At 40.2% G+C, this 115,343-nt stretch carries 94 protein-coding genes, 5 tRNA genes and 2 pseudogenes (2 of these 101 cut by a window edge); 64 read left to right on the plus strand and 37 right to left on the minus strand.

What is annotated here, in order from left to right; translation table 11 throughout:
- From murD to lpxC, 9 genes are all read left to right on the plus strand, one after another.
- Window positions 1-555, plus strand: the final stretch of a protein-coding gene (murD, locus tag ABZP26_RS02750) for a UDP-N-acetylmuramoyl-L-alanine--D-glutamate ligase (protein ID WP_128583520.1). 780 nt of this gene lie to the left of the window's left edge; only the last 555 of its 1,335 coding nucleotides appear in the window; its start codon lies off the left edge, out of view; its stop codon occupies window positions 553-555.
- Window positions 552-1,727: a cell division protein FtsW gene (gene ftsW / locus ABZP26_RS02755; RefSeq protein ID WP_008465286.1), complete on the plus strand. Its 1,176-nt coding sequence runs from the start codon at window positions 552-554 to the stop codon at window positions 1,725-1,727. Before murD ends, ftsW begins: the two co-directional genes overlap by 4 nt.
- Window positions 1,724-2,800, plus strand: a complete 1,077-nt coding sequence (gene murG, locus ABZP26_RS02760; protein WP_128583519.1) for an undecaprenyldiphospho-muramoylpentapeptide beta-N-acetylglucosaminyltransferase — start codon at window positions 1,724-1,726, stop codon at window positions 2,798-2,800. Before ftsW ends, murG begins: the two co-directional genes overlap by 4 nt.
- A gap of 42 nt (window positions 2,801-2,842) precedes the next feature.
- Window positions 2,843-4,252: a UDP-N-acetylmuramate--L-alanine ligase gene (gene murC / locus ABZP26_RS02765; protein WP_216712925.1), complete on the plus strand. Its 1,410-nt coding sequence runs from the start codon at window positions 2,843-2,845 to the stop codon at window positions 4,250-4,252.
- Window positions 4,249-5,169, plus strand: a complete 921-nt coding sequence (locus ABZP26_RS02770; RefSeq protein ID WP_036956003.1) for a D-alanine--D-alanine ligase — start codon at window positions 4,249-4,251, stop codon at window positions 5,167-5,169. Before murC ends, ABZP26_RS02770 begins: the two co-directional genes overlap by 4 nt.
- 1 nt (window position 5,170) lies before the next feature.
- Entirely contained in the window at window positions 5,171-5,932 is a 762-nt protein-coding gene (locus ABZP26_RS02775) for a cell division protein FtsQ/DivIB (protein WP_013464059.1), read from the plus strand.
- 13 nt (window positions 5,933-5,945) lie between these two features.
- A complete protein-coding gene (ftsA, locus tag ABZP26_RS02780; RefSeq protein ID WP_013464060.1) occupies window positions 5,946-7,178 on the plus strand; it encodes a cell division protein FtsA in 1,233 nt (410 codons plus the stop codon).
- A gap of 21 nt (window positions 7,179-7,199) precedes the next feature.
- Window positions 7,200-8,453 (plus strand): cell division protein FtsZ, encoded by a 1,254-nt coding sequence (gene ftsZ / locus ABZP26_RS02785; RefSeq protein ID WP_024601202.1) that lies wholly within the window; start codon window positions 7,200-7,202, stop codon window positions 8,451-8,453.
- 106 nt (window positions 8,454-8,559) lie between these two features.
- On the plus strand, window positions 8,560-9,471 hold the full coding sequence (gene lpxC / locus ABZP26_RS02790) for a UDP-3-O-acyl-N-acetylglucosamine deacetylase (RefSeq protein WP_013464062.1): 912 nt from the start codon (window positions 8,560-8,562) through the stop codon (window positions 9,469-9,471).
- A 103-nt stretch (window positions 9,472-9,574) separates the two neighbouring features.
- Here the strand turns inward: lpxC and yjjG are convergent, their stop codons facing one another.
- From yjjG to ABZP26_RS02805, 3 genes are read right to left on the minus strand one after another with little or no spacing between them, the layout of a single operon-like run.
- Entirely contained in the window at window positions 9,575-10,249 is a 675-nt protein-coding gene (yjjG, locus tag ABZP26_RS02795) for a pyrimidine 5'-nucleotidase (RefSeq protein ID WP_138764654.1), read from the minus strand.
- Between the two features lie 11 nt (window positions 10,250-10,260).
- The gene (yjjX, locus tag ABZP26_RS02800; RefSeq protein ID WP_024601200.1) at window positions 10,261-10,800 is read right to left on the minus strand and encodes an inosine/xanthosine triphosphatase; all 540 of its coding nucleotides are present in this window, start codon (window positions 10,798-10,800) and stop codon (window positions 10,261-10,263) included.
- Between the two features lie 60 nt (window positions 10,801-10,860).
- Window positions 10,861-11,760 (minus strand): phosphoribulokinase, encoded by a 900-nt coding sequence (locus tag ABZP26_RS02805; protein ID WP_008114793.1) that lies wholly within the window; start codon window positions 11,758-11,760, stop codon window positions 10,861-10,863.
- A gap of 115 nt (window positions 11,761-11,875) precedes the next feature.
- Between ABZP26_RS02805 and ABZP26_RS02810 the strand changes: the two genes are divergently transcribed.
- Complete coding sequence (locus ABZP26_RS02810; RefSeq protein WP_036956007.1) at window positions 11,876-12,745, plus strand: hypothetical protein; 870 nt, start codon at window positions 11,876-11,878, stop codon at window positions 12,743-12,745.
- A gap of 333 nt (window positions 12,746-13,078) precedes the next feature.
- The gene (locus tag ABZP26_RS02815) at window positions 13,079-13,444 is read left to right on the plus strand and encodes a hypothetical protein (RefSeq protein WP_013464067.1); all 366 of its coding nucleotides are present in this window, start codon (window positions 13,079-13,081) and stop codon (window positions 13,442-13,444) included.
- 245 nt (window positions 13,445-13,689) lie between these two features.
- Here ABZP26_RS02815 and ABZP26_RS02820 read toward each other — a convergent pair whose 3' ends face one another.
- From ABZP26_RS02820 to ABZP26_RS02850, 7 genes and pseudogenes are all read right to left on the minus strand, one after another.
- Window positions 13,690-16,263: a M1 family metallopeptidase gene (locus ABZP26_RS02820; protein WP_036956010.1), complete on the minus strand. Its 2,574-nt coding sequence runs from the start codon at window positions 16,261-16,263 to the stop codon at window positions 13,690-13,692.
- A gap of 114 nt (window positions 16,264-16,377) precedes the next feature.
- Window positions 16,378-17,058, minus strand: coding sequence for a hypothetical protein (locus tag ABZP26_RS02825; protein ID WP_013464069.1), 681 nt, complete (start codon window positions 17,056-17,058; stop codon window positions 16,378-16,380).
- A gap of 89 nt (window positions 17,059-17,147) precedes the next feature.
- Window positions 17,148-17,498 (minus strand): DUF2750 domain-containing protein, encoded by a 351-nt coding sequence (locus ABZP26_RS02830; protein WP_013464070.1) that lies wholly within the window; start codon window positions 17,496-17,498, stop codon window positions 17,148-17,150.
- An 11-nt stretch (window positions 17,499-17,509) separates the two neighbouring features.
- Window positions 17,510-17,827: pseudogene (locus tag ABZP26_RS02835) on the minus strand (glutathione S-transferase family protein); the annotation flags it as partial.
- 304 nt (window positions 17,828-18,131) lie between these two features.
- A pseudogene (locus tag ABZP26_RS02840) lies at window positions 18,132-18,407 on the minus strand (glutathione S-transferase family protein); the annotation flags it as partial.
- 69 nt (window positions 18,408-18,476) lie between these two features.
- Complete coding sequence (locus ABZP26_RS02845) at window positions 18,477-18,758, minus strand: peptidylprolyl isomerase (protein WP_013464073.1); 282 nt, start codon at window positions 18,756-18,758, stop codon at window positions 18,477-18,479.
- 76 nt (window positions 18,759-18,834) lie between these two features.
- Window positions 18,835-19,404 (minus strand): glutathione peroxidase, encoded by a 570-nt coding sequence (locus ABZP26_RS02850; protein ID WP_024601214.1) that lies wholly within the window; start codon window positions 19,402-19,404, stop codon window positions 18,835-18,837.
- Window positions 19,405-19,492: 88 nt separating this feature from the next.
- Here ABZP26_RS02850 and ABZP26_RS02855 point away from each other — a divergent pair, with 88 nt between their 5' ends.
- From ABZP26_RS02855 to ABZP26_RS02865, 3 genes are all read left to right on the plus strand, one after another.
- Window positions 19,493-19,981, plus strand: coding sequence for a GNAT family N-acetyltransferase (locus ABZP26_RS02855; protein WP_013464075.1), 489 nt, complete (start codon window positions 19,493-19,495; stop codon window positions 19,979-19,981).
- A 110-nt stretch (window positions 19,982-20,091) separates the two neighbouring features.
- Window positions 20,092-22,083 carry an ATP-binding protein gene (locus tag ABZP26_RS02860; RefSeq protein WP_024601215.1) on the plus strand — a complete coding sequence of 664 codons (1,992 nt, stop codon included), beginning with the start codon at window positions 20,092-20,094 and terminating at the stop codon, window positions 22,081-22,083.
- A 36-nt stretch (window positions 22,084-22,119) separates the two neighbouring features.
- Complete coding sequence (locus tag ABZP26_RS02865; protein ID WP_368485335.1) at window positions 22,120-23,247, plus strand: PleD family two-component system response regulator; 1,128 nt, start codon at window positions 22,120-22,122, stop codon at window positions 23,245-23,247.
- 102 nt (window positions 23,248-23,349) lie between these two features.
- Here the strand turns inward: ABZP26_RS02865 and queG are convergent, their stop codons facing one another.
- The 4 genes from queG to ABZP26_RS02885 form a co-directional block, all read right to left on the minus strand.
- Window positions 23,350-24,483, minus strand: a complete 1,134-nt coding sequence (queG, locus tag ABZP26_RS02870) for a tRNA epoxyqueuosine(34) reductase QueG (RefSeq protein WP_024601217.1) — start codon at window positions 24,481-24,483, stop codon at window positions 23,350-23,352.
- A gap of 70 nt (window positions 24,484-24,553) precedes the next feature.
- The gene (locus ABZP26_RS02875) at window positions 24,554-25,774 is read right to left on the minus strand and encodes a methyl-accepting chemotaxis protein (protein ID WP_024601218.1); all 1,221 of its coding nucleotides are present in this window, start codon (window positions 25,772-25,774) and stop codon (window positions 24,554-24,556) included.
- Between the two features lie 58 nt (window positions 25,775-25,832).
- Complete coding sequence (locus ABZP26_RS02880) at window positions 25,833-26,537, minus strand: glycerophosphodiester phosphodiesterase family protein (RefSeq protein ID WP_024601219.1); 705 nt, start codon at window positions 26,535-26,537, stop codon at window positions 25,833-25,835.
- Window positions 26,534-27,400, minus strand: a complete 867-nt coding sequence (locus ABZP26_RS02885) for a DMT family transporter (RefSeq protein ID WP_024601220.1) — start codon at window positions 27,398-27,400, stop codon at window positions 26,534-26,536. Before ABZP26_RS02885 ends, ABZP26_RS02880 begins: the two co-directional genes overlap by 4 nt.
- A 328-nt stretch (window positions 27,401-27,728) precedes the next feature.
- On the opposite strand from ABZP26_RS02885, the gene ABZP26_RS02890 reads away from it, so the two are divergent.
- From ABZP26_RS02890 to rlmB, 5 genes are all read left to right on the plus strand, one after another.
- Window positions 27,729-28,832: a sensor histidine kinase gene (locus ABZP26_RS02890; protein ID WP_024601221.1), complete on the plus strand. Its 1,104-nt coding sequence runs from the start codon at window positions 27,729-27,731 to the stop codon at window positions 28,830-28,832.
- Entirely contained in the window at window positions 28,829-29,443 is a 615-nt protein-coding gene (locus ABZP26_RS02895) for a DNA-binding response regulator (RefSeq protein WP_013464084.1), read from the plus strand. Before ABZP26_RS02890 ends, ABZP26_RS02895 begins: the two co-directional genes overlap by 4 nt.
- Before the next feature lie 162 nt (window positions 29,444-29,605).
- Window positions 29,606-30,340, plus strand: coding sequence for an enoyl-CoA hydratase/isomerase family protein (locus tag ABZP26_RS02900; protein WP_024601222.1), 735 nt, complete (start codon window positions 29,606-29,608; stop codon window positions 30,338-30,340).
- 208 nt (window positions 30,341-30,548) lie between these two features.
- On the plus strand, window positions 30,549-33,008 hold the full coding sequence (gene rnr, locus ABZP26_RS02905) for a ribonuclease R (protein ID WP_024601223.1): 2,460 nt from the start codon (window positions 30,549-30,551) through the stop codon (window positions 33,006-33,008).
- A complete protein-coding gene (gene rlmB, locus ABZP26_RS02910; protein WP_008112440.1) occupies window positions 33,005-33,748 on the plus strand; it encodes a 23S rRNA (guanosine(2251)-2'-O)-methyltransferase RlmB in 744 nt (247 codons plus the stop codon). Before rnr ends, rlmB begins: the two co-directional genes overlap by 4 nt.
- A gap of 91 nt (window positions 33,749-33,839) precedes the next feature.
- On the opposite strand, the gene ABZP26_RS02915 is transcribed toward rlmB, so the two are convergent.
- Together ABZP26_RS02915 and ABZP26_RS02920 are read right to left on the minus strand one after the other, a co-directional pair.
- Window positions 33,840-35,996 carry a TonB-dependent receptor family protein gene (locus ABZP26_RS02915; RefSeq protein ID WP_368485336.1) on the minus strand — a complete coding sequence of 719 codons (2,157 nt, stop codon included), beginning with the start codon at window positions 35,994-35,996 and terminating at the stop codon, window positions 33,840-33,842.
- A gap of 243 nt (window positions 35,997-36,239) precedes the next feature.
- Window positions 36,240-37,097, minus strand: a complete 858-nt coding sequence (locus ABZP26_RS02920; RefSeq protein WP_368485337.1) for a LysR family transcriptional regulator — start codon at window positions 37,095-37,097, stop codon at window positions 36,240-36,242.
- Between the two features lie 126 nt (window positions 37,098-37,223).
- Between ABZP26_RS02920 and ABZP26_RS02925 the strand changes: the two genes are divergently transcribed.
- The 9 genes from ABZP26_RS02925 to ABZP26_RS02965 all read left to right on the plus strand — a co-directional run bounded on the left by ABZP26_RS02925 (window position 37,224) and on the right by ABZP26_RS02965 (window position 48,619).
- Complete coding sequence (locus ABZP26_RS02925) at window positions 37,224-37,814, plus strand: hypothetical protein (RefSeq protein ID WP_368485338.1); 591 nt, start codon at window positions 37,224-37,226, stop codon at window positions 37,812-37,814.
- A gap of 136 nt (window positions 37,815-37,950) precedes the next feature.
- Complete coding sequence (gcvT, locus tag ABZP26_RS02930; protein WP_368485339.1) at window positions 37,951-39,033, plus strand: glycine cleavage system aminomethyltransferase GcvT; 1,083 nt, start codon at window positions 37,951-37,953, stop codon at window positions 39,031-39,033.
- Between the two features lie 77 nt (window positions 39,034-39,110).
- Window positions 39,111-39,500 (plus strand): glycine cleavage system protein GcvH, encoded by a 390-nt coding sequence (gene gcvH, locus ABZP26_RS02935; protein WP_013464091.1) that lies wholly within the window; start codon window positions 39,111-39,113, stop codon window positions 39,498-39,500.
- Between the two features lie 151 nt (window positions 39,501-39,651).
- Window positions 39,652-42,543: an aminomethyl-transferring glycine dehydrogenase gene (gene gcvP / locus ABZP26_RS02940; RefSeq protein WP_033104353.1), complete on the plus strand. Its 2,892-nt coding sequence runs from the start codon at window positions 39,652-39,654 to the stop codon at window positions 42,541-42,543.
- 1,306 nt (window positions 42,544-43,849) lie between these two features.
- Window positions 43,850-44,158 (plus strand): hypothetical protein, encoded by a 309-nt coding sequence (locus ABZP26_RS02945; protein ID WP_024601230.1) that lies wholly within the window; start codon window positions 43,850-43,852, stop codon window positions 44,156-44,158.
- A 429-nt stretch (window positions 44,159-44,587) separates the two neighbouring features.
- Window positions 44,588-45,325, plus strand: coding sequence for a hypothetical protein (locus tag ABZP26_RS02950; RefSeq protein WP_024601231.1), 738 nt, complete (start codon window positions 44,588-44,590; stop codon window positions 45,323-45,325).
- Between the two features lie 16 nt (window positions 45,326-45,341).
- Window positions 45,342-46,355: a sensor histidine kinase gene (locus ABZP26_RS02955; RefSeq protein ID WP_024601232.1), complete on the plus strand. Its 1,014-nt coding sequence runs from the start codon at window positions 45,342-45,344 to the stop codon at window positions 46,353-46,355.
- Entirely contained in the window at window positions 46,352-47,092 is a 741-nt protein-coding gene (locus ABZP26_RS02960; protein WP_024601233.1) for a LytTR family DNA-binding domain-containing protein, read from the plus strand. Before ABZP26_RS02955 ends, ABZP26_RS02960 begins: the two co-directional genes overlap by 4 nt.
- A 477-nt stretch (window positions 47,093-47,569) precedes the next feature.
- Window positions 47,570-48,619, plus strand: a complete 1,050-nt coding sequence (locus ABZP26_RS02965) for an AI-2E family transporter (RefSeq protein WP_368485340.1) — start codon at window positions 47,570-47,572, stop codon at window positions 48,617-48,619.
- Between the two features lie 138 nt (window positions 48,620-48,757).
- Here the strand turns inward: ABZP26_RS02965 and ABZP26_RS02970 are convergent, their stop codons facing one another.
- Complete coding sequence (locus ABZP26_RS02970) at window positions 48,758-49,495, minus strand: DUF4198 domain-containing protein (protein ID WP_368485341.1); 738 nt, start codon at window positions 49,493-49,495, stop codon at window positions 48,758-48,760.
- 247 nt (window positions 49,496-49,742) lie between these two features.
- Between ABZP26_RS02970 and ABZP26_RS02975 the strand changes: the two genes are divergently transcribed.
- Entirely contained in the window at window positions 49,743-51,851 is a 2,109-nt protein-coding gene (locus tag ABZP26_RS02975) for a TonB-dependent siderophore receptor (protein ID WP_368485342.1), read from the plus strand.
- Window positions 51,852-51,892: 41 nt separating this feature from the next.
- On the opposite strand, the gene ABZP26_RS02980 is transcribed toward ABZP26_RS02975, so the two are convergent.
- Window positions 51,893-52,273: a hypothetical protein gene (locus tag ABZP26_RS02980; RefSeq protein WP_368485343.1), complete on the minus strand. Its 381-nt coding sequence runs from the start codon at window positions 52,271-52,273 to the stop codon at window positions 51,893-51,895.
- 849 nt (window positions 52,274-53,122) lie between these two features.
- Here ABZP26_RS02980 and ABZP26_RS02985 point away from each other — a divergent pair.
- The 4 genes from ABZP26_RS02985 (at window position 53,123) to ABZP26_RS03000 (ending at window position 57,679) form a co-directional block, all read left to right on the plus strand.
- Complete coding sequence (locus ABZP26_RS02985) at window positions 53,123-55,189, plus strand: catalase (protein WP_368485344.1); 2,067 nt, start codon at window positions 53,123-53,125, stop codon at window positions 55,187-55,189.
- 86 nt (window positions 55,190-55,275) lie between these two features.
- The gene (locus ABZP26_RS02990; protein ID WP_368485345.1) at window positions 55,276-56,259 is read left to right on the plus strand and encodes a DNA topoisomerase IB; all 984 of its coding nucleotides are present in this window, start codon (window positions 55,276-55,278) and stop codon (window positions 56,257-56,259) included.
- Window positions 56,260-56,472: 213 nt separating this feature from the next.
- Entirely contained in the window at window positions 56,473-56,967 is a 495-nt protein-coding gene (locus ABZP26_RS02995; RefSeq protein WP_013464109.1) for a general stress protein, read from the plus strand.
- Between the two features lie 118 nt (window positions 56,968-57,085).
- A complete protein-coding gene (locus ABZP26_RS03000) occupies window positions 57,086-57,679 on the plus strand; it encodes an ACP phosphodiesterase (protein ID WP_013464110.1) in 594 nt (197 codons plus the stop codon).
- A gap of 23 nt (window positions 57,680-57,702) precedes the next feature.
- Here the strand turns inward: ABZP26_RS03000 and ABZP26_RS03005 are convergent, their stop codons facing one another.
- Window positions 57,703-58,011, minus strand: a complete 309-nt coding sequence (locus tag ABZP26_RS03005) for a hypothetical protein (protein WP_010390782.1) — start codon at window positions 58,009-58,011, stop codon at window positions 57,703-57,705.
- Window positions 58,012-58,184: 173 nt separating this feature from the next.
- On the opposite strand from ABZP26_RS03005, the gene ABZP26_RS03010 reads away from it, so the two are divergent.
- Both ABZP26_RS03010 and ABZP26_RS03015 read left to right on the plus strand, forming a co-directional pair.
- Window positions 58,185-59,297, plus strand: coding sequence for an efflux RND transporter periplasmic adaptor subunit (locus ABZP26_RS03010; RefSeq protein ID WP_368485346.1), 1,113 nt, complete (start codon window positions 58,185-58,187; stop codon window positions 59,295-59,297).
- A gap of 21 nt (window positions 59,298-59,318) precedes the next feature.
- Complete coding sequence (locus ABZP26_RS03015; protein ID WP_368485347.1) at window positions 59,319-62,480, plus strand: efflux RND transporter permease subunit; 3,162 nt, start codon at window positions 59,319-59,321, stop codon at window positions 62,478-62,480.
- A gap of 65 nt (window positions 62,481-62,545) precedes the next feature.
- Here ABZP26_RS03015 and ABZP26_RS03020 read toward each other — a convergent pair whose 3' ends face one another.
- Together ABZP26_RS03020 and ABZP26_RS03025 are read right to left on the minus strand one after the other, a co-directional pair.
- Window positions 62,546-64,726: a response regulator gene (locus ABZP26_RS03020; RefSeq protein WP_368485348.1), complete on the minus strand. Its 2,181-nt coding sequence runs from the start codon at window positions 64,724-64,726 to the stop codon at window positions 62,546-62,548.
- Window positions 64,727-64,962: 236 nt separating this feature from the next.
- Window positions 64,963-66,657: a sensor domain-containing diguanylate cyclase gene (locus ABZP26_RS03025; protein ID WP_024601244.1), complete on the minus strand. Its 1,695-nt coding sequence runs from the start codon at window positions 66,655-66,657 to the stop codon at window positions 64,963-64,965.
- Between the two features lie 220 nt (window positions 66,658-66,877).
- Here ABZP26_RS03025 and ABZP26_RS03030 point away from each other — a divergent pair, with 220 nt between their 5' ends.
- From ABZP26_RS03030 to kynU, 3 genes are all read left to right on the plus strand, one after another.
- The gene (locus tag ABZP26_RS03030) at window positions 66,878-68,179 is read left to right on the plus strand and encodes an amidohydrolase family protein (RefSeq protein WP_368485349.1); all 1,302 of its coding nucleotides are present in this window, start codon (window positions 66,878-66,880) and stop codon (window positions 68,177-68,179) included.
- A gap of 125 nt (window positions 68,180-68,304) precedes the next feature.
- Window positions 68,305-69,138 (plus strand): alpha/beta fold hydrolase, encoded by an 834-nt coding sequence (locus ABZP26_RS03035; protein ID WP_368485350.1) that lies wholly within the window; start codon window positions 68,305-68,307, stop codon window positions 69,136-69,138.
- Between the two features lie 2 nt (window positions 69,139-69,140).
- Window positions 69,141-70,376, plus strand: a complete 1,236-nt coding sequence (gene kynU / locus ABZP26_RS03040; RefSeq protein WP_028834390.1) for a kynureninase — start codon at window positions 69,141-69,143, stop codon at window positions 70,374-70,376.
- 92 nt (window positions 70,377-70,468) lie between these two features.
- On the opposite strand, the gene ABZP26_RS03045 is transcribed toward kynU, so the two are convergent.
- Window positions 70,469-73,720: a methyl-accepting chemotaxis protein gene (locus ABZP26_RS03045; protein ID WP_368485351.1), complete on the minus strand. Its 3,252-nt coding sequence runs from the start codon at window positions 73,718-73,720 to the stop codon at window positions 70,469-70,471.
- A gap of 251 nt (window positions 73,721-73,971) precedes the next feature.
- Window positions 73,972-75,129, minus strand: coding sequence for a hypothetical protein (locus tag ABZP26_RS03050; protein ID WP_368485352.1), 1,158 nt, complete (start codon window positions 75,127-75,129; stop codon window positions 73,972-73,974).
- A 214-nt stretch (window positions 75,130-75,343) separates the two neighbouring features.
- Between ABZP26_RS03050 and ABZP26_RS03055 the strand changes: the two genes are divergently transcribed.
- The 3 genes from ABZP26_RS03055 to ABZP26_RS03065 are packed head-to-tail and all read left to right on the plus strand — an operon-like array spanning window position 75,344 to window position 77,012.
- Window positions 75,344-75,850, plus strand: a complete 507-nt coding sequence (locus tag ABZP26_RS03055) for a DUF3087 domain-containing protein (RefSeq protein ID WP_008115114.1) — start codon at window positions 75,344-75,346, stop codon at window positions 75,848-75,850.
- 15 nt (window positions 75,851-75,865) lie between these two features.
- Window positions 75,866-76,519 carry a glutathione S-transferase family protein gene (locus tag ABZP26_RS03060; RefSeq protein WP_024601250.1) on the plus strand — a complete coding sequence of 218 codons (654 nt, stop codon included), beginning with the start codon at window positions 75,866-75,868 and terminating at the stop codon, window positions 76,517-76,519.
- A 40-nt stretch (window positions 76,520-76,559) separates the two neighbouring features.
- On the plus strand, window positions 76,560-77,012 hold the full coding sequence (locus tag ABZP26_RS03065) for a low molecular weight protein-tyrosine-phosphatase (protein ID WP_024601251.1): 453 nt from the start codon (window positions 76,560-76,562) through the stop codon (window positions 77,010-77,012).
- A gap of 40 nt (window positions 77,013-77,052) precedes the next feature.
- On the opposite strand, the gene ABZP26_RS03070 is transcribed toward ABZP26_RS03065, so the two are convergent.
- Entirely contained in the window at window positions 77,053-78,150 is a 1,098-nt protein-coding gene (locus ABZP26_RS03070) for a TonB family protein (RefSeq protein ID WP_368485353.1), read from the minus strand.
- Between the two features lie 232 nt (window positions 78,151-78,382).
- Here ABZP26_RS03070 and ribA point away from each other — a divergent pair, with 232 nt between their 5' ends.
- The 6 genes from ribA (at window position 78,383) to csrA (ending at window position 84,726) form a co-directional block, all read left to right on the plus strand.
- Window positions 78,383-79,006: a GTP cyclohydrolase II gene (gene ribA, locus ABZP26_RS03075; protein WP_008465954.1), complete on the plus strand. Its 624-nt coding sequence runs from the start codon at window positions 78,383-78,385 to the stop codon at window positions 79,004-79,006.
- A gap of 353 nt (window positions 79,007-79,359) precedes the next feature.
- The gene (locus ABZP26_RS03080; RefSeq protein WP_368485354.1) at window positions 79,360-80,148 is read left to right on the plus strand and encodes a BPSS1780 family membrane protein; all 789 of its coding nucleotides are present in this window, start codon (window positions 79,360-79,362) and stop codon (window positions 80,146-80,148) included.
- Window positions 80,148-80,600: a regulatory protein RecX gene (locus ABZP26_RS03085; RefSeq protein ID WP_138764108.1), complete on the plus strand. Its 453-nt coding sequence runs from the start codon at window positions 80,148-80,150 to the stop codon at window positions 80,598-80,600. Before ABZP26_RS03080 ends, ABZP26_RS03085 begins: the two co-directional genes overlap by 1 nt.
- Before the next feature lie 19 nt (window positions 80,601-80,619).
- The gene (gene alaS, locus ABZP26_RS03090) at window positions 80,620-83,220 is read left to right on the plus strand and encodes an alanine--tRNA ligase (RefSeq protein WP_013464125.1); all 2,601 of its coding nucleotides are present in this window, start codon (window positions 80,620-80,622) and stop codon (window positions 83,218-83,220) included.
- A 6-nt stretch (window positions 83,221-83,226) separates the two neighbouring features.
- Complete coding sequence (locus tag ABZP26_RS03095; protein WP_036956064.1) at window positions 83,227-84,444, plus strand: aspartate kinase; 1,218 nt, start codon at window positions 83,227-83,229, stop codon at window positions 84,442-84,444.
- A 90-nt stretch (window positions 84,445-84,534) separates the two neighbouring features.
- Window positions 84,535-84,726: a carbon storage regulator CsrA gene (gene csrA / locus ABZP26_RS03100; RefSeq protein WP_004587515.1), complete on the plus strand. Its 192-nt coding sequence runs from the start codon at window positions 84,535-84,537 to the stop codon at window positions 84,724-84,726.
- Window positions 84,727-84,781: 55 nt separating this feature from the next.
- On the opposite strand, the gene ABZP26_RS03105 is transcribed toward csrA, so the two are convergent.
- From ABZP26_RS03105 to ABZP26_RS03115, 3 genes are all read right to left on the minus strand, one after another.
- Entirely contained in the window at window positions 84,782-85,249 is a 468-nt protein-coding gene (locus ABZP26_RS03105; protein WP_008115132.1) for a YcxB family protein, read from the minus strand.
- 169 nt (window positions 85,250-85,418) lie between these two features.
- Window positions 85,419-85,610, minus strand: a complete 192-nt coding sequence (locus ABZP26_RS03110; RefSeq protein WP_013464127.1) for a hypothetical protein — start codon at window positions 85,608-85,610, stop codon at window positions 85,419-85,421.
- Between the two features lie 46 nt (window positions 85,611-85,656).
- On the minus strand, window positions 85,657-85,830 hold the full coding sequence (locus ABZP26_RS03115) for a DUF1328 domain-containing protein (RefSeq protein WP_002961939.1): 174 nt from the start codon (window positions 85,828-85,830) through the stop codon (window positions 85,657-85,659).
- Window positions 85,831-86,352: 522 nt separating this feature from the next.
- On the opposite strand from ABZP26_RS03115, the gene ABZP26_RS03120 reads away from it, so the two are divergent.
- From ABZP26_RS03120 to ABZP26_RS03140, 5 genes are all read left to right on the plus strand, one after another.
- Window positions 86,353-86,598: an OadG family protein gene (locus ABZP26_RS03120; protein WP_013464128.1), complete on the plus strand. Its 246-nt coding sequence runs from the start codon at window positions 86,353-86,355 to the stop codon at window positions 86,596-86,598.
- A 12-nt stretch (window positions 86,599-86,610) separates the two neighbouring features.
- A complete protein-coding gene (oadA, locus tag ABZP26_RS03125) occupies window positions 86,611-88,392 on the plus strand; it encodes a sodium-extruding oxaloacetate decarboxylase subunit alpha (RefSeq protein ID WP_368485355.1) in 1,782 nt (593 codons plus the stop codon).
- Between the two features lie 14 nt (window positions 88,393-88,406).
- On the plus strand, window positions 88,407-89,537 hold the full coding sequence (locus ABZP26_RS03130; protein ID WP_368485356.1) for a sodium ion-translocating decarboxylase subunit beta: 1,131 nt from the start codon (window positions 88,407-88,409) through the stop codon (window positions 89,535-89,537).
- Window positions 89,538-89,673: 136 nt separating this feature from the next.
- The gene (locus tag ABZP26_RS03135; RefSeq protein WP_368485357.1) at window positions 89,674-90,645 is read left to right on the plus strand and encodes an aldo/keto reductase family oxidoreductase; all 972 of its coding nucleotides are present in this window, start codon (window positions 89,674-89,676) and stop codon (window positions 90,643-90,645) included.
- A 56-nt stretch (window positions 90,646-90,701) separates the two neighbouring features.
- On the plus strand, window positions 90,702-90,878 hold the full coding sequence (locus ABZP26_RS03140; RefSeq protein WP_013464132.1) for a hypothetical protein: 177 nt from the start codon (window positions 90,702-90,704) through the stop codon (window positions 90,876-90,878).
- Window positions 90,879-90,959: 81 nt separating this feature from the next.
- Here ABZP26_RS03140 and ABZP26_RS03145 read toward each other — a convergent pair whose 3' ends face one another.
- Window positions 90,960-92,273 (minus strand): peptidoglycan DD-metalloendopeptidase family protein, encoded by a 1,314-nt coding sequence (locus tag ABZP26_RS03145; RefSeq protein ID WP_013464133.1) that lies wholly within the window; start codon window positions 92,271-92,273, stop codon window positions 90,960-90,962.
- Between the two features lie 490 nt (window positions 92,274-92,763).
- Between ABZP26_RS03145 and tyrS the strand changes: the two genes are divergently transcribed.
- Window positions 92,764-93,963, plus strand: coding sequence for a tyrosine--tRNA ligase (tyrS, locus tag ABZP26_RS03150; protein WP_028834382.1), 1,200 nt, complete (start codon window positions 92,764-92,766; stop codon window positions 93,961-93,963).
- A gap of 39 nt (window positions 93,964-94,002) precedes the next feature.
- On the opposite strand, the gene ABZP26_RS03155 is transcribed toward tyrS, so the two are convergent.
- The 4 genes from ABZP26_RS03155 to folE2 form a co-directional block, all read right to left on the minus strand.
- On the minus strand, window positions 94,003-94,965 hold the full coding sequence (locus ABZP26_RS03155) for a cobalamin biosynthesis protein (RefSeq protein ID WP_368485358.1): 963 nt from the start codon (window positions 94,963-94,965) through the stop codon (window positions 94,003-94,005).
- Complete coding sequence (gene mtnN / locus ABZP26_RS03160) at window positions 94,966-95,673, minus strand: 5'-methylthioadenosine/S-adenosylhomocysteine nucleosidase (RefSeq protein WP_368485359.1); 708 nt, start codon at window positions 95,671-95,673, stop codon at window positions 94,966-94,968.
- Between the two features lie 109 nt (window positions 95,674-95,782).
- On the minus strand, window positions 95,783-96,379 hold the full coding sequence (locus ABZP26_RS03165) for a DUF2726 domain-containing protein (protein ID WP_368485360.1): 597 nt from the start codon (window positions 96,377-96,379) through the stop codon (window positions 95,783-95,785).
- A 102-nt stretch (window positions 96,380-96,481) separates the two neighbouring features.
- Window positions 96,482-97,402, minus strand: coding sequence for a GTP cyclohydrolase FolE2 (gene folE2 / locus ABZP26_RS03170; protein ID WP_138563598.1), 921 nt, complete (start codon window positions 97,400-97,402; stop codon window positions 96,482-96,484).
- 207 nt (window positions 97,403-97,609) lie between these two features.
- Between folE2 and arcB the strand changes: the two genes are divergently transcribed.
- Window positions 97,610-99,928: an aerobic respiration two-component sensor histidine kinase ArcB gene (gene arcB / locus ABZP26_RS03175; RefSeq protein ID WP_013464139.1), complete on the plus strand. Its 2,319-nt coding sequence runs from the start codon at window positions 97,610-97,612 to the stop codon at window positions 99,926-99,928.
- A gap of 7 nt (window positions 99,929-99,935) precedes the next feature.
- Here the strand turns inward: arcB and arcA are convergent, their stop codons facing one another.
- From arcA to trmB, 4 genes are all read right to left on the minus strand, one after another.
- Window positions 99,936-100,652: a two-component system response regulator ArcA gene (gene arcA, locus ABZP26_RS03180; protein WP_008110444.1), complete on the minus strand. Its 717-nt coding sequence runs from the start codon at window positions 100,650-100,652 to the stop codon at window positions 99,936-99,938.
- Window positions 100,653-101,111: 459 nt separating this feature from the next.
- Window positions 101,112-102,716, minus strand: a complete 1,605-nt coding sequence (locus tag ABZP26_RS03185; protein WP_033102601.1) for an ATP-binding protein — start codon at window positions 102,714-102,716, stop codon at window positions 101,112-101,114.
- Window positions 102,717-102,899: 183 nt separating this feature from the next.
- Complete coding sequence (locus tag ABZP26_RS03190) at window positions 102,900-103,925, minus strand: methyltransferase (protein WP_368485361.1); 1,026 nt, start codon at window positions 103,923-103,925, stop codon at window positions 102,900-102,902.
- 36 nt (window positions 103,926-103,961) lie between these two features.
- On the minus strand, window positions 103,962-104,687 hold the full coding sequence (gene trmB / locus ABZP26_RS03195; protein ID WP_024601262.1) for a tRNA (guanosine(46)-N7)-methyltransferase TrmB: 726 nt from the start codon (window positions 104,685-104,687) through the stop codon (window positions 103,962-103,964).
- Window positions 104,688-104,837: 150 nt separating this feature from the next.
- On the opposite strand from trmB, the gene mutY reads away from it, so the two are divergent.
- Window positions 104,838-105,899, plus strand: coding sequence for an A/G-specific adenine glycosylase (gene mutY / locus ABZP26_RS03200; RefSeq protein ID WP_028834375.1), 1,062 nt, complete (start codon window positions 104,838-104,840; stop codon window positions 105,897-105,899).
- A gap of 33 nt (window positions 105,900-105,932) precedes the next feature.
- On the plus strand, window positions 105,933-106,205 hold the full coding sequence (locus tag ABZP26_RS03205) for an oxidative damage protection protein (RefSeq protein WP_013464143.1): 273 nt from the start codon (window positions 105,933-105,935) through the stop codon (window positions 106,203-106,205).
- A gap of 58 nt (window positions 106,206-106,263) precedes the next feature.
- Here ABZP26_RS03205 and ABZP26_RS03210 read toward each other — a convergent pair whose 3' ends face one another.
- The gene (locus ABZP26_RS03210; protein WP_368485362.1) at window positions 106,264-109,047 is read right to left on the minus strand and encodes an ATP-binding protein; all 2,784 of its coding nucleotides are present in this window, start codon (window positions 109,045-109,047) and stop codon (window positions 106,264-106,266) included.
- A gap of 306 nt (window positions 109,048-109,353) precedes the next feature.
- Between ABZP26_RS03210 and ABZP26_RS03215 the strand changes: the two genes are divergently transcribed.
- The 8 genes from ABZP26_RS03215 to ABZP26_RS03250 form a co-directional block, all read left to right on the plus strand.
- A tRNA-Phe gene (locus ABZP26_RS03215) sits at window positions 109,354-109,429 on the plus strand.
- A 72-nt stretch (window positions 109,430-109,501) separates the two neighbouring features.
- Window positions 109,502-109,577, plus strand: a tRNA-Thr gene (locus ABZP26_RS03220).
- A gap of 48 nt (window positions 109,578-109,625) precedes the next feature.
- Window positions 109,626-109,701: transfer RNA gene (locus tag ABZP26_RS03225), tRNA-Phe, on the plus strand.
- A gap of 59 nt (window positions 109,702-109,760) precedes the next feature.
- Window positions 109,761-109,836 (plus strand) — tRNA-Thr (locus tag ABZP26_RS03230).
- A 41-nt stretch (window positions 109,837-109,877) separates the two neighbouring features.
- Window positions 109,878-109,953 (plus strand) — tRNA-Phe (locus ABZP26_RS03235).
- 306 nt (window positions 109,954-110,259) lie between these two features.
- Entirely contained in the window at window positions 110,260-111,669 is a 1,410-nt protein-coding gene (locus tag ABZP26_RS03240; RefSeq protein WP_058154219.1) for a TolC family protein, read from the plus strand.
- Window positions 111,666-112,862, plus strand: a complete 1,197-nt coding sequence (locus tag ABZP26_RS03245) for an efflux RND transporter periplasmic adaptor subunit (protein ID WP_013464147.1) — start codon at window positions 111,666-111,668, stop codon at window positions 112,860-112,862. Before ABZP26_RS03240 ends, ABZP26_RS03245 begins: the two co-directional genes overlap by 4 nt.
- On the plus strand, window positions 112,859-115,343 hold the 5' portion of the coding sequence (locus ABZP26_RS03250) for an efflux RND transporter permease subunit (protein WP_033102606.1). 599 nt of this gene lie beyond the right edge of the window; only the first 2,485 of its 3,084 coding nucleotides appear in the window; the start codon lies at window positions 112,859-112,861; its stop codon lies off the right edge, out of view. Before ABZP26_RS03245 ends, ABZP26_RS03250 begins: the two co-directional genes overlap by 4 nt.

Raw genomic sequence — 115,343 nt, forward strand, 5'->3', positions numbered from 1 at the left:
TATTTACCAGTAAATACTTTAGCCGTTGTGGGTAAGCATAACTATTTAAATACCTTGGCAGTGATGGCGTTACTCAGCCCATTTACAATTACTAAGGCGCATTACAAAACCGCATTATCTCAATTTAATGGCTTAGCGCACCGTTGTCAGTTTGTGGGTGAGTTTAATGGCGTTAAATACTTTAACGACTCTAAAGCCACTAATGTAGGCGCAACAGTGGCGGCAATAGATAGTTTAGCGGGTAAGCACAAAAACCTAGTCGTGATTGCTGGTGGTGATGCTAAAGGTGCGGATTTAGAGGTGTTAAAGCCTTATATTGAAAAGCATGTAAAAGCGCTGATTTGTTTTGGTAAAGATGCCAAAGATTTAGTGGCACTCAGTGCTAAAGGTCATTTAACCAATAATATGTCTGAGGCTGTGACGCTTGCAAAGCAATTAAGTAAATCGGGCGATACCGTTTTACTCGCACCTGCCTGTGCCAGCATTGATATGTATAACAATTATATGCAACGCGGCGATGATTTTGTGCAATGTGTATTGCAGGGGCAGTCATGATTGCTTTTGCGGATATTAAAGAGGCTCTCACCCCTAAACCTTCAGCGCAGCTTTATGATGTGCCACTGCTTTATTGCATGCTAATGCTGATTGGTGTGGGCTTTGTGATGGTAACCAGTGCCTCAATGCCGACAGCCGATAGACTGTTTGGTAATATTTATCATTTTACTATCCGCCATGGCATTTTTTTAGGGCTATCGTTTTGTTTATTTTGCATTAGTACTCAAGTACCTATGTCGTGGTGGAAAAAAGCTAACCCCTATTTATTACTAATCGGTTTAGTACTGTTATTAGTGGTACTTATTGTAGGACGTGAAGTCAATGGTTCGACCCGCTGGATACCCGTAGGACCGTTTAATATTCAAGCCTCGGAGCTCGCTAAGTTGTTCTTCTTTAGTTATATCGCAGGCTACTTAGTACGTAAGCGCAATGAAGTTCAAGAAAACATAAAAGGCTTTGCTAAACCCATAGCGGTATTTGCAGTTTATGCAGCACTTATTTTAATGCAGCCCGATTTAGGGACTGTGGTGGTGATGTTTGTTACTACGGTTGGTTTGTTGTTTTTAGCCGGTGCCAAGCTTTGGCAGTTTTTTGCACTTATTTTAACCGGTATTGCGCTAGTGGTTGGGCTTATTGTGTTAGAGCCATATCGTATGGCGCGTGTGGTTGGCTTTTTAGAACCTTGGGATGACCCTTTTGGCAAAGGCTACCAATTAGTGCAATCACTAATGGCTTATAGTCAAGGCGATTGGTTTGGCCAAGGCCTAGGAAACAGCGTACAAAAATTACAATATTTACCAGAAGCGCACACCGACTTTATTTTTGCTGTTATTGCTGAAGAGTTAGGTTTTATGGGGGTGCTGAGCATTTTAATGGTACTCGGTACTTTAGTATTTAGAGCTTTACTCATTGGCCAAAACGCGCTTAAAAACGGCAAAGAATATGAAGGCTACTTAGCCTTAGCAATTGGTATTTGGTTTGCGTTTCAAACCATGGTTAATGTGGGCGCCAGTGCCGGTATTTTGCCAACCAAAGGATTAACCTTGCCGTTTATTTCTTATGGTGGCTCAAGTTTATTAATGATGACCATAGCAACCGGTATTTTATTACGTGTAGATTTTGAGACCAAGATGGCAACGAAACAAGCCACGTCAGGTGGAGCTAAGCGATGAGTAAAAAAATAGTCGTTGTAGCAGGGGGCACAGGTGGACATATTTTTCCAGGGATTGCCGTTGCTGATTATCTCAAACAGCAAGGTTGGCAAGTTAGCTGGATAGGCACCCCAGATAGAATGGAAGCCAGTGTCGTGCCCAAGCACAACATAGAAATTGATTTTATTGATGTAAAAGGCGTGCGAGGGAATGGTTTAAAACGCCTTATTAAAGCGCCATTCATGGTTATTAATGCAATATTGCAAGCGCGTAAGGTATTAAAACAACAACGCCCTGACGTCGTTTTAGCAATGGGGGGGTATGTAACTGGCCCAACAGGTATTGCGGCAAAAAGCCTAGGTATTCCTTTGGTGATTCACGAACAAAATGCCGTAGCAGGCATGAGCAATAAATGGCTAGCGAAATTTGCGAATCGCGTGTTAGCGGCTTTCCCTAGTGCTTTTGCCAGTGGAAAGGCTGAGCTGGTGGGTAACCCTGTGCGTCAGAGTGTGGTTGATATACCTAAGCGGGAAGTATCAAGCCCAATCAATATGCTTGTTGTGGGTGGCTCGTTAGGTGCGCAAGTACTCAACCAAACACTGCCAGAAGCATTTAAGCGCTTGAATGATACTTGTGCCATTAATATTTGGCATCAAACCGGTAAAGGGCACCTTGCTAGTGTAAGTGAAAGTTACCAGCAGCAACAAATGGGCAATGAGCAAGTGACCGTTGCTGAATTTATTGATGATATGGATACCGCTTATAGCTGGGCAGATATTGTGATTTGTCGTGCGGGTGCGCTTACGGTAAGTGAAATTGCCGCAGCGGGTAAAATGGCGGTATTTGTGCCGTTTCCACACGCGGTTGATGATCATCAAACAGCCAATGCACAGTATTTAGTAATGGCAGAGGGGGCGTTATTAATGCCACAGGGGCAATTTAATAAGCGCAGTATTGTTGAACTTTTAAGCCCCTATTTAGCCGAACCTTTATTAATAACTAAAATGGCTGGCAAAGCAAAACAGCAGGCTATTTTAGATGCCACAGCAAGCGTAGCGATGCACTGTGAGCAAGTAACAAATAAGAGAACATAAGTGAAACAGACATTAGCAAAAGAAAAATATACACGCCCAGCGATGCGCCGCATTGAAACTATTCACTTTGTAGGAATAGGCGGTGCAGGCATGGGCGGCATTGCAGAAGTACTTGCTTTTGAAGGTTACCGTATTACCGGTTCAGATATAGCTCACAGCGCAATGACTGAGCGTTTAATTAAAGCCGGTGCTGAAGTATTTATTGGCCATCATGAAAATAACGTAAAAGACGCCAATGTGGTGGTGGTTTCAAGTGCAATAGATAAAACAAATCCTGAAATTCAAGCCGCGCAAGCTGCGCGTATTCCGGTGGTTCGTCGTGCAGAAATGTTAGCTGAACTGATGCGCTTTCGCCACGGTATTGCCATTGCGGGCACCCATGGTAAAACGACCACAACCAGCTTAATTGCGAGCATTTATGCACAAGCCGGGCTCGATCCAACCTTTATTATTGGTGGTTTGCTTAACAGTGCTGGCAGCAATGCTAAGGTAGGTAAAAGTGACTTTTTAATCGCCGAAGCAGATGAAAGCGATGCCTCATTTTTGCACTTACAGCCTATGGTGTCGGTGATCACTAATATTGAAGAAGATCACATGGAAACCTACGGCGGTAGTTTAGAAAAAATGAAAGATACTTATGTTGAATTCATTCATAACCTGCCGTTTTACGGGTTAGCGGTGGTGTGTATTGATTCAGACGTTGCTGCTGAATTGATCCCCCGTTTTGGTCGTCCGGTGATCACTTATGGTGAGTCACACGAGGCTGATTATCGAATGAGTGACTTTAGCCAAACAGCGAACACATGCCAATTTACGGTGACTAATAAACAAGGTGAGAGTTTAACCGCCAAGCTGAATATGCCGGGTAAACATAATGCCCTTAATGCAACCGCAGCGATTGCCGTGGCTAAAGATCAAAATATTGCGAATCATGCAATTTTAGCGGCTTTAGATACTTTTGAAGGTATTGGCCGTCGTTTTCAGCACTACGGTGAATTTGAAAATGAACGCGGCAGCGTGATGCTTGTTGATGACTATGGTCATCACCCGTCAGAAGTGGCTGCTACCATCACCGCAGCACGGGAAGGCTGGCCTGATAAGCGTTTAGTGATGGTGTATCAGCCGCACCGTTATACGCGTACTCGCGATTTATACGAAGATTTTGTTAAGGTATTGGCTGAGGTTGATCAGCTTTTATTACTCGATGTTTACAGTGCTGGCGAAGAGCCGATTGTTGGCGCTGATAGTAAGAGTTTATGCCGTAGTTTGCGCCAGCGTGGCAAAGAGCCATTACATGTAGCCTCAAGCTCAGAGCTTGCGGGTGTACTTGCCAACTGCCTACAAAATAACGACCTAGTGCTCACACAAGGTGCGGGTAACATAGGTCAGCTAGTTAAAAATTTAGCAGCCACGAATATGTCGATAGAAAAATTAAAGCAAGGTGAAGTATGACGCAGGTAAATTCCCAGTTTGGTAAAGTAGCGGTGCTGCTAGGTGGAAACTCAGCAGAGCGCGACGTGTCATTAAAATCTGGTCAAGCGGTATTAAATGCGCTCTTAGACGTTGGCATTGATGCGATAGCGTTTGATCCACAAAATCGTTCGTTATGGGAATTAAAGTCGTTAAACGTTGATCGCGTTTTTATTGCTTTACATGGGCGTGGTGGTGAAGACGGCACGGTACAAGGTGCTCTAGAATTTATGAACCTGCCGTATACCGGCAGTAATGTTCTGGGTTCGGCACTGGCAATGGATAAAATTCGTTGTAAGCATTTGTTTAAATCGGCAGGCTTAAGCACCGCACCTTATGCCGTGGTTGATGCTAAAAAAGGCTTTGATGCCAATGCCATTATGGCGCAATTTAAAAAGGTAATGGTTAAGCCATCGCACGAGGGCTCCAGTATCGGTATGGCGCAAGCAAGCTCTGCAGAAGAACTTGAAGATGCGCTCACTAATGCATTTAAGTTCGACAGCCAAGTATTGGTAGAGCAGTGGATCACGGGTCGTGAATTTACCATTACGGTCTTGGGTGATGAAGTACAACCTGTGATTGAAATGAGCACCCCAAACGGATTTTATGACTACCAAGCTAAATATCAGTCAAGTAGTACGCAATATCATTGCCCTGCTGATTTATCACCATCGGATACTCAAAAATTACAAGCGATGGCGCTTGATGCGTTTGATTTAGTAGGTGCAAGTGGCTGGGGACGAGTCGATGCGATGCAAGATGAACAAGGACATTTTTACTTACTAGAAGTGAATACCGTACCAGGCATGACAGAAAAATCATTGGTGCCAATGGCAGCAAAAGCCAACGGGGCAAGTTTTGAGCAATTAGTTGTTCGCATTTTGGAGCAAACCCTTTAATATGCATCCCTTTTTAGAGAAAGCGCAGCAACTAAAACAGCAACTTAACTGGTCGCTGATTTTTGGAGTGAGTTTTTTTCTAGCCGTGGTGATAGGGTTAATTGAAATAACCAGTGGGGTTTCGCACTGGTTAGTTGAAAATAAAGATGCACAAATTAAGCATTTAACGGTGCTGGGGAACCCTAAGTACACCGATGAAAAAGCAATAACAGCGGCAATAAAAAAAGCAGATTTAAGCAGTTTTTTTGAGCTAAACGTAAAGCAAGTTCAGCATTTAGTACAAGAGCTGCCTTGGGTTGCAACGGTATCGGTAAGAAAGCAATGGCCTGATACCATTCAAGTTTACGTGGTAGAACATCAAGCGGTTGCTCACTGGAATAGTGACTTGCTGATTAATCAAAGCGGTGACGCGTTTGAAGCAAAAAGTGATAAATTAAGTGCCACTTTACCCCAACTATATGGGCCAGAGGGCAGTGAAAAAGAAGCATGGGTAGCGTTTAAACAGTTTGATGAAATGCTCAAAGTCAATGCATTAACGCTCACTAGCCTTGCGCTATCTGAGCGGTTTTCGTGGCAACTTTGGTTAGATAACGGTGTGCGTTTAAATTTAGGACGCAAAGATAAAGCCAAACGTGTACAACGTTTTATAGACGTTTATTCACGTATAGAAAAACGTGCTGATGCACAGATAGATGCAATTGATTTACGCTACGATACCGGCCTTGCAGTGAGCTATAAGCCACTGCAAGAACAGCAATTATAATAAAGAGTAAGGCATGACTAAGTCAGCAGAAAGAAACCTAGTGATTGGATTAGACGTTGGCACTTCTAAAGTAGTGGCCACGGTAGGTGAAATCACCACAGATAACAAGCTCAGCATTGTTGGCGTGGGGAGCCAAGTATCTCATGGAATGGATAAAGGCGGTGTTAACGATTTAAATTTAGTGTCTGAGTCTATTCGCCGCGCTATAGATGAAGCCGAATTGATGGCTGATTGTCGTATTAGCTCGGTTTATTTGGGTATTTCTGGCAAGCATATTCAGTGTCAGAACGAAAGCGGTGTTGTGGCTATTAATAACACCGAAGTAACCGATGAAGACATTGAAAATGTAATACACATTGCTCGTTCAGTGCCAATTTCAGCTGAACGCAAAATGTTGCATGCTTTGCCGCAAGAGTACAGCATTGACATGCAAGAGGGGATTAAAAACCCACTCGGCATGAGCGGTGTGCGCATGGAAGCACGCGCGCACATTATTACCTGCTCCAACGACATGGCTAAAAATATAGAAAAATGTGTTGAACGTTGCGGGCTTGAAGTTGACCAACTTATATTCACAGCGCTTGCTTCGTGTTATTCCGTACTGACGGATGACGAAAAAGAGTTAGGTGTTGCGGTGCTTGATATTGGTGGTGGTACTATGGATATCACTATTTATATTAATGGTGCGCTGCGTCATTCGGCGGTTATTCCGGTGGCAGGTAACCAAGTAACCGGTGATATTGCAAAAATATTTCGTACACCTATATCACATGCTGAGTCACTCAAAGTACAATATGCCTGTGCAAGTAGCCAAATGGCGAGCAGCGAAGACACGATTGAAGTGCCAAGCGTAGGTGGGCGACCAGCAAGACTGATGTCTAGGCACACGTTATCAGAAGTGGTTGAGCCACGTTTTAGAGAATTATTTGAACTGGCGATGGAAGAAATTCGTCGTTCAGGATTAGAAGACCAAATTGCAGCAGGTCTCGTCATTACTGGCGGAACTGCTAAAATGACTGGCGCAATGGAAGTGGCTGAAGATATTTTTCAGATGCCAGTAAGAATAGGTAAACCAATTGGTGTAGTAGGTTTAACTGATTATGTTGATGATCCATCGTACGCAACCGCTGTAGGTTTGTTACAATACGGGCGTACTATGCAGTCGATGAATGCACAAAAGTCGAAAGCGGATGATAATAATAATTGGTGGAACCGCATCACAAAATGGTTTCAAGGCGAGTTTTAGTACTCAAGTCGGAGAGTAAATATGTTTGATATAATGGAACAACACAGCGAAGAAGCTGTAATAAAAGTAATCGGTGTTGGTGGCGGCGGCGGTAACGCAGTTGAGCACATGGTAAAACAACAAATAGAAGGTGTTCGTTTTATTGCAGCGAATACGGATGCACAAGCATTACGTAATTCAGCCGCTGATGTAACGGTACAATTAGGTACGCAAATAACCTCTGGGTTAGGTGCGGGTGCAAACCCTGAAGTAGGCCGTCAGTCGGCTGAAGAAGACGCAGAAACGATTCGTGCCAGCCTTGAAGGCGCCGATATGGTATTTATAGCGGCAGGTATGGGCGGCGGTACAGGGACCGGAGCAGCGCCAGTCGTGGCTAAAATTGCTAAAGAGCTGGGCATTCTAACCGTGGCAGTTGTAACGCGTCCATTTGATTTTGAAGGTAAAAAACGTGCTGCTGCTGCAGAGCAGGGGATTAGCGAATTGTCTGAAATCGTGGACTCGTTAATTACTATTCCAAATAACAAATTACTAAAAGTATTAGGTAAAGGGACAACTTTACTGGATGCGTTTGCTAAAGCAAATGACGTATTATTTGGTGCGGTACAGGGTATTGCTGAGCTAATCACACGCTCGGGTCTAATTAACGTGGATTTCGCCGACGTACGTACTGTTATGTCTGCAATGGGTACAGCCATGATGGGGACTGCATCTGCCTCGGGTCCTGATCGTGCACAAGAAGCAGCAGAAGCGGCTATTTCAAGCCCATTACTAGAAGACGTTGATTTAACCGGTGCTAAAGGTATCTTGGTTAATATTACTGCCGGCATGGATATCGCGATTGAAGAATTTGAAATCGTAGGTAATCACGTTAAGGCGCTAGCGTCTGAAAACGCAACGGTGGTTGTGGGTGCGGTAATCGACCCTGAAATGACAGACGAGCTACGTGTAACGGTTGTTGCAACTGGCTTAGGCGGCGATCGTCGTCCACAGTTTGGTATTGTAGATAATGGCTTTAAAAAAGCATCAGGTTCTGATGTAGCCAGTTCAAGCACGCAAACAAGCAGCAGCATGTATGTTCCTAGCTTTGCAAGCCAAGGCGCAAGTACAGAAGAGCCTGCAACGACTACGCAAACAGAATCAAAAGAGCAAAGCACATCGACGAGCTCTTCAAGTTCTTCAGCGAATACGTCGTCAAGCAGTGCTAAGAAAACAGATAAATCTGAAGGTGGCGATTATTTCGACATCCCTGCTTTTTTACGTAAACAAGCAGATTAATAAAAAACAGTACTTTTGTGCGAAATGTGAACGAATATTGTAGTTATACCGTATTTATGCTACACTCCGCCGTCTAACTGTAATATATACTAAAGTGAGCGAACCTATGATTAAACAGCGTACGATTGCACAAGTAGTCAAAGCCATAGGAATTGGACTTCATAAAGGTGAGAAGGTCACAATAACTCTCCGACCAGCGAGCGCAAATACTGGGATTGTATTTCGTCGTGTCGACCTTGATCCGGTTGTTGATTTTGAAACAACACCTGAAGCCGTTGGCGATACGCAATTGTGTACCTGTTTAATTAACAAAGATGGCGTTCGCTTATCGACTACTGAGCACTTAATTGCGGCGGTTGCGGCAATGGGTATCGACAATCTAATTGTTGAACTTGATAGCTCAGAAGTACCAATAATGGATGGTAGTGCATTGCCATTCATTTATTTATTACAAAAAGGCGGCATTGAAGAGCAAAATGTTGCAAAACGCTTTATTCGTATTAAAGAAAAAGTACGTATTGAAGAAGGTGATAAATGGGCCGAAGTAGAACCTTACGACGGATTCCACATCGATTTCGAAATTGCTTTTGATCACCCTGCAATCAATGAAAGCCGCCAACGTGTTGGTTTAGATATTACGGCACAAAGCTTTACTGAAGAGATAAGCCGTGCGCGTACTTTTGGCTTTATGAAAGACATTGAATACATGCATGCGAACAACCTAGCACTAGGTGGCAGCATGGATAGCGCAGTGGTACTTGATGAATTTAAAGTTTTAAATCCGAATGGTTTGCGTTACGCAGACGAGTTCGTCAAGCATAAGATACTAGACTGTGTAGGTGACATGTTTATGACAGGTCACAACCTTTTAGGCAAAGTAACCGCATTTAAATCAGGCCATGATTTAAATAATAAGTTACTACGCAAAATTATGGCAACAGAGTCAGCATGGGAGTGGGCAACCTTTGAAACGCCTGTGACGATGCCTGCACCCGGCCTTGAGCTAGCTAACGCCTAATTAGTTAATCACTTATATACAGTTATAAAAAATGACGCTTATTAGCGTCATTTTTTTGTTTGTTAATTAGCTAAACAGCTAAATTACACTCAGGCTTTTATTATCAAAGTCCTAATATAGTTTGCAACTGTTTAAGCTGGGTTACCTGATATGTTGGTTTAATTCCCTCTGGCAAGTTCACGCCAGGATGTTGCAGCCAACAAGTGTCAATTCCCACATTTTGACCGCCAAGAATATCACTGCTGGCGGTATCACCGACCATTAAAATTTGCTCTTTCGGTGGATTACCCATTAAGTTAAAGGTGTGCTCAAATATCTCTTTTGCAGGTTTAGCAATGCCGACTTGCTCAGAAATAACCAACCAGTCAAACATATCTTGCAGCCCTGTATGCGCTAGGCGACGTGCTTGTAACTGAGAAAAACCATTGGTAATAATGCCCAGCTTGGCATGGGGTTTAAGGGCATTTAATAATTCAACGGCGCCGGGTAAAGGCATACAAATTTCGGCCATTGCTGATAAAAAATCATCATTGAGCTGTTGAGCTGGCACATCTAGTTTATTTGCCAGTTCGCTAAAACGAGTTACTTGTAAGTGACTTGAGGTGATCTCGTTGTTTTGATAAGCAATCCATAATGACTTATTGGTGTTTTGATAATGGGCATAATCTGCCCCGGTAAAATCCATGTCATAGGTTGCTAGCATGTTTTTAAGGCCAGCAAAGGCATTAAAGCTAAATAAGGTTTCGTCGGCATCAAATAATACGTAGTTATACTTCATTAAAACATCCGTTATTGATTATATAGAGTGGGATTAAGAAAAGGCGCCATGGCGAGTGTCAGCGCTTGAGTATAGGTACTTTCTCGTGTTGCATGATGATCAGTTAACAAGCCAATAGCACCCCCTTGCTGTTTAATATTGGTGGTATTAAAGGCTTTATCCATCACGTCACCAAGCTCTTCACCTTGAAGCAATGCTTTATAAAACACAGTGGGCAGGGGTAAGTTACTGCTTCGGCCTGTAACTTGCTGTGCGCCATTATCAATAACTACATAGGCAAAGGTTGCCGCACCATAACTAAATTGCGCTGCACCACCTTCCATCGCCACATAGTAGTCTGCCTGATAGTGGTTTTTACAGTAATTAACGCGATTTTGTGCCCCTAAGCAGGTTTGCTCTTCACCTAAGGGTTGATCGGGTACCTCTGAGGGCGCGTGAACACCACTACATTCGATTACACGCTCAGGAAAATACATCGCAAAAATATGTTTAGCGGCATTGATTTTTACTGGGTTTTTAGACCCAACAATAATTTTAATTGATTGCGACATATTAAACTCGTCATACTTAAAATCAGCAGTGTACGTGAGTTAGGGTTCACAAAAAAGAGTCTAAATAGGAATTTCAGGCGGGGCTAACTTTGCTAAGGCGCGTTTTTTCAAAATAATATCTTTTATTAGAGGCGTGAGCACCAGTTCCATCGCGAGACCCATTTTACCACCAGGCACCACTAAGGTGTTTATACGCGACATAAAACTGCCTTCAATCATCCGCAAATAATACGGAAAATCAACATCATCAATCCCCCTAAAGCGAATCACAACAAAGCTTTCATCAAGGGAGGGGATATCTTTAGCGCTAAATGGGTTGGAAGTATCAACGGTGGGGACTCGCTGAAAGTTAATATGGGTACGAGAAAATTGCGGCGTTATATGATTAATGTAGTCATCCATACTGCGCACAATAGAGTCCATGACTTTTTCACGAGAGTGGCCGCGTTCTGAGGTGTCGCGAATGAGCTTTTGGATCCATTCAAGGTTAATAATAGGCACCATGCCAATGAGTAAATCAACATGTTTAGCAACATCATGATCTTCATCAACTACACCGCCATGTAGACCCTCGTAAAACATCAGATCTGTATTTTGCTCAAGTTCTTGCCATGGGGTAAATGTCCCAGGTAACTGGTTGTAAGGCACGGCTTCATCAAAGGTGTGTAAATAACGACGAAGTTTTCCTTCGCCGGTTTCACCGTATTTAGTAAATAAGTCTTCTAAGGCGCCAAAGTCGTTAGCTTCTCGGCCAAAATAGCTAATGTGTTTACTTTCTTGCTGTGCTTCACGAATTTTTTTGTCCATTTCAGGACGTGTATAACGATGAAAGCTATCACCTTCGATAAATGCCGCATTGATATCAAGGCTACGGAAAATATGCTTCACGGCGTTAGTGGTGGTTGTTGTGCCCGCTCCAGATGAACCGGTGATTGCAATAATAGGGTGTTTAGCTGACATGTTTGTTCTCTTTTTTATGACCCGTTAGTTATAAAGAGTTGACTGACTTAGGTCAAGTGACGTCATCAGTAAATAACGTTATCATGAGGTGCTTAAAATTAAAACGAGAGAAAGCATGAAACTGATTAAACCGTTGTTAGGGCTTATAGCTATAAATGCTTTAACGCTAGATATTGCTCAGGCAAGTATGCCTAAAAGCCAAATTTTGCTCGCCGATTTAAATACTCCACATGGTATACGTGTAAGCATTGTTAGTGATAAAACGAGCTATAACAATCAACCCCATTTAACCGACACCGGCCTATACTATACCCGAGAAATAATCAGTAATGACCAGAGTCAAACAGATATTGCGCTTTACAGCTTATCATCAAAACAAACGTCTATGGTCACTAATACGCCACAAAGTGAATACTCGCCCACTTTAACACCGGATGGGCAGCACTTATCGGCGATTGTCGTTGAAGATGATGGTAAACAAAAGCTATGGCAATATCCGTTGGCACCCGAGTTGGCTGCAAGTCGTATTTTTGATTGGATTGAACCTGTAGGCTATCACGCTTGGGGAAGTAACAACGATTTAGTGATGTTTATTTTAGGCGAACCACACACTTTGCAATATACCTCGGTTGCTGCGGCAAAAGGTGAGGTGGTAGCAAGCGATATTGGTCGCACGCTTATTTATAATAAAGTGCAGGCTGAGTTTTTATTTAGCCATAGTAAACACGGGCAGCATCACTTAGCGCGTTTTGATCCACAAACTAAGCAAGTTACCGATATACTTAGACTGCCAAACCAAGTACAAGACTTCATCTTAAAAGATGAAAATACCATTGCTTACGCAATTAAAAACCGTGTTTACCAGCGTAAATTAACACGCGGCTCTGCTATATCGCAGTGGCTTGATTTAAGCCAATATTGCGATACTGAAATAAGCCGGTTGAGTTATAAAAATCAGCAATTAGCTTTTGTGTGTAGTGAATAAATAAATTTCGGACTTTCACTCATGCATGAGTTAGTCTAGGGTCTGTTGACCTTTGCGGATTATAATTTGTTCAAACTAGGGGCGGTTTAATCGCGGCGCGAGGTTTGTAACCTAGTGGGCTAAGTCAAAACTGAGCAACAAAGAGTAAATCGCCCCTAGGCAGAACCCGAAGGGCAGTGCCTGTTTGGCATTGATGCTGCGTTATCGCCTATTTATGGGGAATAACCACATTACATATGCTTTACCTTGCCTAAATACCAAACAGACTGCTGCAAATTTAACTTTGAAAGGTCAACAGACCCTAACCCCCTATTAAATAAAAAGGAAAGTCACGTGGCATTTAGTGCAGACGAGTTAACCGAGCAGCTGATCAAACTAGAGTGTAGAAGTAACTTTAAAATAAAAAACATAGCTGAGTATATGCTAGTAAACTCTAAAGAAGCGTTTTATACCCATGCGGAAGCAGGTAAAGGTAAAATTGTGATCCGACCTGCATTTGAAGTGTTTAGCGATGACTTTACTGATATTGATGGGGTTGTGCGTACTCAAGGCTATTTTCATAGCAGTGAAATGACCCGTTTTCCTACCCGTATTTATAAAAGTACGCAGCCTATTCATTATGGTGTCGCTTTTAAAATTAACTCTGAACAAGCGGCAAAAGAGTTTATAGCAAAGCTAACGATGATTATTGGCGGTTAATAGAGTGGTGCAGGGCTAAAGGCAAAAGGTGCAAGATAAAATCTTTAACCTTTAACCTTTGTCTTTAATTACTACCTCTAAAAGCGCAGCGCCTCTTAACCTCTTTGTGAATAAATTTTTTAAGATCTTATTACACAAAGAGAAGACAATGAGAAGTAAATGAGAAAACATCAGCCATTAGCCCGAGTTTGAGGTTTTCGGCCCGTTACTCGTCGCCCGCAGCCCGCCATCCTTTAAACTTTAACTTATTTACTATTTAAAAAGCTATTGACTGATTTCAGTTCACGGTTTTTAAGTGCAATACAGTCATTGGTGCTCTCTGCAAGTTTACTTAACGTACGCGCATAACCGGGTACAGCTTCCAGTTTAGCGTCAAAGAAACTTTGCGTCGTAGCTAAACTGTCAGCGTCACAGCTGGCGGTAGTAAAGTAAGGTAAGTTTGGCACAAAAAATGGTGGCAAGCTTGCTGTTACTTTATCGTAGTTGTTATAAATCCAATCAATAAACAGTGCTTGGCGTTCATCGGTGTAACTTTGACCCGATAAAATAGTACGCATATCAGAAGCCGTTACTTCGTCTGTTAAGCTATACGCCAGTACCGCTTTTTGTAGTTCAGGTTTACCAAAGTAACCCATTGCTGCCAGCATATTGGTACGCACTTGTGGATCTTTGGTGGTTTTAAAGGTTGTCATAAACTGATCTAGCAACGCCTTATCCCCATGAAAAGCCGCAAGACGTAAATAAGTACCTGCTAAATAAGGGTCTACCTTTTGTGGATCGTTTAAGTAAGCTTGTGTTTGCTGTTTGGCTTTATTGATCACATTTTTATCTTCACCATCAAACCCTAAGCGTGATACCACCGCGGCACGAAGTTGAGCTACTGCGCCATCTTCGCCCATTTTTGCTTCTAGGCCATATTTTTTAGCGGCAGGCATCACCGCATTTTGAATAAACGTAGGCCATAAATCTTTATTGCTATCGTCTTTAAAAGTACGCTGCTGTGACGCTAAATAACCTAAAGCAGTATTAGCAACACGCGGATGACTATCGCTGGCAAATACTTCAAGCGTTTGCATTAATTTAGCCGCTGAAATGACACCGGCATCAAGTAGGGCATCTGTTGCCGATAATAGGGCTAAGCGTTCACGGTCGTTTAATACCCTAGCTGCATTATCTATTAACGCATTAAATTGCGCATCATCCATTACCCAACGGTAATAACCTAGCGCGCCTTGATCTGGATAAATCCACTCTGGTTCAAAGTCTAATGCTAGCGTTTGGCTTTGTTTATTTAATAATACATTGGCTGTTTGTACTTTATCGCCAGCACCATATTTAATCGCAACCGGTACATTCCACAGTTGAGCAGGGGCTTCAACACCGGCATTGGCAAAACGACTTTGCGAAATCGTAATGCTTTTACCTTGCTGCTTAACGTTAATTAGCGGGAATGACGACTGTTCAATAAACGATTTTAAAACGCTCGCTACATCTTTATTTGAAGCCTTACCAAGTGCTTCCCATAAATCGGCAGCTTCTGCATTTTTATAGGAGAATTCTTTTAAGTAGTTCTGAATACCAGCTTGAAATGCCTCTTCGCCAATCCAGTTTTCAACCATCGCCAGTACTGAGCTGCCTTTGCTGTAGGCAAGGCCTAAACCGTCCATAATATCGGCTTCGGTTTTAATTGGTTTACGAATTGGCTTAGTGCTTAAACGTGCATCTAACGCCATTACGTTGTTTTGTGGTAAATCTAGGTGTGATTCAAACTCAGGATTAAGCTGCTTAGTAATTTTTGCCGCCATCCAGCTTGCAAACGCCTCGTTTAACCATAAGTCGTTCCACCACTTCATAGTCACTAAGTTACCGTACCATTGGTGAGCTAATTCATGGGCAATAATAGAGACATTACGTTGTTTTTTACTACGCGTTGCAGCTTCTAAATCAACCAGAAGAATATCTTCGCGGTAAGTCACTAAGCCTGAGTTTTCCATAGCGCCAAACGGAAACTCTGGAACAGCCACTGAATCTAGCTTTTTATATACATAAGGAATACCAAAGTACTCTTCAAGTGCGCCCAGTACTTTAGGCATGTTCTCTTTTGCATATTGCGCTAAATGAATTTTACCTTGTGGGGTGATCACACGCCCAGGAATAGGCATGCCTTTAATTTCTAGCTCTTCAAATGGACCTACAGCCATAGCCACTAAGTAAGATGGAATTGGTGGCGTTTTATCAAAGTAATGGGTGGTCATATCGCCATTCACCGTCGTTTTTAGCTCAGGTGTATTTGAATACACTTTTTGTGAGGTGGGGGCGGTAATGGTTAACTGAAACGGAATTTTATAGCTTGGTTCGTCAAACACCGGAAATGCACGGCGCGCATCACTCATTTCAAATTGCGTGAACAAGTACGGAACGCCTTGATCTAGGGTTTTATATAACCCCACACTCTGGCGGTTATAAGGCGCTGAAAAATCTATTTTTAAGGTGTATTTACCTGGCTGAATTTGCTCTTCACAGCTAAATTTAACTTTACCTGTTTTAAGCATTTCGCTGTTTAAATCACAGTTTTGCTCACCTAGGAGTTGCACCATTTTAGTTGCATAATCAACACCATTGAGCTCAATGTAGTGTGTTGGTTTGAGCACTTCTAAGCTGATCTCGGTCATTCCTGTAAAGGTATCCTGACTTGGGTCGAGCGTTAAAGCGACTTTTTGTGAACTTGGCTTTGCGAGTTTTTCAATGACGAATTCGTTAGCGTGAGCAGCATTCATCGCAAGCGCAACGCTCACGGTTAAGAGGCTTTTTAAAAACATAGTTATCCCTAGATTTTTTGTTGTTAGAAACAGTCATATAGACGGCACTTCATCCTAACAGCTTTTTTTACTAGAGTAAGCGCAGATAGCTAAGGAAAAGAGTAACAAAGTTTGTCAGTGGCTATCTCGGGCTAAAAACCGCTGCCAATGAATATGGGAATTGATAACCCGGATCTGTTGTAGTACCTTATTTAACAAGGCTATATCGTTAAAGTTATCATGAGGGTAATCATTAAAGCCCATTAAATAATTAAAGCAGTCTTTGTTGCCTGCTTGCAGGGCATAAATACGAATTTGCTGTTCAAAGTTAAGCCGTAAGCTACTAATGGCGGTTTTCATACCGAGTTGATCCACCGAAGGAATTGCACATTTTTGCAAATACCCCGCGCGTTCACCTTCTCCCGAAAACCATATGCGCACTTTTTCGCTATAGCGCCCTGTTTTAGCAGGAAGATCGAACATTAAACGGGAGTGATTTTGTGCTTTTACATAAGCTAAATAGTCATTAAACCCAGCGCTAATAAGGGCGTGATGAACAGGCACTAAACGTGGCTTAATTTTACCGTGGGTATGAAAACTAAAACAGAGAATATTATTTTTAAGTATTAGGTCATCAAGGGTTAAGCAGCCAATTTCATCACTGTAAGCGCCACTGTAATAAGCAATTAAGGGCAGCCAAAAATGCCAGTGTTTAGCTTGTTCGCGGGCAAGCCGTGTATCACTATAAATATATCCGTTATAGAGCGTATGCAGCTCCATAGCTGAAAATGGACGACGACCAAGATGGGTTTTCAACGTATTACCTTGACAGTTTTTATTATTTTTATACCCCAACTAACCGTTGCTGTTAGTTGGGATAATGTCAGCGAACTAACGCCTAAAACTTATTCGCTTAGCGCGCGAGCTAAACCAACTGGTTCAATTTCTACACACACCTGATCGTCATTCCAATTTAAACCCACTAATGCATCATCAGATTTTAGGTCTTCAACCCAATCATCTAAAAACTCATCAAGGTTTATTTCTACAGGGCTGTAGTCTTGCCACTCTTCTTTACATTGTGCTTGTGCTGCGTCTTGTGATTCCCACAGTAAAAGTACATCGGTGTCGTCAAACTGATTTGACTCACATACAACAAAGCCACCATCATCGGCACCCAGTGCCCAGATCTGCTCACTAACACGTACTTTTTCTACAAAGCTAACTAGTTGTGATTCAATTTCGATATCGCTCATGTATCCACCTTTTAAAATTTAAGTCGAGGGTTGGTATTTTTAGCCGCTTGACGCTGACTAAACGCTTCATAAAACTTAACTAATTGCGGCTGCGCGCTAAAATCAGTGAGTTCACGAAAGCATATCCAATCAAGTAAGCAGTATAAACTGATGTTGAGGCATTCACAGCTTTTAAATTCATCATCGCATAAATGATCATTTAAATAGTGTAATGTTTGCGCAACTCGCTCATTTTGCAGATTAAAAAACAGCTTATCGGCTTGCGTATCAAATCCAGAACGTTGGCATAACAGTAATTCAACGAATGAATCATTGCAGGCATTGATGCTAGGGCCTGTTGACCTTTACGGATTAAAATTTCTTCAAACTAGGGGCGATTTAATCGCGGCGCGAGGTTTGTAACCTAGTGGGCTAAGTAAAAACCGAGCAAAGCTTCCGCGTCCTGCTCACGCCCCTTACCTACATCCATGTAGGCAACAAAGAGTTAATCGCCCCTAGGCAGAACCCTTCGGGCAGCGCCTGTTTGGCATTAATGCTACGTTATCGCCTATTTATGGGGAATAACCACACCACATAGGCTCTGCCTTGCCTAAATACCAAACAGACTGCTGTAAATTTAACCTTGAAAGATCAACAGGCCCTAATTAAAAAGTGCTCTTGAGGCCATGTAAGTGGGGGTTGCTGGGTTTTTTCAAGTAAATAACGCAGTATGGTATTTGAATCACTTAGGGTAAGCGTGTCATCGACCAATATAGGAATTTTGGCTGCTGGATTTTTTGTGACCACCAACGGCCGATCGTCTTTAGAAAAAATATCGAGATTAATAAATTCAAGCGCACAATTGTTTTGTTGTGCCCAGATTCTAATACGGCGAACATAAGGGGAAGGAATAGAGCCAAATAGTTGCATAATGGGGCTTTTGCCAACTCCACATAAATAAAAAGCCGCTGATGCGGCTTTATTAATAAATCGATTTACTTACTCTGAGCGGCTGGTTATTTCTAATAAATGGTAACCAAACTGTGTTTGTACAGGGCCTTGTACTTGATTTAGCGGCGCTGAAAATACCACCTTGTCAAATTCAGGCACCATCATACCTGGGCCAAACTCACCTAATGCACCACCATCTTGACCTGATGGACAATTAGAGTGCAGTTTAGCGAGTTCTGCAAAGTCTTCACCTTGCTCAATTTTATCTTTAAGGTCTAAACATTGTGCTTCACTGTCTACGAGTATGTGCCTTGCACTTGCAACTGCCATAAGTTCTCCTACCTGTAAGTTTAGTTTTTTAAATTTGATAGCAACATCTTAGTAAGGTTAAACTGAAAACACAAAGTTAAAATGCACTTTTGATTGTGCTTTCTAGTTTTGCTGAATCCGGTGCTACGCGGCTGTTAAAGCGCGTAATCGTTTTGCGATCGGCCGATACCACGTATTTATAAAAGTTCCAGTTTGGTGAACTGGTTTGGGCGTTTAAATGCTTGAAAATAGGGTTTGCGTCACTACCACGTACTGCGCTGGTGGCCAGCATAGGGAAAGTAACACCATAATTTACATAACACACTTTTGCGGTATCTTTTTCATCGTTCTCTTCTTGAAAAAAATCATCTGATGGAAAGCCTAATACCACCAAGCCTTCGTCTTTGTATTTATTATAAAGCGCTTCTAAACCTTCAAATTGCGGCGTAAAACCGCAGTTACTCGCAGTGTTAACAATTAAAAGAGGCTGGTTTTTAAAATCGCATAAGTTAATGGTTTCAGTTGAGCGCAACTTTCTAAGTGAAACATTCGTGAAATCATTGCAGGTGTTTGCATCTAATGAAGGGGCGGGCGAGTCTGCGGCATATGTATTTAGCGAAACACAACTTAACGCGAGGGTTAAACCAAGTATTATTTTTTTTATCATGCTATTACCTTAAGCGCGTTTTTAGAGTATTTATGTAACTTATCATACGCTACTATAGGCTAAATTGATCAATTTTACTTTATTTTCTATGACTATACGTTTAGCAAAACCTGATGATTTAACTGCCATTGTTGCTATTTACAATGAAACTATCCCTAGTCGAATGGTCACCGCCGATACCGAAGAGGTGACCGTCGCTGATAAACAACCTTGGTTTGATAGCCATACTGCTCAACGCCCTATTTTTGTTTACTGTGAGAACAACCAAGTATTAGCGTGGCTTAGTTATAAATCGTTTTATGGTCGCCCAGCTTACGATGGCACCGTTGAGTTAAGCATTTACATTACGGCAGCAGCCCAAGGAAAAGGGTTGGGTAAAAAGCTGATGCAATTTGCACAACAACAAGCCAAGCAGCTTAATATAGAAGTATTACTTGGGTTTATTTTTAGTCACAACGAACCGAGCATTAAATTATTTAAGCATTTTGATTTTGCAGTATGGGGAGAGCTGCCTAACGTAGCAAGAATGGACAATCAGCTGTACAGCCTGACTATTTTTGGTAAGCATTTAACCTAGTACCATAACAAAAGGCAGCAAAATTCACTTTTACGTAGGTGATTATGCTAAACCAAAAATTCTAGACTATGCTGAAAAGGTGTTTAATTAACTCTTTAAAGTGTGTCTAAATGGCGAGAAAAATACTTATTATTGATAGCAGTAGCATGATTGCTATGCGCTTAAAAGTGTTATTAGAACTAATTGGCTGCCAAGTTGAATTAGTCCACTTTGCTATGTTTGATGAAAATACAGACATAGACATTTATGACTTACTGGTATTTTCTCAAGGCGTGCCAACCGATGTTGTATCGATAGTTGTTGAAAAAGCGACTTATCAATCATTTTTGTTATTAGCGCCAAAAGCGGAATCAGGGGAGTTGCTTAGCGCATTTTCCAAATTAAATGACTTGATACCCAATGCCACCATTATCTACCCCTTCTTTTCTAATAAAGAAATAACGTCTTTAATTGAGGCCTTATTAGAGATAGGTCCAGATCACATTTTTAAACTACCGACAATTTTACTCGTTGACCATGTTAATGAGCGATTAGAGTCACTCAAAAGTAGCCTTTATGGCGCTCATATTGAGGTATACACCGCAACAAACCATGATGAAGCAATTAATATTGCCAAGCTCAGGAGTATTGATATTTTAATCAGTGACTTTAGCTTACAACCGGGTTCTGGTTTAGAGATATTTTCGAGTTTAAAAAAAATACAACCGCATAGTCGTTGCTTGTTAGTAACCTCACGCCCTGAACAATCTATGTTAGAAGCCATTCGCCAAGGTGTTGAAGATGTTTTAATCAAGCCTTTAAATGACAATGTGTTACTACAAGCTGTACATAAATTATGGCAAACCGAGCTGCTAAAACGTCACAATGCTGAGCTAGTAGAAAGATTACAAGAAACAGTTGATGTGCTGATTGAAAAAGACAGCCTACTGCAGGTCATTTTTAAAAATACCCCCGATCCTATTTTATTATTTGAACGCAAAGGCAAGATAGTCGAGGCCAATGATGCCTGCTTAAAATTATTTAATTTAAAGTTTAAAAAGCTCATTGCTCACTCGTTATTTCATTTTTTAGATGATGACTCGGTGCAGGCAATAAAAGATAAAATCTCTACATTAAACAGTAATCGTCAGTTTAGTTGTGACTTACACATTGTAAATAAAGACGGAAGTAAAATTCCGCTAGTTGGATCATTTAATGAAATAGACCACCATGGCGAAATAGCGTTAGCGGTTATTTTTAAAAATGTTAGCCATTTAAAACAAAAAGAAGATCTACTGTTGGAAGCCAAAGATCTTTTAGAAGAGCAAGTAAGGGCACGTACTTCACAGCTTGAGCATGCGAAAAATATTGCCGAAGCGGCTAATCTAAGTAAATCAGAGTTTTTGGCAAATATGTCGCATGAGCTAAGAACCCCTATGCACTCTATATTGAGCTTTTCACGTTTTGGTATTAGCAAGTTACAAGAGGGTGATTTTAGCAAAGATAAACTTTTGAAGTATTTAACTCGTATTGAATCAAGTGGGCAAAGACTACTATCGTTACTTAATAATTTACTCGACCTTTCTAAATTAGATGTTGGTAAATTTCCATTCAACCCACGGGCTTATGATTTAGCGACTATTGTTAAAACCAGTATTGATGATGTTGCCGGTATTGCTATTGAAAAAGATATAAATATTGTTTTTAGCTCTGATAACGCGCCGATTGTTGCACAGTGCGATGAAGAGCAAATAAATCAGGTTTTGAGAAATGTATTGAGTAATGCACTCAAATTTAGTGAAGAGCACAGTACTGTTGAAGTTGTCATGCAAAGAGACGATGACAATGCAAACATTGCAGTGATAGATAGCGGTATTGGAATACCTGAAGAGGAACTTGAAATGGTTTTCAATAAATTTGAGCAAAGCAGTAAAACGAATAGTGGTGCAGGTGGAACCGGGTTGGGTCTTACCTTGTGTCGTGAGTTTGTTTCATTGCATCAAGGCAGTATTAAAGCATGCAATAACAGCCTTGGTGGAACAACAATTTCGATACAAGTTCCTTTAGAAATAAACTTAGATGAATACCTAGCTGATGAGCAATTAGTGAAAAATAGCGGCTAACAATCGAATTGTTTTAATTTATATGGATGAAAAATTATGGCTTTAACTAAAATTCTTGCAGTCGACGATGAACCATTTAACCTCGAAATAATTGAAGAAATATTAGAGGATCTTGATTTTGAACTTAAGCTAGCTTCAAGCGGCCCTGAATGCTTAAGTATGGTTGAAGAGTATATGCCTCAAGTTATATTACTTGATGTAAGTATGCCAAAAATGAATGGTTATGAAGTATGTAAAGAGCTTAAAGCTAACCCCATTACCCATGACATCATCGTGATGTTTGTATCTGCAAGAGGTACGGTTGAGGAGCGCATGGAAGGTTATTCAGTAGGCGCGGAAGACTATATTGTAAAACCGTTTGGGCACGACGAATTAAAGCAAAAACTGAATAAACTAAATCAAGTCTTAATAGAAAAACAACAGCTTGAAAAGCAAGTAAAAGAAGCGACCTCTACCGTCTTTAATGCCATGGCAAATAGCAGCGAAATGGGTCAGATAGTAAATTACATTGAAAATATTGGTTTTATTAACGATATACAAGAGCTTGGCAAAGCATTAGTAGAATGCTTACAGGCATTTGGCCTACAAAGTAATATTGAATTTAGATGTAACGATACTAAGTCGCACTTTGCGCTCAATGGGGTGTGTTCTCCAATTGTAATTGAGTTATTTGAAATGCTTAAAAGCAAAGGACGATTGCATGAGTTTTCTCATCGCATTTTGGTTAACTACGAGCTTGTGAGTTTACTGATTTTAAATATGCCAGAGCATGACGAGCAAAAGCACGGACGCATACGTGATCATATTTGCTTTATTGTAAGTGTAACCGAGCAACAATTACGAGCCATTACCACCAAGCAGATGCTGGTATCGCAGCAGGAGCGGTTAAATAAAGTTGCTGGTACTGTGCATAGTAAGTTTCATCGTTTAATTGGGATGTTGAACGACAGTCGTATTAATAACGAAAAAGTATTTAAGCATTTACAAGAAGAACTCGAAGAGCGGATCCCAACTATGGGATTGGATGAAGACCAAGAAATTTTTATTTATAAAAAAGTAGACGAAACCATACAAAACTCGGTTGCACGTCAGGAGTCAGTAGATCAAGTTAAAAAAGCCTTTGCAGAAATAGAGCAAGATCTTGCTTTATTGTTGAAAGGTTAAAGGTGCGGGTTACGGGCTGCGAGGCGCGGGCTAAACTCGTCGCTACGATTAGGCAGATAGCTTGTATCAGCGACATTATGTCGCGTTTTTTAGGCAATAGGCTTATGCGTCTCTGGGTAGGCCTTTTTCAACAATCCGTATTAGCCGTGCTGTTTTGCGCAGCTTTTGTCTTTGTTTATCATGTTGCTGGGTAAGTGCCCATTCTATGTGCTCATTCACCATGTCACTGACCGTTTTGCGTTTATCTTCAAGTGCATGAATAATCGCTGGGCTAAAATCTGCGTTGCCTAAGCCAACCGCTATATTTCGTAACCAACGCTCATGGCCAATACGCCGAATAGGGCTGCCCTCGGTATTTGTTAAAAAGGTAGTTTCATCCCAGGCAAATAATGCGAGTAAGTCTTTATTTTTTAATTGTGTACGGGGGTGGAAGTCTTGCTCGTCGGTAATTTGTCCATAGCGATTCCATGGGCACACTAACTGGCAATCATCGCAACCATAAATGCGGTTACCCATTAAGGTTCGGTATTGCTCTGGAATAGCCCCTTGATGCTCTATGGTTAAATACGATATGCATTTACGTGCATCTACCACATAAGGTTCTACAATAGCGCCGGTAGGGCAAAGGGTTATACAGGCAACACATTTACCACAACCTTCGAACGTGTTTTCATCATCAATAGGCAGTGGTAAATCTACAAATAACTCGCCTAAAAAAAACCAAGAACCAGCCTCTTTATTGATTAATAAAGAATGTTTACCTCGCCAGCCAAGCCCTGCTTTTTCAGCTAATTGACGCTCAAGCACTGGCGCTGAATCAACAAAAGGCCTAAAGCCATAGTCACCTACCTGCTGTTCAATTTTTTTACCTAATTGCTTGAGCCGATTACGCATTAATTTGTGATAGTCACGGCCAAGCGCATAGCGGCTGATATAGGCTTTCTCGTTATTTTTAAGGTTTTTGGCAAAGCCTGAATCTGGCGGCAGGTAATTCATTTTTACTGAAATAACTCGTTGCGTGCCAGGGACTAGTTCGCTAGGGCGGGCGCGTTTCATTCCATGTGCAGCCATGTAATCCATTGAACTATGATACCCTGCATCAAGCCAACGCTGAAGCTGTGCTTCATGCTTAGTTAAATCAATGTCAGTAATGCCCACTTCACTAAAGCCAAGTTGTTGGCCCCATAATTTTATTTGCTGGGCTAGCTGTTCATAGTTTGGTTTTACGTCGCTCACATACTTCACACAGTTAAATGACAAGCCGCTTAATTTAGCATAATCGCGGCTTGGGTGAAATTGTTATTGCCTAATCTACAAAGCGTTTTAACTGTTGTTGGGTTTGTTGGCTTAGCTTTTGTGATTGTTCAGAATCATGCAGTGCTGTATCTATTTGTTGCTTGGCTTGTTCGCCTAGCGCCACAATTTGCTCAACCGATTCATGCGTTTGGTTTTGGGTATCTTCGAGCAAGTGTACGGCATTGGCTATTTGCTGCAATTGTTGTTGATTATGTTCAAACTCATTGAGCATTTTACCAAACCCATCAGAGGTGGTGTTAATTGATGTTTGCGCATTATTTGAGTGGTTTATTAATTGCTCTGACTCTTTATTCGTTTCATTAACGAGCTCATTCATTTGGGTAATAAAATCACTAATTTGGCGTGTTGCGTCGCTTACTTTTACCGATAGGGTACGAACTTCATCGGCAACCACGGCAAAACCTCGCCCCGCTTCACCAGCGCGTGCCGCTTCTATGGCTGCATTTAGTGCTAATAAGTTAGTTTGATCCGAAAACTCTTCAACCATTTTTAAAATACTGCGAATGTTTTCGCTGTTCTCTTTCAAGCCCGCAATCGTTTTAGAAAAACTACCCAGCATTTCATTAATAAGCCTTACCTGCTCAACTAGTTTTGATAGCTCACCAGCAGAGAGCTTTACAAAATTAAGGTGTTCATTATTGACCTGATGTACGCTATCAGTGTTGCTTACTATAGCCTGCAGGCTTTGGGTAATTTGATTACTGGCATTAATAATGGTGTGGCTTAAATTAATTTGCTGCTCACTCAATTGTTCAGTGTGTTGCATTGATTGCGTTACTTGGCTGTTACTCTGCACACTCTCTTGGGCGCTGGTATAGGTAGTGCTTAATAAACTATTTAAATGGGTAGTAAATTGATTGTATTGCTCACTTAAGTCTCTAAATTCATCAAACGTGAAATGGGGTAATTTGGCTGCTAAATTCGCATCTTGTTGATTAATATTAATGAGCGTATCGCGCATTGCTTTTACCGGGCGCACAATTAAAAAGCGCATATAAAAAATAGTAAAAATAAAGCCTGCAATAATAAGTAGCGCAAGTGCCCAAAATAAGCCAGTGCTTTGCTGGTTTTCGGTTAAGCTACTGTGCAACCAAAACAAAGTAATGGCTTGAAATAAAAAAACAAAACTTAAATTCCCAACTATTTTTCGGGTTAAAGTATAAAACAGTGTTTGTTCTAAAAAATTATAAATACGCATGTAGCTACTCATTAAATAGTGACCTACTAAATTATTGTTTTTATAGCATAAATGGCAATTAAATAATTAGTTATAGTTCATTTAATTGCGCTAAATAATGCTTAGTTCGTTCAGGGTCGTTAGTAAAAATACCATCAACACCACAGGCAAGCATCAGTTTAATATCTTCGACTTCATCTACGGTGTAAGCAAATACTTGTAAACCGCGCATTTTGGCATCGTCTACAAACGGTTTGTTCATAAAGTTTTTGTCAATATGAATGCTGTAGGCCTGTAAGTCTTGTGCAAACTTTGCATACTGCAATGGAATTGATGCAGTAAGTGCGCCAATTTTAAGCCACGGTAAACGGCTCTTTAGCCAGTGTAGTTGATGATGATTAAATGATGAAACTAAAATATTGTCTGCGGTTATTTTTTTGTTCGCAATGTTACTTTCAAGCACGGTTGCAAACTTTTCAAGTTCAAAGGTATGCTTTAGCTCTAAATTGAGTAAGGTTTGGTTATTATTCCAGTCTATTAATTGCTGCAAAGTAGGGACTTGTTCGCCATTTCCTGCATCAAACTGTTTAATTTGCTGGGCACTAAAGTCGCACACTTTGCCTTTGCCATTAGTGGTTCTATCGAGGTAGGTATCGTGAATAATAACGTAATCATCAAGCGCGCTTTGTACATCAACCTCAATGCCATCTACATTCGCTTTTAACGCCGCTATAATGGCGCTTTGCGTATTTTCGGGGAAGTGTGTGCTTGCGCCTCTATGTGCAAATATTTTCATGGCTGCTTTTTCCGTGAAATTGACCAAGTTTCAAAGCACGCAGCACTAACAATCAGTGCGCCACCAATCAGGGTCATCACTGAGGGGCGTTCGTGCAGAATAATTATAGCCAGTATTGTGCCATAAAGGGGCTGTAAGCAAGAAATCAATCCAGCGGTTGCTGCTGATAAATGTTTTAAACTCGCTGCAAATAACGAATGCGGCATCGCAGTAAACACCACACCGGCAATAAGCAGCAATATTAAATCAGTATCATTAATTTCTGTTATGGGCACTTCAATAAAAGCACACAGCATCAGGCTTGCCACTAAGGTTTGGTAAAACATGGTTTGCGGTCCACCATACTCGCTAAAGTAGCGTTTATGAGTAATATTACGAAGAGCAAAAAATAATGCTGATACCACGCCCGTCACAACACCTAAAGTGATGTCATCGCCTAAATTAACGTTAGGGATCAATAAATAAATGCCAAAAATCACCACCACAGCACTTATTATATCTTTTGTTTTGGGCTTACTTTTATTAAATAGGGGTTCTAAAAATACCGTGATCACGGGATAGGTAAAAAAGGCTAACATGCCCACGGTAATTCCCGCCAATTGCATGCCTGCAAAATAGGTTACCCAGTGAATACCTACGGCAACGCCTAATAAAATGGCAATCACATAATCTTTAGCGCGATGCAGCTTAATTGGTTTTTTTTGCAAAGTTAGTAGCACACAAATTGCCAGCCCAGCGATAGCCGCGCGATAAGCGGTAATATCTAATGCATTCAAACCAATTAGCTTTGCGAATAAGGCGGTACCGCCAAATAAAAGGACAGCAATATGTAAATAAATTAAGCTTTGTTGTTGGGACTGCATTAAATTTCCAGGTCACTTTTTTTGGCTATATTAGCATTGCTTTTACACTCAGAAGATGAATTTTTCTATTTCATGACAAATGTCAGCCAAGTTAATGACATTTCACACTCTTATCTATTTTACCCACTGGCATAGTTACCTTACTTATATTGGAGGGTGTTATGAATTCTTTAATTTTAACAAGCTTAAGCATTAGCGATTTTTTAGAAACACTAAGTTTTACTATCACTTATGTAGATTGTTTTATGTTCGTATGCATTTTTATGTTATTTGTATTTATTAATAAAAAGAGTGCTATAAATAAAAATAATAGGCCAGAGGTATTGGTATGAGCTCGGTTAACAGGTTTTCTCAGCAAAGCGATAAAGATTTTTGGAAATATGGTCATTTAGTTTTTACCGGTTTTTATTTACTCCCGATGATCATTGATTTTGCTAACTTTACGGCTCATCAAATCACTCTGTCTTTAGCCTTTTATATTGCGTTTATATTGTTATATGTAAAAGCAATAAATTGCAAAAATGGGGGAGTAACTAAGTTATTTATCGCTATGTTACTGGTGTGTTTTAGTGCCACTTTTTATAGCGCTGGTACACCAACCTTATTTGGCTTTATAGCTTATGTAGCGGGCTATACATATAGCAATTATCAAAGAGTTTATGCCGCATTAGCGATAATTTTAACTGTTTTGCTAAGTTCCTATGTGGGCGATATAGCCAAGCTTGAGTACTTTTTAGCGGTGGCTTTAATTTTATGTGCGGCCCTATTTAGCTATGGTATAGCGGCAAAAAGAGAGCGCGAACATAAAAAGCGCGAACAAGAAAGCGCAAAGCAATTGGAGCAACTAGCAGCCATTGCTGAGCGTGAACGCATAGCCCGAGATTTACACGATATTTTAGGTCACTCACTGTCATCAATAGCTTTAAAAGCTGAGCTTGCGAATAAACTAAATCAAGGTGAACGATACGATCAGGCCAATAACGAAATAGCCCAAGTAGCAAACCTTGCAAGGCAATTGCTTAGCGATGTAAGAAACGCGGTAAGCGATTTAAAGCAACTCGATCTAGTGAGCCAAATCGCACAGCTAAAACAAACGCTTATAGCGCAAGGTTTTAACATAAAATTTAACGTTAATTTAGCGACCTTACCCGTTAAAGTAGAGGGCATTGCGAGCCTTATTATTAAAGAGTCGGTTACTAATTTATTACGCCATAGCAGTACAAAAAACGGTTCTATCAATATAGAGCAAACAAAGCAGCAATTAGTTATCAACGTTATTGATAATGCGCCATGCACTACATTAAAAGCAGGTAATGGTTTAAATGGCATTAAAGAGCGGGCTGAGCAATTAAATGGCAATGCAACATTTACCTGTGGCGACACATTTACTTTAACTGTTGTGCTGCCACTGAGTGCTGAGGATTTAAAATGATCAAAGTTTATTTAGTTGAAGACCAAGCGCTGGTTCGCGACGCAGTTGCAGCCTTATTAAGCCTTGATTTCAATATTGAGGTGATTGGTCAAGCAAGTAATGGCCAAGATGCGTTAAATGAAATCAACGCGCTTAGTGAAGACTTACACCCAGATATTGTTTTAACAGACATAGAGATGCCAAGCATGAATGGTATTGAGCTTAGTGAACAAATAGCCGCTAAGCACCCTGCAATTAACATGGTAATTATGACCACCTTTTCGCGAGCCGGTTATATTAGGCGTTCTTTAAGTGCGGGTGTTAAAGGTTTTATTTTAAAAGAAGCGCCAAGCGAAGAGCTAATCAATGCGCTTAAAAAAGTAATGCAAGGGCAAAAGGTGATTGACCCAGAGCTGGCAATTAACGCATTAGACGATACCGATCCACTCACAGATAAAGAACGCAAAGCGTTAAAACTTGCAAGTGATGGCTTAAAAACCAGCGAAATAGCAAAACAGCTTTATATAAGTGAAGGCACAACGCGTAATTATTTATCCGATGCAATTGCTAAACTCAATGCCACAAACCGAATTGATGCAGCACGTATAGCCCGACAAAAAGGGTGGTTGTAATTGCGCGAATATTTAAACGCTATGGCTTAAGCTCTCGCTTCTTTAATGGTTACAAAAATAGACGCTTTATAAATTTCATACAACGTATTACTATTCTATTTATAATTATAAAAGTAATGAAAAGTGCTAAAAGCGCAGCTAAAAGCACTAAATGAGGGTCTAATGACAGCATTAATAGAAATTACCACGCAAGGAAGCACGGCTATCCTTACTATGAATACAGCAGAAAACCGCCATAATCCAACCTTTATAAACGAGTTTAATCAACACCTAGATACGATTGAGGCTAACGAGCATATTAAAGCGGTGGTGTTAACTTCAAGCAGCGATAAAAGTTGGTCGTTAGGCATTGATTTACAGTGGATGGCAAACCCTGACAACACACCACAAATAATTGCCGATTTTATGAACTCGATAGGTGCCTTGTTTAAACGTATTGTTACTTTTCCTATGCCTATTATTGCCGCGCTAAACGGCCACACTTATGGTAATGGTTCGGTACTGGCGTGTGCCTGTGATTTTCGTTTTATGAAATCAGACAAAGGCTTCTTTTGTTTCCCCGAAGTCGATGTATTAGTGCCGTTTGTACCGTCTATGTTTCCGATTATTAATAAAGCGATTAATCCGCAATTTTTTAACCGCTTAGCCATGACCGGTGAGCGCGTTGATGCGCAAAAATTATTACAACATAACGTTATAGAGGCCACCTTTGCTGATGAGCAAGCCTTGCAAACGGGTGTGTTAGAGTTTGCGCAAAGCTTTAATAAAAATCGCTGGATATACTCTCAAAACAAAACCCAAATGAACAAACCAATACTCGATGTTATGGCTGCACAAGATGCGGCTTTTATTGAACACATCAGCACGCTATTGTGGAAGAAACTACAGCAAAAGTAAGCTGTTTATATAAAAGTGAGTAAACATCAGCACTTCTATTTTACTCACTTTTAAGCTCTTAAATTAAGTACATGTTAAGCGTTATTTATTTATATTTTCACAAAATGCAAAAGGTAATAACGCTTTATTAAAAGTTTAATGGCTTTTACCTGTCTCATTGCGAGTATATGAGTTAAAATACTTACATAACCAACTAACAAGATAGTGAATGTCAAACCAAGATCCAAATCTCAGTCGAGAACAAGAAAAGTACGAAAACCCAGTCCCTAGTCGTGAGTTTATACTTACTCACCTGCAAGAGCGTTCCAAACCTGCTAACTACGCACAACTATGTGAAGAACTCGCAGTCAACGATGAAGAACGACAAATAGCATTTAAGCGCCGACTTCGCGCCATGGAGCGTGATGGGCAGCTGTATTTTAATAAATTTAAATGTTATGCCCTGATTGACGAAGCCGGTTTAACCAAAGGCAAAGTAGTCGGTCACAGAGACGGTTTTGGCTTTTTAGAAGTTGAAGGCGAGAGCAAAGATTGGTTTATTGCCAAGCATCAAATGAATATGGTGCTTCACGGTGACATCGTTCTTGCCAAAGGCACTAAACGCGGCTCAGGCTCAAAATGCGACGCACGCATCATCAAAGTACTTACTAATGAGCGAGCGCCTATTGTTGGCCGCTATTTTGTTGAGCATGGTATTGCCGTTGTTGTGGCTGAAGATCCGCGCATTACCCAAGACATTATTATTCTACCGGGTAACGAAAAAGGCGCGCGCCATAACCAAATGGTGCAAGTGCAAATAACCCAAAATCCAAGCCGTAATATGAATGCGGTAGGTAAAGTTATCGACGTACTGGGCGAGCATTTAGCGCCGGGTATGGAAATTGAAGTTGCGCTGCGTAATCACGATATTCCACACGTATGGCCTGAAGAGGTTGAGCAACAAGTTGCCCACTTAGGTGAATTTGTTGAAGAAGCCGATAAACAAGGTCGAGTTGATTTACGCGGCTTACCGCTTGTGACCATAGATGGCGAAGACGCTCGTGATTTTGATGATGCTGTATACTGTGAGCCTAAAAAGTCGGGTGGCTGGCGCTTATGGGTAGCCATTGCCGATGTATCACATTATGTAGGTATGAACACGCCGCTTAACAAAGAAGCGATAGAGCGCGGTAACTCAGTGTATTTCCCTGAGCAAGTTATTCCAATGCTACCAAAAGTATTATCTAACGGTTTGTGCTCGCTTAACCCTGAGGTTGATCGTTTGTGTATGGTTGCAGAAATGACCGTATCGCAAGAGGGTAAGCTCTCAGGTTATAAGTTTTACGAAGCGGTGATGAACTCACATGCACGTTTAACTTACACCAAAGTAAATGCCATTTTACATAACGATGAAAAGCTACGTAAAGAATACGCAGCTGTAGTGCCACATTTAACTGACTTACAGCAAATGTACATGGCATTAAAAGCAGCGCGCCAAGAGCGTGGTGCGATTGAGTTTGAAACACTCGAAACTCGTTTTGTATTTAACGCACAGCGTAAAATAGAATCAATTGTGCCGGTTATTCGTAACGATGCGCATAAGCTCATTGAAGAATGTATGATTTTAGCCAATGTTTCGGCGGCTAAATTACTGGAAAAACACGAAGCCAGTGCACTGTATCGAGTACACGATGAACCCGATAGCGAAAAGCTGGGTAACTTTACTCAGTTTTTAACTGAGCTGGGGATTGAAAGCACGCTAAGTGATGAACCAACCCCAAAAGAAATTACCCATGTGTTGGCTCGTTTAGGTGACCGCCCAGAGGCTGAACTTATTCAAACCATGTTGCTACGATCAATGAAGCAAGCGGTTTATCAGCCAGATAACATAGGCCACTTTGGTTTAGCATTATCGGCTTATGCGCACTTTACCTCGCCAATTCGCCGTTACCCAGATTTAGTGGTGCATCGTGCAATTAAAGCAGTATTAAAAGCACAAGGGCAGCAAACCTCTGGTGAATACGCTTATAGCGATGATGAAGTCGATCAACTTGGTGAGCAGTGTTCTACCACTGAGCGCCGCGCAGACGATGCCACCCGTGAAGTAGCCGATTGGTTGAAATGTGAATACATGCAAGATCATGTAGGCATGGAGTTTAACGGGGTTATTTCATCGGTTACTAACTTTGGTTTATTTATTCGTTTAGATGACTTACAAATTGATGGATTAATTCATGTTACTAATTTAGGTGATGAATATTTCCAGCATGATGCAGCTAAACATTGTTTGGTGGGTGAGCACACACATACGGTTTATCGTTTAGGCGACAAAGTCACTGTGCAGGTTGCCTCGGTAAGCTTAGATGATCGTCGTATAAACTTAACGCTTAAAGGCGATGTTGCCCAAGATCGTTATGCGCGTCGTCGTGCACCTAAAAAAAATGCTCCAGCGAGCGTTCGCTCACAACTTAAAGCCGGTAAAATCCCGGGTAAAAAGTCAGCAAGTGATGACAAAAAGCCAAAGCCGAGTAAAAAGCCTGCTGCAAAAGGCAAATCAGCGAGCAAATCAAAAGTAAAAGCGGATGACACCACCGCTAAGAAAAAAACCAAAAAGAAAGCGGTCAAAAAGCCTAAAAGACCAGGTAAAAATGCCCGTAAACGTAGTAGCCCAGGAGCAAACAATTCGTGAGTAATGAATTAATTTTTGGCTTTCACTCTGTTGAAGCAATTTTGGCAAAAGAGCCAGAGCGTTTTATAGAAATATACGCCCTTAAAGGACGTGATGATAAGCGCTTATCGCCGGTGATTGAGCAAGCGCGTCAGTTTGGTATTTCAGTACAGTTTATGCAACGAAAAGCGCTTGATAACAAAGCGAAAGATGAGCAGCATCAAGGCATTATCGCCAACGTGAAAGCGGCACGTGTGTTTAACGAAAAAGATCTTGATGAGATCATTGAACGCGAAGACACCCCGTTTTTACTGGTACTTGATGGCATTACCGATCCGCATAATTTAGGTGCCTGCTTACGTAGCGCCGATGCTGCCGGTGTTCATGCCGTGATAGTTCCTAAAGACAAGTCAGCAAAGCTTAATGGCACGGCACGTAAAGTGGCCTGTGGCGCAGCTGAAACAGTACCGCTTATTCAGGTTACTAACCTTGCACGTACATTACGTGAAATAAAAGACGCAGGTGTATGGGTTGTAGGCACAGCCGGTGAAACCGACACACACGTATTTGATGCCAGCTTAACAGGCCCAATGGCGATTGTGATGGGAGCTGAAGGCGAGGGTATGCGCCGTTTAACGCGTGAGCACTGTGATGTACTCGTTAAAATTCCAATGGCGGGCACGGTTTCAAGTTTAAATGTATCGGTTGCAACCGGTATTTGTTTATTTGAAGTATTACGCCAGCGCGCAGAAACAAATTAAGCCTATTAATTACATAGGCATTATAGGCATTAAAAAGCCGAGATTGATTTAATCAACCTCGGCTTTTTTGTACTTTTAAGTTAGCACTTTATTAAAAACTGTAAGAGTAGCCCATTTGTACTGAACGTGGCTTACCAGGTTGAATACCGCCATTTGCACGGTTAGCAATGTAGGTTTTATCAAATAAGTTATCTACGCTTAGGTATACTTTTTGGTTTTCGTCGATTAAGTACTTAGCAGCTAAATCCCATACAACACGGCTATCAATCGCATTTAAGCCTGAGTTAGTTAAATCAGCATGTGCATCAGACACGTAACGTATTTGGCTATTTACCACAAAGTTATTCACTTCTGCGCCAAACGATAAAGCAACCTGGTTCTCAGGTACGTAAGGCATTGCATCGCCTTTTTCTACTGAGCCCCAAATTTCTGAATCAAACGTGTTTTTAAATTCTGAATCTGTGTAGGTGTAAGTTAATTTTACTGGAAACGCAACCGATGCAGTATTAAACGTACGACCTGCGCTAAATTCAAAGCCCGATACTTCTACTTCACCGTAGTTGTATTGGTCACCAATGTTATCGTCATTACAACCTACTGATGCAGTACAGTTACCATGCATATTGTCGTAATCAGAGTAAAACGCAATTACTTCACCGTTAAAACCGCCCGCATTAAAACGAGAGCCAAACTCGATGTTGACGCTCTCTTCTTCGTCTTGGTCTGCATTACCCGGTGCTGCAGGGGCGTAACCTTTTTGAATACCAGCAAGTAACGTAACATTGTCGTTAAGTGTGTAAGTAGCACCTAAAGACGGTACTAAAATTTCAGTATCGTTAGAGATATCTTTTGTTAAGCCTAGGCTACGGGTTGGATCTGACTTAGCCCACTCTTCACGGGTAATAGTTATGTCTTCATAACGAAGACCAGCACTCACTACTAATGCATCCATTGTCCATTCGTCTTGAATAAATAGCGTGCTTGCTTTTGCACTGTCTAAACGGTTGCTGTTAGAGCCTGGAGCGCCTTGTGAGGTAAGAGTCATGCTTAAATCTTGATTAAGCGTGTATTTGTCTTCCCACTGGAAACGATCCATTTCGTCTTCGTGGTAACGTACGCCAACCGTAATGTAGTGAGCGCCCGCTGGGATGTGTAATTCAGACTGCACACCTTTGGCTTGGTAGTCACGGTTATTGGCTTTAACACCTATATTTTCAATACCGGCAGCTGTTGGGTTTGCTTCAAACTCGCTGTATTGCTCAAGTGTGCTTGAACCAACACTGCTTGCTTTATACCAATTACGGTGGAAGTCGTTTAGATAAGCGGTTGCTAAAACTTCATAACCTTCACCAAAACGGTATGCATAGTTTACTTGGTATGCATTATGGCGAGTGTTCATTTCATCATTTTGCGATGCCGCATAACGACGGTACGGGTTTTGTTGGTAATCGGCATCGGTTAAACCCATGTAAGTTTCGTCTGATGTTTCTTCAGAGTACTTTACTTTGAACTCAATGTTATGCGCATCGTTTTCACCAAAGGTATGGCCAAACTTTACCAGTACGTCGTTTTTTTCAAAACCTGTGTTGTCATCACCTACTGGCAATTCTTTAAAGCCATCAGCGCCGTAAGAAAACACTTCAATTAAGCCTGCAGTGTTGTTTTTTTCTTTTGCGAAGTAAGCGTGACCTTTGTAGTAACCATCGCTACCAAGGGCTGCATCTAGCATGCCTGTTGAGCTATTTGGCTCAGTTGGCAGGCTGCGAGAAAGTAAGTTTAATACACCACCGGTTGTACGCGGGCCGTATTTAACAGAGGCAGCGCCTTTTAGCACTTCAATTGACTCCATACGACCCATAGTAGGGAAGTAGTAAGCCGATGGCGCAGAGTAAGGAGCCGGAGCAACAAGTACGCCGTCTTCCATCACAGAAATTTTGTCGTTACGGCCAGTACCTGTCCCGCGCATACCAATATTAGGGCGCAGGCCGTAGCCATCTTCTTCTTGCACGTACACACCTGGTACAGATGCTAACACGCGAGAAATATCGGTAAATTCGAATTTTTGCAATTCTGCATCTGAAATAAACGTAGCAGATCCTGGAATATCGTTAATAGCGGCTTGTGAGCCAATAACGGTAATTTGTTCAAAGTTACGCTCAACTTTGTCAGAATCTTTTGCCATTGCTGTTGTGCTCAAAGACAGCGCAACAGCTGCAGTTAACGAAGAAACTAAAAATTTATGTGACATTGATTACCCTAAAAATAGTTCAACTACTGAAATTGGCGTAATTTAAACATGTTAACGAATGAGAATCAATATTATTAAGTTTTACTATCATTTACATCTGTCGTAAAAACAGGCTGTTTTTATAACATTTTTAACTAGGTGTTTATTTTTGTTTTATAAAACAGGGATAATGTATTGGCTGGTGGCGGTTAATTTGACCTGAACGCTGCTTGAGATAGATTTATTATCCAGAGTTCAGGTTATTTAAGCAGTGGGGTAACCTAAGCGCAGCTTAATAAACTCAGCGAGTTTAAACACGGCGTTTTCAGGTTCGCGGGCAGTTTTAACTAAACTAATGCCAATGCTACCGAGCGCAGGTAAATTTTTAGTGTGTAATTGATAGGTTAAATCGTTCGGCACCGTACTTCTTGCCAGTACAGTAATACCTAAACCTTCTTTTAATGCCGCAATTAAACCGGTTAAATCGGCGTTGCTGTAAACAATACGGTATCTAATACCTGCTTTTTCAAGCGCTTGGGTTGCTCTGCGGCGATAAATACAGCCTTCAGGTGCTGTTACTAAGATAACGGTTTCATTTTGCGCCATTGAAAGATCGCCAACCCACACTAATTGGTCTTGAATAAAAATAGGGAACTTTTCTGAGTCAAGCTGCTCATTTAGCGCCAGTACTAAATCAAATTGATCTTGGCGCTCATCCGAAAGTAAGTGTTTACTCAAACGTGACTTCACTTCTAACGATACATCAGGGTAGAGCGCCACAAAGTCGCCAATAATAGAGGGTAAAATACGTGCTGCAAATTCGCTAGGGATCCCTAAGCGCACTTTACCAGTGACACTTTCGGAGGTGAACAACTGTAAAATGGCATCGTTATGTTGCACCATTTGTTTTGCCATAGGCAGTAACAGTTCACCATATTGATTAAGTACTTGGCGTTGTCCCTGCTTTTTAAATAATTTATAGCCTAATAAGTCTTCTAAACGTTTTACTTGTAAGCTTACCGCCGGTTGCGAAAGGCCAAGTAAATCGCCTGCTTTGGCAAATCCACCTACCTCAACCACCATAACAAATGTGCGTAAACTGTCGGTTGAAATGTTTTTCATATTTAAAATTACTATTTATATGGCTATATATATAAGTATTATTTATCAATTGATAAGTAATTACAATTTGTTGTTGTAAGCCTTGCGCAATATACTTTTGCTATTAAAGATAGATAGGTATTTGTTATGACTTTTAACCCGATAATGTTTGCCCGCCATAGCAACGCTAACAGCGTGGTTATTAATGCCTTACAAGCTAATAACAGCCACGTTGTTATTGATTTTAGCGGCAGTGAAGCATCGGTGTTTTTAAGTGCGATTTTAGGTCATGACCTCACAAAACTAACCGCCAGTGGCTTTGGCTTTAAGGGCACATTGGATGGCGATTTAAATTCTGATTTTAGCTACGCCGTTTACTACTTTAGCGAAACCGCATTTAGATTTGTACTTCCTGTTAATGCCAGCCTGCAATTACAAGCTCTCATTAACGAGCAACAACTTAGATACGATATCGACTTTGTGGTACGCACCGATTTAGCAACCTTTACCTTAACCGGTAGCAACGCCTTTGATACCTTAGTTGATGCGTTTAAATTAACCCCTGGCTTACGCCTTGCTGATGCGCAGCTTTGTTATGGCGCGCAAAGTGGCGAAGTGTTTGTTACCGCGGTAGATAAAAACAACGAGCAGCAGTTTATAGTGATTGCTAAAACGCCTACGCTTGATAAGTGGCAACAGTATATGCAGCAACAAGGCTTTAGTGTTACTAACACCTAAGCTGTTTAATTCGTTAAACATATTTTTGTTAAAGATTACAATTTGGTAGGCGTATTAATGGCTACCATGTTATTCCCCCTCATTCAATTGAGGCCACGCCCACACACATGGGTTAATTTAAAAGTGAAGGAATATTATGACTTCTAAAACAGTATTACATGCAAAGCACCTTGAAGCCGGCGCAAAAATGGTTGATTTTCATGGCTGGGAAATGCCAATTAACTACGGTTCACAAATAGAAGAACACAACGCCGTACGTAACGATGCGGGCATGTTCGACGTATCGCACATGACCATTGTTGATATACAAGGTGAGCAAGCACAAGCATTTTTACGCAAGCTTGTGGCTAACGACGTTGCTAAATTAACCGTACCTGGCAAAGCGCTTTACACCGGCATGCTTAACGAGCAAGGTGGTGTAATTGACGACTTAATTATTTACTACTTTAGCGAAACATTTTATCGCTTAGTGGTTAACTCAGCGACCCGTGAAAAAGACCTAGCACATTTAGCTAAGGTATCGAGCGATTTTGCCGTAACGGTTACTGAGCGCCCAGAATTCGCCATGATTGCAGTACAAGGCCCTAATGCACGCGCTAAAACTGCCCAGGTTTTAAACGCAGACCAGCAAGCTGCAGTTGAAGGTATGAAGCCATTTTTTGGTGTTCAAGCCGGTGATTTATTTATTGCTACAACAGGTTATACTGGCGAAGACGGTTACGAAATTGTAGTACCAAACGAGCAAGCAGCCGATTTATGGCAGCAACTGCTTGATGCCGGTGTAGCGCCTGCGGGCTTAGGCGCGCGCGACACACTACGTTTAGAAGCAGGTATGAACCTTTACGGCCTAGATATGGACGAAAGCGTATCACCACTGGCAGCTAACATGTCATGGACTATTGCATGGGAGCCAGAAGATCGTGACTTTATTGGTCGTGATGTTTTGGTAAAACAACGTGCAGAAAAAAGTACTCACAAGCAAGTAGGTCTTATTCTTGAAGAAAAAGGCGTACTACGCAGTGGTTCTAAAGTAATTGTTGATGGTGGCGAAGGTGTTATTACATCTGGTACATTCTCACCAACATTGGGCTATAGTGTTGCATTAGCACGTGTGCCACGTTCAACCGGCGACACAGCTCAAGTAGAAATGCGTAAAAAATTAGTTAACGTAAAAGTAGTTAAATCGGGCTTTGTACGTAACGGTAAATCAATAATCTAAATAATTTGGTTATACCAGTAAATAGGTCACCCTCATTTATTGGTATTCTCCCAATCTAAACCAAAGGATGAAACAAAATGAGCAATATCCCTAGCGAGTTAAAATACGCACCTTCACACGAGTGGGTTCGTAATGAAGGCGACGGCACTTACACTGTTGGTATTTCTGAGCACGCCCAAGAGCTGCTTGGCGACATGGTATTTGTTGAATTACCAGAAGTAGGCGACGTAGTCGATGCAGGCGAAGACTGTGCAGTAGCAGAGTCAGTAAAAGCGGCGTCAGACATTTACGCACCAATTAGCGGTGAAGTTGTTGCTATTAACGAAGAGCTAGAAGATTCTCCAGAAACAGTAAACAACGACGCTTACGGCGACGGTTGGTTATTCCGCATTAAAGCATCTGACGAATCTGAAGTTGATAACTTGCTCGACGCAGAAGGCTACGCACACACTATTGACGAAGAGTAATCGTTAGTTAGTTAAAAGCCCCTCTATTTAAAACATTGGGGCTTTTATGATTTTACAGCTTATTACCATACTCAGTAAGTTGCCAAATCATCACATATTTTAATCAATACTAGTTACCCATTAGTATTTAGGATCATAGGAATCTGGACACATGTCAAACGCCAAATCTCTTGAACAATTAGAGCAAAAGCAAGATTTTATTCGCCGCCATATTGGGCCAAGCCCAGCGCAAGTAAACGACATGCTTAGCGCTCTTGAAGTATCGAGCGTTGAAGAGCTGATCGGTCAAACTGTACCTGCTGGTATTCGTCTTGAGCAAGGTCTTAATATCGGCGAAAGCCGTACCGAAGTTGAAACACTAAGCTACTTAAAATCAGTAGCAAGCAAAAATAAAGTTTTCAAATCGTATATTGGCCAAGGCTACCACCCAACTCACGTACCGCACGTAATTTTACGTAACGTACTTGAAAACCCTGGTTGGTACACAGCGTACACACCGTATCAGCCAGAGATTGCACAAGGGCGTTTAGAGTCACTATTAAATTTCCAGACTATGACCCTAGATATTACCGGCCTAGATTTAGCAAGTGCCTCATTACTTGACGAATCAACCGCTGCAGCTGAGGCAATGGGCCTTGCAAAACGTGTATCTAAAGCTAAAAAAGCCAATGCGTTCTTTATTGCCGACGACGTACACACGCAAACCATTGACGTAGTGAGCACCCGTGCAGAGCAATTTGGTTTTGAAATTATTGTAGGTAAAGCCGCTGATGCCGTGAACCACGACATTTTTGGTGCGTTATTTCAATACCCGTCAACATCAGGCGAAATTGTTGATATAACTGACCTAATTGCTGGCGTACAAAGCAAAAAAGCGATTGCCTGTGTGGCAGCCGATATCATGAGCTTATTACTATTAAAAGCACCAGGTAAATTGGGCGCAGATGTAGTACTTGGCTCTGCTCAGCGTTTTGGTGTGCCTATGGGTTACGGTGGTCCACATGCTGCATTTTTTGCAACACGTGATGCTTACAAACGTTCATTACCAGGGCGTATTATTGGTGTATCAAAAGACCGTTTAGGTAACGATGCACTGCGTATGGCAATGCAAACCCGTGAGCAACACATTCGTCGCGACAAAGCCAACTCAAACATTTGTACTGCGCAAGTATTACTAGCGAACATGGCGGCGTTTTACGCGGTATACCATGGCCCGCAAGGCTTAAAAACCATTGCACAACGCATTCACCGTTTTGCTGATATTTTAGCAACTGGCTTAAAAGCAAAAGGCGTGGCACTTAAGCACACTACCTGGTTTGATACATTAACTGTTGTTGATGAAAACAAAGCTGACGTGATTGCCCGTGCTGTGGCTAAAGGTGTTAACTTTGCTGCTAACCATGCAGGCGAGTACTCAATTTCAGTATCAGAAACCACAACACGTGCAGACATTGCCGAGTTATTTGATATTATTTTAGGCGAAGGCCACGGCCTAAGCGTAGATGCAATTGCTGCGGATGTTGAAGCAAATGGCAGTGACTCTATTCCTGCAAGCCTAGTGCGTGATGATGAAATCCTAACGCATCCAAACTTTAACAGCTACCACAGCGAAACAGACATGCTTCGCTATATTAAGCGCCTTGAAAACAAAGATTTAGCGCTTAATCACTCTATGATCTCGTTAGGTTCATGTACCATGAAACTAAACGCGACCGCTGAAATGATCCCAATTACCTGGCCTGAATTTGCAAACCTTCATCCATTCTGCCCGCTAGACCAAGCAGAAGGTTACCAAATAATGATTAACGAGCTACACGATTGGTTAGTTAATATTACTGGTTATGACGCGGTTTCACTGCAACCAAACTCAGGTGCACAAGGTGAATACGCAGGCCTAATCGCCATTCGTAAATACCACGAGTCACGAGGGGATGCGCACCGTAATGTATGTTTAATTCCAAGTTCTGCGCACGGTACTAACCCAGCGTCGGCACAAATGGCGAGCATGAAAATTGTGGTTGTTAACTGTGATAAACACGGCAACATCGACATGGAAGACTTAAAAACCAAAGCTGCTGAGGTGTCTGAAAACCTATCATGTGCCATGGTAACGTACCCATCTACCCACGGTGTATACGAAGAAACGATTCGTGAGCTATGTGAAATTGTTCACCAGCACGGTGGCCAAGTTTACATGGATGGCGCAAACATGAACGCGCAAGTAGGTGTTACTAGCCCAGGCTTTATTGGCTCAGATGTATCGCACTTAAACTTACATAAAACCTTCTGTATTCCACACGGCGGCGGCGGCCCAGGTGTAGGCCCAATTGGTGTTAAATCGCACCTTGCGCCATTTATGCCAAACCACAGTGTAATTAACGTACCAGGTACTAATGCTGGTAACGGCGCAGTATCGGCAGCGCCTTATGGCTCTGCAGCTATTTTACCTATTTCATGGGCTTACATTGCCATGATGGGCTCTGAGGGCTTAAAACAAGCGACAGAAATGGCGATTGTAAATGCTAACTACCTAAGCAATGAGCTTAGCAAGCACTTCCCAATTTTATACCGTGGCCGTAACAATCGCGTTGCCCACGAATGTATTATTGACCTACGCCCATTAAAAGAAGCCTCAGGCATTACTGAAATGGACGTTGCTAAGCGCTTACAAGATTACGGTTTCCACTCACCAACGATGTCGTTCCCAGTAGCGGGCACATTGATGATTGAGCCAACTGAATCTGAGTCTAAGGGCGAGATTGACCGCTTTATCGAAGCGATGGTGTCGATTAAAGGTGAAATTGATAAAATCATTTCAGGTGAATGGTCTATCGAAAACAACCCACTGGTATTTGCACCACACACACAAGCTGATGTGTTAGGTAATGAATGGGACCGCGCGTATGACCGTTTTTACGCTGCTTTCCCAGTGCCAGCAGTTGCTAAAGATAAGTTCTGGCCAACGGTTACACGTATAGATGACGTATACGGCGACCGTAATTTAGTATGTGCATGTCCTCCGATTGAGACATACCGCGACTAATTTTTGAACTTTAATGGGTAGTAAGCTCCACTGTATAGTGGGATTTATCAAAATTATAAAAGCCGTTGCAGCAATGCAACGGCTTTTTTGTGTGTGGTGATTAACGTTAATTGTATAAGCGTAGATTGGATTGGGTGAAATGAAACCCAACAAATCACAAATATACTTACTCGCTAAAAAAACCAAGAGTATGTGTTATTTATTGTAGGCGTTTAGCTTGCTGGCGTGTTGGGCATAAACTCGATTAGTGTTTTAGGTTTTCACCACCGATAGCGTTAGTGCGTTTCGCACTTCTAGAATTTAGAAACCTTATTCAAGGTTTTGTCGCGCTGGCGACGGCAGCCAAAGAGGGGCTGCCGCTGACCCCTCTCTGGACTTTCCCAGCGCACCCGAGCATCACGCTTAATCCTTCAAATAATTAATTGATGTGAACGTAAACGGCGAAGATAGGCCATCCATGGCCTAGTTTCGCCTTATCGCGCATCCATGCGCGACATTACTCATCAATTGCTTATTTTCAGGGCGTGATGACGGGGGAGGGGGTTAAACGTGAGATTGGTGTTTGGTCTTGGCAAGAAACAAGACCTGACCCTCTGTATTTCCTCTAGGTTGGGAAGAGTGAAACGAAACCCAACAAATCCCAAATATACTTACTCGCTCAAAAGCCAAGAGTATGTGTTATTTCTTGTAGGCGTTTAGCTTGCTGACGTGCGGGCGATAGCCCGAATAAGTATTTGAATAGGTGCTTGGAATTACTATTACAGATAACGCGAATATGTTTAGCACTTCTAGAAATAGAAACCTTATTCAAGGTTTTGTCGCGCTGGCGACGGCAGCCAAAGAGGGGCTGCCGCTGGTCCCTCTCTGGACACTCTCAGCGCACCCGAGCATCACGCTATTTCCTTCAAAACACAATTGATGTGAACGTAAACGGCGAAGATAGGCCATCCATGGCCTAGTTTCGCCTTACCGCGCATCCATGCGCGATATTACTCATCAATTGCTTATTTTCAGGGCGTGATGACGGGGGAGGGGGTTAAACGTGAGATTAATGATTAATAATTGGTCTAGGTAAGAAGTAAAACTTGATCCTTCGAATTATTACAAAATTATATTTTCCAATCGAATAGGGGGCACCCATTAGAAAGTTCCGGTCAAGCAGACAGCTGTGTTTCCTTGATCTTTTTATTCAAAAACCAAGTGTTCTTATTTTAAACTCTATTTATTAAGTGCTTAGTACTGATGAATAAGTACAATAGTTAAAATTTATTTATTTTAATTTTATATTTACAAGGAAGTTGTTTATATGAATGATGTAACGCCATTTTTATATATTGCTATTTTAGCTTTTTATTTTTTACACAAAAACGAAGAAGGTAAAATACTAGTACCGATCTTTGCTTTTGCAGCAATACCGTTATTTAGTAATGACTACTGGCTATGGTTTAAGGTGAGTATAGGGCTGAGCATCTATGTTTTAATGGTAGAAAAAGCTAAGGCCGGATATACAGGAGGTGGGGCCGTTTCAGCATTCGCTATATTTTTTATAGGGGCTTATATAGTCAGTATTGTTATTAATACAGTTATATCCGTAACGGCTAATAGCATTTTTTAATTGTATATAGTCCATAGAAAGACCAAAGGGCTCACCCATTAGAAAGTTCCGGTCAAGCAGGCAGCTGTGTTTTCTTGATCTTTTTATTCAAAAACCAAGTGTTCTTTCTGTTTAACTCTATTTTAATATGACTACGCATCCAGCAATGACATCGATTGTCGTGAATATGCACAATTGCTTGGATAAAGAGGGCTATGAGAATTAGATCGCTTTAATTAAGACCCTTGGTTTTCGCCTCTGCCATCGTTTAGTGACAATGTCAGTCCAGTTGAACTGATGAGTAACTATGTGTATTTATCGCCATTGTTTTACTTTGTTGCTATTTATCCCCCTCTTATTTGAAAGCTTCCGCTGCTTATAGTTTTTGCGTATTACCGATAAACCTATCTGGCTATTCTAATAAAAAAACAACACAAGATAGGTAAAACAATGAATAATACACAGCTAGATAACCAGCTTAAAACACAAAAACGTATCAACCTTGGTTTAACAGTAACAATGGTAGCGCTTGCCAGTTATGTTGGCTTTTTTCAACCTAAAGCCACTGAGTTTGAAGAGATCAGTGTTGAGCGCATCAATATTGTAGAGAAGAACGGTTTAAACCGTATGGTATTGGCTAATTCTGATAAGTCACCCGGAGGTGTTAAAAATGGCAAAGAAGTGTTCAAGTCTGATAGCCCTCGACCAGGGATGATCTTTTATAACGACGAAGGCACTGAAAACGGCGGGCTTATTTTTAGAGGGCAAAAGGTAAACGATAAAGTGAATCATGGCTTACATATGTCGTTCGACCGTTATAACCAAGACCAAACCTTGATGATGCAACACATCGAGATGGAAAATTACATGATCAGTGGTTTGACAGTCATGGACAGACCAAACACAGACTTAGATTTTGAAATGACCAATCGCTACCTCGAAGCCCAAAAGAGAGAAGACATTGAAACGATGCAAGAGATTGAAAAATATCTAACAGATAATAAACTACTTGGCGCACGAAGAGCCTTTTATGGCACACTAAATGGTGATTCACGCTTGCAACTGAATGATGCTAACGGTCAGAAGCGTATTCAAATGGTGGTGACCAAAGCGGGTGAAGCCAAGCTAGAGTTTCTAGATAAGAGTGGAAAGGTTATTATGAGCCTACCTGATTCAATAGCAGAATAAAAAAAGGAAATATATTATGCCTAAGAGTGTTAACTACCTAGTTTTATTTATATTTTCATTTTTAATCGTATTGTACGCAGCGCTATTGAGCACCCCTGTAGGTGAGTCGTTAACTATTCACTTTGACGCGCCGGTTTGGATGTTTTTACAGTGTGTGATAGCGCAGTGGTTAACACTCAAGGTATACCGAACACTAAAGCAGAAACAGCAGTCACTGGTGAGTTACATCTCTAAGGTGTTCATCGTGAGTAATGTGGTATTTACCTTATGTATTTCGGTATTTATTACGTATTTAGAGAGTCTGATCGGTATTCAAAAAGTTGACTCTATGCATGTTATTGCTACTTTTGGCATGAGTTCGTTGTTACACATGTTAGTCGCTGCGTACAGTATCGCATTCGAATTGGTTACCCGTTTGCAGGCGCAACAAGCAGCTTTGGCAAATAAAGAAAAGGCTTTGTTAGATAGCCAAGTAAAAACCTTACAGCAACATATTGATCCACACTTTTTATTTAATAATTTGAATGTGTTATCGGCGTTGATATTAAAGAGCCCTGAAGAAGCCGAAGAGTACTTAGAGACTTTTAGCAACATCTACCGCTATATATTAGAAAACAAGTCAAAAAACTTAGTACCTCTGGCTAAAGAGCTGGTGTTTATTAAAGATTACATGGCTTTGATTGAAACGCGATTTAATGGCCTTTATAGGTTGCGTATAAATGTGGATAACGCGCTTTTAGCAAACCGTTATGTGATCCCATGTTCGCTACAATTGGCAATTGAAAACGCGGTTAAGCATAATGGTGCCACGGTTGATAACCCCCTCGATATTCACATAAACGTAGAAGTAGATGACATTGTGGTAACCAATAATTTAAACGAAAAAGAATATAAACCCACGTCAACAGGGCTTGGATTAACGCATTTGCAAGCTCAGTGTCAGGCGGTTTTTAATAGGCAGTCTCACATAGAGAAGAACGAATCAGCGTTTGTACTCACTGTACCAATGACATCAGAAGTGGCGTTATGAAAGTTGTTATAATTGAGGATGAGCCATTAGCGGCACAAAAATTAAGTGGTTATATTACACGGTATTCAGCAGAATGTGAGGTGATTAAAGTACTCACTCAGGTGGCAGAGGTAATTGACTATTTACAGAACGATCCTGAGGTAGATTTAATCTTTTCAGATATAGAACTGTTGGATGGGGAAGTGTTTAGTGCTTTTGACGAAGTTGACTTACCATGCCCTATTATTTTTACCACCTCTTACAATGAGTTTTGGACGCAAGCATTTGATAATCAGGGCGTAGCATATTTACTTAAACCATTTACCTACAAGCGTTTTGTTAGTGCTATGAGTAATTATGAGCAGCTGAGACGCAATCTCGTCAATACTATCAAGCCTAATGCAGTAGCAACTAAACGCTATAAAAGTCGCTTCTTTTTAAAAAAAGGTCAGGTGGTCGATATTCTCAAAACAGAAGATGTGGTCTGCATTCGCGCCACTTCGGGCGTATTGTCAGCCTATGATAATCATGGCAAGCACCATTTGCTTACGGGCAACTCAATGACCGAGCTAGAAGCTCAGCTCGACCCAAGTCGCTTTTTTAGAGTTAACCGCAGTGAAATAGTGAATATTAATTATGTACTTTCATTTGAAAGCTATGCTAAAGAGACATTAGCAGTTAACTTGCAACATATGAGTGAGCCACTAATCACCAGCAAAACACGTACAAGTGACTTTAGAAAGTGGTTAGCTACCTAAATAGCTATAATCGAGGTAATGGTTTTACTTGCTACCTTGAGAATCAAAGGGGTCACCCATTAGAAACTTCCATTCAAGCAGGCTGCTGTGTTTTCTTGATGTTTTTATTCAAAAAACCAAGTGTTGTTACTTTTTAAACTCAATTTAAATATGATTACGCACCTAGTAATGACGTCGATTGATGTGAATATGCGCTATGGCTTGGGTAAAGAACGCCCTATGAATTTGAGCCTTTGGTTATCGCCTCTGTCATCGTTTAGTGTCAGTATTATTTTTAGCCACATTCACGCATTAAGCCATATCAATTGAGCCTGTAAACGGTGTCTTTCCTTCATAACAAAACGAGCCGTTTTATATAGGAGACTGTTAAAAAAGCACTAAAACTGATAAAACTGTACTTTGCAAAATTTTAATTGCATTGAATGTATAGGCATTAACTTTATTAAGTGCATGCCATACCAAGCAAAGGGAGAAGCAATGAGCTCTGATAGCAACTATATTCGCAGACTATTAGCAACCATTGGCATTACAGCTGTAGCAATAGGCTTATTTATGCTGCTGTGGCAATTATCGTATGTGTTATTGCTTATATTTGGTGGGATTTTATTTGGTGTTTTTTTAATAGGGCTTGCGAGTCTGTTACAGCGTTGGCTACCTTTACCCCGATGGGGACTGGTAATGCTTGTTACTGCTACCGTATTGGGGTTATTAATACTTGCTGGCTACTTGGTTGGTCCCGCTATTATGGAGCAGTTGTTACAGCTTAGAGAGCAAATAACTGGTGGGGTAAAACAGTTAGAAGGTTACTTGAAGGGTAAAGAGTGGGGCGAGGCTCTGCTTCAGTGGGCGCAAGGGCAATGGGAACAAGCACCACTTTCACCAAGAAAGCTGATGGGGGAAGTTTCCGGGGTCTTTTCTACTTTATTTGGTTCACTTGCTGATATATTTGTTATTTTATTTATTGGTTTTTACCTCGCACTGCACCCTAAACCTTATAAAAAAGGGTTACTATTTTTATTTCCAAGCGATAAACGCAGCCGCATAAATGAAGTAATGCACAGTGTATATTATGCATTGAAGTTATGGTTAATGGGCCGTGCAACATCAATGATTGTGGTCGGGCTTTTAACCGCGTTAGGTTTGTGGCTTATTGATATGAAATTGATAATGGCGTTGGCATTGCTTGCGGGTTTGTTATCGTTTGTGCCATTTATAGGGCCTATTGCTGCTTTGATACCTGCGGTATTAGTCGCGTTACTCAATAGCCCAACCCAAGCTGCGTATGTACTAGTCGTGTACGGTGTTGTACAAGTGCTCGAGAGTAATGTAATAACACCGTTTGTACAAAGAACAGCTGTTTCATTGCCGCCAGCAGTTATGCTTGGTGGGCAATTATTGATGGGCGCTATGTTTGGAATTCATGGCTTGGCGCTTTCAACGCCGTTGTTAGTATCAATTATTGTCACAGTGCAGATGCTCTATATACGGGATGTTTTAAAAGAGAAAATCCAACCATTAGGGCAGTGATACGTTAAAGAAAGTGGCAAGTTATATAAATATAATTTGCCACTTTTTATGCCAATTAATTAACAAGTTACTCTTGTGTAGCCAGCATAAAACATATTGGTTAGATGGCTGTTTAATGTTGAGCGGCGAGGTTTGCTTTTATTCTGCAGCATGGGGTAAAACAAATGAGAGTGTGGCTAAATGCTCTGTTTTATCAAATACATTTAAATTTGTGCTTTTTTCGTCATAGATTGCGGCTACTACGTTTAAGCCTTGGTTACGCAATGGCAATGTGACCAAGCCGTCATCATTACTAACTATTGGCTCTTGATCTGGGTCGTTTACTAAATCATTAATTACTTTAGCGCCTTGAACCGCTTTGCTATTGAAAGTTATGCGGTAGCTGACTATTGCGCCTTTTTGATCTGAAAATTCGTTACCTACAGGTAGGATTTGTAATTGCTGATTTTTAAGTGCAGGTACTTGGGCAAGCGGGCCACGCAAATGTACTGCGTACTTTTTAGTATGTTCGCTTAATAGTGCATTGGGGATTTCATCTCGACCTTTAGCAAACCATTCACCTTCTTTTGTTTTACTCCACAATCCATTATCGAGCATACCAGTAATCGCATAAACGCTTTTATCACTTAGCAGCATCATAGGCCCTGATTCAATAAGTTTTACGTTTTTTTGTTGCCAGTTTTTATTATAGCCAGTAATGCTTTTAATTTTATTTTGTCGTTTTACGGTATCTAAATCTTGTGCGCCTTCGCCATATATAAAAGCTACCTGTGATGAGCGCTCTGCAAACCATATTGCATGAGCCTGTGCTTGTTCGCTGTATGCGCTTGATATTGAAGTGACTAATGCCATGCAGGCGAAAGGTAATATTTTCATTTTTTTCTCTAAATTTTAGGAGGTATTTATTTTTCGATGTTGAATACGTTTAACTCAAAAATAAAAACAACCCCTAATAACTTTGTAAAATTTGTTGCTGTAGGGTAGCTCTTTTTATTCTGCTTGTATATTATTGCAAATAACAATTATTACCATTTGTATTTCGTGCTTGTTTAATCGGCTCTAGTTAAAAAATTTTTTAGTGAAAACTTAACCGATTAAGCTTGTATGATATCTAAGAGATAGAATGAACTTAATAAATCGATACCAAATATCAGCCCTAACAATTGCTATAAGTACCATTTTAGCGCCTTCTGTATACGCAGCTTCAGCATCAGATAACATTGAGAAAATAGCGGTTTCGGGGGTTAGACAAGCTTTTCGTGGCGATGTGCCTTTAAGCGAGCAACCACAAAGTATTGAGTTTATATCTGCAGAAAACCTCGATGACGCAGGAGTGACTACACTCACCGATATATTTGATTTAACGCCGAGTATTTCTGAACAAAATGATTTTGGTGGATTGTGGGAAAGCTTTGCAATACGTGGGTTAGTAGGCGATGAGAATATTCCTTCAGGCTTTTTAATTAATGGTTTTTCATCGGGTCGAAGTTTTAGTGGTACCCGCGATACTAGCAATATTGATTATGTAGAAGTGATGAAAGGGCCTGGCTCAGCTCTTTATGGCCGTTCTGAGCCTGGCGGTACTATTAATATCATCACTAAAAAGCCACAGTTTGAAGAACAGGGTTCTTTGAAAGTATCAGCCGGTAGCTGGCAAAGTTATCGCGCTGAAGGCGACTACACTAATGCAATTAATGATCAAGTTGCTTTTAGAATAAACGGAGCAATTGAAGACGGTGAGGGTTTTAGAGACTACCACGAAAATAAAAAAACAGTGATCACACCTTCAGTTCTTTGGTTAATATCCGACACAACAAAATTAAATTATGAACTAGAGTATGTTGATCAGAATGTGACGTTTGACCGTGGTATTGTTGCTCTAGATGGGAAGATAGACGCATTACCTATTGAAACGTTTTTAGGTGAGCCAAGCGATGAACCAACAGAGGTTGATGCGATTTCTCATCAACTGACCTTTGAGCATCAAATAGGGCAATGGTCACTTTTAAATGGGCTTAGCTATAGCGATTCTAAATTTATAAGCGAATCGAGTGATGCTGAACTCGCCCCTAGCAGGCAGCTTTATTTTACTGATGGCGAAACCTTAAGTCGGCAACATAACGAGCGTGATTTTCAAACTAAAAACATCTCAGCGCGCACTGAGCTAAGTGGTAGCGTTACTGCTGCTGGGGTTACCCATCACTTATTAATTGGCGCAGATGCCAGCAAGTTTGATTTTGACAAACTTTGGTACAGATACCGCCCTACGCTTGAAGATACGCGCTATGCAATCAATATGTATAACCCCGTGTATGGGCAAACAGCACCCGAAGGCTCACTTTTATTTAACAGCACTGAAGTACAGCACAGTTACGGGGTTTATATTCAAGATCAGATCGACATCACTGAGCAGTGGAAAGTACAAGTAGGCGGTCGTTATGATTGGTTTGATCAGCAAATAGATAATCACATTAATCAAAGTCAGTCTAAAAGCAATCAGAGTACATTTAGCCCACGAGTAGGCTTAGTGTATGCTTACTCAGACGACATACAGTATTACAGCAGTTACTCGGAAGGTTTTAGGCCAAACAGTGGTTACGATATAAACGGTGATGCATTTAAGCCAGAATCGACAACCTCTATTGAGGCGGGTGTTAAATTTAGCACCGATACCCTAAATGGTAGCTTTACAGTATTTAGCGCCGAAAAAAGCAATATGTTGACCACAGATTTGCAAGCAGGCGTGTCGACGGCGTTAGGCGAGGTAACTAGCGAAGGCGTTGAGTTTGATTTACACGGTTATATTACAGAGCGCACCTCATTTGATTTTGCCTATACCTACACCGATGCAAAAACAGCAAACGACACGGTTAATACAGATTGGTGGGTAAAATTACCAAAAGGTAGCCCTTTACTTAATATTCCTAAACACAGTGCAAATGCGCGTATTAAAAGAGAATTAAATGATTTAATCGATTTAAATGCAAGCGTTGGTATAGCTGTTCAGTATGAGGGGGAGCGCTTAGGTGAAACCATAGACCCTACGTATTACTTACCTTCGTATACGCTGGTGAATTTGTTCGCAACTTACAACGTTAATGAAGATGTGATGGTACAACTGAACATTAATAACGTGCTTGATAAAGAATATTACTCAAATTCTTACTCTGCAATTTGGACTCAACCCGGTGAGCCAGTTAATTATAAGCTGAGCTTAAAATATAGCTTTTAATTTATCCTTGGGGCAGGCTTAACGATGCTTGCCCCATCACTTTATTCAGGCTGTGCACCTGTTCCAAGTAAAGTGTCAATATAAGCGAGCTCTTCGCTAAAAATACCACAAAAAAATGCGCTTTGTTCAATTATTACAGCGTCATTAGGCTGGGCTTTGTAGCTTTGCTGGCATCTGATAAGTTCACGGGTTAACCACGGGCACTCATTACTTGCAGTGTTTATAGCTGCTTTTAAAAAAGAGGGCCATTTGATTTTTTGTAAATTAAAGCGATAGAGCATTACAGCGATACAGCCATAGGCTTGTTGTTCTTGTGATGGTGGGTTATCACTCGTTACTACGTCGCTGTTTAACAGTTTACTGTTGATAAGTGCTTGTTGCAGTGCGACTTGTTGTGATTGACTTAAAAAGCTTGTTGTCATAATGCGTGAGTAGCCCTGGTTACAATAGAAAATAGCATTTTGTATTAAAGGCTAAGCAAGGCGTTTTATGACTCATGCAGCACCGAAAAAATGCAACAACAGTGATAACAAAATTGGCCTGACTCTTTACTGAATTATTAAAATACAATTGTAATTGATTGGATAGTTTTTAAGTATATTAGCATCAATATTTTAATATCAATGCAGCGCATAACTGAGTTAGGTAATTGACTAAATAATCACTATTAGATGCGTTTTTAAAGGAATAAAGATGTTTTTATCATTTTTTAAAAATCTTTTATATTGTTTATATAGTAATTTACTCGGTTAAATCTATCACTCATCCGCAGAGACAGATGTTATTGCTTAAGGTGCTTTATCAGTTGAGTTATCAATCTGCGCTAGGTGTTACTGAAAAATAAGAGTTATATACTTTATCAAGGTGTGGGCGTTATGCAGTAAGCCGTTTAAAGAAACTATGCCCAGATAAAGCGAGTAAATTTTTATTACCTAAACTGACATGTACAAAAGCAGAACGCTATTTTAAATAAGAATAAAGCCGAGTAACATTTACGTTCAAACCTTTCTGAGCCCTCAATAAAGACAAAGTCCTCACTAAATCTATCATTGTAAAAATACAGTAATAATGAAAATCAGAATAAAATGATGCTCTGGGGAAAGCTTACATTAGTTGTGTAATTTTTATAGTTTGTATTGGTAAAATATTTTCATTCCTTTCTTAGCTATTGATTTTAAAGCTATTTAGATATGGTCTTTTTTTTGCTTGGTTGTTGTTTTTTAACCCTTTAAAAATATAGCAATCAAAAAATCATATAAGGAAGAAAAGTTATGGCAGAGTCATTTAAGTACGCAAATAATAAAGGACATGCAGGAGAGCTTCATCAAAAAGCTAATAAAGACCATCCCGTAATGACAACCGCACAAGGTTGCCCTATCAGTGATAATCAAAATTCATTAAAAGCTGGTCAACGCGGACCAGGACTATTGGAAGATCATGTGTTACGAGAAAAGTTGTTTCACTTTGATCACGAGCGAATTCCTGAGCGAGTTGTTCACGCAAGAGGGTATGGAGCACATGGTTACTTTGAAACGTATGATGCTTTAGATGATTTGACTTCTGCTGATATTTTTCAACGTAAAGGTGAAAAAACACCTGTTTTTGCACGCTTTTCAACAGTGGCGGGTAATCAGGGATCGCCTGATTTAGCACGTGATGTGCGAGGTTTTGCCGTTAAGTTTTATACGCAGGAAGGTAATTGGGATCTGGTAGGCAATAATATCCCAGTTTTTTTCATTCAAGACGCGATGAAGTTTCCCGACCTTATACATAGCGCAAAAGCAGAACCAGATCGTGGTTTTCCACAAGCGCAAACAGCCCACGATAATTTTTGGGATTTTGTAAGTTTGTCGCCAGAATCCATGCACATGGTTATGTGGGCAATGTCAGATAGAGCTATCCCGCGCTCATTAAGGTTTATGGAAGGATTTGGCGTTCATACTTTTAAGTTTATTAATGCACAAGGTGAAGAAAAATTTGTTAAGTTCCACTGGAAACCTAAAGGCGGTATGCAGTCAGTGGTTTGGAATGAGGCATTGAAATTAAATGGCGCTGATCCTGATTTTCATCGTCGTGATATGTGGGAATCAATTAATAGTGGAGACTATCCAGAATGGGAGTTGGGCATTCAAGTATTTGATCAAAAATTTGCTGAAGAGTTCGAGTTCGATGTTTTTGATGCCACTAAACTGATACCCGAAGAGCAAGTACCAGTTAAAATTATTGGTAAAATGGTGCTCAATCGAGTCGTAGACAACTTCTTCGCAGAAACCGAACAGGTTGCATTTTGCACACAGAATATAGTACCAGGACTTGATTTTACTCCTGATCCTTTATTGCAAGGCCGTAATTTTTCTTACCTAGATACACAAACCAAACGCCTAGGTGGGCCTAATTTCACACAAATTCCTATTAATGCAGCAAAATGCCCGATGAGACATTTTCTTCAAGATGGCCACATGGCAATGCAGAACCCTAAAGGCCGGGTTAACTACGAACCTAATTCATTCAGCGGGGGTGAAAACAACCCGCGAGAGTGCCCTGTACACGGATTCAAAAGCTCAGAATCTGAAACTGACGGTGGTAAATTACGCAATCGCTCAGAAACATTTAGTGATCACTATAGCCAAGCACGACAATTTTATTTAAGTCAAACCGACGTTGAGCAAACGCATATTCAAGACGCTTTAATTTTTGAGTTATCTAAAGTAGAGCATTTACGTATCAGAGAACGCGTGGTTTCTCATCTGTTAAACATTGATAACAAGCTTGCTGAGAAAGTTGCATTGGGTTTAGGTTTACAAACTATGCCAGATGCGGCAGAAGCGGCGCTTGATACCCGTCAAGATTTACCAGTGTCTGATGCGCTAAGCATTTTAAAAAATGCGCCAAATACATTTAAAGGCAGGAAGCTTGGTATATTAGTAAGTGATGGTTTTGATGCTGAAACCTTTAATTTATTAATACAAAGCCTTAAAGAGGAAGGTGCAAGCCATGAAGTTATTGCGGCTCAAGTTGGTGGTGCTAAAAATAGTAAGGGCGAGATTGTTGAGGCCGATCAAGTTATTAATGGCGGACCTTCGGTGCTTTACGACGCAATAGTTCTGCTTACCACTAATGAAGGCGCCAAAAAGCTTGCTGAAATACCGGAGGCGAAAGATTTTGTCAGTGATGCTTATGCACATATGAAGTATATCGGCTTTAGTGATAAAGCAGCTCCTTTAATCGAGGCTACTGGTTTAAATGGACACCTTGATGATGGCTGGTTGGATTTAAATAAAATTTCCGCAAGTGAGTTTGTCTCAAAAATTCGTAACCTTAGGTATTGGAGTCGATAAATCGTGTAACAAGGGCTAGTGAGAACTAGCCCTTGTTATTGATGGCACCGTTTTATTTGAGGATTACAAAAATTTAAAGGAATAAAATGAAACTAATTTATGTCGATGATAACTTGCCGGGCATTACTCGAAAGAGGTATGAAAATCAGTGGGTTTATTATGATCCTGCAGGAAAGAAAATACATGATAAAGATGAAGTAGAGCGGTTAGACAATCTCGCTTTTCCCCCCGCATACAAAGATGTATGGTTATGTCCAGAGGAAAATGGGCATATTTTAGCTACTGGCTACGACAGCAAAGGCCGCAAGCAATACTTTTATCATCCCGAGTTTAGGGAGCAGCAAGAGCTTAAAAAGTTTGAAGCATGTGCTTTATTTGGAAATAAACTGCCTTTGTTAAGAGCAAAACTATCGGAATATTTGCGAGGTAATGAGCTTGATTACCAGCGCACAATTGCAGCCGTTGTACGTTTAATGGATCTTGGAGCCCTGCGCGTTGGCTCTAAAAAAAATGCCAAACATAATAATAGTTTTGGTGCTACAACATTGCGTAGCCGGCATGCAAAACTAACGGGTAAAAATATTCGCTTAAAGTATAAAGCAAAATCCGGTAAGCAAAGAGAAGTGAACATAACAGATAAAGTGCTTAGCTCTATCATACAGCAGTTGCAAGATTTGCCTGGGCAGAGCTTATTCCAATATATCGATGAAGACGAGTATTGTGATGTTACCTCCAAAGAGGTGAATGAGTTTATTCAAAGTGTTATGGGCGAGCAGTTTAGTGCAAAACATTTTAGAACATGGCGGGCCAGTGTTTTGGCATTTGAAGTCTTACATAAATCAAACGGCCAGCTTTCGCTTAAAGATATGTTAGATAGCGTTTCAAGTAATTTAGGGAATACCCCAGCAATAGCTCGTAATTCATATATTCATCCAAAGTTGATTGAGCTGTGTAAAGGAGGCAAGGAAGCTCTAAAGGACTTTAATAACTTAGACAAACTACCCCGTAAGACTAAGTACCTGAGTCGCTATGAACGTGGGTTGTTGATATTTTTAGAAGAACAATGCTAATAACGTTAGTCTCTTTGTAATTCTACTCATATTTCAATCGCTTGAGTGATACCTATGTGTGTGAACTTTTTACAACTTCTAGCAACTTTTACTTTAAAGCCTAGAGTTTTACTCTACTTTTTTATTTATCTAGCTGATTTTAAAGGATTAAAACTTTGGTTTGAATGTTGCTAATTACTAAGCGTACTTTCTTAAACAAATAAAGGAGTTATTATGAGTACTGTTATTACTGGGTTATTCGATAATGCATCACAAGCAACATTAGCAATTTATAGATTAGAAGCTTTAGGTGTAAGTGAGGCGGATATAAGCATTGTCGCTAACGACTCGTATACAAAGGAAGACTTTGCTGTAGATGAAGGGACCAAAGCTGCAGAGGGCGGTTTGTTGGGCGCTGCATCTGGTGGCGTGTTAGCGGCAATTATTGGTGGTTTTACCGCTGTTGGAGCAGTCGCTTCTGGTGGTGCCGGCTTATTAGTTGCAGGTCCTTTGGTTTCAGCACTTGCAGCTGGTGGCGCAGGTGCTGCCGTTGGTGGGACTTTAGGCGCAGCAATCGGCGCATTTATTCCAGAACATGAAATTAAGTATTATGAAGACGCAATTGAGAAAGGTTCAATACTCGTCGGTGTTAAATATAACAGCGATAACAAAAATAGTGTTGAAGAAATTCTTGATAATGCTGGTGCAAGCAAGGTTTCAAAAGCGTAATATTTTAGAATGCGCTATCAGTATCTAAAATGTATAAAGGTGGAACTGCGTTCCATCTTTTTACGTGTTTAAATTTAAAACTATCTGAGTTTGGTATATTAATCTATATTGGCAACCAATGAATTACTTAGCCCACCTTTATTTAGCACAGCCTACGGCTGATTCTCATTTTGGCAATTTGCTGGGAGATTTTGGTGGCCAACGACAGGTAACGCATCTACCTACAACTGTAAAAAGTGCGCTAGATAACCATTATTTAGTGGATAAATTTACTGACACACATCCTCTAGTAAAAGAAGCTAAGCAGCTTTTTTCAGCCAAGCGCAGGCGCTTTGCAGGTGTGGCAGTTGATGTGGTGTTTGATCATTTTCTTATTGCGCATTGGCAGCAGTTTAATAACCAATCACTAATTGATTTTAAGCACACCAGTTATGACCTTTTGGACAGGCGTATACCTGTAATGCCACAGAAAATGCAGCGTGTAGTAACCAGTATGACGAAAAACGATTGGTTTAAGGAGTACGAAAGCATTGATGGGGTGGGGCGGGCGCTTGATAATATTGCTAAACGTATTCGCTTTACTAATAATTTTGCAGGTACCGCTGAAGATATAATCCGCCATTATAGTGAGCTAGATGAGCTCTTTTTAGCGTTTTTCCCTGAGCTGATTAAGCACGTTAATGAGTTTAATTTGGAAAGCGCACCAAAGTAGAGTGCGCTTACAAAATAAGTGGTTTAGTCGTCTGGTCCTTTTAGGGTAAATACTAAATGTTTGCGCATATCTTTTAAAATTACGCCTTTTTTGAGCATGGCACCGCTTAAGCGTTTTTGCCACTTTAGTAGCTCCGGCTCTGCGGCTGTAAGTGCTTGTTGGTTTTCAAATTGAAAACACATTAGTAAAGAACCTGGAAATAAATGATATTCCACATCAAACCAGCATTGCAGCATACCTGGGATTTCAGCACGGCCTTGCTCTTCTATTTTGTCAGCAACATTGAGAACGAGAGCTTGTTGTTTTACTTGCACAGCAGATAGTTTTTTCATGTGGAGATCCAATTTAGAGGCTAAAAATACAGCCGGAATATTGCATTATACCCAAGCTTTCAGGGTGATAACAATGTTAGCCATACTTTAAATTAGATGGCTCACTGTGAATATTGATTGTGGTTAGTTTGGTAGTACAACCAGTTTGAATACACTATTTATCAAGGGAAATTATGAATTATATAGCTGTTTGTTTCGTTATTATTTTTATGTTGTCAGGGTGCTCTGAAGAGCAAGTTTCTGAGCAAAAATTAAAACCTGTTTCTGTCATAGAGTTAAATAAAACTAAATCGTTTGATAGTCGTATTTTATCAGGTGTTATCCAACCTGCTAACACAGCCACTTTAATGTTTGAGGTTAGCGGCAAGGTCGAAGACGTTTTTTTTGAAATTGGTGAGGCTTTTGAAAAAGGTGAGCCGTTAGCTAGGCTGGAACAAACAAAGTATTTATTGGCAGTGCAAGAGGCCGAAGGGCAGGTCTCTAATGCGAAGGCTATGCTGCTAAATGTTAAGCAAGATTTTGAGCGCAAAGCATCACTGGTTGATGATGGCGCTGTGTCACGCGCGCAATACGATGTAGCAAAGTCGCAATATGAGAGTGCCAAAGATAAAGTCGAGATTGCTAAAGTTCGACTAGCGATGGCAAAAGAAGAGTTACAAGATACCACGCTAATTGCGCCCTATGCAGGGACTATTTCAAAACGTAATATTGAACCTTCACAACAGGTAAGCCCAAATACGTCTGCATTTATAATTCAAGGTAAAGAAAATTTTGAAGTCTCTATCCTTGCCCCTGAAGCGATTCTCTCCTCATTAGCTATTGATAAGCCTGCTAAGGTAACTATTTCAGCATTAGATAAAACGTTGAATGCCAAAATTAAAGAAATTGGCACAGCTGCTCAAGGCGCGAATGCGTTTCCTGTTATTTTAAAGATATCTGCAAATGATGTTGCAGATATTAGAACGGGTATGAGTGCTGAAGTACAATTTAAACAACAGCAGGAAGCCATAGATGCTTTTGTAGTACCTGTAAGTGCCATTATGGCGCAAGAAAATAATCAGCATTTTGTTTTTAAGCTGGTACCTACAGCGCAAGCTGAATCACAACAAGCAGGTTATGTTTTACAAAAAATAACCGTGGACGTAGTAACGTTTTTTGCGCAGAAAGCGCAAATTAAAGGCGATTTAAAAGAAGGGGAGCGAATTGTTAATGCGGGAATGGCTTTTTTACACGATGGGCAAAAAGTGACGCTTATCGAGGGTGAAATCAAGCGCCTTAATCCATAACCCGTGACGGAGATTTAAACGATGAAAATCCCTACTATTTCAGAGCTTGCTCTTGATCATAATCGCTTGATGCTGGCCATCGTCTTTGGCCTTATGCTATTTGGCGCATTTAGTTATTATCAACTACCCAAACAAGAAGATCCTAAAATAAAAATTCGTGAGGCGGTTGTAACAACCGCTTACCCTGGCATGAGCGCAAAAAAAGTAGAGCTGTTGATCACTAAAACACTCGAAGAAGCGATACGTGAAATGCCCAGTATTACCGAAATTCGTTCAGTATCTATTCCTGGCCGCTCTATTATTCACGCAGAGCTCAAGCAAAGTGTTGAGCAAAGTGAGTTTGATCAGCAGTGGGATATCCTGCGCGACCAAATTAACGCGGTTCGAGGCGAGCTACCCAGTGGTACTTTACCTTATGTAATTAATGATGATTTTGGTGATGTTGCCGTGTTAACGGTGGCACTTATTGCAGATCCCGCTTATAGCATGGGGGATCGCCAAGATGTGGCGCAACATATTGCCGATATGATGCATCAAGTCGAAGGCACAAAAAAAATTGATATTTTAGGCATTCAGCAAGAGCGTATTTTTATTGAAACTAAAAACGCTAAGCTCGCTCAATTAGGGATTGCACCCACACAATTGATTGCGGCTTTAAAAAATCAAAATATTATACGTCCCAGTGGCATTATTGATGCCGATGGTGAAAACTTTATTATCCAGCCTTCTGGGAATTACCAAAGCCTAGCTGATATACGCAATACGCTGATCACTGTTCCCAATCAATCACAAACCATCTTATTACGTGATATTGCCAAAATAAGCCGTGAAGTGATCGACCCCCCATCAAGAACAAGTTACTACAATGGCCGTCAAGCCATTATTTTTGCAATCTCTAAGGATGAACAAGCGGATGTGCTGAAGTTCACTCCTAAAATGGAAGCGATGATAGCTCAAATTAATCAAACTATACCTGCGGGCTATCAATTAAAAAATATTACCCGCCAAGCCGATGTGGTTGCCGATGCTGTATTTGGTGTGAGCTTTAGTGTGTTACAAACCATTGTTGTTGTCTCTATTGTGGTTATTATGTTTTTAGGTCTACGCACCGGCTTGATTGTAGGTTCGATTGTACCTGCAGCTATTCTAATCACGCTTTCAATTATGAACTTTATGGGTATTCCGCTGGAGCGTATGTCGCTTGCCACGTTAATTATAGCGCTTGGGCTACTGGTTGATGATGGCATAATAATGGCTGAAGATTTTAAAAAGCGTATAGAAGAGGGCGAAACGCGTGACGAAGCTATTCGTAATACCTCGGGTACGCTTGCGATACCCTCTTTAACCTCATCGTTGACTACTATTCTTGTGTTTTTGCCATTGATGTTGGCGCAAAGTAGTGCGGGTGAATATACACGCTCTATTTCGCTGGTGGTGTTAATTGCATTGCTTATTTCATGGGCGTTGAGCCTAACCTTTACTACTTACTTGTGTCATCGCTTTGTGAAAAAGGAAACGAGGCAAAAGCAAAATATTATTCGCCGTAAAATTAATGGATTTTTCGATAGCCTTAGTCCGCTTTATGAAAAAGTATTAAGACGAATTATGCGCGCTCGTATAGCTTTTGTTGTTGTGATATTGGGGCTATTTTTTGTTGGTGGTTGGGCTATGAGTTTAGTGCCTGCTAAGTTTTTTCCAGACTCCGACCGCGCGCAAATTTTAGTGTATTTAGATATGCCAGCCGGCACGTCAATGCGTAAAACTGATGCAACGATACAAGCCATTTTAAAAAAATTGGATGATAAAGCGCGTTTTCCGCATATTAAAAAATATGCTGCTTATGGTGGATTTGGCGGGCCACGGTTTGTTTTGTCACTCACACCGATTGATCCTGAGCCTTCAAAAGCATTCTTTATGATTGATGTTGGAGAGCGAAAACTAGCTGAGCCAACAATGAATAGCGTGCGCGACATGTTTGCTCAAGACTTTCCTGAAGTTATGGGGCGCGCCACTAAAATGTTTTTAGGGCCCTCAGATTCTTCACTGATAGAGATTCAAATTAAAGGCCCAGACAGTAATTATATTTATTCTATTGGCGAGGAAATTAAAACCTTATTGCGCAATACAGACGGCGCATTCGATGTTAAAAGTGATTGGGAAAACCGCATTACTACACTTAAAGTTGAGGTTAACCAGCAAAATGCTCGTCGTGCTGGGGTTAGTTCAAACGATGTTGCCCAAGCATTAGAAACCTACTTTTCGGGACGCACAATCTCTGAGTTTCGTGAAGGTGATGACATATTCCCCATTGTGTTAAGGGCACAAAACAGTGAACGTTACGATCTAGACCGTATTAACAGCGTAAATGTTTATTCTTCGGCTCGAGGCGTTAATGTACCTTTAATGCAAGTGGCCGACATTCGCTATGAAACGCAATTTGCGCGTATTGCGCGTGAAAATTTATTTCGTACTGTAACAGTACAAGCTAAAAACCAGATTATGTCGGCGCAAAGTATGGTGCCATTAATTGAAGGAAAGCTTGATAAAATAAGAGACAAATTACCACCTGGTTATGAAATAGAATATGACGGTGTAATTGGAGACTCCGCTGAATCGCAAGCGTCAATTTTAGCTAACTTACCGCTGTGTATTGCCATTATGGTGTTTATTATTATTGCGCAATTTCGCTCTTACCGTGCAACTAGTATTGTGTTTTTGACTGTGCCATTGATCATCATTGGTGCCGCTTTTGGTTTGTTAATTATGCAGGCAAATTTTGGGTTTATGGTTATTTTAGGTCTATATGCGCTTGCCGGTATTATCATTAATAATGCGGTTATATTAATTGACCGTATTAATATTGAACGTAAACAAATTGAGCACAGTGAACAACAAACCGCTGAGCAGTATAATCAACAAAATTATGAGGCGGTGATTAGCGCTTCTTTAAGACGTTTACGACCTATATTAATGTCTACTTGTACAACAATAATAGGCTTAATGCCGCTCATTTTATCTAAAGATGTTTTGTTTTATGGCCAAGCAAGCACTATTGCGTTTGGTCTTGCAATGGGAACAATTTTAACATTAGGATTTGTTCCGGTTGTGTATACTTTTTTCTTTAAAATAAAGCCGGTTAAAGCAGATAAACAACAAACCCAGCGTGAGTTAGAGCAGGCTTAATACGAAGGGCTGATAATAGTTTTATCCCTATTTAGTGGTGATTTTAGCCACTAAATAGGCCTGTTTTATTCATGCTTTATTTGTTTAGATAAAAACAAGTTAGTAACGTCTGCGACTTTGATTAACGACTCTTTATCAGCTTGACTCCAAGTTACCTTTGAGCCCACACTTTCACAACAAATGACACCTAACGGTTTGCTATTAAGTGTATAAATGTAATCAAGTAAAGAATAAATATCGAGTGGCTCAAAGTAAGAGTGAGAGAACGGCTTGGTTACTTCGTTATTTCTGGCATCAGAAGCGTCAAGTACTTGGTTAGCTAAAATATAGTTGAAATAAGCAGGGGAGTTTTCTGTGTATAGAACAGTTCCACTTGACACGTCATTATTTTCATCAAGGCAAATTAAGCAATTTAATGTACTGTATTCCTTATTAAATAACCAAAGGCTCACTCGATTAGCATTGGGAATAAGCGCTTTTAACTCTTTGCATATTTGCTTTAGCTTCCGGTCGCTAGAAACATTAGGATCGCTAATTTTTACTGCTAAGTTTTTTAGGTTGAGGTTTTTAGGATTATAAACATTGAGTAAGCTATTGATCTTAGCTTTATCAAACGGTTTAGTTAAGTAGCCATCCATACCAATATCTAAATAATGCTCAATGTCTTGTTTTAGGGTATTTGCTGTCATAGCTATAATCGGAACGGTTTTACCTGTAGGAAGCGCTCTAATAGCTTGCGTAGCTTTTATGCCATCCATTTCAGGCATTTGTATATCCATGAAAATTAAGTCTACCGAATGCTCCTTGAAGTACTTAACGCATTCTTTACCGTCCTCTGCGATAATTAAATTAGCATTATGTGCTTTGAGCATTTTAACAATAATAAGCTGATTTATTTTATTATCTTCGGCAATTAAAACAGTACTACCTTGAAGGTTTGTTATATCAGTGCACTGCTTCGAGGTTGGTGGCAATAAAGCAATCTCAAAGCTTTGCTCATAGGTAAACGTGGAGCCCTTATCTATTTTGCTGGTAAAGCTAAGGTGCCCCTGCATTAACTCACTTAAACGAGCGCAAATTGATAAGCCTAAACCTGTGCCTCCATATTTCCTTGAGGTTGATGAGTCGGCCTGATGAAACTCTTTAAATAAATGCTCTTGAACAGTCTCATTAATACCAAGGCCTGTATCAATAACTTCAAAGGTGAGTACTTGTGTTTGCAATGTACTATTTTTAACACTTATCTTCAGCTCTACTTGGCCAAAGTTGGTAAATTTAATCGCATTTGAGCACAGGTTATTTAAAATTTGCGAAATCCGAAGGGGATCGCCTTTTAAATTGTCTGCTATTTTAGGGTCTATCGATGTAATCAGCTTTATGCCTTTAGCAGATGCCTGCTGTAACTGGGGTTTTATTACATCGCTAATAACCTCATTAAGACTGAAGTTGATATGTTCAATTTCTAATTTGCCAGCCTCAATTTTAGAAAAGTCTAAAATATCGTTAACAATATTTGATAAGTAATGTGCTGACTTTAATATGCTTTTTAAGGTGCTGTTTTTTTCCTCTGTGGTGGTCTCTGAGATAGCAAACTCAGCTAAATTTAAAATTCCATGTAATGGGGTTCTCAGTTCATGAGTCATATTTGCCAAAAATTTACTCTTTGTGTTATTGGCGATATCCGCGGCTTCTTTTAACTTTTCTAGCTCTTTATTGTGTTCTTTTTGTTTTTCTAACGCCATAAACAGCTTTTTATTATTAAGCCGAAGCTCTAATTGCGCAATGACCTCTTTGCTCAAAACCGTGAGTGCATTTATTTGTTTGCTTGAAAGCTTTTTTGGTTTATCGCTAATAACACATAACGTACCTATAGCGTTTCCTCTTGGTGTGATGAGAGGTGCACCTGCATAAAAGCGAATATTTGGGTCGTTTGTAACTAAGGGATTATCGTGAAAGCGGGTGTCAGTAAGTGCATTTTGAACTTCGAATACTTGGTTTTCTAGAATTGCGTGAGAACAAAACGAAATATCTCGTGCGGTTTCGGCTACATCAATACCATGCTTTGACTTAAACCATTGCCTGTCAGGGTCAACAAGACTTATTAGTGAGATTGGCGTTTCGCAAATATCAGATGCAAGCTGGGTTAAATCGTCAAAGGATTTTTCAGCTTCAGTGTCTAAAACGTCATACTCATATAAGTCTTTTAGCCGTGATAGTTCATCCTCAGGTGTTGACGCTTTTATCATTATGTAACCTTGTTTTTGTTATGCTTAACAATGAGTAATAGAATAAAAATAATAACGCATTGGCTAGTATAAAATGAAAAAATACGCGTTTAATGTCAATTTGCTTAAAGTGTATTTTTATTTACGAATTCATCTACTGTTGAAAATTCAAGCTAAATTATTGTGCTTAAGTATTTAGCTTATATGACCTTTTAAATTTTTACGAATTGATTTAAAACAATCCGTCTTATAGGGAGTCAATCAACAATTTTATTTCGACCACTATTTTTTGCCTCGTATAAATAGTCATCAACGTATTTTAAGCTGCTTTGTAGGCTAATTGTGCCATCGTGGGTAAGCAGTCCAATACTGACAGTAAAGCTAATATTTTTATTACGATAGTAAACTTTATGTTCATTCACTGCGTTTTTAATACGCTCAGCGGCTTGTTTAGCTTCGGCTTTGTTTGTGTTAGGCATAATAATTAAAAACTCTTCACCGCCAAGGCGAAATACGGCGTCATTTTTTCTCGTGAGGCCATGTAAAATATTAGCGAGTTCTTTTAAACCCTTATCTCCAGCTTCGTGGCCGTAGTTATCATTTATGGCTTTAAAGTGATCTATATCGAGCATTAATAATGAAATATAGGTATTTTCATCTTGTGTTTTTAATAGCTCATCGGTAAGAAACCTGTATAAGGTTCGCCTATTTAAACATCCTGTAAGTGGGTCTACATTAGCTTGTTTTTCTAACTCTTTGTTAAGTGTAAATAGCTCTTGAGTGCGCGCCTGTATCCGTTGCTCTAAACTAGTATTAAGGGCTATGAGTTTGTGTTCTATGTTTATTTCTTTGCTTACATCGTTTTGCACCGCAAAGTAATAAGCGATTTTTCCATCTCTATAAATTGGCGATATTGCCAACTCATTCCAATAGGGTTCCCCACTTTTGGTGTAGTTTAAAATTCGGGTGCTTATAGGCAGCCCTTTTTTGAGGTGAGTTTTAAGTTTAGCTATCGTTTTTAAATCAGTGTTTTCACCTTGTAAAATAGAGCCGAGCTTTTTGCCTTCGACTTCAAAAAGGCTATACCCTGTCATTTTTTCGAATGATCCATTAACCCAAATAACATGCTTATTTTTATCGGCAATGACCATTCCTACCGTAGTTTCTTTGAGTGCAGTAACTAAAAAGTCTCGTTCAAGGGCTATTTTTTCACTTCCTGTTATATCCTGAAAAATGCCGTATAGCTTAGTAATTTCACCATTTTTATTTCTTGATACGTTACCGCTTGATATCACAGTGCGTTCTTGTTGGTCGTCATCTACAACACGTAATTTTATACAACTCCATTCTTGCCCCGTTAAAAGCGCATTTTCGACAGCGCTGGCTATTTTGGGCTTATCATCTGCATGATAAAAGTTTATTGCAGTATCTAACTGTGGTGAATAGCGACTAGGGGCAACACCATGGATAGTGTAAATTTCATCGGTCCAAAATAATTGGTTGCTATTACAGTCGAGCTGCCAATAACCTACTTTTAAAACTTCGCCTGCGTTTTCTATGATGGTTTGTAATTCGTTATTACTAATAACAGAGGACACTTGGGAAAAATGCTGGTTAAAAACTAAAACCATATATTGGTGTTGGTTTTGATCCACATTATGTAAGCAGCAATTCAGTTTAATAGAGTAATCGGTTGCAAATGTGAGCTCAATATCAAATTGGTCTAACTCATTATGTTGCGATTTTAGTGCGAGAATTTGTTGTTGTAATAGTGTTTTGCTTTGAGTTGTACAACAGGCATACAGGCTTTCAATGGTTGGCATGTTTTTGGTTGTAATATTTAGCTCTGACCACCCATCTGAGAGATAACTGAGCTGATCATGGTTATCAAATACCATTAAAAGAAAGTTGCATTTTTCTAGCAGTGCAATATTTATGTCTTTAATATCCATAAGCTCCCTACATATGAAAAGTATTACAACAATATGGTTAAGTATAGACATCTTCTTTTATTTTTTCCGTTTGAAGGCAGTGTAAATAGTGGTCAGAATTTTTACTAAAAACGTATTTCAGGTTTGTTTTTGTGACTTTCCTGATAAGGTATTGGTTGTATAACAATATTTTAACGTTATTTCGTTGCTGTTAACGAAAAGCGAATCATTGGAGATTTTCATGAGCATATTTCGATTGAGTGTTATTACCTCGATTTTTTTAGCCGCAAATTTTTGCGCCAGCAATGCACAAGCCAATACTAAAGTGATTCATGCGGGAGAGCTATTAAGCGTCCCTGGCGAAAAATCACAGCAAAAACAAACTGTAGTAATAGAAAATGGTAAAATAGTGTCTGTATCCGCTGGTTTTTTACCGGCCTCTCGATTTGGTGATGATGCTCAATTAATCGATTTATCAACCAGCTTTGTTATGCCAGGGCTTATGGATATGCATGTGCATTTACAAGGTGAGCTTGGGCCAGATAATAAAAAAGAACTGGTTGAAATGTCTGATGCAGATGTAGCAATGCGCAGTGTTTATTTTGCAAATAAAACCCTAATGGCGGGATTTACCACCGTGCGTGATGTAGGTAGCCAAAGCGAGCAAATGTACGCATTACGTAAAGGGGTGGCGAATGGCTGGGTTAATGGCCCGCGTATTATTGCCGGTGCTGGAGTTACTATTACTGGTGGGCATTTAGATGTTGATGGTATGAGTCCTGATTTACTTACCATAAAAACGCCACCAACAGTGTGTGATGGCGCAGTTGAGTGTCGTAAAAAAACACGTTATGCAATTAAGTATGGGGCGGATTTAATTAAAGTGGCCTCTACCGGTGGTGTACTTTCTGATACCACCACGGGGACAGGTCAACAAATGGAAGACGATGAGCTCAAAGCCATTGTAAAAACCGCACATGGGTTAGGACGAAAAGTAGCAAGCCATGCCCATGCTGCACAAGGTATTAATGCCGCACTTCGTGCAGGGGTTGATAGCATTGAACACGGCAGTTACACCGATGAAGAAGGCATCAAGCTCTTTAAAGAAACCGGCGCTTACCTTGTACCAACGTTATTAGCTGGCGATACTGTGGTTAATATGGCAAAAAATTCAGATTTTATGTCTGCACCTATTAAGGCTAAAGCAACGAGAGTGGGGGGCGATATGCTCAACAACTTTACTAAGGCTTACAAAGCCGGCGTTAAAATTGCTTTTGGCACTGACAGTGGCGTATCAAAGCATGGTATTAACGCAAAAGAAGCCGTATTGATGTATGAAGCCGGTATGAGTACCTCCGATATTTTAAAGTCGGCAACCGTCAATGCTGCTGATTTAATTGATATGAGCCAGAGTTTAGGCACTATAGAGCCTGGTAAGTTTGCCGATATTATTGCCTTAGATTCCAGTCCACTTAGCGATATTAGCGCTTTAATGGATGTTGATTTTGTGATGAAAGAAGGCGTAATTTTCAAACAACAATAAACACTATATTTATTTTATTATGAATGACGTTATAACGTTGGTAGGTCGTACAACAAAATGTTTGTAGACGATTGACCAGCGTTATTTTGTTATACCGTTTTTAGGTAAAAAGGAAGTAGTTTATTTTGAAGAGCTTAGTGGTTTTATTTTTTAGTGTATGGCCTTTGTTAGCAAATAGTGCCTCGCAGCAACCAGTTCAATTTCCTGATGTTGAAAATAATGTGGCTTATGCAAAAGTGGCTTCATTGGGATTTAACTTAGCCGATGAAAAAATAGCCTACGGCAGTGATGAGTCACAGTACGCATTACTTTGGCGCGCAAAGCAAGCACTGGTGCAAACGCCGTTAGTTATTTTACTCCATGGTGGCTGTTGGCTTAGTGAGTACGATATTAAACACACGTATGCGTTAAGCACGGGGCTTGCACAAGCTGGCTTTAACGTGTGGTCATTAGAGTATCGAAGAAGTGGTACAAGCGGTGGTGGCTGGCCTGCAACGTTTAATGATATAAAAGCCGGTATTTTAGCGGCTAGTACTTACAATAAGGGCGAGTTTAAATTAGCTGACTCGGTTGCGGTAGGGCACTCTGCTGGTGGACATTTAGCACTGCTTGCAGGTGGTGAAATAAGCCAGCTTAAAGGCGTTATTGGTTTAGCCCCTATCACTGATATAAAAGCATATGCACGTGGTAATAATAGCTGTCAAAAAGTGACAAAAGATTTTATGCAAGGTATGCCAACTGATAAACCTAAGGCTTACACGCAAGCTAACCCGAGTGAGCAGCCACTTCATCCCCAAAGCATTATTTTACAAGGTGACAAAGACGCCATTGTCCCCGCTTTTAATTTAGCGCAGCTTAAACGCCCGGTGGTGATGCTCGAAGGCGTGGGGCATTTTGATTGGATCCACCCAGGATCTGAGGCATTTAGTACACTAATAAAAAATTTAAATGAGATATAAAAATGAATTTTAATGAGATTGTAGCGCTTGATAAAGCCGACCCGCTGGCTAATAAACGCGATGAATTTGATTTACCCGCAGACACTATTTATCTCGATGGTAATTCACTAGGTGCCTTGCCTAAAGCCGTTAAGTCGCGCGTGGCAGAGGTGGTAAATCAACAATGGGGTAGTCACTTAATTAGAAGTTGGAATGATCACCAATGGATTGATTTACCCACTCAGGTAGGAGATAAAATAGCGCCGATTATTGGTGCTGCAAAAGGCCAAGTGATTTGTTGTGACTCTATTTCAGTTAACTTGTTCAAGCTGTTAAGTAGTGCGTTATCGTTAAACCCTGGCCGAAATGTGGTGTTATCCACGCAAGATAACTTTCCAACCGACTTATACATGGTACAAGGGTTAAGTGACTTATTAGGCCCTGACCTATGTCAGCTTAAATTAGTAGCAGAGCAACACATTGAACAAAGCCTTAGCGATTCAGTGGCGGTGCTGCTATTAACGCAGGTAAACTTTAGAACCGGGCAGCTATTAGATATGCAAAAGCTGACCAAGCTTGCCCACGAAAAAGGCATTTTAGTGATATGGGATTTAGCCCACAGCGCGGGTGCTTTACCGGTTGAGCTCGATAACTGTAATGCTGATTTTGCCGTTGGCTGTGGCTATAAATACTTAAACGGTGGCCCGGGCTCGCCTGCATTTTTATATGTGGCAAAACGTCATCAGGCTAGTGTAAAGCAGCCACTATCAGGTTGGATGGGTCATGCTAAACCGTTTGCTTTTAATGCTGAATATCAGGGCGCTGATAATATAAATCAGTATTTATGTGGCACACCCAGTGTGATTGCTATGAGTGCGTTAGATGCCGCCCTTGATGTATGGCAAAACGTAGACATTTCTCAAATAAGAGAAAAGTCGATTGCACTTGCCGAGGTATTTATTAAATTGCTACAAACACATTCATGCTTAAGTGATTTGCGTTTATGCTCTACTGAAAATGCCTGTCAAAGAGGTAGCCAATTGGCGTTTTCACATACAGACGCGTTCGCTATATGCCAAGCGTTAATTGAAAAAGGGGTTATTGCTGATTTTCGTGCGCCCAATATATTACGATTTGGCTTTACACCTCTTTATACCTCATTTGAAGATATATGGAATGCGGTCACGATTTTGGCTGAGGTGGTTAAAACCCAGCTATATACTCAGCCACGTTTTAATTTAGCAGGTAAAGTAACGTAACGTCATGATGAGCCATTATTCAATAATGGCTCATCAAATTACTTAAGTTAAAAAAGCATCGTGTTAGCAAAATAACTTGCAGTGCTTTTAGTCTATTGTTGCTCTTTTTTTAGATTAAAGTAATTGAGTTGCACTCTCATCTCGGTAGCTTGTTCTGCCATTTGACGTGCTGCCGCCATTGTTTCTTCTGTAATAGCCGAGTTTGCCTGGGTTAAACCGGTTAAACGTTGTACAACAAGGTTAACCTCTTTAATCGCTTGCTCTTGTGCGGAGGTTGAATGCGCTATATGTATTATATTTTTATTAACATCGCTAACAGCTTGCATTATGTGTTTTAATTTCTTCCCTGAGGTGTCTGCTAATTCCGTCCCAAGCGCTATTTTTTGATTACTATTTACAATAATACTTTTTATTTGCTTTGCCGATTTAGCACTACGCCCCGCTAAATCACCTACTTCATTAGCAACTACGGCAAAGCCCCTTCCGTGGTCGCCAGCCCTAGCAGCTTCCACGGCGGCATTAAGTGATAGCAAGTTTGTTTGAAAAGCGAGGTTGTCAATAACCGTAAGTATTTCGTTAATGTCTTTACTGGCTTCATTCACGTCATCAATCGCGCTAACGGTTTGTATTGATAAGCGATTTCCTTCTTCAGCAATTTGCTCTGCATTGCTTGCCAATGCCACGGCACTTTTTGATTGTTCAGATACTTTAGTTAGCTCATCTAGCATTTGCTCAGTACTTGAGCTTGCCTCTTCAAGGTTGGCTGCTTGCTCTTCTGTGCGTTTGCTTATTTCAGTATTACTTGAAGCTATTTCACCGGCATTTTGCATAACTTGACTAGCCGACACTTGAATTTCTTGAATGACATTAGTTAATTTCTCGATAGTCGCGTTGGTGTCGCTTTTAAGGGTATCGAATACGCCTTGATATTGTCCCTCTATATTTTTGGTAAGGTCACCTTTAGCTAAGTTTGATAAAACGCTACTGACTTCATTTATTGCCAATGAAACTAATGAGGTAGACTCATTAACATTATTTTTTAAATCTTCCAACTGGCCTTGTAATGGCTGTTTTAATTGATGAGAAAAATCGCCGTTTGCCATCGCAGCCATTACTTGGTTGAGGTCGTTTATGACACGTTCGAGGTTAGTTACTGAATGGTTTATATCTGTTTTTAAACTATTTAGTTGGCCTGTCATAGCCGATGAAATAGTATGATCAAAACGCCCCTGACTAATTGCTAGCATGACTGATGAAATCTCAGTTAAAGCAGTATCAATAGCAGTGATTGATGTATTGATGTTACTTTTTAACTGCTCAAGTTGACCGCTGGCTTCACCTTTTATCATTTTTTTAAAGTCACCTTTACTAACAAAGGACATGACTTCACCTATTTCATTCATTACATTATTTAAATTAGCCATACTGGAATTAATATCTTGTTTTAAGATATCAAGCTGTCCAGCTAAGGGGGCATCTAATTGCGCTGAAAACTGGCCCTGTCGTAATGCACTCATAACGTCACTAATACCATCTATGGCAATACTTAAGCTATTCACTGAGTTATTCACGCTGTCTTTTAGCTGGGCAAGTTTTCCTTTAGCTGGATAGGTAATTTGCTCTTTAAAGTTACCTTGCTCTACGTTAGCCATAATATCGACGATACTATTCATTGTGTTGTTTATTGAGGAAAGCGATTGGTTAATATTACTTTTTAAGGTGCCTAATTCGCCTGCCATTGAGGCATTAATTTGAATATCAAATTGACCATCAGCCATAGCAATCGCAATGTTATTTAATTCGTTTATTGCCCCGTTTAGTGAACTTGCGCAATCGTTGGTTGCTTGTTTTAACGTATCTAACTCTCCTCGACATGGTGCTTCAATACGTTGATCAAATTTACCCGCAGCCATTTGGTTCATAACGCGATTTGTTTCACTAATAGATAACTGTAGAGCATCAAGAAGAGTGTTAAATGCTTGAGTGCTAACGCCTATTTCATCGCTTGAATAGACTGTTGCTCGTAATGAAAAATCACCTTGCTGTTCAACTTTTTTCATCGTATCAGCCAGTGCATGTATTGGCTTTGTGAGTGTTCGCGCAAACCAATATGCGGCAATGGTAACAATGAAAATAGTGACAAAAAGTATCACAATGAGTTGTTGGGAAAGAGTCGTTATTGACTCAAAAGCTTCTTGTTCGTCCATTTCTGCTATGAGTGCCCAGCGAACATTAAATACATTTACAGGTGCAAATGCAGAGAGCACCATTTCATTGTTATAGTCATTTATAACATGCTGCCCTTTTTCATTTTTTAGTGCTTTGATTACAGATAAGGTATTCACAGTGCCTTTATTTGGGTTTCTAAACGAGCTTTCTACAGAGTGGTTTTTCGGATCAATATAAGAGTCAGAGCGCATTAACCCTTCAGGGCCAACAAGGTAGGTCTCTCCGCTTTCGCCCAACCCGTCACGTTCTTTCATAATTGAATTAATATCTTCAATCGATAATTGGGCAGCTAAAATAGCAACCGTTTTACCATCAACAACAATAGGCTTTCCTATAAAGCTTGCAGGGGCATTATATGAAGGGGAGTACTGTTTATAATCTGCAAAAGCAATTTTTTGTGGGTCGTTGCTGTCTTTTAATTGTCTAAATAGGTTCGCTAAATTACTTTTAGCGTAGGGGCCTGTTTGCAGCGATGTTGCAAAGTCTACTTCTTTATAAACAGAGTAAACAATATTTCCATTTGCTGGGTCGATAATGAAAATATCGTAGAACTTATTTATATTAGTCATATCGCGTAGATAAGGGTGATATTGGCGGTGCGCTTGCTCGTAAGAGTCTGATTGCTCTGTGGTGGTTAGTTTTTGTTTTTCACCGATTGGGTTTGGGTTATTAGCTAGATAACGAGATTGCAGCTCAATACTTTTTGGATTCATTTGCTTTAATAGAGATGAAGAGACTGTATTTGTTGGGTTTAGCTGTTTAAATTTTGGAGCAAAAGACTCTTTATAAAAGCGATTTAGAGACTCTGATGAGGTTGAAGGGGAGGTATTATTAAATCCATCTATAAACTTTGTCGCAATATTGGCCATTTCTGGATTTGCTTGCAGCGCATTAAGCTTTTTTTCAATGTTGTTAAAATAGCGTTTAACAGCGCTTTGTTTTACTTTACTCACAGCGTCTAAACGCGAATAAACCTGTTCTGTCATCGAGTTTGAAGCTGTATTAATTGCGACAATAATAATTATTGTTATTGGCACTAGGGCAACAACTAAAAAGGCGGAGATAAGTTTTTTTGTTAAGTTTAATGAATTAAAAAAGTGGTTAATTGTGAGCATTACTATGTCCCTGTAATAAGGTTTGTACCTCAAATGAGCATAGAACACAATTTGTGAAGATCTAGTTAATAATTAAAGTAATGAGTTTTTATTATAAAATAGCCGAGATTGATACAGAGCGCTTTCAATTTTAATGTAATTTCAGCATGCTTTTTTAGCGGTTTAAAGCAAAAAAACGTAAAGCATTTAAGTGCTCCTACGTTTATTAATTAATAGTCGTTCTAACGTTGAAGTTGAAAAAGCAAACGATGTTAGAGTGCGACTAAACTGCGCTCTAACATAGTTTGAATTTGCTTTACTATTTTAGCTTCAGTTTCGGGTTCAAACTGAGCAATTCGTGGGGTGTGAATATGTCCTGTCGGAATATCTGAATTTAGCTGATTTCGCAGGCGAATACTGCGATACGAAATTTCGTTAGACAAATAACCACCGCCACCGCCTCGCACTGCAATAGCGTCTTTTAATTCATCGAAACTATTAGGCTCAAAGTCTTTTTTTAAGGTAATAACATGATGGTTATCATTAATAGGAAAAGGGCCTTTTGCGCTTAACATAGCGCTAACGGGTAAGCTAAATTCTACAAACTCAGTACCTGGTAATGGGCGGTCGTTCAAGCTTGGAATGAGCGGCGCTGTTTTACTGCCTCCATACACTACATTGGCGTTGTCGGGCGCTGTTACACTGCGGCGCTTGCCTGGAAAGCGCTCAAGGTCAAAGTCTTTACTACCCATGCTAACGGTAACCACCATATCAACATTATTAAGAGCGTAATAAGGGGCAAGTAAGGATTCTATAATACCGTGATCAAAGTCTTCATAACGCACAGGCACCATCACTGTGTTTATTTCTGCACTAATACCTTTATAGTTAATGACTTGGCCATCAAGAAGTAGTGCTGCAACACCCGATGGGTTGCTTTGGTTTATATTTCTATCAAGTAAAAACGGGTCAAATCCAGTTAATAATATTTTTTTAGAGGTGTTTTGTGAGTAGCTAAGATCGGTGCGGCCTCGGCTGCCATTCTCTAGAAGTGTTAATAACACTGTTTGCTGCGCGGCGCTCAGCGAAAATGCAGGCTTTGTGGTGCGAATAATTTTGCTTGATTGTAAGCGAGCCCAGTAAAGTGCGCGATCATCTAAGTTTTGCGTTGTAGCGATGCGTTTTTTTGCACTAAACCATAATCGTTTTGAGTAGTCATTAACGGCATCTACGGCTTGTGCATAGCTTGAGAGTGACTTGAATTGCTGCTCAAATTGATTAACTTCGCTGGCAAAAGCGCTTAGCACGCTAGGCATCGCTTGGCTGGCTTTTTCAATTCGCAATTCTTCTGGGGTTAGCGGTGTGTTTAAATTAGCTAACGCATTAGAAGAAGAAAAAATTAAGCTTGCAGCAATCAGTGTTTTTATCATGATGGTCCTAAACTGAGTCGTATTTGTTGTCTACTATCCTATGCCTAATAAGTGGGTGCAAATAAAATCGTTGGTTGGTTTTATGTTGCAAGAAGTATAAAACCGGCGTTAAATCAAAAACTACGGGTATTTTATTAAAAAGAGTCGAAACTCTGTGGTGGGTTTAGCTACAATGGTGGCTGTGTATTTTTTAGTTTTTTAATTTTAGGCAACTATGCAACTTATTCAAATAGATAAAGCTCGTTATCGTAAACATTTAAACCGCGTTATAGTCGGTTGTGCCGCAAGCTTAGCGATTGGTAGTTTAGCTATTTCACAAACGCTTATTGCATTATTTCCCGATGAAAGTGGTAGTCATTTTCATTGGAACTTATTAGGCGTTATTGTTACTAGTATTGGTATTGGCTGGTTGTTAAATAAATACCGTACACATCCTTTTATGACCGAGGTGGTGTATGTATGGGAGCTCAAACAAGCGCTTAATAAAATTACCCGCAAGATGGCAAAGCTTAAAGCGGCGGGACGTGAAGGTAATCCTGATGCGCTATTAGCCATTCACTATAGTTATGCAGGTTCACGCTTGTTATGGCAGCTTGACGATAACACCATCACCATGGATGATTTAGCGATTAAACAAGCCGAGTTAGATAGCGTTGCGGCTAAATATAATTTAACTCTTAATGCCGATGACTACGATGACGCAATTTTAAAGCAGTTTTAATTTATAGGAATCACAATGAGCATAATTCTCTATGGTGTCCCGCTTTCTCCCTATGTACGTAAAGTGCGTGTATGTTTAGCGCATAAACAACTCGACTATAAACTCGAAATAGTCTCGCCGTTTAATCAACCTGATTGGTTTTTAGAACTGAACCCTCTAGGGCGAATTCCGGCGCTAAAAGACGACGAGTTAAGTTTGGCGGATTCTAGCGTTATCTGCCAATATCTTGATGAAAAATACCCTAATTCAGCGTCTTTAATCGGTGATACTATAGAGCAACGTGCAGCCGTTCGCTGGTTAGAAAAATACGCAGATTACGAGCTGGCTCCTTTTGCAACATTTACGGTGTTTCAGCAACGTATTATTGCCCCCACAATGCAAAAGCCAACCGATGAAGCCTTAGTGCAAAGTGCATTAAATGAAAAACTACCGCCTTTATTTGATTATTTAGAAGATTATTTAGGGGATAACGAGTTTTTTGTTGGCGAGAGCTTAACCCTTGCCGACATTGCTGTGAGCTGCCAGTTAATGAATATGGAGCATGGTGGTGAGCAACTTGATGAGTCGCGCTGGCCTAAGCTTGCTGCTTTGCATAGTCGGGTAAAACAGGGCACCGCTATGCAGAGCATGCTTGAGGGCGAGCAAAAAATATTAGCCTCATTAAAATAATGTTTATTACTGATTTTTTGCAAAAGCTTAGGAGCTATAAGTGAAAAAAGTACTGATAGTGTGTTTGGGAAATATATGTCGTTCACCTACCGCAGAGGCGGTATTAATAGCTCGCGCTAAAGAGTTAGGCATTGATTTGCTAGTGGACTCGGCTGGGACTATTGGTCATCATGAAGGTAATCCGCCAGATAAACGCTCTATGCAAGCTGGCGAGAAACGTGGTTATAGTTTTAAAGGTATTTTTTCACGCAAGGTGCGCAGTAGTGATTTTAGCGAGTTTGATTTAATTTTAGCAGCCGATAAACAAAACCTGACGGATCTAACCGCACGCTGCCCCGATCATTTGCAATATAAGTTGGCGTTATTTTTAGAGTATGGCGAGCAAGCACAAAGCGCTATTCCGGACCCTTACTATGGCGGTGATGATGGCTTTGAAAAGGTACTTGATTTAATAGAGGCCGCCAGCGATAACATTTTAGCTAAGTTAAAGTAGAATAAACTAAAAAGGCGCTTAAAGCGCCTTTGGTATGTTATTAACGGTTTACTTTAAAGTCGAGCTGTACTTTGGAAGTTGCTGCAACCGCTTTTCCATGTTCAAACTTAGGTGCATAACGCCATTGCGCTAATGCTTCTACTGCCGATTTTTCAAAGGCCACGCCACCTTCAGAACTAATTACTTGCGGATTTTTTACAAAGCCAGACTCATCTACTTCAAACTCCATAACTACACTGCCATCTTTACTAAATCGCGCCTTGTTTTTAGGGTATTTAGGGTTAACGCGGTATAGCGGCTTTTGCTCTTGGCTTTCTTTCCACGGCACCATTTTAGCAATCGCGATGCAGTGTTTGGTGGCTTCATCACTTTTGCCTTGTTTTTCATACAAGCCAATCAATCTTGAGTGTGCGGTAAGCTCGGCGTTGTGATCGTAACTTAAGCTTTCATCAAACACATTTACTACACGGTTAAGTCGTTCTATTGCTTGATCGTATCTTTTTCGACCTTCCGCAAATGACGCCATTAAAAAATCAGCTTTTATTTGTTCAACTGAGTTTTTAGGTAAGTTAGCCAGATAATACTCATCGGCTTCTTCTAGGTAGTTTTTAGCTTCTCGGTATTTTTCATAGCTGAATTTATTAGCTAGTATGGTTGCCGCTTCTAGTTTCATATCAGCCACAAACTTAGGGTTGTTTTGTGTGTTTGCGATTGCTATCACTTGCTCTAAATAATAATCCGCTTTTTGAGCAGAAGGGGCAAAACTAGCCATACCGACTAAAGCATCAATGGTTTCAGGCGATTGCTTACCATGGTTATTAACTAAAATAGTATAGGCTTGTTGATAGAGCGAAAAACGCTTTTCAATCCACTGTTTACCGTATCGATTAATTGATTTTGCATAGTTAATCGCTAAGTTTGCGGTGTTATCAGCATTTTCACCGTAAACAGTTTTACCTAATGTGTAAGCCTGCTCCGCGGCTTGTTGCACATTTTCTTTGGTTTTAATCGCATTTAAGTAATTTTGATACGCGTCGTTGAAAACGGCTTGAGCGTTATTTGTTTGTTCGGCAAATGACGTGGTGCTCAATACAGATAAACCTAAGCCCATCAGTAATGCAAGTTTGTTTAATTTCATAATGATCCCTATTATTTGTCGATAACAAATTAGCAAATCCTTATGTATATGTCATCACTTTAGGTAAATCAAGGTAAACGCTCGCTAGTAATATATTTGCGGTTTAAGATTGAAAATAGTCGCTATCGTCGCCATATATTTGCCATAAACAGTCTTGTACTACGGTGTATTTAACCTGTTTTGTGATATTATCACTTTATCGTGTCGTAGTTTTTTAATATTTGGATTGGTCGTGGCGCAAGTAAGAGCAAGAGTCCAGCTTAATGTTGGCAAAAATAGTGATATTCCTGCAGAAATTATTTCCTTTAGTGGCTTAAAAGATGGCCAAGAGCATGTTGCGTTAGTGTTTAAAAACGCCGATACCGAGCAAGATGTTCCGCTTATTCGTATGCACTCTGAATGCTTAACCGGTGATGTGTTTCACTCGTCACGTTGTGATTGCGGTGAGCAGTTAAATGAGTGTATTGAAATGATGCACGAACAAGGCGGTATTTTACTTTATTTACGCCAAGAAGGGCGTGGTATTGGTTTATACAATAAAATTGATGCGTATGTACTGCAGTCACAAGGTATGAACACTTACGAGGCCAACAATCATTTGGGCTTTGCTGATGATTTACGTGATTTTTCGGATGCTGTATTAATGCTCAATGCGCTCAATTTAAAGCATGTAAAATTAATGACTAACAATCCTAAAAAGCTTAACGCATTAAAAGATGCTGGCATAGAGGTGGACTCTGTTGTGGGCACTCATGCACACATTAAAGCTGGGCTTTCAGGTAACAAGGCGTATTTAGAGACTAAAATTAAGCATGGCTCTCATATGCTAGATATTAAGAAAATTAAAAAACCTTAGGGTCTGTTGACCTTTCAAGGTTAAATTTGCAGCAGTCTGTTTGGTATTTAGGCAAGGCAGAGCCTATGTGGTGTGGTTATTCCCCATAAATAGGCGATAACGCAGCATCAATGCCAAACAGGCGCTGCCCGAAGGGTTCTGCCTAGGGGCGATTTACTCTTTGTTGCTCGGTTTTGACTTAGCCCACTAGGTTACAAACCTCGCGCCGCGATTAAATCGCCCCTAGTTTGAACAAATTTTAATCCGTAAAGGGCAACAGACCCTAATATTAACGGCATTTATCGCCACCACCTCTGTAATACCAACCAACGCCGAGTTATACTCGGCGTGTTTTGTTTTAATTAAGAGCAATTATGTCTACACAATTACGAATTTTTAAAGCGGATGCGGCATTAAAATGGTTTAAAGCGGGTTGGCTAATTTTCAAAACTCAGCCATTAACCTTTATCTTTATGCACTTGTTTATTGGCATTGTTGGCTTGTTGTCTTTATTTTTGCCGTTATTACAAATAGTCTCAGCATTGGCTACACCATTTTTAACCGCTGGTTTTTATCAAGCCGTGCTTACCAAGCAGCAAGGCGGAAAAATTATGTTAGCCGACATTTTGAAACCCTTTTCAGCAAAAGGAAATCGCTTAGGCTTATTTCGCTTAGCGCTTTATCAAATGGGTGCCGGTATTTTAATTGCGCTGCTCGCCAATGGGTTATTTTCCAATGCGATGGCGGTTATGACGCAGCCTGACTTAGACCCTAATACAGCAATTAGCCAAATGCTTGAGAGTATTTCGTTTGCCAATGTGGCACTGTTTTTAATTGCGCTGTCGATATACTTTACTTCGTTTGCCTATGCGGTACCGCTGGTTTACTTTAATAAAGAACAACGTATTTTAAATGCCTTAAAAAGTTCGTTTATGGTGTTTTATTATAATATTTTACCACTGAGTGTTTATGGTATTATTTGCGCATTATTAATAGTGGTGTCGATGTTCTTATCGCTACTACCGCTGTTGATTTTAATGCCAATTTGCTACATTAGTTTCTTTGTTTCTTATCAGGCTATTTTTATGCCCGTTGTGCCACCAAGTGATGACAGTAACATTAAGCCTTTAAGTAGCGAGCAAAGCGGGCGCTTTGACGCTTAATGGATGATACGTTAAAACAAAAGTTAAAAAACTATGTGCTTTGGTTACTAGGAAGGCAAGAGTATTCGCGCCGAGAGTTAACCCAAAAGTTACAGCAAAGAGAAGCAAGCGACGAGTTCATAGAAAACCTGCTTGATTGGTGCGAAAAGCACAATTTTATTAACGAGCAGCGTTACTGTGAAGGGTTTGTAAGAAAGCACATATTTAAATGCCATGGCTTAAAGCGAATTCAAAGTGAGGCCATGAGTAAAGGGATTGATAGAGCACTGCTTGAAACAGTGATTGAAGAGCTGGAAATAGATTGGTTTGAGCTCGCGCAGGAAGCGTACAACAAAAAATATTCAACGACACCGGCAAACCTCGAGTACAAAGAAAAAGCTAAGCGCGTGCGCTACTTAATGTATCGAGGATTTAGCTATGATCAAATAAATTTTGCAATGCAAGCACAGTAAATACAGGTGAGACTTTCACATGCAGCACATGACTACCGCACAAATTAGGCAACAGTTTTTAGACTTTTTTGCCAGCAAGCAACACCAAGTTGTTCCTTCTAGTTCGCTTATACCGGGTAACGATGCCACGTTGTTATTTAATAATGCCGGTATGGTGCAATTTAAAGATGTATTTTTAGGCGCTGAAAGCCGCCCTTACACACGCGCAACCAGTTCGCAGCGTTGTGTGCGCGCTGGTGGTAAACATAACGATTTAGAAAACGTAGGTTATACAGCACGTCATCATACCTTTTTTGAAATGCTAGGTAATTTCAGCTTTGGTGATTACTTTAAGCAAGATGCAATTAAATTTGCGTGGGAGTTTTTAACTGAGGTTGTAAAACTACCAAAAGAAAAGCTGTTAGTAACTATTTACCATGATGACGAAGAAGCCTTTGGCTACTGGGCTAACGATATAGGCTTACCTGAAGATCGTATTATTCGTATTGCAACTAGCGATAACTTTTGGTCTATGGGTGATACGGGTCCTTGTGGTCCATGTTCTGAAATATTTTATGATCACGGCGAGCATATTTGGGGCGGTCCTCCGGGCACACCTGAAGAAGATGGTGACCGTTTCATTGAAATTTGGAACTTAGTATTTATGCAATACAACCGTCAAAGCGACGGGACTATGGAGCCACTTCCTAAGCAATCTGTTGATACAGGTATGGGCCTTGAGCGTATTTCAGCTATTTTACAAGGTGTGCATTCAAACTACGAAATCGACTTATTCCAAGGCTTAATTGCGGCCGCTGCAAGCGTTACCAATGCACAAGATATGGATGATAAATCACTTCGCGTGGTAGCGGATCATATTCGTTCGTGTGCATTTTTAATTTCAGATGGGGTTATGCCATCAAATGAAGGCCGTGGTTATGTATTGCGTCGTATTATTCGTCGTGCAGTACGTCACGGTAATAAGTTAGGTGCTAAAGGCGCGTTTTTCTATAAATTGGTTGCTGCACTTATTGAGCAAATGGGTCAAGCGTACCCAGAGCTTGCTAAGCAACAAGAAATTATTGAAAAAGTACTACGTATTGAAGAAGAGCAGTTTGGTAAAACGCTTGAGCGTGGTTTAGCTATTTTAGAAGAAAGCTTAAGTGATTTAACCGGGGATGTGATCCCGGGTGACTTAGTATTTAAGCTTTACGATACCTATGGTTTCCCTGCTGATTTAACAGCCGATGTTGCGCGTGAGCGCCAGATGACGATTGACCATCAAGGTTTTGAAGCATGCATGGCAGTACAACGTAAAACTGCGCAACAAGCGGGTAAGTTTGGGGCTGATTACAATGACCAATTAAAATCAGACAAGCACACTGACTTTAAAGGCTACGATAGCACTCATTACAGTGGCACAGTGGTAGAAATTTTTGCCGGTGGCGAAGCTGTATCATTACTTGAAGATGGTCAACAAGGTATTATTGTTTTAGACCGTACTCCGTTTTACGCTGAATCAGGCGGCCAAATTGGTGATAGCGGAACAATCACAGTAGCCGGCGGTGAGTTTGTGGTGACTAATACCACTAAACTGGGTAATGCTTTTGCTCACCATGGAACAGTTCAAGGGCGTATTGGCGTTAACGATAAAGTGGATGCAACTATCGACGATGCGCGCCGTGACAGTATTAAGAAAAACCACACCGCTACGCATATTTTGCATGAAGCACTGCGTCAGCTTTTAGGTGAGCACGTATCGCAAAAAGGCTCACTTGTGCAGCCAGATCGTCTGCGTTTTGACTTCTCACATTTTGAAGCGGTGACCAAACAAGAACTGCGCGAAATTGAGCGCGTAGTGAATGACGAAATTCGTCGTAACTTTGCTCTTAACACTGAGCTAATGGCAATTGATGATGCTAAAGCAAAAGGTGCAATGGCACTGTTTGGCGAAAAGTACGATGACGAAGTACGCGTTGTGACTATTGGTGACTACTCAATCGAGCTTTGTGGTGGTACACACGTAGAGCGTGCGGGTGACATTGGTTTATTCAAAATTGTATCTGAAAGCGGTATTGCTGCTGGTGTTCGTCGAATTGAAGCGGTAACAGGTGCAGAGGCAATTGCTTATGTAAGCGAGCAAGAGCAACAATTAGCTGATGTTGCAGCGCTTGTAAAAGGTGACAATGCGTCAGTGCTTGAAAAAGTAACTGCCTTGCTTGAAAAGTCGAAAGGGCTTGAAAAACAAGTTGCCCAGCTTAACGATAAACTAGCCAGTGCGGCAGGTGCATCGTTACTTGATTCAGTGGTTGAAATTAACGGGGTTAAACTGTTAGTGGCCAACGTTGAGGGCACAGAATCAAAAGCGCTTCGCGGTATGGTTGATGACCTTAAAAATAAAATTGGCTCAGGTGTTATTGCCTTAGGTGTTGCCAGCGGCGACAAAGTAAGCTTAATTGCGGGTGTAACTAAAGACTTAACTGGCAAAGTAAAAGCGGGTGAGTTAGTTAATCACATGGCAGGCCAAGTAGGAGGTAAAGGCGGCGGTCGTCCAGATATGGCGCAAGCGGGTGGTTCTGAGCCACAAAATTTAACAGCAGCACTTGATAGCGTAACAGCTTGGTTAACTGAGCGTACTTAAGCTTAAGTGGCACTTATAGTTCAAAAATTTGGCGGCACTTCGGTAGGCTCAATAGAGCGTATTGAAGCGGTCGCCGACCTTGTTGTTAAAACTAAGCAACAAGGCCACCAAGTGGTCGTGGTGCTTTCGGCAATGTCGGGAGAAACCAATCGCTTAATTAATCTTGCCAAACAAATCGACTCTCGCCCGAGTAGTCGTGAACTCGATGTATTACTCAGTACCGGTGAACAAGTCTCTATTGCTTTATTAGCGATGGCCATTATTAAACGCGGCCATTCAGCTGTAAGCTTACTAGCCGATCAAGTGAATATATTAACCGATAACATGTTCGGTAAAGCCCGTGTAGAAGAAGTTGCGGCAACGCGTTTAAAACATGAACTTGAACATAACCGTATTGCTATTATTGCCGGCTTTCAGGGGCGCGATATTGAGGGCAACGTGACCACGCTTGGCCGTGGTGGCACCGATACCTCAGCGGTTGAAATTGCTGGTGCAATAAAAGCCGATGAGTGTCAGATCTATACCGATGTTGATGGCGTATATACTACAGACCCGCGTGTGGAACCTAACGCACGACGTTTAAGTCATGTCACCTTTGCTGAAATGCTTGAGCTGGCAAGTTTAGGCGCTAAAGTGTTACATATTCGCTCTGTAGAATCTGCTGGTAAACACAATGTTCCTCTGCGGGTGTTATCTAGCTTTAAACCCGATGAAGGCACGTTAATTAGTTTTGAGGAGAGCGACGTGACAAGCAATGTCGTATCGGGTATTGCATTTAATCGAGATGAGTGCTTAATTAAGGTGCATGGAATGCCGCTAGGCACCAAACATCTTGCAAAAGTTTTGAAACTTTTTGCTGATAATGGCATCGAAATAGATATGATTAATCAAATTAATCATAAAGTTGAAAAAGTCGACTATGCTTTTACTGTGCATTTAAATGATTACTTAAACGCACTTGATTTGTTAACGGCTGAGCAACAGCAATTTGACGCACAGGCAATTGACGGATTGACCAATGTGGCGAAAGTGTCAGCAGTGGGTATGGGGATGAAATCTCATTCCGGGGTAGCGAGTTTATTTTTTGATTCGCTAGCACAAGAAAACATTGATGTGATGTTTGTTGCCACCTCAGAAATTAAAATTTCAGTTTTAATAGATGAAAAATACCTAGAGCTGGCTGTTCGTGCATTACATAAGACATTTTTAACAGAAAATGAATAGATTGAGAGTTTTTACTTACTTTTTAGTCTAATTTTAATTAAAATGTTTGTGCGGAATCTTATAATTTTATTGGAACATGGGAGCAAGAGAATGCTAATACTAACTCGTAGAGTAGGCGAGACCCTTATGATTGGTGACGAAGTAACCGTTACTGTTCTAGGTGTTAAAGGAAATCAAGTTCGTATCGGTGTTAACGCACCTAAAGACGTATCAGTTCATCGTGAAGAAATTTACATGCGCATACAAGCTGAAAAGTCTAACCCTAATCCGGGCAATGCTTAATCAACATAGTATAAAATGTGCTAGTTAATATAACTATGACATTTGTAAAAGCCACTCATTGAGTGGCTTTTTTGTTTATAAAATCAATCGTTTCTTCGTCGAGTATTGCCTTAGAAATGTATTGCATACCGCTTTTGCTTTTTAACAATAGTCCACAATCTGTAGTAATAATTTCGTTAATGTCGTGCCAAGCTAACTGGTAATTTTTGTAATGATTGGTTGATTTTATTCCGTCTTCGTCGAAGGTGAGAGTGACTTCAGAACCAGACGCTCTGCTTAGCATTTGCCTGGTAACCCACCATGGGCGGCGATAGTAAAAGGCGATGCATTCGAGTAGGGCTAGCATCAGCAAAAATGTACCTAGGTAATGATCTCCTAAACCATAAATACCAAATAATCCCAATACAACAAGCAGTGCTAATAAAAAATATTTAGGTTGCGCGCGTTTACTATAAGGCAGCGATTGGTCGAAGCATTCATAAAAGTAAGGTTTATCGAGTTTATAGGTTGTCGTAAATACCATGCATCTATACTTAAAAGCTATTTTTTATCATTTTAGCAAGCTATGTGGCAAATGTGCAGCTTAAAAAGAATTAATAGTTCAGAGTTTATAATTAATGGGTAGCAACTTGGCGACTAGTACTAAACACAAAAAAAGCGACCAAATGGTCGCTTTTTAAAAAGGGGCTGAATTAGCAATTTGTTTCTTCAGCGTTGACACCTTCTTTTACTTCTTCACAGGCATCTTCTACTTTATTTTGAACATCTGTCACGGCTTCGTCGATGCGTTCACCGGCTTCTTCTGCATGATTGTCTTCACAACCCATAATAAATGCACTTGCGAATAGGCCAATAGCTGCTGCTTTAAGTGTTGATGATTTCATAATGTAATTCCTTGTATATAAATTTAAAAATTTCGTTGTTTCTTATCTACCTGGGGCTTTTACCACGTAAAGCGCCAGAGACAAGTGAAATAACCAGTAAAACTAAAAAGATAAAAAATATGATTTTAGCAATTCCTGCTGCGGCTCCTGCAATACCACCAAATCCTAAAACGGCTGCGATTAGTGCGATCACCAAAAATGTAATTGTCCAGCGTAACATTGTCATCTCCTTGATTTATCTAAGTGTTAAAGTGTTGTTTTTATATAAGCGAGTAATGTGCCAGTATTTTATTTTGTTTTAAATCAATGGTTTGATTTGTTTTTTTGAGTTTGGCTTTATATTAGGTTGGTAATTTTTACGGTTTTATCTGTAACTTATTCACAGTGGTGTCTGATGAGATAATAAATAGTTTTTACAGTCGTTATTTTGGTAAGACCAATTAACATTTTTTTTGGCAGTTTTTATTGGGTTAGCTCATTAGGTATATTTTTATGTGTTCTTAGAGAATATTAGGGTTTTTATATATTCTTTGTTTATAACGAACATTTTTACCATCTATATGTATAGGTTAAATAAGCTATTTTAGATGGTGTTAACCTTATTGGTGATATGTTACTTTTAGATTAATTGGTTTTACCAATTTACAACGTGTAGACAAAAGAATAGTTTTTGTTACTATTGGTGAATATTTATTTAAATAAACTGGTTTTTTATGTGTTCAGTTTTGAACAGGGGAGAATTATGGATATAGGGGCTTTGCTCACAACTGCAGGCAATTTAATGCTAACCGGTATGGTGGGTGTGTTTGTATTTCTTTCTTTATTGATTGGTGCAGTGACAGTTATGTCTAAGCTGGCTAGCAAATTTTCTCAGCCAGAACTTGAAGTATCACAGAGAACACCATCTTTTAAATCTCAAGGTGTGCCAAATGAGCACATCGCTGCAATTAGTGCTGCCATTGCTCAGTACAAAACAAATAATAATTAGAGGAGCATACCAATGGCTAAATTAAAAATAACAGAACTCGTACTTCGTGACGCACATCAGTCGCTTTTAGCTACCCGCATGCGATTAGACGACATGTTACCTATTGCAAAAAAAATTGATGACGCAGGTTATTGGTCTATAGAGTCTTGGGGTGGGGCTACCTTTGACTCATGTATTCGTTATTTAGGCGAAGATCCGTGGGAGCGTATTCGCGCGCTTAAAAAGGCGATGCCAAATACACCCCAGCAAATGTTACTTCGCGGTCAAAACTTATTGGGGTATCGCCATTATGCTGATGACGTTGTTGAAAAGTTTGTTGAGCGCGCACACAAAAATGGCGTAGACGTATTTCGTATTTTTGATGCCATGAATGATGTACGTAACTTAGAAACTGCCATAAAAGCGGCGGTTAAAGTAGGCGCGCATGCCCAAGGTACGATTTCTTACACGGTAAGCCCAGTACACACATTGGATATGTGGCTAACACTTGCTAAGCAGCTTGAAGAATTAGGTTGTCATTCAATTTGTATTAAAGATATGGCGGGATTGCTTAAGCCTTACGATGCAGAAAAACTGATTAAAGGCTTAAAAGAAACGGTTTCAATTCCTATTGCCATGCAATGTCATGCAACAACGGGTTTAAGTACCGCAACGTATCAAAAAGCGATTGATGCCGGTATTGATATGCTCGATACGGCTGTATCGTCTATGAGTATGACTTATGGTCATTCAGCAACTGAAACAATTGCTGCAATCGTGGAAGGTACTGAGCGTGATACTGGGCTTGATTTAAACCACCTTGAAGAAATTGCAGCTTACTTTAGAGACGTACGTAAAAAGTACGCTGCGTTTGAAGGCAGTTTAAAAGGTGTTGATGGCCGAATTTTATTAGCCCAAGTACCAGGTGGTATGTTAACTAACATGGAAAATCAGCTTAAAGAACAAGGCGCTGCTGATAAACTAAACGAAGTATTACTTGAAATTCCACGGGTGCGTGAGGATTTGGGCTTTATTCCATTAGTTACACCGACCTCGCAAATTGTTGGTACTCAGGCAGTACTTAATGTGCTTACTGGCGAGCGCTATAAAACCATCACCAAAGAAACCGCTGGCGTATTAAAAGGTGAGTATGGTTCGACACCTGCTCCTATGAATAAAGAGTTACAAGAGCGTGTACTTGATGGCAGCGAAGCAATTACCTGTCGCCCTGCAGATGTGATCAAGCCTGAACTTGAAACGCTTGAGGCTGAATTAAGTAAATTTGCGCAAGAGCAAGGCTTAACGCTTGCTGATGAGCAAATTGATGATGTGCTCACGTATGCCTTATTCCCACAAATTGGTTTGAAGTTTATTAAAAACCGCAATAACCCTGACGCATTTGAACCTGTTCCTAGCGCTGATGATAGCTCTAATAAAGCACCTGAAAAATCAGCGGCAAACAATAAAGACGTTAAGGCTGAGCAATACAGCGTTAAAGTAGATGGCAAAGTATACGATGTCGTGGTTGCTCAAGGCGGTGAGCTTAAAGAGGTGACGCTAAAAGACTCTGAGCATATTCCACAGTCGGCATCAGTTGCTTCAGGTGAAACTCTTAATGCGCCACTTGCCGGTAATATCTTTAAAATTAAAGTAAAGCCAGGTCAGGTAGTAAATGAAGGTGATGTGGTGATTATTATGGAAGCCATGAAAATGGAAACCGAAGTACGCGCCATGCATACCGGTAAAATTGCAGACGTGCTTGTCTCTGAAGGTGATTCAGTGTCAACCGGCGATGCAATGATTGCATTAGCTTAAGGAGTAAATAGAGGATGGATGGTATTTTAAACCTCTGGCATGCCACAGGCATTGCTAACTTTACATTTCCTGGGCTGATCATGATTGCCGTTGGTTGTTTGTTATTATTTTTAGCTATAGTTAAAAACTTTGAGCCGCTACTATTACTGCCCATTGGTTTTGGGGCTATTTTAACTAATATTCCTGTGGCGGGCTTATCTGACCCTGGCGGCTTACTTTATTATGTTTACTATGTAGGTGTTGATACCGGAATTTTTCCGTTATTAATATTTATGGGAGTGGGCGCGCTCACTGACTTTAGTGCCTTAATTGCAAATCCGCGTATGTTGTTATTAGGTGCTGCGGCGCAGTTTGGTATTTTTGCTACCTTATTTGGGGCTATTTTACTTAACTTTATTCCAGGGTTTGAGTTTAGTTTACAAGATGCGTCAGCAATTGCCATTATTGGTGGCGCTGATGGGCCAACCGCTATCTTTTTAGCGTCAAAGCTGGCACCTGATTTATTAGGTGCTATAGCAGTGGCTGCGTACTCGTACATGGCGTTGGTTCCTATTATTCAGCCGCCTATCATGCGTGCGTTTACAACGCCTGAAGAACGTAAAATTCAAATGCCAGAACTGCGTAAAGTATCAAAAAAGGAAAAAATTATTTTTCCGCTGATGGTACTCACTTTAACTGCGCTCTTTTTACCAGCCGCCATTCCACTGGTTGGTATGTTTTGTTTAGGTAACTTAATGCGTGAGTCGGGTGTAGTTGATAGGCTCAGCAACAGTGCGCAAAACGAAATCATTAATATCACCACTATATTTCTAGGACTTGCAGTGGGCTCTAAACTTGCTGCCGAGCAGTTCTTAACAGTAGAAACTATTGGTATTTTGGTACTGGGTGCACTGGCGTTTGCTATTGGTACAGCCTCAGGTGTATTTATGGCTAAAGGCTTAAATAAGATATCAAAAACCCCCATAAACCCATTAATTGGTGCTGCGGGTGTATCCGCTGTGCCTATGGCGGCTCGTGTAGTTAATAAAGTCGGTCTTGAAAATAACCCGCACAACTTTTTACTGATGCATGCCATGGGGCCTAATGTAGCTGGCGTACTGGGAAGTGCTGTTGCTGCAGGTATTTTATTAGCACTTGTTGGCTAGTAATATTTAATCCAACCATTAGCGCAGTTTACTGCGCTTTTTTTTTCCTAAAATTTAATGTTTTAGATTAAGCGGTTTCTTGTATAGGGTTTTTTGTTTAAAGTAATCACTCTTCATTTTTTAAAAGGGCTGTCAAATGTTACACACTCCGCTGGCAAAATATTTACCCAAGGTTAGTAAGCTTGTATTTGGTTGTATGGGTTTAGGAGGTGCTTGGAATAAAGACGCCATCAACAGTGGGCACTTAAAGCAAGCTCATTCATGCATAGACGCAGCATTTGAAAGCGGGATTAACTTTTTTGATCACGCTGATATTTATACCTTAGGCAAAGCTGAGCACGTTTTTGGTAAAGCGTTGGCTGAGCGTCCTGAGCTCAGAGAACAAATGTATATTCAGTCTAAGTGTGGTATTCGCTTTGCTGATGAGAAAAACCCGCAGCGTTATGATTTTTCTGCTGATTGGATTGAGCGTTCTGTTGAGGGCTCACTTAAACGATTAAATACCGACTACTTAGATGTGCTTATGTTGCATCGCCCCGATCCATTAATGGAGGTGGAGGAAGTTGCGCAAATATTTAGCTGTTTAAAAGAAAGTGGCAAAGTGCGTCATTTTGCAGTTTCTAATATGTCTCAACATCAAATAAGGTTTTTGCAGCGCGCTTTAGATATGCCAATTGTGGCAAATCAAATAGAGGCCAGTTTACAAAAACATCAGTGGGTTGATGAGGGCATTTATGTGGGTAATGCCGATGGCAAAGATATTAACTTTACCCCAGGGTGTGTTGAGTATTGTCGTGAGCATGACATTCAAATTCAGAGTTGGGGCAGTTTGTGCCAAGGTTTATACTCAGGCGGTGACCTATCAAAAGCGTCAAAAGCGGATGTAAACACGAGTATTTTAGTTAGTAAGCTTGCCGTTTTATATGGCACAAGTGCAGAAGCTATTGTATTGGCATGGCTACTTCGCCATCCTGCATCGATTCAGCCAATTATAGGCACAACTAATGTAGATCGTATTAAGGCATCGAGTGATGCAATTAATATTAATTTAAGTCGAGAGCATTGGTATGAGTTATATATTAGCGCGAAAGGCTGCGCTTTGCCGTAAGTTAATACCCGTTTCAATATTATTTAAACGAATTGGTATAATACAAAGGTGTTGATATGAATATATTTGTCATTTTAATTAGCTTAGTGATTGCTTTGGTGATCATTATTCCTTTGCTAGAAAAGTACCAAAGTAAAATGGGGCTAGAGGGTGCTACCAAATACAGCAAGTATATTTGGCCATTAGTCATGATATCTTTGGTTGTGCAGCTAATTTATGTACTTGTAAATTAAGTTTTAAACTTAAATGTCACACACAAAAAAGCCTTTGCGGGTAACCCCAACAAAGGCTTTTTTATTTAATCAGTGAAGTGGTTATCTAAGTGCTAGTTGTAGCTCACGATTACGCTCTAGTTGTGCGATAAAGTTATCAGCAATAGGCTTAAATTTAGCAAGCTCTGAACGAGGTAATGGTTCAGACTTAGGTAGTTTTACGGTTTTAGGGTTACGGTGAACGCCGTTAACTAAAAACTCATAATGTAAATGCGCACCGGTTACACGACCAGTTGAGCCAACAGTACCTATTTTTTCTCCCTGTTTAACCTTTTGCCCTGTTCTGACTAGGCGCTTGTTAAGGTGTAAATACTTAGTAACATATTGAGTACCATGGCTAATAAATACGTAATTACCATTATATTTGCTATAGCCTGCTTTAATTACTTTACCATTACCCGATGATACAACTGGCGTGCCTGTGCGTGCAGCGTAATCAATGCCGCGATGTGCTTTCACTTGTCCTGTAACAGGGTGTAGGCGGCGAGGGTTAAAGCTTGAACTAATATATTTGAAATTAACAGGCGCACGCAAAAAGGCTTTTTTCATACTACGGCCTTCAGGGGTGTAAAAGTTACCGTCTGTGTGACGAATAGCGGTGTAACGCTCACCTTGGTTTATAAATTCAGCGGCAATAATTTTACCGGTGCCAATAAACTCACCGTCAACAAAATGAGACTCATAAATTAAGCCAAATTCATCACCCTTGCGAATGTCGTTAGCAAAATCGACGTCCCAACCAAATATATCGGCAAAGTTCATGATTTGGCGTTCACTTAAACCTGCTGCAATTGCAGAGGTCCAAAAGCTACTTGAAATTTCCCCACCGGCTGTTTTGCTCAGTGTTTCTATTTCTTTGCTGTCAATTGAGGTGTCGTATTGGCCTTCGTCATTAAGTGTGACGAATAGCGTATCCGTTTTAGAAATAACGTAGCGTAATTGAGCTAATGAACCGTCTTCGGCGGTAGCAAAGCTTAACGTTTCACCTGGGTGAATTTTAGTTAGCTTACGTGTTTCAGCGTTGGTGTTTACAAGTTTATGCAGCGTTTGCGCAGAAAAACCGGCACGCTTAAAAATAATCGCTAAGTTGTCACCATTTTTAACTTGGTGATCGACAAAATCATATTCTGGAAGTTTTTGTGCTGCCTGCTCTGAATTTAGGTCTGTGAGTTTTTCGTTCTCACCTACTTTAATTTGTAATTCATAGCGCTTACCAATTTCTAGTGTGTTTTCACTATTGTCTTTGGATGCAGTGGCTTTTTCAGAAGGAAGAAAGGCTAAGGCAACAATAGCAGAAACCAAACCTAGAATAAGCATTTTGTGTTTTTTGGGGAGCGTGTTAACCACGTGAACCATAACGTGCCTTTTTCTGCTGTCAAGATAATAAATAGGTTATATTGCAGGATATAACGAATAATCTGTGAATACTAGTATTTTGTAGATTTAAACTCGAGTTAAATTAGGCTAAAATCATAGGGTATTCAGGCTGTTTGTGTTTAAAGTTGAACTGTTACACTATTTTATATTCTTGGATACTTTGCTTTTTCATCATAATGTTAAATTAGCTTATAAAACGGTTTAATTACGAGAAGTGATTAATTTGTAAACTGTTTTTAGTTTGTGATAAACACTTTTGGCGTATTATTAATCGCTCGTTTATATCCCCTTTTAGAACGTACACCCTGCATTTTAGTTGGTGCTGCGATTAGTTAAAAAAGTTGTTCTAATTAGGTGGAAATTTGTTATGTTAGCTAAATAGTTTTATTTGCTTTGTGATAACGCGCTAGCAATAAACCGTGAGCATATTACACCCCTTCGTTGTCAGAATTTTTTGGAGTAACACACAGTGGATTTACAAACCGCTCTAGCAGAGATAAAACGCGGTGCAGAAGAGATATTAATTGAAGATGAGTTGGTTGAAAAATTAAAGTCGGGGAAAAAGCTAAAAATTAAAGCTGGTTTTGATCCTACGGCTCCAGATTTACACCTAGGTCACACTGTACTCATTAATAAAATGAAAACCTTTCAAGATTTAGGTCATGAGGTTATTTTTTTAATTGGTGATTTTACCGGTATGATTGGTGATCCAACGGGCAAAAATGTGACCCGTAAACCACTTACACGTGATGACGTGCTTGCCAACGCCGAAACCTATAAAGAGCAGGTGTTCAAAATTTTAGACCCGGCTAAAACAACCGTCGCTTTTAACTCTACATGGATGGAGAAATTAGGCGCTGCGGGGATGATAAAATTAGCCGCGCGTCAAACTGTGGCGCGTATGCTTGAGCGTGATGATTTTAAAAAGCGCTATGCTGGCGGTCAATCGATTGCGATTCATGAGTTTTTGTATCCACTGGTGCAAGGCTGGGATTCAGTCGCATTAGAGTCAGATGTTGAGCTAGGCGGCACCGATCAGCGTTTTAACCTATTAATGGGTCGTGAGCTGCAAAAAGATGAAGGTCAAAAACCACAAACAGTATTAATGATGCCTTTACTTGAGGGAACTGACGGCGTTCAGAAAATGTCGAAGTCACTCGGTAATTATATTGGTATTACTGATACGCCTTCAGATATGTTCGGTAAAATCATGTCAATTAGTGACGTACTCATGTGGCGTTACTACGATTTGCTAAGTAGCCTTTCTATTGAGCAAATTGCAGCGCAAAAACAGCGTGTAGAGCAGGGCACTAACCCGCGCGATATTAAAATTGAATTAGCTAAAGAGCTAATTGCGCGTTTTCACAGTGAAGCTGATGCGCAAGCTGCTCATGATGACTTCATCCAGCGTTTTCAGAAAAAAGCCTTGCCAGATGAAATCCCTGAGCTGACAGTTAATATTGATGAAGAGTCAATTTTAATCGCTAACTTACTTAAAGAAGCGGGCTTAGTGGCGAGTACCTCAGAGGCCATGAGGATGATCAAACAAGGTGCTGTAAAGCTTAACGGCGAAGACAAAATTACAGATACCAAATTGGAAATTGCAAAAGGCACAACGGCTATTTATCAAGTAGGTAAACGCAAATTTGCAAATATCACCGTAGCTTAAAACTTCGGACATTATAAAAACCAGCTACGGCTGGTTTTTTTATGTGAACTTAAAAACGAGAACAGCCTTAATAACTTCAACGCTAATAATAATCAGAAGCCAAAAAAAGCGAGTTTGGTTAAGTGTATTGAGTAGTTGTGGTACGTCATCGGCGTTGGGAAGACGCTCTACACCGACACGCATTTTATTAAAACGCTGTGTATTATAAATAGCAGGCCCACCAAGTTGTACCCCCAAAGATGCAGAACATACACTAAGTAACCAGCCTGTATTGGTTTGATAGAAGTGTCGGCCATAATGCTTAATATAATGCATGCTTTTTTTACTGGTCTTTAGTGAGGCAATTGTCAGCGCGAGTAAACGTATGGGAATGTACTCAACAATAAAAAGAACCAGTTTAAGCGGCATCAAAAAAGAGCTGTTAGGGGCTATATCACTTCGCCACGCCTGTTGAATTAAAGTGATTAAACGATAGGCGAGAGCGGCGACGGGGCCCAATACTAAAAATATGAAAATTACCACAAAGTAATGACGCGCCGTTCTAAGTATGACACTTTCCATAATGGCTTTAATGATCCCGGGGCTTGAAAGTGCATTAACTTCACGGGCTACTAGTGGCTTTAATAATTCGCGTGCTGTCGATTTTTGACTTTTTTTGACTAGCCTAGCTATGCGTATCGCTTTTTTATTCAGGCTACTGTTTTCTAGGCATAAATATAAAATAAGACCTGATAACAGCTCGGGGTAAAAGGCAAACTGAAGCAGTAAAACTACAATAATAAGCACAGTACTAAGTATAAGCGTACTTGCCATTGAGGCTGCTAAATAATGATATTGCTTGGTGTCTGTTTTTTTATAAATACGCTGGCTTATAGCGCTAAAAATAGCAGAGAGTATGTGGTTAGGATGATACCAACTTACTAAAGGTAAAAAGCGCTCAGCAAGGAGCGCACAAATAAATGCAATAAAGTCCAAATGATTTTGAACAATATTATTGAGCATTTACAGCGTAACCGCCGTTAATTTCTCAAGTAAAGCTACGACCATTTTTGATGAATTTATAGAGGCTGTTTCTAAGTATTCTTCAAATGATTGCGGCGACTCTTTGCCTGCAATATCAGACATTGAGCGAATAACAACAAATGGTGTATTAAGTGCAAAACACGTTTGCGCAATTGATGCACCTTCCATCTCTACTGCTAGCATTGTAGGGAAGTCACTGCGTGCTTTTTCAATACGAACAGGGTCGCACATAAACGAGTCGCCAGTGCAAATTAAACCAACAAGGGTTTTTACTTCACTAATTTGTGCAATTGTTTGCTCGGCTGCTTCTACAAGTTTAGGGTGAGCAGTAAAACCTGCTGGCATTTGTGGTACTTGGCCAATTTCGTAACCAAACGCTGTTACATCAACATCGTGATGACGTACTTCAGATGAAATTACTACATCGCCAACGTTTAGTGATGGGTCGAATCCACCGGCAGAGCCTGTGTTAATAACACAATCTGGATTGAAGTTATCGATAAGTAATGTGGTTGCGATTGTCGAAGCGACTTTACCTATACCTGATTGCACTAAAGTGACGGTATTGCCTGCAAGCTCGCCTGTGTAAAAAGTAAAACCAGCCTTGGTTAAAACTTGTGAATTTTGCATCGCCTCGCGCAAAATTTTAACTTCTGGCTCCATTGCGCCAATAATACCAACATTCATAGTGTTAAATTCCTGAGTTTGAATACGGTGATTATACTGCAAAAAATAACGTGGGGTAAAACAAACAAAAATGCGAGCTTAAAAAGCCCGCACTTTATAAACTTATTGATTATATTTCAGCAAGGGCTGTTGATTGTGCCTTTGCTTGAGAAGGAGATAGTACCGCCGGTTTATGAACTCTAGCACGCGTAGGTCGTGAAGGTTTAGATGCCGCTGGCTTACCTAATTTAAACATAATTGCATCGCGTACTTCGCTTGGGCGGTAGCCTGCCTTCACTTTCATACGAATATGTGGAATACCTGCGGCTTCCAATGCGCCATTAACAAACCAGTCGCGCTGTGCTTTGTGGCCATCTTTATTGGCGTTATTAACTAAGTCAACCGCAGCCACTATGGTCATTTTTTCTTTATCTACTAAAACAAAGTCGAGCTGCTTATTTTTTGCTTTAGCCATTGCCGCACGTTTAGATTTAACAGACAGGCCTTGTTTACAGTCAATCACATCGATTAGTTTAACGCGACTAACAATTTTATATTGATCGCCAACAGCGCGCTCTAATAAATTCAGAAACGCCCCTTCTACTTGGGTAAATACACTTTGCTTACGAGTAAAAGGATAAGGGTTTCCGCCGTCATCATTAAATTTTGACGCAACGATAGATGCCCCAACAACTAGCACTAATATTAATAATAAAGCGAATTCCATACGGTAACTCCATAACAACAAATTGACACTGCTTTTCTAAAGCAATTTATGTGCCCAAATAGTTGTTATGGTTGTTTTATTAAGGAAGGGGGATGAGCACTATTATGCTTTATAACCGCCTTCAATACCTTTTACGGCAATCGCAACTGCATCATGAGCATGTAAAGACTCATAATGGTTAATTTGCAGGAAGTAATCGGTAAACTCTTTTGACTCTAACGTCGTTTTAATTTTTCGTGCTGCGTCTTCACAAAACATTAAATTTTGACCGTTTAAGCGAGCAAACTCTTGTTCGTCTTCACGTTTTACCGCAGCTTGTACTGGTGTTTTTAGCTCATCTTCTAGTAAGTTTATTAAGTTAACCACATCAAACTGTTCAATGTTATTTGCTAATTTAACTTTAACATTAGCAATTGAACGCTGTGAATGCGGGGTTGCTACAATGCCTTGAGTTGTTCCAAGCCACTCTAAAACTTCTGATTGAGTGAGTGTTTCTTGAGAAAACTTTTCGCTGAATGCGTTTTGAATTAATTGGCGAGCCAGTGCTGCAGAGCAGGGGCAAGTTGATGAATAAGTCACATCAACGCTGAGCTCAAAACTAATAACGCCTTGATTTATAGTGCTGGTAAGTACAATGGGATAGCTTTTCCAACCTGCTTTACCACTAAGTAATGACTTACGGCGTAGCGGCAGTTCAAATTTAAATTCAATGTGTGCTTTATCACTTAAGCCTTCATGACTGGTGATAAAGGTATCTAAGGCTTGTGCTAAGGTTTGTGGATTGACCTGTTGCTCAGTTGAGAGGTGATCCAACGCTAAAAATAGTCGCGACATATGAATGCCTTTAGCATCTTCTTTGTGTAAATTAACAAAGGCGCGTGCTTTTGCATTAACGGTAACTGGAGCTAAATCAAGAGATTCAAAAATAAAAGGCAGCTCTATATCGCCCATACCTACCCAGTCTAATTTACCTGTTTGTAATGCGGCAGCCGTGTTAGCAATATCTGGCATAGTTTTTTGCATGATACGTTACTCGTTATTTGCAATATTTAAAACGCCGCATTTTACACTAAATAAAGATTTGCTGAAATGCAGCAAATAACACCAAACATGAAATTTTATTGTTTTTGTCGCACAACATGAAAATAGCTGATAGAAAATGCTAAAATTAGCCTTTAACCTTGAAAGGTCAACAGACCCTAAGCATTTAGCTAAGAGAAAAACTGATATATGACTGATTCTTCTTTGAACCCGTGGGTTCGAGTTCTTTCCAGTTCAATAACTCGTTTTGGTGAGTTTAAAACTGCTGCTATTTGCTATGCATTATTACTAACAATATCGCTGGTTTTATCAAGTATGTTTTATTACGTCGCCATAGGCGAAGTAAACTTGGTTGATATACTGGCCGTAGTATTTTTTACCTCGGTTGTTTCTCCTTTAGTTATCAGCATATTATTAAACTCTATTCGGCAACTTGATGCCTCTTATGCTTATTTAGATAGTGCCACAAAACAAGAGAAGCTTTTAAATCAAACCCTCAAAGACAATATTAACCGCTTAAATATTGAAATTGACGAACGTAAAATGGCTTTTCATGCCAAACATCGAGCAATAGAAGAGCTCAGGCGTGAAATTGCAGAGCGTAAAAAAACACAACAAGAACTCGCACAGCAAGGCATGTTACTGCGCTCAATAGTAGACTCCTCGCCGGATTTATTTTATTACCGCGATAACAACGGGGTGTTTGCCGGTTGTAATAAAATGTTTGAAGAGGTAATGGGCAAAACCAGTGGCGAACTTATTGGTAAAGCCGCAGAAGAAATATTTCCAAGCCACTTTTTATCAGAAGTACTCAGAACCGATGAGCAGGTTGAGCGTACGCACCAAGGTTTAACTATAGATGTGGAGTACTCAGTAAACGGTGAAATTAGGTGGTTTGAATTGCGTAAACTTCCCTTTATTAATGAACAAGGGGATTACATTGGTTTACTTGCGTTTGGCCGTGATATTACCAGTCGTAAAGAAGCTGCGCAGGCACTGGAAACAGCTTATAAAGATAAAGGGAAATTTATTGCCACATTAAGCCATGAGTTACGCACACCGCTTAATGGTATTGTGGGCTTAACGCGCATGCTACTGGATACCGAATTAAACAAACAGCAACGCAGTTGGTGTAATACCGTGTTTTCAAGCGCCGAAACGCTAGGTAACATATTCAACGATATTATAGATTTAGATAAAATTGACCGTGAGCAGTTAGATATTGCCGCCAACGAAATTAATGTTTCGGACTTTATCAACGATGTAGTTAACTTTGCAGGCCTTATTGCTGAGCAAAAAGAGCTTTCGTTTGAAGTGAAGCGTTCTGGCATGCTTGACATATATGCTTTGCTTGACCCGACTCGTTTACGCCAAGTGGTGTGGAACTTAATTAATAACGCCGTTAAGTTTACTCAACAAGGGAGCGTAATCTTAGATTGTGCCAGAGAAAACCGTGAAGATGGCCCTTGGCTTATTATTAAAATACTCGATACCGGTGAAGGTATTCCACAAGAGCAACTAACACGCATTTTTGACATGTACTATAAAGCGCCAGATCTTAAAGGCACCAATGCCATTGGTTCAGGTATTGGCTTAGCTGTCACCAAAGCGTTAGTAAGCGCAATGAAAGGCACAATAACGGTTAATAGTACCCCAGGAGAGGGCAGCTGCTTTACGGTACAAATTCCGCTGAATTTATGTAGTGCACCTACCGAACATAGTTATGTTGGGCGTAGCTTATATATTTTATTAGTGGAGGATGTGCCACTTAATGCTGAAATTGCTACTAACCTACTAGAGCAACGTGGACACGAAGTGCTGTGGGCTGAAACGGGTGAAGATGCTTTATCGTTTGTCGAAACTGAAGATGACTTAGATTTAGTATTACTTGATATGCAGTTGCCTGATATTAATGGTGACGAAGTGGCAAGACAAATTCGCGCTCAAAGTCATTTTGATCAGCTACCAATAGTGGCATTAACGGCCAATGTACGCAGTGCTGAAGAGGAGCTTGAGGGTATTTCTATTCAAGGCGCACTAGCTAAACCAATAAACACAAGCAAGTTAGATAATATGCTCGCTGAACTCTTTGGCATTAAGCAAGCGCAAACCGAGGCTCCTCAACGAGTGGTCAATCAAGCGTTATTAAATCAAATTAATACTGACTTGTTGGATGTTGAAACCATTGAAGACTTTGTAAATTCGATGGGTGTTGAAGTATTTAAACGCAGTAGCCAGTTGTTCGCAAAGCTAAATCCGCAGTACCAACAAGAGCTATTAGCTTCGTTAAACGCTGCTGATAGAGAAGAGTACAAATCGGTTGCGCACAAATTAAAAGGTGCGGCAGGTTCGGTGGGTCTTAATGATGTTCAGTTGCATGCAAAGCAAATGGAGCATGGGGCGCTGGAGCAAAGTGACGAAGTGTTAGCTGTGTGGCTTGAGGAGTTAACAGATAAAATAAATGAAGGACAACAGGCCCTTCATTTATTTTTACAGCAATTAGAGTAATAACTAATTAGCTGTCGATTTTACCAATGAAACGGTAACCTTCACCATGGATGGTGCTGATTAACTCAGACGTTGAGTTGTCGCTTTCAAAGTGTTTGCGGATACGACGAATTGTTACGTCAACCGTACGGTCGTTAGCGCGAAGCTCTCGGCCAGTCATGTGCTTAATTAGTTGCTCACGGCTAAATATACGACCCGGAGAGTCAAGCATTAAACGCAGTGCTCTGTATTCGCCTTTAGGTAGACGTTTCGCGTCTCCGTTTGGAGAAGTAAGGCAACGACTGTTTTCGTCAAGTTCCCAACCGTTAAAGGTGATCACGCCATTTGTTTCAATAGCAGACTCTTCACCACCTAATGCAGTACGCGTAATTAAGTTACGAGCACGAATAGTTAATTCACGCGGGTTGAAAGGCTTAGTAATATAGTCATCAGCACCAATTTCAAGACCTAAAATACGGTCTACATCGTTGTCACGGCCTGTTAAGAAAATAAGACCAACTTTGCGTTTTTGGCGTAATTCGCGAGCTAAAATAAGCCCGTTTTTACCTGGCAGGTTGATGTCCATAACTACAAGATTGACGTCATCGTTATTTGTAAGCTTATCATGCATATCATCGCCATCAATGGCTTCAATAACTTTGTAACCTTCGGCTTCAAATAAACTAACGAGGTTTAGTCTAGTTACGTCTTCATCCTCTACGATCAGAATGACTGGCGTTTGCATTTTTAATTAACCTTTTTGGAGTGTGTTTTATTTTAAAATCGGTGTGATCATCAAAACCGACTACTAGAATTATAGGATTATATCTAAATGTTAACAAGTAAAAACAAATTAGATAAAAACAGCTGCGCGCCCAAACCTACTTTGACGTATTATTAAAAACCGCGGCTTAATTGATACTTAACGTTGGATGTATAATTTGAATTATAAAGTCGAAGCCATTTCCCTTTAATAATTGATACATCCATCAACCACCTAAAGATACTTAAAATAATCAGACTAATTCAAAACGAAATTATATCACTTTACAATTTTTCATCAATGTATGTGATATGTTAAACACAATTAAGTTCATTAATTGTGTGAAAATACAGCATTTATGGTACAACTGTTCAATGAGTGCTGTCTTAGTATGGTCATAAAGTCGTAATTCAAGAGCAGACAACGGATTTATTTCACTTTTTAAAATAGCGTAATAATAAATCGTGCTCCTGATTGATACTCAGTATCTAACACAATCTCTCCAGCCAAAGCCTGGGTCACTAAGTTGTAAACTAAATGCATGCCTAAACCACTGGCTCCTTGACCGCGTTTTGAAGTAACAAAGGGGTCAAAAATTTTCGCTCTTATGTTGCTCTCTACACCTAGGCCGTTATCGGTGTAGGTAATTTGTGTTTTTGTGTTTGTTGCCACAATATCAATTTGCACTACATTGTCACCGCCAGCTACAAATCCGTGTAGTAGGGAGTTTAAAATTAGTTGATGGAAAACTTGCTGCAGTGGCCCTTTTTTACTTTCAACGGTTAAATCTGCTGGACAATTTATAAGAACTTTAGGGTTTTTTATTCTTAACTCTTGCCCCATAGACAATAATGTATCGTTTATGAGCTGCTGTAAGTGAACGGTGCTAGTGATTTCATCATCTTTAATCACGGCCACTTTTTTAAAGTTAGAAATAAGCTCTGCGACACGGTTTAAACTACTGTAGATGAGGTCTAAGTTTTCAATGCCATCGTTAGTAAATTGCTCAAATTGACTGGCAGTCAATGACTTATTTTGAAAGTTAATTTGTAGCTCCGCGAGTTTATCCCTTAGTAAAGTAGAACCGGTGATCCCAAGCCCTATAGGGGTATTTACCTCATGAGCTACACCTGCCACCATTTGCCCTAATGAAGCCATTTTTTTGTTTTCGACAATTTGAGTTTGGTATTGGTGCATCTTTTCAAGTGTAGATAGCAACTCTTTATTTGCTTCTCTGAGCGCGATGGTTCGTTGGCTTACTTTTTCTTCAAGATTTGAGTTTAGTAGCTTAATTTCTTTTTTATCTTCTTCGTGGCGCTCTATTTGTCTCTGTGTTCGCGCCAGCATTACATTTAAGCTGTTAGAAAGCCGGGTTATTTCAGTTAAGTTTGTTAAAGGCGCCCGGGCGTAGTAGTTATGATTTTTAGCTATGTTTTGCAGTAACAAGCTTAAGTTTTCTATTGGGCTGGCTATCCTTTTTTGTAGCCTTAAAATAATCAAAGAGATGAAGATAAGTATTAAAGCGATAATGGCAATATCAATTATAATTTTTTTAGTGATAAGCTTATTTAAGTTATCCAAGCTGCCCCTAATATACACATAACCCAGTAACTGATCATTATTGAGTATTGGAGTAATGTACTCAATAAACTCATCACCTACTTGGGGTTCTATAAAGTCGTTAATACTGTCTGTTTTGATTGGTACAGGTGGCGATTTTCGGGCATTAAAACTGGTAAAAAATACTGGTTTTCTTGTTTGCTCATCTAGCGCATAAATATGTAAGTTTGTAACCGATGAGACTTGTTGAAGAAGCTTTAACCGCCTTTCTTCTGCAGGTCTATTTTTATTTAGTAATGACGGCATTGCATCAAAGGCAATGATCTCTGACACCAGCACAAGTTTACTAATGAGCTGCTTTTTTTGCTCTTGTGTACTTAAGTAAGTAGAAATAGAAAGAGATAATAGCAAACAGATGGCTGTTATAAGCATGATGGTTTTAAACAATATGCTACGAATGCTATTTTGCTCTACAGTTTTAGGCATTGCTAGAGGGTCATCCGTGTCAATTGTGAATGTAATAAATACTAGTTTAGCAAAAACAGGAAAAAGTGAAGCAAAAAGATTAGCTTAATTACACTATTTATTCTTAGTTAATCTACGTAATAAAGTAAATATGCGGCTAATATACCGCATATTTATGTTTTGATAGGGGATTAATAATAAGTTTTAGCTACTGTATACAGCAAACTTATTATTCTTAAACACCGTTTGATAACTATCAAATTGGGCTTCTAAAATAGGTGGATATTTTAAAAAGCTATTAGCAACAATAGTGAGCTTACCTGTTTTAGTTAGGTGCTGTTTGGCATTATTTAAAAACGATTCGGCCACTGTGTAGTCGGTCGCAATACCGGTATGAAATGGTGGGTTACTAATAATTAAATCAAACTTACCTGCAATGCTGTTTAAACCATCGCTCAGTACGGCTTCACCATTAACGTTATTAAGTTTAAGCGTTTGTGTTGTTGCATAGGCAGCCAGTGCGCTTACATCACTACATGTAAATGTAAGAGCCGGATTTTTTAGCCCTAAAAACGTAGCAATAACCCCCGCGCCACAACCAAAATCAAGAGCGTTACCATGTTTTATATTTGGTGCATTTTCTAATAGCATTTTAGTGCCTGCATCAAGGCCGCCATGGTTAAACACGCCAGGAATACTTACAGCAGTAAACTCAATATCACTTACGTTTACCACAAACTCTTTGTGGTAAGTACTAATATCAAATGTTGAATTCAGGGTTATTTCTGAAAATGAATATAAAACGCAGTGTTTTGCAGAGTCAATTTTATTACTAAACGCCGTTTTATTGGCGAGTTGCTTTTCAATTGATTTTACACCGCTTTTGTTTTCGCCAACGACTAGCAGCTCAGCTTCTTTACTTATCACTGCGCGTATGTTGTCTAATGCCATTAATAGCTCGGGCTTAGACTTGGGGTAATAAAGAATTACTAAATCATATTCACCGGCGTTAATCGTGTGATTAACTTCGACATTTATACCCGATATGTTTTTAGCAAATTCACCATTTGCATGGTTATAGCTAAAAGCCGTTATTTTACTTTGTGGGTTGAGCGTTTTTAGCTCATTTAAAAAGCCATCTTGAACAAAGTTGACCACCAATATTGATTTACCTTTTAGCTCCTCGCTGTTGCGAAGTAATAATAGGCTCGGATTGGTTAATACGCTCATAAATGGCTTTACCTTACTTGATTATTTAATTAACGGTTATTTAGTACGTTCGAACATTAAATCCCATACGCCATGGCCTAAACGATGGCCACGTTGTTCAAACTTAGTCAGCGGACGTAAATCAGGACGAGGTACATAGTCGTTAGTCTCTGATTGGTTTTTGTAACCAGGTGCTGCTTGCATTACTTCAAGCATATGCTCTGCATAGTTTTCCCAATCGGTTGCCATATGAAAAACGCCGCCAATTTTTAATTTAGAACGTAGTTTTTCTGCAAACTCAGTTTGTACAATACGGCGCTTATGGTGACGCTTCTTGTGCCATGGATCAGGGAAGAACAATTGTAAGGTCGATAAGCTTTCATCACTTATACAATCTGCAAGGACTTCAACGGCGTCGTGTTCAAATACACGAAGATTAGTAACGCCTGCTTCGTCGGCATCCATTAAACACGCGCCAACGCCTGGGCGATGCACTTCTATACCGATAAAGTTAAGATGTGGTGCGTTTTTTGCCATTTCAACCAATGACTTGCCCATACCAAAGCCAATTTCTAACACTACATCATTGTCATTGCCAAATACTGCGTTTAAATCAAGCAGGCCGTTTTTATGCTCAAGGCCCATTGTTGGCCAGCATTTTTCGATTGCAGCGGCTTGGCCTTTGGTTAATCGGCCTTCGCGTTTTACAAAACTACGAATAGTGCGGATATACTTACCTTCTTGCTTAGCTTGCTCAAGGTTGTTGTTACTTGATTCACTCATATTATTGGCCTGACAAAACAATGTGTTTAAAAATGGTTGCGTATTATCCCTGACCCGCACAGGGTTGACAAGCTCTAGGGCGTTATAGCTTGATCTTTTCAACAACTACAATAGACTGAGCCGCCATTAAGCATTAGTAAAAAAGTAAATATGTTGGATTTAAAAAAGCAGCAGTCTGATTGGTTTTCTAACCAAGTAGTTGATTGGTATCATCTCCATGGGCGCAAAACATTGCCATGGCAATTAGCTAAAACGCCTTATAAAGTGTGGGTGTCTGAGGTGATGTTGCAGCAAACCCAAGTTGTGACTGTTATTCCCTATTTCGAAAAGTTTATGCAAAGCTTTCCCGATATTATTGCTTTAGCAAATGCTGATGAAGATCAGGTTCTGCATCACTGGACTGGTCTAGGTTACTATGCACGCGCGCGCAACTTGCATAAAACGGCCAAAATAGTGCGAGACAAATATCAAGGCCAGTTTCCCAGCACACTTGAAGAGGTAATGGATTTACCCGGAATAGGACGCTCCACTGCGGGTGCTGTTTTATCTTTATCTTTGGGGCAGCATCATCCTATTCTTGATGGCAATGTAAAAAGGGTGCTTGCACGATTTTTCATGGTTGAAGGTTGGTATGGCGTCAAAAAGGTAGAAAATCAGCTGTGGCATTTAAGTGAACAACTCACCCCTAAAAATAATGTGACTGAGTTTAATCAAGCTATGATGGATTTAGGGGCAAGCCTTTGTTCACGAAGTCGTTTTGACTGTGAAGCATGCCCATTAAAAACACAATGTGGTGCTTTTAATGCGGATAAGGTTAAAGCGTTCCCACATTCTAAACCTAAAAAAGCAGTGCCTAAAAAAAGTTGTCATCAGTTAATTATTAAACATAACGACAAAGTACTCATGGAAAAACGCCCAAGTAGTGGCATTTGGGGGGGATTATTTGGATTTTTTGAATTTAATGAGCACAGTGAGCTCGATACTTTTTTAGCACAGCAAGGGCTAAAAAGTGAGCTTGAGATATTAGCGCCTTTTAGCCATGTGTTCTCACATTTTGAGCTAACCATAAACCCACATGTGCTCAATGTTCAGCAAATCCCTGATGTGGTGAACGACAAGCAATTAATATGGTATCCACTTGATCAATCAATAGAGGTGGGTTTAGCTGCACCGACTAAAAAGTTGGTTAAACAAATGAGCCCAATAGGTTAAACTAGCAGCATTTAGCGTTAGAGAGAATAAATCATGGCACGTACTGTATTTTGTCAAAAGTTACAAAAAGAAGCTGAAGGCCTTGGATTTCAACTTTATCCTGGGGAAATTGGCGAAAAGATTTTTAATAATATATCTAAAGAAGCATGGGGACAGTGGCAGCATAAACAAACGATGCTGATCAACGAAAAGCATTTAAATATGATGGACCCAGAACATCGTACCTTTTTAGAAGAGCAAATGGTTGGCTTTTTATTTGAAGGAAAAGAGGTTGAGATTGAAGGCTATAAGCCAGTAGAAAAATAATCGTTAAAAAAGGGCTATAAAAGCCCTTTTTTGTTGTGCATACCTATGAACAGTTTAGTTAAATCAAGTCATCTTGTTGATCGTGGTTTCTAATTTGTTCTTTTAAAAATTGTGCTGCTCTTGAATATTCAATTTCGAGCTCATCTCTCATCTCAATTAACTCATCGGCATTGATTTCATCAGCCTTACACTTATCCTCAAATGACTGCGCTAAATCAGCCACAATATTAGCCCCCACTGTTTTTGATATAGATTTCAATTGATGGCAGGCAGCTATAATTTCACTTTGACTCTTTTGTAGTACCGCAAAGTTGATTGATTTAATTTGTTCTTGGCTTTGCTCTAAATACATTTTAAAGAAGCGAATTTTTTTAGCATCATCGCCATTTATATATTTGTTGGCAGACTCCATGTTAATAGGCATGGCTGGCTTTTCAGCTGAGCTAATTTGTTTTGGCTGTTTATTATCTATATCGCTCCATTGATTTAATATGTCCTCAAGCGCATTTAACTCAATCGGTTTAGTTATAAAGTCATTAATTCCCACAGCTAAACAGCGCTCTCTTTCGCCTTTTAAGGCATTGGCTGTTACAGCAATAATATAAGGTTGAGCGTCGATTGCTTCTAACAGTGCCGCTTCTTCTCTAATCTTTTCAACCATATCGTAGCCAGACATTTTCGGCATATGTAAATCGGTTAGGATGAGCGAATAGCTGTTTTTACGCCACATCTCTATGCCTTCCTCACCATTATTCGCTACTTCCACACTATACCCTAATATGTGTAACTGCTCGGTAAGTACTTCTTGGTTTAATAAGTTATCTTCTACCAGTAAAACAAGCCTATTTGCAGCGAGTGCTTCTTCTGAATTTAAGTAATGATTCATGCTTTTAGCTTTTTTTATTTGCTTAGGTTTATGTAAGCCCGCCGCAACCAAAATTGAAAGCATAAAGTTAGATTTACACAGTGGTGAAGCATTAATATAAAAAATATTTTCATGATTAATAACGGCTTCATCTAGCTTACTTAATACCACCATTTGCTGATTATTATCTTCTAGTGAGTAAAGTAAACTTCTTAGCAAAGTGCTAATACTGCTCATGTCGTCAATACCATCGACAACCCAAATAATATCCTTTGTGTCTTGATGATCTTCTATATCTTTTTGCTCATGGGCATAGGTTATTTTGGCACCCATGAATGACAAGTAACGATAAATTACCTTGCCGCGTTCAGCATTGTCACTAACAACAACAACATGTTTATTATTGAGTGTATTTTTATGAGCAAATTCAGTTTTACCTGCCGTTGAAAAAGGCAGTTCAACGGTAAACTCACTACCAATCCCCTCATGGCTTGTAACATGTATAGTACCAAGCATTAGCTCGGTTAAGCTTTTACAAATTGAAAGCCCAAGTCCTGTACCGCCAAATTCTCGGGTAATTGAGCTTTCAGCTTGAGTAAACGGGCTGAATATTTTCCTTAATTGAGACTGACTCATTCCTTTACCGTTATCAACTACACAAAAACGGAGTGTAAAATGATCGGCAGTGTTGTGTGCAACTTCAACCGATATTTTCACCCTACCTTGAGTAGAGCCGTTAGTGCTGGTAAATTTAATGGCATTGCTACATAAGTTATAAAGTACTTGGCGAACCCTGACTGAGTCGCCCATAAGGTTATTAGGAATATCCGGTGCAATTGATAAATCGAGTTCTAGGTGACGGTTTTTTGCAACAGACGATAACACCTTTGCGACTTCTTCTAGCGTATCTGCAACAGAGAAGGGAGTCGGGTCTATATTGAGCTTTCCTGCTTCAATTTTAGAAAAATCCAAAATATCATCTAAGATACTGAGTAACGAAAATGCAGATTCACGAATAATTGTACTTAAACGTTGCTGTGCACCATCAAGTTCTGTTTGACGAAGTAAATCAATGGTACCGATTACACCATTCATTGGTGTTCTTATTTCATGACTCATAGTGGCTAAAAAGGTGGTTTTAGTTTCACTGGCTTTTAGCGCTTTTTGCGTTTGTTTCTCTAACTCAAAGGTTCTGCTTTGTACTTCTGTTTCAAGGCTTGTTTGTAATTTTTTTAACTCTTTTTTTGCCGCTTGATCGTCAGCTTGAACCTTACTCACCTTTTTGAGTAATAAATTAACTTGTTGAGCTACCGTTTCTAAACCACCCTCTAGTTGCTCATTTAGGGTGCTTTGATAGTTATCATTTTGCGTAATTTCTTTTAGTTCTTGAGTAAGTGAATCTGTATTTTTATGTAATCGCTTGTTAATGTATTTATTCAACATGAATGCTAATACAAACAGCACCACCAGTGCAGCAAAGGCTACAACATAGGCATTTAGTGGTGAGTGTTGATTTGATGGTGTAACTGAGGGCTGTGTTTGCTTAATAATAAGCTCTCCAATTATCTGCCTCTCTGATGAGATTAAATGATGAAGAGTATTTTGTTCTTTAATATGTTTATTAACAGCTAAAGGCGCAATTGCTTTACTGTTATTGCTATAAACTAACTCGGCTTGATTATTGGCATTAAAACGGTGGAGCGTATATTTATAATCATCATTGAGTAAGGTGGTCATATCGAGTAATTGCGTGACCTTGTCTTGCTCGTATATTGTTAATGCTTCTGCTAAAGGCTGATCAAGACGCTCAGCAAGTTTTGTTAACGATAAAGTAGAGGTTGGAGCAGATGCATTGTTATCAGCATTACTTTGTGAATAAAGCACAAAGGCGACTACAAATAATGCGGTTATTATAAGGTTACTAACTAAGAATAAAGGTAGTAGGCCTTTTATTGCTGAAGAGGGCTTGCTCTGCATGAGTTTTCCTGTGGTCTTATTATTAAAACGGTAAGCCTGTACCGAAAGTTATTATTCAATCGTAACACCTAAAAAAAATAATTCACTACGTTTTTTAAACTCTTTTGTTGGATAAATACACTGTATTAACGAAAATAGCCTCGAGTTGTTTGAAAACCGTTCAAACGATTATAAAGAATAAAAAAAAAGTTGACTTGTAGGGGCAAAACTCGTTTAATACGCCGCACGCCCAGATAGCCAGTCAGTAGAGCTAGCTGGGAATTGCATTAAAAATCCGTTAAGATTTTTAATTAGCACTGTTTAAGTGCCTCGATAGCTCAGTTGGTAGAGCAGAGGATTGAAAATCCTCGTGTCCCTGGTTCGATTCCGGGTCGAGGCACCATTATTAAAGTAATAGTGTTTCAAATCATAAGATTAAACGTTATTACACGTGCCTTAGCACACAGTTTAGTGTGCCGACTTAGCTCAGCTGGTAGAGCAACTGACTTGTAATCAGTAGGTCAACCGTTCGACTCGGTTAGTCGGCACCATTTATAAAAGTGAAATTGCTCAAAGCAGTTCACTAGCACTGTTTAAGTGCCTCGATAGCTCAGTTGGTAGAGCAGAGGATTGAAAATCCTCGTGTCCCTGGTTCGATTCCGGGTCGAGGCACCATTTATTAAAAGTTATCAATCTTTAAAATTGATAAAGTGCCTTAGCACACAGTTTAGTGTGCCGACTTAGCTCAGCTGGTAGAGCAACTGACTTGTAATCAGTAGGTCAACCGTTCGACTCGGTTAGTCGGCACCATTTATTTAAATAGTTAATTTAACTATTTGCACTGTTTAAGTGCCTCGATAGCTCAGTTGGTAGAGCAGAGGATTGAAAATCCTCGTGTCCCTGGTTCGATTCCGGGTCGAGGCACCATTTATACAAAGCCTCGCATATGCGGGGCTTTTTTGTTTCTAAGTTTTTTCTATCCTGCTCTATTTTTCCAGCACGTCATAAACAGTAAGTCCCTCTGTCCTTTTCGTACCTCTTTGAGAACTTTATTCAGCTTTTTTGGCTAAAAATTAGGTTGTTTATTAATTTGTGATCAATATGTTAATACTTGGCGTATCTACGGCACTTATAATTTCATCGCAAAGTATGTAATGTTATGTAAAGTCAATTGAGCAACGTTTGCTAAAGTGCTTGAATAACATTCATAAATAGCATTAATCAGGTTTAAAAATGATGTGGCAATATAAGCCATCTTTATTGGCAATAAGTATTATGCTGCTAAGTGGTTGTGCGAGTAACTTAAACCCGCAACTGCGTGAGCAAGCACCGAATACACTTCCAGAACAGTGGCAACAAACAGCTGTTGAATCAGTAGTTGCTGTCAACGACACATGGTTTAATAAACTTGCTTCACCAACAGTAAAGCAGCTAGTTACTCAAGCGCTAAAAAACAATCAGCAACTATTGCAAAACCGTTTTGATGTAGAAATACAAAAACAGCAATTAATTGTCACCGGTGCCGCTTTATGGCCCAGTTTAGATATTTCAACGCGAGTAGGACGGAGCAAAGATAATCGTCCGGTTAGTTATAATAACTCAAGCTCTGTATCGTTAGAGTTAGGCTATGAAATTGATTTATGGGGTAAACTCTCTGATGCAAAGCGCAGAGACAACCTCAACTACCTTGCTCAGCAAGCTCGCTATGAGCAAACTAAACAACAGCTTATTGCAGATGTTATAACAAATTGGTTTAACTTAATCAGTGCAGAGCAATTACTTGATTTGTTTAAGCGCAGAGAAGCTAACGCCCAGCAAAACCTTGAGATTATTGAGTCGGGTTATCGCCAAGGTTTAAATGAAGCGTTAGATGTTTATTTAGCTCGCAATGAGTTAAACAATGAACGCTCCCGTATAGCAACCCAAAAAGCAAATTTGACTCAAGCTGCACGTAGCCTTGAGCGTTTATTGGGGGAGTATCCAAAAGGATTGATAGCAGCGAATAACGACCTACCTGTAATTAATGACGACATTCCTCTTGGTTTACCGTCGGAGCTTATTACTCGCAAACCTGCGTTGCGTGCTAGTTGGTATCAGTTATTAGCCAGCGACGCTTCGCTTGCGTATGCGCATAAACAGCGTTTTCCGAGTTTAAATTTAGCGGCAGGTTTAAGCGATAGCACTAACAGGGTAAGCGACTTATTTTCTGCTTCAAGTCTTGCGTGGTCACTTATTGGTAGCATTTCAGCGCCTATTTTTGACGCTGGGCGACTCGCTGCGAACGAGGAAATAGCCAGTTTACAAACGCAAAAGCAAGAGCAAGCCTATCTGCAATCTTTATATGATGCATTTGGTGATGTTGAAAATGCTATTACCCAACAACAATCTTTAAAGGCACGCTACCAAAGCACCTTGCAGGCACAAGAAAATGCCTTAGCAGCAGAGCAATTATCGTTTGAACAATATCAAAGTGGTTTAGTGAGCTACACCACCGTATTAGATGCACAAGCACGCTCGTTTGATGCACAAAGTTCACTGATTGAAATTAAAAACCAATTACTCACAAATCGCATTAAATTACATGTTGCTCTTGGGGGCGACTTTGCAAAATCAAGATCCGCACAGGATGAGCAAGCACTATGAAACTAAACAAACAAAAAATAATTGTTCCCGCTGCTATCATTATAGCGACCATTTTTTTGGTGATGTTTATTAAGGGAAACCCGCCTAAAGCATCACGTTTTTCAGCACCGCCAAAAGCAAAAATTAATGTAGCGGTAAAACCATTGCAGTTAATTGACTACCCCGTTGAAATTGATAGCTTTGGTACGGTTAAACCACGGACTCAAAGTATGTTGGTGGCTCAGGTTTCTGGGCTGATTATTGATATAAATGAGCAGTTCCGCGAAGGCGGCTTTTTTGAAAAAGGCGATGTGTTACTTCAGCTAGATGATCGCGATTTAAAAGCGGAAGTTAAATCAGCACAAGCTAATTTGCTCAATGCCGAGCAAAACTTATTAGAAGAGCAAGCACGAGGCCGACAAGCGCTTACTGATTGGCAACGTTTAGGCAATGAGTCTGAACCGAGTATTTTAGTACTTAGAAAGCCACAGCTAGCTGCAGCGCAAGCACAGGTTTTGTCAGCACAAGCACAATTGGAAAAAGCGCAACTAAATCTTGAACGTACTAAAATTAAAGCCCCTTATGCTGGGCGAGTATTAAACCGCAGCGTTGACTTAGGTCAGGTGGTATCTAACAATATGCAGTTAGCGACAATTTATGCAACCGACAGTGTTGAAATACGCTTACCGATAAAGAATAAAGATCTGCCTTTTATTAATTTACCTGAGCAATATCGAGATGGTGCTAAAAATCAGCGTGGCTCAGCGGTAAATTTCACTTCAGATTTAATTGGCGAGCAACAATGGCAAGGCCAACTTATTCGTACTGAGGGCGCAATAGATGAAAGTGCTCAGCAATTGTATGTGGTGGCTAAAATTAATGACCCTTATAAATCAACCAGTGATAATCAATACCCAGTAAAAATAGGACAATACGTTAAAGCTAAAATTAATGGCAAAGTCGCCTCTCAGGTACTCGTTATTCCCAATAGTGCGATATATCAAGGCAGTTATGTTTATGTGGTTGAAAATGGCACACTACAGCGTAAAAATATTGCTTTAGCGTGGCAAAATGCGCTGCAAGGCATTGTGAGTAAAGGTCTTGAAGCGGGTAGTCAATTAGTACTGACGCCACTGGGGCAAGTGAGTTCAGGTACGCCAGTGCAGATAATGGATGCGACTCCTAAAGCACAAAAAACAGGAGAGCAGCCATGATCGCTTGGTTTACTCGTAACCATGTGGCTGCCAACTTATTGCTAATTAGTATTGTGTTGGGCGGCCTATTCAGCCTGTCTTCTAAGTTACCGTTAGAGGTGTTTCCCTCGTTTGTTTCTGATCGTATAAATATTAGTGTGAGTTTACGTGGTTCAACCCCAGAAGATGCTGAAAAAGGGGTCACCATACGAATAGAAGAAGCATTACAAGATCTCGAAGGTATTAAACAAATATCGAGCCGCTCTTCTGAGGGGTCATCACAAGTAAGCGTTGAGGTTGATACTGGCTACGACGAGCGTGAATTGTTAGCGGATATAAAGAGCCGTGTCGATGCCATTAATACCTTTCCAGCCGATGCAGAAAAACCAGTAATAGGGTTAATCCAGCGTAAGCGTGAAGTAATAGCAGTCACTGTTTCAAGTGACTACAACGAAAAAGAAACCCTAGAATATGCAGAGCAAGTCCGTGATGAATTACTGCGTATTCCGGCGATTACCCAAGTTGAACTTAGTGGCGTACGTAATTATGAGCTGGCAATCGAAGTAAGCCAAGATACGCTGCGCCAATACGATTTAACCTTGGCGCAAATATCCAGTGCCATTGCCAATTCAAGTTCTGATATTTCAGCGGGAAACCTTAAAACAGAGGGCGGTGATGTACTTATTCGCTCTAAAGGGCAAGCTTACCGCAAAGATGAATTTGCAAGCATTGTGATAAAAAATCAAGCCGATGGCACTATTATTCGCTTAAGTGATATTGCAACCATTAACGATGATTTTGAAGAAACCCCCGTGCGCACCCGCTTTAATGGCAAACAAGCCGCATTTATCGATGTGTACCGCATTGGTCCGCAAAGTGCGATAGAAGTGGCCGATGCAGTTAAAAACTATATTACCAGTGAGCAAGCTAATTTACCGCAAGGGTTTTATTTAAGCTATTGGGATGATGACTCTGAGGTAGTAAAAAGCCGTATTGCTACCCTAACTAGCAATGCTTTACAGGGCGGTATTTTGGTACTGGGGTTACTGACTTTATTTTTAAGACCTGCCATCGCGTTTTGGGTATTTATTGGTATTCCGGTTTCATTTATGGGCGCGTTTATGGCAATGGCCGCCTTTGGCGTGACCATAAATGTGATCAGCTTATTTGGTTTTATATTGGTGCTAGGGATTGTGGTGGACGATGCTATTGTTACCGGTGAAAACGTGTATACCCATTTAAAAACCGCCAAATCGGGCGAAGAGGCTGCTATAAAAGGAACTCAAGAAGTAGCCACGCCAGTTACATTTGGCGTGTTAACCACCGTGGCCGCTTTTTTACCCTTAGGTTTTATAGAAGGCGCGCGAGGCGCTATTTTTGCGCAAATTCCGGTGGTGGTTATTCCGGTATTATTGTTTTCATTGATTGAATCTAAATTTGTGCTGCCAGCGCATTTAAAATATATCAAACTGCGCCAGCAAAAAGGCAAAGGTTCTAAATTAGAGCAACTCCAACAACGTTTTGCAGATGGTTTTGAGCATGCCATTTTAAAATATTACCAACCCGTATTAGGGCTAGCGCTACGCAACAAACTGGCCACAGTCAGTTTATTTATGGGCGTGTTTTTAATTATTTTAACCATGATCACCAGTGGTTGGACTAAGTTTATTTTCTTCCCACGTATTCCCAGTGAAACAGTTCGGGTTAATTTAACTTTTCCTGCGGGAACACCGTTTGAAGTCACGAATAAATACATTATTGATATGTCAGATAAAGCCAGAGAGCTTCAGCGTAAGTATCAAGATGAAGAAACAGGGCAAAGTATTATCCTTAATATTTTAGCCAGCACTGGCGGGCGAGGCGGTGCGGCTAATTCGGGTAGTGTGCGCTTTGAAATCACCCCAGCAGAACAACGAGAGTCTGATATTGGTTCGCGTGAGTTGGTAAAAGAGTGGCGGCAATTAATAGGGGTGATCCCAGGGGCTGAAAGTCTCACATTTAGAGCAGAAATAGGTAGAAGCTCAAACCCAATTGATATTCAATTATCGGGTAATTCCATAACCACACTGCAAACAGTGGCTGAGCAAATTAAACAACGATTGGCCACTTATCCAAGCGTGTTTGATATTGCCGATAGCATGTCTGATGGTAAAGAAGAGCTACAAATAGAGCTAACAGAGCAAGGGCTTGCACTTGGATTAAATAGAGTTGATGTATCAAGACAAGTGCGTAACTCGTTTTTTGGTGTACAAGTACAGCGCATTCAACGCGGGCGTGATGATGTGCGCGTTATGGTGCGCTTACCTATAGATGAAAGGCGCTCAGTTGCTGATTTAAAAGATATATTAATACAAACGCCTAATGGTGGGCGAGTGCCGCTGTCACACGTGGCCACTTTAGTACCTGGTCAAAGCCCATCAACCATTACCCGTATTGATCGTTACCGTACACTTAATGTGTCGGCGGATGTAGAAAAAACCGATACCAATATGACCGTGCTTC

Origin of the sequence: Pseudoalteromonas sp. SD03 (assembly GCF_040937955.1) — a bacterium.
GTDB classification, from domain to species: domain Bacteria; phylum Pseudomonadota; class Gammaproteobacteria; order Enterobacterales; family Alteromonadaceae; genus Pseudoalteromonas; species Pseudoalteromonas tetraodonis.

Bases quoted from the DNA above. Each gene is read 5' to 3' on its own strand.
- ABZP26_RS02770 (WP_036956003.1), top strand. From the start codon at position 4,249: ATGACGCAGGTAAATTCCCAGTTTGGTAAAGTAGCGGTGCTGCTAGGT.
- ABZP26_RS02950 (WP_024601231.1), top strand. From the start codon at position 44,588: ATGAATAATACACAGCTAGATAACCAGCTTAAAACACAAAAACGTATC.
- ABZP26_RS03145 (WP_013464133.1), bottom strand. From the start codon at position 92,273: ATGGTTCACGTGGTTAACACGCTCCCCAAAAAACACAAAATGCTTATT.
- ABZP26_RS02995 (WP_013464109.1), top strand. From the start codon at position 56,473: ATGAGTACTGTTATTACTGGGTTATTCGATAATGCATCACAAGCAACA.
- csrA (WP_004587515.1), top strand. From the start codon at position 84,535: ATGCTAATACTAACTCGTAGAGTAGGCGAGACCCTTATGATTGGTGAC.
- rnr (WP_024601223.1), top strand. From the start codon at position 30,549: ATGTCAAACCAAGATCCAAATCTCAGTCGAGAACAAGAAAAGTACGAA.
- ABZP26_RS02920 (WP_368485337.1), bottom strand. From the start codon at position 37,097: ATGAAAAACATTTCAACCGACAGTTTACGCACATTTGTTATGGTGGTT.
- ABZP26_RS03120 (WP_013464128.1), top strand. From the start codon at position 86,353: ATGGATATAGGGGCTTTGCTCACAACTGCAGGCAATTTAATGCTAACC.
- ABZP26_RS03205 (WP_013464143.1), top strand. From the start codon at position 105,933: ATGGCACGTACTGTATTTTGTCAAAAGTTACAAAAAGAAGCTGAAGGC.
- ABZP26_RS02845 (WP_013464073.1), bottom strand. From the start codon at position 18,758: ATGGCAGTTGCAAGTGCAAGGCACATACTCGTAGACAGTGAAGCACAA.
- ABZP26_RS02945 (WP_024601230.1), top strand. From the start codon at position 43,850: ATGAATGATGTAACGCCATTTTTATATATTGCTATTTTAGCTTTTTAT.
- ABZP26_RS03135 (WP_368485357.1), top strand. From the start codon at position 89,674: ATGTTACACACTCCGCTGGCAAAATATTTACCCAAGGTTAGTAAGCTT.
- ABZP26_RS03105 (WP_008115132.1), bottom strand. From the start codon at position 85,249: ATGGTATTTACGACAACCTATAAACTCGATAAACCTTACTTTTATGAA.
- ABZP26_RS03045 (WP_368485351.1), bottom strand. From the start codon at position 73,720: ATGCTCACAATTAACCACTTTTTTAATTCATTAAACTTAACAAAAAAA.
- gcvH (WP_013464091.1), top strand. From the start codon at position 39,111: ATGAGCAATATCCCTAGCGAGTTAAAATACGCACCTTCACACGAGTGG.
- ABZP26_RS02900 (WP_024601222.1), top strand. From the start codon at position 29,606: ATGACAGCATTAATAGAAATTACCACGCAAGGAAGCACGGCTATCCTT.
- ABZP26_RS03070 (WP_368485353.1), bottom strand. From the start codon at position 78,150: ATGAAATTAAACAAACTTGCATTACTGATGGGCTTAGGTTTATCTGTA.
- ABZP26_RS03005 (WP_010390782.1), bottom strand. From the start codon at position 58,011: ATGAAAAAACTATCTGCTGTGCAAGTAAAACAACAAGCTCTCGTTCTC.
- ABZP26_RS02925 (WP_368485338.1), top strand. From the start codon at position 37,224: ATGACTTTTAACCCGATAATGTTTGCCCGCCATAGCAACGCTAACAGC.
- ABZP26_RS03050 (WP_368485352.1), bottom strand. From the start codon at position 75,129: ATGATAAAAACACTGATTGCTGCAAGCTTAATTTTTTCTTCTTCTAAT.
- ABZP26_RS03210 (WP_368485362.1), bottom strand. From the start codon at position 109,047: ATGCAGAGCAAGCCCTCTTCAGCAATAAAAGGCCTACTACCTTTATTC.
- ABZP26_RS03110 (WP_013464127.1), bottom strand. From the start codon at position 85,610: ATGAAATCATCAACACTTAAAGCAGCAGCTATTGGCCTATTCGCAAGT.
- yjjX (WP_024601200.1), bottom strand. From the start codon at position 10,800: ATGTCGCAATCAATTAAAATTATTGTTGGGTCTAAAAACCCAGTAAAA.
- trmB (WP_024601262.1), bottom strand. From the start codon at position 104,687: ATGAGTGAATCAAGTAACAACAACCTTGAGCAAGCTAAGCAAGAAGGT.
- ABZP26_RS02880 (WP_024601219.1), bottom strand. From the start codon at position 26,537: ATGAAAATATTTGCACATAGAGGCGCAAGCACACACTTCCCCGAAAAT.
- arcA (WP_008110444.1), bottom strand. From the start codon at position 100,652: ATGCAAACGCCAGTCATTCTGATCGTAGAGGATGAAGACGTAACTAGA.
- ABZP26_RS03140 (WP_013464132.1), top strand. From the start codon at position 90,702: ATGAATATATTTGTCATTTTAATTAGCTTAGTGATTGCTTTGGTGATC.
- ABZP26_RS02915 (WP_368485336.1), bottom strand. From the start codon at position 35,996: ATGTCACATAAATTTTTAGTTTCTTCGTTAACTGCAGCTGTTGCGCTG.
- ABZP26_RS02970 (WP_368485341.1), bottom strand. From the start codon at position 49,495: ATGAAAATATTACCTTTCGCCTGCATGGCATTAGTCACTTCAATATCA.
- ABZP26_RS02850 (WP_024601214.1), bottom strand. From the start codon at position 19,404: ATGATAAAAAAAATAATACTTGGTTTAACCCTCGCGTTAAGTTGTGTT.
- murG (WP_128583519.1), top strand. From the start codon at position 1,724: ATGAGTAAAAAAATAGTCGTTGTAGCAGGGGGCACAGGTGGACATATT.
- ABZP26_RS02830 (WP_013464070.1), bottom strand. From the start codon at position 17,498: ATGAGCGATATCGAAATTGAATCACAACTAGTTAGCTTTGTAGAAAAA.
- ABZP26_RS02885 (WP_024601220.1), bottom strand. From the start codon at position 27,400: ATGCAGTCCCAACAACAAAGCTTAATTTATTTACATATTGCTGTCCTT.
- mutY (WP_028834375.1), top strand. From the start codon at position 104,838: ATGTTGGATTTAAAAAAGCAGCAGTCTGATTGGTTTTCTAACCAAGTA.
- ftsA (WP_013464060.1), top strand. From the start codon at position 5,946: ATGACTAAGTCAGCAGAAAGAAACCTAGTGATTGGATTAGACGTTGGC.
- ABZP26_RS02895 (WP_013464084.1), top strand. From the start codon at position 28,829: ATGATCAAAGTTTATTTAGTTGAAGACCAAGCGCTGGTTCGCGACGCA.
- ABZP26_RS03190 (WP_368485361.1), bottom strand. From the start codon at position 103,925: ATGAGCGTATTAACCAATCCGAGCCTATTATTACTTCGCAACAGCGAG.
- mtnN (WP_368485359.1), bottom strand. From the start codon at position 95,673: ATGAATGTTGGTATTATTGGCGCAATGGAGCCAGAAGTTAAAATTTTG.
- ABZP26_RS02965 (WP_368485340.1), top strand. From the start codon at position 47,570: ATGAGCTCTGATAGCAACTATATTCGCAGACTATTAGCAACCATTGGC.
- oadA (WP_368485355.1), top strand. From the start codon at position 86,611: ATGGCTAAATTAAAAATAACAGAACTCGTACTTCGTGACGCACATCAG.
- ABZP26_RS02805 (WP_008114793.1), bottom strand. From the start codon at position 11,760: ATGTCAGCTAAACACCCTATTATTGCAATCACCGGTTCATCTGGAGCG.
- ftsW (WP_008465286.1), top strand. From the start codon at position 552: ATGATTGCTTTTGCGGATATTAAAGAGGCTCTCACCCCTAAACCTTCA.
- ABZP26_RS02990 (WP_368485345.1), top strand. From the start codon at position 55,276: ATGAAACTAATTTATGTCGATGATAACTTGCCGGGCATTACTCGAAAG.
- ABZP26_RS03245 (WP_013464147.1), top strand. From the start codon at position 111,666: ATGAAACTAAACAAACAAAAAATAATTGTTCCCGCTGCTATCATTATA.
- ABZP26_RS02855 (WP_013464075.1), top strand. From the start codon at position 19,493: ATGACTATACGTTTAGCAAAACCTGATGATTTAACTGCCATTGTTGCT.
- ABZP26_RS03115 (WP_002961939.1), bottom strand. From the start codon at position 85,830: ATGTTACGCTGGACAATTACATTTTTGGTGATCGCACTAATCGCAGCC.
- ABZP26_RS02955 (WP_024601232.1), top strand. From the start codon at position 45,342: ATGCCTAAGAGTGTTAACTACCTAGTTTTATTTATATTTTCATTTTTA.
- ABZP26_RS03240 (WP_058154219.1), top strand. From the start codon at position 110,260: ATGATGTGGCAATATAAGCCATCTTTATTGGCAATAAGTATTATGCTG.
- ABZP26_RS02960 (WP_024601233.1), top strand. From the start codon at position 46,352: ATGAAAGTTGTTATAATTGAGGATGAGCCATTAGCGGCACAAAAATTA.
- ABZP26_RS03000 (WP_013464110.1), top strand. From the start codon at position 57,086: ATGAATTACTTAGCCCACCTTTATTTAGCACAGCCTACGGCTGATTCT.
- ABZP26_RS02810 (WP_036956007.1), top strand. From the start codon at position 11,876: ATGAAACTGATTAAACCGTTGTTAGGGCTTATAGCTATAAATGCTTTA.
- ABZP26_RS03130 (WP_368485356.1), top strand. From the start codon at position 88,407: ATGGATGGTATTTTAAACCTCTGGCATGCCACAGGCATTGCTAACTTT.
- ABZP26_RS02860 (WP_024601215.1), top strand. From the start codon at position 20,092: ATGGCGAGAAAAATACTTATTATTGATAGCAGTAGCATGATTGCTATG.
- lpxC (WP_013464062.1), top strand. From the start codon at position 8,560: ATGATTAAACAGCGTACGATTGCACAAGTAGTCAAAGCCATAGGAATT.
- ABZP26_RS03080 (WP_368485354.1), top strand. From the start codon at position 79,360: ATGTCTACACAATTACGAATTTTTAAAGCGGATGCGGCATTAAAATGG.
- ABZP26_RS03185 (WP_033102601.1), bottom strand. From the start codon at position 102,716: ATGCCTAAAACTGTAGAGCAAAATAGCATTCGTAGCATATTGTTTAAA.
- ABZP26_RS03025 (WP_024601244.1), bottom strand. From the start codon at position 66,657: ATGGATATTAAAGACATAAATATTGCACTGCTAGAAAAATGCAACTTT.
- ABZP26_RS02820 (WP_036956010.1), bottom strand. From the start codon at position 16,263: ATGTTTTTAAAAAGCCTCTTAACCGTGAGCGTTGCGCTTGCGATGAAT.
- ABZP26_RS02975 (WP_368485342.1), top strand. From the start codon at position 49,743: ATGAACTTAATAAATCGATACCAAATATCAGCCCTAACAATTGCTATA.
- alaS (WP_013464125.1), top strand. From the start codon at position 80,620: ATGCAGCACATGACTACCGCACAAATTAGGCAACAGTTTTTAGACTTT.
- folE2 (WP_138563598.1), bottom strand. From the start codon at position 97,402: ATGCAAAAAACTATGCCAGATATTGCTAACACGGCTGCCGCATTACAA.
- ABZP26_RS03010 (WP_368485346.1), top strand. From the start codon at position 58,185: ATGAATTATATAGCTGTTTGTTTCGTTATTATTTTTATGTTGTCAGGG.
- gcvP (WP_033104353.1), top strand. From the start codon at position 39,652: ATGTCAAACGCCAAATCTCTTGAACAATTAGAGCAAAAGCAAGATTTT.
- gcvT (WP_368485339.1), top strand. From the start codon at position 37,951: ATGACTTCTAAAACAGTATTACATGCAAAGCACCTTGAAGCCGGCGCA.
- ftsZ (WP_024601202.1), top strand. From the start codon at position 7,200: ATGTTTGATATAATGGAACAACACAGCGAAGAAGCTGTAATAAAAGTA.
- ABZP26_RS02980 (WP_368485343.1), bottom strand. From the start codon at position 52,273: ATGACAACAAGCTTTTTAAGTCAATCACAACAAGTCGCACTGCAACAA.
- yjjG (WP_138764654.1), bottom strand. From the start codon at position 10,249: ATGAAGTATAACTACGTATTATTTGATGCCGACGAAACCTTATTTAGC.
- ABZP26_RS03155 (WP_368485358.1), bottom strand. From the start codon at position 94,965: ATGCTCAATAATATTGTTCAAAATCATTTGGACTTTATTGCATTTATT.
- ABZP26_RS03085 (WP_138764108.1), top strand. From the start codon at position 80,148: ATGGATGATACGTTAAAACAAAAGTTAAAAAACTATGTGCTTTGGTTA.
- ABZP26_RS03015 (WP_368485347.1), top strand. From the start codon at position 59,319: ATGAAAATCCCTACTATTTCAGAGCTTGCTCTTGATCATAATCGCTTG.
- murC (WP_216712925.1), top strand. From the start codon at position 2,843: ATGCGCCGCATTGAAACTATTCACTTTGTAGGAATAGGCGGTGCAGGC.
- ABZP26_RS02890 (WP_024601221.1), top strand. From the start codon at position 27,729: ATGAGCTCGGTTAACAGGTTTTCTCAGCAAAGCGATAAAGATTTTTGG.
- ABZP26_RS02875 (WP_024601218.1), bottom strand. From the start codon at position 25,774: ATGAGTAGCTACATGCGTATTTATAATTTTTTAGAACAAACACTGTTT.
- ABZP26_RS02865 (WP_368485335.1), top strand. From the start codon at position 22,120: ATGGCTTTAACTAAAATTCTTGCAGTCGACGATGAACCATTTAACCTC.
- ABZP26_RS02775 (WP_013464059.1), top strand. From the start codon at position 5,171: ATGCATCCCTTTTTAGAGAAAGCGCAGCAACTAAAACAGCAACTTAAC.
- ABZP26_RS03060 (WP_024601250.1), top strand. From the start codon at position 75,866: ATGAGCATAATTCTCTATGGTGTCCCGCTTTCTCCCTATGTACGTAAA.
- kynU (WP_028834390.1), top strand. From the start codon at position 69,141: ATGAATTTTAATGAGATTGTAGCGCTTGATAAAGCCGACCCGCTGGCT.
- ABZP26_RS02985 (WP_368485344.1), top strand. From the start codon at position 53,123: ATGGCAGAGTCATTTAAGTACGCAAATAATAAAGGACATGCAGGAGAG.
- ABZP26_RS03055 (WP_008115114.1), top strand. From the start codon at position 75,344: ATGCAACTTATTCAAATAGATAAAGCTCGTTATCGTAAACATTTAAAC.
- arcB (WP_013464139.1), top strand. From the start codon at position 97,610: ATGACTGATTCTTCTTTGAACCCGTGGGTTCGAGTTCTTTCCAGTTCA.
- ABZP26_RS03020 (WP_368485348.1), bottom strand. From the start codon at position 64,726: ATGATAAAAGCGTCAACACCTGAGGATGAACTATCACGGCTAAAAGAC.
- ABZP26_RS03165 (WP_368485360.1), bottom strand. From the start codon at position 96,379: ATGGAATTCGCTTTATTATTAATATTAGTGCTAGTTGTTGGGGCATCT.
- ABZP26_RS03030 (WP_368485349.1), top strand. From the start codon at position 66,878: ATGAGCATATTTCGATTGAGTGTTATTACCTCGATTTTTTTAGCCGCA.